The following is a 114,535-nucleotide window of genomic DNA, read 5'->3' on the forward strand; positions in this document are numbered from 1 at the left end:
GGCCAAGCTTCAATGCATAATCGGCTAATGGGTAATCGCCGGTTGTGGGCACAATAACGATCACAATCTGCGAGGAAGTGGAGTCATTGTAAGCAACGAGTTTTTGTTCTAATTGTGCCTCTTCACTTGCACTAAGCTGATTGGCAAGATCATTCACCAGCCGCGGAGGATCGGGTCGTTTGGGTATATCCTGCGCTGCCACACGTAGGAATGTGAAGCAGATCAGACAAAAAATAATGAGGGCTTTCTTCATAGATCAGTGCCCGAACGAAATATCGTCCGGTAGTTCGTTGATGTCGCCAGATTGGTAGGGGAAATGCTTTTTCAATTGAAAACCGGCTTCTGCGATTCCTTTTGCAAGCCCTTCCGAATACTGCCCGTTTGAAAAATATTGCCGGAGAAGATCTTTTGTACTATTCCAAAAATCAGCGGTAACCTTCGCATCAATTCCTTTATCTCCTAAAACAGCGAACTTACGGTCTTCATATGCCAGGTAAAAAAGCACGCCGTTCTGTTCTGCTGTTTTATCAAGGTTCAGAAAAAGGAAGACTTCCTTAGCCCGCTCCATCACATCCGGATTAGGGCATTTCTTTTCGATATGCACCTTTACTTCGCCGGATGTTTGTTTTTCAGCTTGCTGAATTGCTTCAATGATAAGCTGCTGCTCCTTTTCATTAAAAAAGAGTGGATCTGTGGCCATGATGATCTGGTTTTAGTACTTAAGAACCAATGTGCTTTTGCTAAAATTGCACGGTTGGAGCTTTGTCCGAACCAGCTGCCGCTGTGAAATAACCCTTTTGAGAGAACCCGAAGATGCCTGCAAAAAGATTATTAGGGAATGTCCGCACTTCCTGGTTGTAATCCTTCACGACCGTATTGAAATCGTTTCTGGCAACCGTGATGCGGTTTTCCGTGCCTTCCAACTGCGCCTGAAGATCAAGAAAGTTTTGATTTGCTTTTAGTTGCGGATATTGCTCAACCGTTACAAGCAGTCGGGATAGTGCTCCACTCAACTGATCCTGTGCGCCCTGGAATTTGGCGATGTTTTCCGGTGTAAGATCTCCTGCATTGATAGTGGTTTGTGTTGCCTTGCTACGTGCCTCGATTACGGCTGTTAATGTTCCTTTTTCGAAATCCGCAGCTCCCTTAACAGTGCTTACCAGGTTCGGAATAAGGTCCGCACGACGCTGATACTGGCTTTCCACCTTCGCCCATGATTCTTTTACAACCTCGTCTTTACTTACCAGGCCATTATATTTACCGCAGCCAACAAATCCGAAAATTAGAATTACGACAATAACGGCAATGAGTCCTTTTGACATTTTATATTTAGTTTAGAGTTAATGAATTTACTTCAAAGTTGCCCAAAGCTAGCAAAATCCTTTAGAAAAACTACATGACCGGGTCGAGGCGGATTTTGTACACACTTATTACCGGATAATAGGTTTTTTCCACAATTTTAACCCTTTGACATTAGTTTTCTCCTACACCAGCAATATTGTTCCAGCGTCCCCAGTTGACGGAACCTTCGTAATCCATGAGGTGGCTTTCAAAATACATCGCCCCCCAGGTCCAGTTAACATTCAACACATTCACCAGATAATTTGCGCATAGGGTGCGCTCGTCGGAGGTTAAGAAGCCGGTTTGTTTAAGCTTGTTCATCAATGTGTTTATCTGGGAATCACTAGTTTGCCCGTTCGTCCAGGTTTCATATAATGCATTGTCATTCTGCCAGCGGCGGAGAAACTGGTGCTGCACACCGCTCGGCTTGAACATTCTCGGCCCAAAGCGCAGCAAAGTCCAGTGGAAATAGTCGCGTGAAAGCAGGTTTTCGAGCATAGCAACATCTTCCGCGTCAGCAGGTTGTGCTTTTTTTACCTGAGAGTAAATGTATCTCGCAGAAATGCAACCGAGTGAAAGCCAGTCCGACAGGCGTGTATCGGTAAGCGGATCGGCGCTTTCGTAGCGCTTTCCTTCCTTTATATAGTCGGCCAGATATTTTTCCAAGACTGTTAATGCGACAGATTCACCTCCCTGGCTGATATTTTGTTCATCTGCACCTTCCATTTCATTGGGGTCAACGCCTATTTGTGCCAGGATCGGGATCGGGTCCGCATCGTAATCAGCCGGTAATGTTACTTTTCCGGGTTCGGGAAGCGGCTCTTTAACTTTCAGGGCATTCTCAATTTGCGCTGCGAAAGAAACGAAGTTGGCCGGAAGCTTTGCAATGGGGAACGGCAATGCTGTGGCATGCATCAGCGTATCCATCCAGAAGAGCTTAATGTCAATGTTAACCGTTTTGAGATTTTTGCTGAGGGAAGATTCGATGCGTGTTTCTTCGGGGGCGATTTCTTTGCTCGTATAAACATACTCGGCATTGTATTCTTCTGCGAGTCGCGCAATGATCTTTTCGGGTTCGCCTATGCGTATCAAGAGATCGCCTCCCTTTTGTCTCAAACGGTTCCTGAGGTCGACGACGGACTGGATCAAAAATTGTCCACGCATGGCGCCTGTGCGGCGGAAGCCTAATCTTGTCTTATCGAATTGCCGGGGATCGAAAACGTAAACGGGTACAATTTCAATTGCTGATGCGACGGCAGAAAAAAGTGCTTCATTATCGCGTAAACGCAGGTCATTTCTAAACCAATAGATGATTCGCCGAGCCATTTATACTAACTAAATAATCTGAAAATCGAATTTTAAAAATACAAACATACAAAATTTGAACCTGGGCATAACAAAAGAAGCCCGGTCCAGGGCATTGCCGGGACCGGGCTTCTATAATATTTGGCAAATGTTAGTAACTCAGGATCGTGAATTCCGTTCTCCGGTTGCGCTGGTGTTCTTCCTCGGTTTTTGCATTCGGAATAATGAGCTCGCGCTCGCCGTAACCTTTGGCAACCATTCGGTCGGCATCTATTCCCTTTGTATTGAGATATGTCACAGCCGATTCTGCCCTGTTTTGTGAAAGAGTCATGTTGTAGGCGTCCGTTGCACGCGCATCCGTGTGAGAGCTAAGCTCGATTTTCATCGTCGGATTATCTTTCAGGATCTGCACGAGCTTATCCAGCTCAATAGCCGCATCCGGGCGAATGTTGTATTTGTTCAAATCGTAATAAATGTTCTCGAGAACAAATGTTTTGTTCAATTCCAGCTTATCCAGCTTGATCGTCACATTGAATGTGGTGTCAGTTAATTCTTTGGTCAGAAAGATTGGAGGGATCGAACGACCGTCCATCGAAAATGGCTCGCGTTTGCTGATAAATCCTTTGCGCTGAACCAAAAGGCTGTACGACTTGCCTTCTTCAACAGGCTGTTTGCCAAATTTCCCTTCTGAATTGGAAGGCAACTGCGCAATTTCAGTATCAGAGGTGTCTGGCAGAATGCGAATGATTGCAGAATCGATCGGCGTCGATGTTCCGTTGGCAATTACATTTCCAGCCAGGAAATATCTTACAACTTTTGGCTTACCATTAATGTATTTTGGATTGTTGGGATTCAATGGATCGTTCGGATCGTTGTTTTTAGCAATTGTAGTGCTGTCCTCTTCTTCCGGTCCGGAGAAATAATAAATGTCGTCATCGCCTTTGCCGCCCTCACGGTTGGAAGAGAAGAAACCTTTGTTCAGGTCTTTATAAAATACAAGCCCAAAATCATCTTGAGGACTGTTAAACGGCAAACCTAAATTTTCAATCGAAATAACGCCCTGTGTCCGCGTCGCTGAGAAAAGATCCAGCTTTCCAAGCCCCGGATGACCATCCGAAGCAAAATAGAGCTTTCCGCCTTCGGCAACGTAAGGGAACATCTCGTCACCAGCTGTATTAATGTCTTTGCCCATATTTACAGGCTTGCTGAACCGGCCCGATGCATCCATATTGGTGCGGTAAAGGTCAATCCCGCCGGCGCCGCCAGCACGGTTTGAAGCGAAATACAACGTTTTGCCATCACGGGAAAAAGCAGGCGAACCGTCCCAGGCCAGTGAATCATTGATAGGTAAAATGGCGGGCGTAGTCCACTGTCCGTTCACATTGCGGCTTAAATACAGATCTACATCCACAGCGCCGTTTTTCTTGCCTGTGTTGCCACGTGCAAACACCAATGTCTTTCCGTCCGGAGAAAATGCGGGCGAGGCCTCATTAGCGTCCGCATCAAAGATATCATTGCTTAGCAAAACCGGCGTGCCTTGTGTAGCACCCGCATCTTCTGAAACTGAAACCTTGTAAAGCCCCAGCATCGGCTGGCCATTGTTTTTGTAAACCTTTTCTTTTTTGGAAGAAGAAAAAACGAGTTCGTTGCCTAATATGGTTGGTGAAAATTCAGATCCGGGCGTGTTGAGCGGGATTGCTTTGGCTTCCACCTCCATCTTTGTTGTACGCAAGCGATCCGCAATCTTAAGAATCTCAACTTCACGCAATGCTCTGTCCTGCAAACTTTGAACGCCCGCAGTGTCCTTGGCATAGGAAGCAAACTGGTTGGACGCTTCTTCATACTGGCCAGCCGTTTTCAATGCATAGGCATACTGAAACCTGGCATCAGGCTTATTGATACCGGCATCAATGGCTTTCTTATAAAAAGGAATGGATTCTTTATAACGGTTGGACAAGCGATAGGATTCGGCAATCAGGTAATCGGTTTGCACGGGCTCTATATTCGCACCGGCAGCCTTTTCAAATGCTTTTATAGCCAGATCATATTCACCGTTTTCAAATTTCTTTTGCCCGTCTTTGTAGGCCTGCATGGCTGAGTTACAGCCGGATAAATAAGCACATATAGTAAAGAGGCTAACTACGAGGGTAAAGTAACGCCGGGAAAGTTTCATAATGTAAAGTATAAAATCAAATGATTTGACGCGCACACTGGGTTTTTGATAAACAATACTAATAAACAACGTTTGGAAATAAAATTCCGGATATGAGAGGCCAAGATTTTTATTTATTCTTCTTTGGGCTAAAATCAAGCCTGTTAATCGTTTGGCAGGGATGCGCTGAGCAATATAAGCATGTTCGTCCTGCATTTTGGCATTATAATGCTTATTTGTTCAAACGGATTTTGGAAAAAAAGAAAGTAACGTTTTGTAAATCAATGTGAGACTGTTACTTTTGCAGTCCGATTTTTCGGGAAAACTGTTTTCAAAACAATAGACTGGTGCATTAACCAGATCAAAATCAATTTGTTAAATGCCAACTATTTCACAATTAGTCCGTAAAGGTAGAGAGACCATTACATGGAAATCAAAGTCACCGGCTTTGGATTCTTGCCCTCAGCGTAGGGGTGTGTGCACGAGGGTGTACACGACAACGCCTAAAAAACCGAACTCAGCGCTTCGTAAAGTAGCTCGTGTTCGTCTTTCAAACAATAAGGAGGTGAATGCCTACATCCCAGGAGAAGGCCACAACCTGCAGGAGCACTCGATCGTTTTGATCCGCGGTGGTCGTGTGAAAGATTTACCAGGTGTGCGTTACCACATTATCCGTGGTGCATTGGATACAGCTGGTGTGAACGGCCGTAAACAACGTCGTTCGAAATATGGTGCTAAGCGTCCAAAACCAGGACAAGTTGCAGCAGCACCAACAAAAGGTAAAAAGAAATAAAAAGTAACTCTCTCTGCTTTTATTAAGGAATTAATCTGATAAAAGGGAAGTAATCCAGCGCTTCTGGCCTGGGTGAATAAGTTGCAAAACGAAACCTCGTGTAAAATTTTAAGTTAAAATGAGAAAGTCGAAACCAAAGAAAAGATATATCCTTCCTGATCCAAAGTTCAGGGACGTTCAGGTTACCAAGTTCGTTAACAACCTGATGTTTGAAGGAAAGAAGAGCATTGCATTCACTATTTTCTACGATGCATTAGAGATCGTTGAGAAGAAGACTAGCGAAAGTGGTCTTGAAACCTGGAGAAAAGCATTGAACAATGTAACTCCGTCTGTGGAAGTAAAAAGCCGTCGTGTAGGTGGTGCAACTTTCCAGGTTCCAACCGAAGTTCGTCCTGAGCGTAAGCAGTCTTTGGGAATGAAATGGTTGATCAACTATTCCCGTAAGCGTGGAGAGAAAACAATGGTGGATCGCCTTGCAGGTGAGATCATTGCCGCTGCAAAGGGTGAAGGAGCTGCTGTTAAAAAGAAAGATGATACGCACCGTATGGCAGATGCCAACAAAGCGTTCTCCCACTTTAGATTCTAGATCAGCGAAATATTAAATGATCGGAAGTTCGGTTTACCCGGGCTTCCGATTTTTATTTGAGATTTTTCTGAAATTTAACCTTTACATAATTGTTTTTATAATCAACAATTGATACTTTTGCGCTCTGAATTTTTGGAAGTAGTGCGTTTTCGCCATCCTCTTTGAGTTCAAATTGCTTCTGAGTGAATTGCACATCGAATATAAAATAACACATCACCATCTGTCATGGCACGTGATCTAAGATTAACAAGGAATATTGGTATTGCTGCGCACATCGATGCCGGTAAAACAACCACAACAGAGCGTATCCTTTACTACGCAGGGGTAAGCCACAAAATTGGAGAAGTACATGATGGTGCTGCTACAATGGACTGGATGGAGCAGGAGCAGGAGCGTGGTATTACCATTACATCTGCCGCAACAACAGTTGGTTGGAAGTATCGTGATGAAAATTACCATATCAACATTATCGATACACCGGGACACGTTGACTTTACAGTTGAAGTAAACCGTTCTCTTCGCGTATTGGATGGTCTTGTTTTCCTTTTCAGCGCAGTAGATGGTGTTGAACCTCAGTCTGAAACAAACTGGCGTCTGGCTAACAACTATAATGTAGCCCGTATCGGTTTCGTAAATAAAATGGACCGTTCAGGTGCAGACTTCTTGAAAGTTTGTGCACAGGTGAAAGAAATGTTGGGCAGCTACGCTGTTCCTCTTCAATTGCCGATCGGTGCAGAAGATACATTCCGCGGTGTAGTTGACCTGGTTAACTTCCGTGGAATCGAGTGGAATGAAGCAGATAAAGGAATGACCTTCACTGAGGTGCCTATTCCTGATGATATGCTTGAAGAAGCAACGGAGTGGAGAGAGAAATTGCTTGAAGCTGTTGCCGAGTTCGACGACACTTTGATGGAGAAATATTTTGAAGATCCTAATTCGATCTCAGAAGACGAAATTCTTGCAGCTCTTCGTGCAGCGACGATCAGCATGAAAATCGTTCCGATGGTTTGCGGTTCTTCATTCAAGAATAAAGGTGTTCAGACGATGCTTGATTACGTGATGGCTATCTTGCCTTCACCATTGGATCGTGAAAGCATCATCGGAACTGACCCACGTACAGGAAACGAGATCAGCCGTCAGCCATCTGAAAAAGATCCTTTCTGTGCACTTGCATTCAAAATCGCGACTGACCCTTATGTAGGTCGTCTTTGCTTTATCAGATCTTATTCTGGTATCCTTGATTCAGGTTCTTATGTATTGAACAATCGTTCAGGAAACAAAGAGCGTATCTCTCGTATCTTCCAGATGCACGCTAACAAGCAAAACCAAATTGACAGACTTGAAGCGGGTGATATTGGAGCTGTTGTAGGTTTTAAAGATATTAAGACTGGGGACACATTGTCAGATGAAAAGAACCCAATTGTTCTTGAATCAATGGTATTCCCTGAGCCGGTAATCGGATATGCAATCGAGCCTAAGAAAGCTGCTGACAGCGATAACTTCTCGAAAGCAATCACTAAACTGATCGAAGAAGATCCAACACTTCAAGTTGAAAGTAACGAAGAAACTGGCCAGACCATTATCAAAGGAATGGGCGAGCTTCACCTTGAAATTATTATCGACCGTATGCGTCGTGAGTTCAAAGTGGAAGTAAACCAGGGAGCTCCTCAGGTTGCTTACAAAGAGATTCTTACGAAGAAATTCGAACACCGCGAGGTTTATAAGAAACAAACAGGTGGTCGTGGTAAATTTGCCGATATCGTATTCGAAATCGGACCACGTGATGATAACGAAGAAGGAAAAGAACCAAAAGTGGGTCTTCAATTCGTAAATGAAGTTGTGGGTGGTGCTATCCCCCGCGAATTCATTGCTCCGGTTCAAAAAGGATTTGAAGCAGCAATGGTTAACGGAGCTTTGGCAGGTTACCCGTTGGATTCGATGAAAGTGCGTTTGTTCCACGGATCATTCCACGACGTCGATTCAGATGCATTGTCTTTTGAATTGGCTGCTAAGATTGGTTTCAAAGAATCAGCACGTCATGCAGGTTCTAAATTGATGGAGCCGATCATGCACGTTGAAGTTCTTACGCCTGATGAATACACAGGACCAATCACAGGTGACCTTAACCGTCGCCGTGGTATCATGAGAGGAATGGATTCACGCAATGGTGCGCAAGTTATCAAAGCGGATGTGCCTCTATCTGAATTATTCGGTTATGTTACTGATCTGCGTACGATGTCATCCGGTCGCGCAACTGCTTCTTTGACATTCGCTTACTATGAAATCGTTCCTAACAATATTGCAGAAGCAGTGATTGAAAAGGCAAAAGGTTTGGTTAAAGCTTAAATTGATCTGATCCGCTATCAGCAGACGCTGGTAACGGATCATTTTTATATAGAAGCTGGCGAAGTAAATGGTTCTTTCGCCTGTGGATTGTCGAAACTCGTTTCGTTCAAGTATTCTTAGAACCGGAAATAATAAAATAAGATGAATCAAAAAATCCGTATTAAACTTCGCTCTTTCGACCACAATCTGGTTGATAAGTCAGCTGAGAAAATCGTTAAAGCTGTAAAGGCAACTGGTGCTATTGTTAGCGGTCCGATTCCTTTGCCAACTAAAACTGAGAAATTCACTGTTCTTCGTTCCCCACACGTTAACAAGAAGTCACGTGAGCAATTCCAGCTTTGTACTTACAAACGTTTAGTAGACATTTTCTCAACAAGTGCAAAGACTGTTGACGCACTGATGAAGCTTGAATTGCCAAGCGGTGTTGACGTAGAGATCAAAGTATAGTAATAAGGGCTTATTTAGTTAAGCCAAGACATAAATTGGATGAAGGTCCGTTTCCGGAAACCACATCTGAGCTCAGAAAACAGCCGAATGTTCGTGCATTTAATGCATCATTCGCCAGTTCTCAAAAACGAGGTCAGATGGTTTAATTCATCTGACCTTTTTTGCTGATTATCAGCGAGAAATATTTTAAGGCTGCTAGGATGCGTGAATTTGATTTCATACCTTTGCAGTCCGTTTTAAAGAATAAGGGTCTTTACCTGCTAATTTTAATTTCAAAACATGTCTGGTTTAATTGGTAAGAAAATCGGAATGACTAGTTTGTACAATGCTGACGGGCAGGCTCTGGCATGTACTGTAATTCAAGCTGGTCCTTGTGTTGTTACACAAGTTAGGTCCGAAGAAAAGGATGGCTATAAAGCTATTCAGTTAGGTTTTGGTGAAAAGAAAGAGAAAAGTTCTTCCCAGCCTATGATTGGTCACTTCAAGAAAGCCGGTACAACTCCCAAACAAAAAGTGGTTGAGTTTAAGGAATTTGAAGTGGAGCATGAACTTGGAACTTCATTATCTGTTACGGATATCTTTGAAGAAGGCGAGTTTGTCGACGTAGTTGGTTCTGCCAAAGGCCGCGGTTTCCAGGGTGTTGTAAAGCGCCACGGTTTTGCAGGGGTTGGTGGTCAGACACACGGTCAGCACAACAGAGCGCGTCACCCAGGTTCGATTGGTGCTTGTTCATTCCCATCACGTGTATTTAAAGGCATTCGCATGGGTGGACGCATGGGTAACAATCGTGTAAAAATTCAGAATTTACGTATTCTGAAAGTGATCCCTGAGCAGAACCTTCTGGTTGTTAGTGGCTCAGTACCTGGTTCAAAGAATTCATTTCTAATCATTGAGAAATAGCACCGATGGAACTGTCCGTATTAAATATAAAAGGAGAAGATACCGGCAAGAAGGTAAGTGTGTCTGAAGAAATTTTTGGCATCGAACCTAATACGCACGCGATCTATCTCGATGTGAAGTTATACTTGGCTAACCAACGTCAGGGAACACACAAGTCAAAAGAACGTGCAGAAGTTAATCACTCTACACGTAAGATCAAGAAACAAAAAGGAACTGGTGGAGCTCGTGCTGGTAGCATTAAATCTCCGGTGTTTGTAGGTGGTGGTCGTATATTCGGACCAAGACCTCGTGACTACGGTTTCAAGATCAATAGAAAAGTTAAAGTTTTGGCTCGTAAGTCAGCTTTCTCTGCAAAGGCGAAATCTGATTCGATTTCAGTTCTTGAAGCGTTCTCATTTGATGCGCCAAAAACTAAATCTTATTTGAATGTTTTGAACTCACTTGCATTGGTGAACACCAAAACACTTCTTATTCTTCCATCTGTTGACAGCAATGTATATCTGTCAAGCCGTAACATTCCAAAAGCAAGAGTTACGACAGTGGACGCGGTCAACACGTATGACCTGATGTATGCAGACCGTCTTTTGATAAGTGAATCTGCTCTGTCTATTTTGGAAACCCAATTGAACAAATAATCATGAGTGTACTGAAACGTCCGATTATAACCGAAAAGGTAACGGCTCAGGGTGGTCAAGGAAAGTATGCCTTCGAAGTAGCCCTTACTTCTAATAAAGTAGAGATCAAAAAGGCTATTGAGAAACTGTTCGGGGTTACCGTAGAGAGCGTTCATACAATGCGCAGCATTGGTAAAAGCAAATCCCGTACATCGGGTGGTAAGTTTGTAAGTGGAAAAACTTCAACTATCAAAAAGGCTATCGTAACGGTGGCTGAAGGTGAAATTATCGATATCTACGGTGAAGCATAATAGTTGAGCGATTCAAATCTTTGACGAGTTAATAGCAAATGGCAGTTAAAAAATTAAAACCGACAAGTGCTGGTCAGCGTTTCCGCTCCGCTCCTACATTCGAGGAGATTACAACAGCGAAACCTGAAAAGAGTCTTCTGGAAACCATTAAAAGAACAGGTGGTCGTAATAGCCAGGGACACAGAACCATGCGACATATAGGTGGCGGGCATAAAAGAAAGTATCGTGTAATTGATTTCAAAAGAAATCGTTTCGATGCGCCGGCCACAGTAATTTCAATTGAATACGATCCAAACCGTTCGGCGCGTATTGCGTTGGTGCAGTTTGAAGATGAAGAAAAAAGATATGTGATTGCACCAAACGGACTGAAAGTGGGACAAGTAATTGTTTCAGGCAGTTCAGTAGCACCGGAAGTTGGTAATGCTCTTCCACTAGGTTCTATGCCAATTGGTACAATCGTTCACAATATCGAATTGACGCCTGGTAAAGGTGGTCAATTTGCGAGGAGTGCAGGAGCTTATGCACAGCTTGTAGCGAGAGAAGGAAAATACGCTGTTTTGAAAATGCCATCTGGCGAAATGCGTATGATTCTTTCAACTTGTATCGCAACAGTTGGAACGGTTTCTAATGCAAGTCACATGAATGTTGCATTAGGAAAAGCAGGTCGTCGTCGTTGGTTAGGTCGTCGTCCACGCGTTCGTGGTGTTGCCATGAACCCAGTCGATCACCCAATGGGTGGTGGTGAAGGTCGCTCATCAGGGGGCCAGCCTAGATCTAGAAACGGACAGTTCTCAAAAGGACTTAAGACTCGTGATCGCAACAAGCATTCTGAGAAATTGATTATCAGCCGTCGTAAAAAATAATAGTATAACATGGCACGCTCATTAAAAAAAGGACCATATATCGATTTTCGTCTTGAGAATAAAGTGACTGTGATGAACAGCGCCTCTCGGAAATCAGTAATCAAGACCTGGTCACGACGCTCAATGATATCGCCGGATTTTATCGGGCATACATTCGCGGTGCATAACGGAAACAAGTTTATTCCTGTGTATGTAACTGAAAATATGGTTGGTCACAAACTGGGAGAGTTTTCTCCTACACGTAACTTCCGTGGCCACACTGCAAAAAAAGATAAAGGTAGAAAATAATTAGTCGACGATAGCTGGTTCTGTCACAGGAACGAGCCTATATCTGAAAGAACATGGAAGCAAGAGCTATATTAAAAGATGTGCCTACTTCTCCTCGCAAAATGAGGTTAGTAGCCGACATGATTCGCGGACAAAAGGTCAGCAAGGCGTTGGCACTATTAAAGTTTCAACCGAGAGCTTCTTCACCGGTTTTGCACAAAGTTTTACTTTCTGCAGTTGCTAACTGGCAACAACTGAACGAAGATGCGAAGCTGGAAGACGCTGATCTTATTGTCAAAACCGTATTTATTGACGGTGGACGTATGTTAAAGCGTTTGCGCCCTGCACCGCAAGGAAGAGCACACAGAATCCGTAAGCGTTCGAACCATATCACAATCGTGATTGACGATGCTTCTGCTTCTATCGCAAGCGCAGACAAACAATCAGTAATCACCGAATCATAAGTAAAACGATCTATATCGAATGGGACAAAAGGTTAATCCTATAGGTCTGAGACTAGGAATTGTTAGAGGATGGGAGTCAAGTTGGTATGGAGGAAAAGACTTCTCTGATAAATTAGTTGAAGACGAGAAAATCCGTAACTACATCAAAGCACGTATCCCAAAAGGATCGATCTCAAAAGTAGTTATCGAAAGAACATTGAAACGTATCACATTGACCATCCACACTGCCCGTCCGGGTATTGTAATTGGAAAAGGTGGTAGCGAGGTTGATAAAATCAAAGAAGAGCTTAAAAAGATCACAGGCAAAGACGTTCAGATCAACATTTATGAGATCAAACGTCCTGAAATCGACGCGAAATTGGTAGGCGAGGCAATCGCACAACAACTTCAGGCTCGTATCTCCTATCGTAGAGCAATGAAGCAATCAATCGCTTCTGCTATGCGGGTTGGAACACAGGGAATTAAAATCCGTCTTGCTGGACGTCTTGGTGGAGCCGAAATGGCCCGTACTGAGGAATACAAAGAGGGACGTATTCCTTTGCATACATTGAGAGCTGACATCGATTACGCAATCTCAGAAGCACAAACGATCTATGGTAAAATCGGTATTAAAGTATGGATCTTCAAAGGAGAGCTTTACGGCAAGAGAGATTTGACTCCAAGTGCGGCAACAGCAGCATCTGACAGAGCAGAAAGAAGTGCATCTGGCGGTAATGATCGTGGCGGCAATGACCGTGGCGGAAGAGATCGCAGAGGCGGTGGCCGTGATGGTGGAGCACCTCGTGGTGAAGGCGGTGGCGGCGGAAGCGAAGCGGATCGTCGCAAACGCAATGCTGGCGGCAACACCAACAATAGAAATAAGAAGAAGTAATCAGACATTTTCCGATTTCGTATCGGGTCAAATAGATTAAAATCATGTTACAGCCGAAAAGGACAAAATTTCGCAAGCAACAAAAAGGCAAGGGCTCATACAATGGTTTGGCTACTCGCGGACATGAAATCGCATTTGGTTCTTTTGCTATCAAAGCGCTTGAACCAGGTTGGTTAACCGCACGTCAAATTGAGGCAGCACGTATTTCAGTAACTCGAGCGATGAAACGCGAAGGGCAAGTTTGGATTCGTGTATTCCCTGACAAGCCAATTACTAAGAAGCCAGCGGAAGTTCGTATGGGTAAGGGTAAAGGAGCTCCTGAATATTGGGTTGCACCAGTTAAGCCGGGAACGATCATCTTCGAAGCCACTGGTGTTACATTAGATACCGCTAACGAAGCATTGCGTTTGGCCGCACAAAAGTTGCCAATCAAAACCAAGTTCGTGGTACGTCGGGATTATCAAGAAGCGAATTAACCCGAATGTTATTAAGAACGCTAATTATTTAAAGCAATGACTAGTAAAGAAATTAAGGATCTGTCGCAGGATCAACTTAAAGAGCAGATCGCCCAGGAGCGGGAGCGCTTGTTACGGTTGAAGTTCGCACATGCGATTTCACCAATTGAAAACCCTTTGCGTATTCGTACCTCGCGTAAGGAAATTGCAAAACTCTTAACCGAGCTGTCGGCTAAAAGTAACCAACAGTAAATCAGTTTAGAAATTATGGAGGCAACAGAAAGAAATTTACGTAAAGAAAGAGTTGGCAAAGTAGTGAGCAACAAAATGGAGAAATCCTGCGTGATCACTGTGGAGCGTAAAGTGAAGCATGCCAAGTATGGTAAGTTTATGACTAAAACTACCAAGCTTATGGTGCATGACGAAACCAATCAGGTGGGCATCGGTGATACGATCCGCGTGATGGAAACACGTCCGCTTAGTAAAAGTAAGCGTTGGAGATTAGTAGAAATCCTTGAAAGAGCTAAGTAAATGGTACAGCAAGAATCAAGACTGTCGGTAGCAGACAACAGCGGCGCAAAAGAAGTACTCGTAATTCGTGTACTTGGCGGAACTGGCAAACGCTATGCCTCAGTAGGCGATAAAATCGTCGTAACAGTTAAGTCCGCTCTTTCTTCGAGCAACATGAAAAAAGGAACGGTTTCGAAAGCCGTTGTGGTTCGTACAAAAAAAGAAGTACGCCGCAAAGATGGAACCTACATCAGATTTGAAGATAATGCGGCTGTTTTGTTAAACAACAACGACGAGCCTCGTGGTACTCGTATCTTTGGACCGGTTGCACGGGAATTGCGTGAAAAGCAATTCATGAAGATCGTTTCATTGGCACCTGAGGTGTTGTAAGAAATCAAAACTCTAGTATTTCTTTGAACTGATAAGAGAATATCTAAAATGGAAAGCAAAAATAAAAAAGCACCAGCTAAGTTGCACATTCGCACTGGAGATACTGTAAAGGTAATCTCAGGCAATGCAAAAGGCGAGACTGGTGTTATCAAGAAGGTGGATATTGAAAAGCTCAGAGCTGTTGTTGAAGGGGTAAACATGATTACAAAGCATGTTAAGCCTAATGCACAAACTCCACAAGGAAGCATTGAAAAGCGTGAAGGTGCAATTCACATTAGTAACCTGATGGTAGTTGATCCTAAAACTGGCGAAGCAACCAGAACTGGTCGCAAAGCTGATGACAAAGGAAAGCTTCAGCGTTTTTCTAAAAAGACAGGAAATATTTTGTAATTCCCTGTTCGTATTGAACTGGAATAGAATATAAACGGTGGGTCGGTAATCCACAATAATATCTTCAAAATGGCACAGCCGAGATTAAAAGAAAAGTATGTGAGCGAAGTCGTTTCGCAGCTGAAAGATAAATTTCAGTACAAGTCAGTGATGCAAGTTCCTCGTTTGACAAAGATCGTTATTAACAAAGGAATTGGTGCAGCAGTAGCAGACAAAAAACTGGTTGACACTGGTGTTGAGGAATTGAGCCAGATCACTGGTCAAAAAGCAATCGCTACAATTTCCAAGAAAGCGGTTTCGAACTTCAAGTTGCGTGAAAACATGCCGATTGGAGCTAAGGTTACACTTCGTGGCGATCGTATGTATGAGTTTCTTGACCGTTTGACTGCAATTGCAATGCCTCGGGTTAGAGACTTCAAAGGTATCAGTGATAAAGGATTTGACGGACGCGGAAATTATACGTTCGGTGTTAAAGAGCAAATCATTTTCCCTGAGATTAGTATAGAAAAGGTAAATAAAATTACCGGTATGGATATCACATTTGTCACTTCTACCAATTCTGACGAAGAAAGTTATGAATTGTTGAAGGCATTGGGTATGCCATTTACAAATGCGAACAAACAAGGATAATTCTTAATATAAGATATTTACCGACAATGGCAAAAGAATCAGTTAAAGCACGGGAGAGAAAAAGAGAAGCCTTAGTAGCTAGGTTTGCTGAAAAGCGGACGAAATTGAAAGCTGCTGGTGATTGGGTTGGTTTAGATAAATTACCACGTAACTCTTCTCCTGTACGTTTGCATAACAGGTGCAAGATCACGGGAAGACCTCGGGGTTATATGCGGAAATTTGGAATTTCCAGAGTTTGTTTCCGGGATATGGCTTCTGACGGCAAGATTCCGGGTGTTACAAAATCAAGTTGGTAAGAATACTTTCAATTCTGATTTCAATTACTTAACTTTGCACTCCCGTTTCAAAGGGGTGTTTAAACTAGGCATAAAAATGTTAACGGATCCCATAGCAGATTATCTGACGAGACTCAGAAACGCTATCAAAGCGAAGCACAGGGTTGTTGAGATACCTGCATCCAACATTAAAAAAGAAATAACTAAGGTACTTTTTGATAAAGGGTATATTCAGAGTTATAAATTTGACGAAGTAGGTCCTCAGGGTGTAATCAAAATAGCTTTGAAATACAATCCTGTGACAAAGCAATCTGCAATTGTGAAATTGGAGAGGGTTAGTAAGCCTGGACTTCGTAAATATTCAGGTTCATCAACATTACCACGCGTATTGGGTGGTTTAGGAACTGTCATCATTTCAACCTCTAAGGGTGTAATGACTGATAAGGAAGCTAAAACGCTTAATGTTGGCGGGGAAGTGTTATGTTTCGTGTATTAATATTTAAAAGTTATTCAGGAAATGTCACGTATAGGAAATAAAATTATCGTTTTGCCGGCAGGTGTTTCTGTATCAGTTGCAGAAGGTAATGTAGTATCAGTAAAAGGACCAAAGGGTACACTGCATCAGACAGTTGATAGCGATATCAGCGTTGAAATTGAAGGCAGTGAACTTAAAGTAAGTCGTCCAACTGAGCAGAAGCGTCACAAAGCGCTGCACGGCTTGTACAGATCTTTGATCAACAATATGGTGATCGGAGTAGATGCCGGATACAAGAAAGAGTTAGAGATTATTGGTGTGGGTTACAAGGCAAGTGCAGCAAATAATGTGCTGGAATTGCAATTGGGTTATTCTCACAATATTTTTATGGCTATTCCGGAAGAGATCAAGCTTACAACGACTTCCGAAAAGGGACAAAATCCCAAAGTTATTTTAGAAGGAATTGACAAGGAACTGATAGGATCGGTTGCAGCGAAAATCAAATCATTGCGTAAGGTTGAGCCTTACAAAGGAAAAGGTATTCGTTTTGTCGGTGAGGTTGTTCGTCGTAAGGCTGGAAAATCTGCTTCTAAAAAGTAGTAAGTCACGGAATTAGTTTATAAACAAGTAAGACAAGTTTGAAAATGGCTACCGCAAAAGCAGATAGAAGACAACGCCTTAAATATCACATTCGCAAGAAAGTGAAAGGTAGTTCTGAGCGTCCGAGATTATCAGTCTTCCGCTCTAACACCAGCATTTATGCGCAAATTATAGATGATATAAATGGTGTAACGCTCGCGAGCGCATCATCAGTAGACCTTGGTGGAAGAAAAGAAAACGCTAACGTTGACACTGCTCTCCAGGTTGGTAAAAAAATTGCTGAAAAGGCACAAGAAGCAGGTATCCAGACTGTTGTTTTTGACAGAAACGGATATTTGTATCATGGTAAAGTAAAAGCATTGGCCGAAGGAGCTCGTGAGGGTGGCCTGAAATTCTAAGTATAACAAAGACTATGTCTACAAATACAAAACCTTCAAAGGTTAACGAATCGGACTTGAAAGAACGCGTAGTTGCGATCAATCGGGTAGCAAAAGTAGTAAAGGGTGGTCGTCGTTTTAGCTTTTCGGCTATCGTCGTTGTGGGTGATGGAAACGGTGTTGTAGGATACGGACTTGGCAAAGCAAACGAAGTTACGGATGCAATCGCGAAGGGCATTGATGACGCTAAGAAGAATCTAATTCAAGTTCCAATGCTTAAACATACTGTTCCTCACCAGATGGAAGGTAAATTCAGCGGAGGTTTTGTATTGATCAAGCCAGCTGCGCCCGGAACAGGAGTTCTTGCTGGTGGACCAATGCGTGCCGTACTAGAAAGTGCTGGTATCAAAGATGTACTTGCTAAGTCTAAAGGATCTTCAAATCCTCACAACGTAATTAAGGCAACAATTGATGCTTTATTGAAAATGAGAGCTCCTCATCAGGTTGCTTTTCAGCGCGGTGTTAAATTGGACAAAGTATTCAACGGATAGTCCTCCGGATTATTCCCTTATCTCTGAGTGATCATGTCAAAAGTACGTATTACACAAGTAAAAAGCACAATCGATCGTCCCGAAAGACAAAAGCTTACCATTAAGGCCTTAGGTCTTGGTAAGTTGAACAGAACGGTTGAGAAGGAAAATAGCGACGCCATAGCGGGTATGATCCGTAAGGTAAGCCATCTAATTAAAGTAGAGGAAATCTAACATATATTTCAAGTATGAATCTTAGTTCATTAAAACCAGCTGCTGGATCTGTAAAAACAGGAAAGCGTGTTGGACGTGGTCAGGGATCTGGAAAAGGTGGAACAGCTGCACGTGGACATAAAGGAGCACAATCTCGTTCTGGTTATAGCCGTAAGGTAGGTTTTGAAGGTGGACAAATGCCTCTTCAAAGACGTCTGCCTAAATTCGGGTTCAACAACATTAACAGAGTTGAATTCAAAGCGCTTAATCTGGACGCTATTCAGGCTCTTGCCGAAAAAACAAATGCTTCTGTAATTACGTTGGATCTTATTCGTGAAAACGGCTTGTGTGCAAAGAAAGACCTTGTAAAGATTTTGAATAGAGGCGAAATTTCAGCGGCTGTCGAAGTTCAGGCAAATGGTTTTTCTGCGGCTGCAATTGAGTCGATTGAAAAGGCAGGAGGCAAAGCGGTTAAACTATAATTTTGCTGTTTGCATTAAGCACAAGTTGTTTATAACAAATAGCTATTGTAAGCCCACGACATGAAACGATTTTTAGAGACTATAAAACACATATTTGCAATTGAAGAGTTGAGAACGCGAATTCTCAACACTCTTTTGTTTATAACGATTTTCCGTTTGGGGTCTTACGTGGCTTTGCCCGGCGTTGAACCGGATCAAATGAATGTTTCCACTCAGGGACTGTTAGGCCTTCTGGACACCTTTTTAGGAGGTGCGTTCAGCAAGGCCTCGATTTTTGCATTGGGTATTATGCCCTATATCTCAGCCTCTATTGCTATTCAACTTTTGACAATGGCTTTGCCATATTTCCAAAAGATGCAAAAGGAGGGAGAATCTGGTCGTAAGAAGCTGAACCAGATCACTAGGGTGCTTACAATTGTGGTTACGTTGGTTCAGGGGACTGCTTATTTGAATACTACTGTTCCTGATGAGGCTTTATTGGTTTCCAGAAGCCTTTTTTCTATTTCATCTGTATTCGTCTTGACCGCTGGAACAATGTTCTGCATGTGGCTGGGCGAGAGAATTACGGATAAAGGGATCGGTAACGGTATCTCCATGCTGATAATGATCGGGATTGTTTCAAGATTCCCAGGCGCGATCTACAAAGAGTTTGTATCTCGCGGTAGCGGTGGAATTTTGATCACTGTACTTGAAATCGTTGCGCTTTACTTTGTGATCATGGGTGCCGTAATGCTTACACAAGCGGTTCGCAGAATACCTATTCAGTATGCAAAGCAAGTTGTTGGTAGCCGTGTAATGGGCGGACAACGTCAATATTTGCCTTTGAAGTTGAACGCAGCTGGTGTGATGCCGATTATTTTTGCACAAGCGTTGATGTTTATTCCTTCGCTAGGAGCGTCCTACTTTGCTGAGAAGAGTGATTTCGCAAGTAATGTTGCTACGATTTTTGCAAACTATACCACTTGGCAATACAATTTGCTGTTTGCGTTTTTAATCATTGTATTTACATTCTTCTATACCGCGATATCGGTAAATCCGCAGCAGATTGCTGACGATATGAAGAGGGGTGGTGGGTTTATTCCTGGGGTAAAACCTGGTCAGCAGACATCTGAATATATCAGTTCGATTTTAGATAGAATTACTTTCCCTGGATCATTAATGCTTGCCCTTGTTGCAATATTGCCTGCATTTGCAAGTCTGTTAGGAGTGTCTACCGACTTTGCACATTTCTTCGGAGGAACATCCTTGCTTATTATGGTTGGCGTTGTTTTGGATACGCTTCAACAAATTGAAAGTTATCTTTTGATGCGCAGATACGAAGGCCTGATGAAATCTGGTCGTGTAACTGGCAGAACTGAGAGCGTCGCCATCTGATATTGCAATGATTTATTTAAAAACGGAGGAGGAGATTGAGTTGATCAAACAGAGTGCGCAGGTTTTAGGTAAAGCGCATGCTGAGGTTGCATTATGGGTTAAGCCAGGTGTAACTACAAATAAACTCGATGTGGTAGCAGAAGAATATATTAGAGATAACGGTGGCATCCCTTCTTTTAAGGGATTTAATAAATTTCCGGCATCACTTTGTATATCTGTAAATGAAGTGGTTGTTCATGGAATACCTGGAAACTACCCATTGAAAGAAGGTGATATAGTTTCGATTGATTGCGGAGTTAAATTAAATGGGTTTCATAGTGATAGTGCTTATACTTACCCTGTTGGTGAGGTGAAGCCGGAAGTTATGAAATTGTTGACTGCAACGAAAAAGTCGTTATACAAAGGCATTGAACAAGCGGTTGACGGACTCAGGATAGGGGATGTAGGATTTGCGGTTCAGAGTTATGTTGAGGAACGAGGATACACGGTTGTCCGGGAATTAGTAGGACACGGAGTGGGAAGAGATCTTCACGAAAGCCCAGAAGTGCCAAACTACGGAAAACGAGGTAAAGGGATTCGGTTAAAAGAGGGAATGGTTCTTGCGATTGAGCCTATGATTAACCTAGGAGTAAAGACAGTAATGCAAGAGCGGGATGGATGGACAATCAGAACAAGTGACAGAAAATATTCAGCTCATTTTGAGCATACGGTTGTTGTCCGTAAAGGCAAAGCCGAAATTCTGACAACATTCGATTATATAGAAAAAGTGACGGCCAACACCAGCCTTATGGTTGAAGTAATGTAATTAACGCTACGAATGGCAAAACAAGCATCAATCGAACAAGACGGAGTAATTTTAGAAGCGCTTTCCAATGCAATGTTTCGTGTGATTTTAGAGAATAAGCATGAAGTTATTGCGCACATTTCGGGAAAGATGAGAATGCACTATATAAAGATATTACCGGGCGACCGTGTTAAGTTGGAAATGTCTCCTTACGACTTATCAAAGGCAAGAATTACTTACCGGTACAAATAAGGAGAAGATCACCTCATTATTAACAACAAGTAACATTCGAGATGAAAGTCAAAGCATCAGTAAAGAAACGCAGTGAGGACTGCAAGGTTATACGCCGAAAGGGTAAAGTGTATGTTATTAACAAGAAGAACCCACGGTATAAACAAAGACAAGGTTAATCATTATGGCACGTATTTCAGGAGTTGATATTCCCGACCGTAAAAGGGGCGAAATCTCACTAACTTATATCTTCGGAATTGGACGCAGTTCAGCGAAAAAAATTCTGGAAAAAGCAGGAGTTGACATCAATAAGAAGGTGATTGACTGGAATGATGAAGAGTCAGGTGCAGTTCGCGCGGTTATAGCAGGTGAATATAAAGTAGAAGGTGCACTTAAATCAGAAGTTCAACTGAGCATTAAGCGCTTAATGGATATCGCTTGTTACAGAGGTCTTCGTCACCGTAAAGGTTTACCATTGCGCGGACAAAGGACAAAGAACAACTCTCGTACTCGTAAGGGTAAACGCAAAACAATCGCGAACAAGAAAAAGGCTACTAAATAATCAGTGAGCGGTGGGTAAAACCACATTTCTATCCATAAGCAATGGCACAAAATAAAAGAAAAGATAAAGCTAAAAAGAGAGTTGTAGTTGTAGAGTCGGTGGGTCAGGTACACATCAAGGCTTCTTTCAACAACATTATCATCTCTATCACAAATAACAACGGCCAGGTAATTTCCTGGGGATCTGCCGGTAAAATGGGCTTCCGTGGTTCTAAAAAGAACACTCCGTATGCTGCACAAACAGCTGCTCAAAGCTGTGCTCAGGTTGCTTTCGACCTGGGAATGCGTAAAGCTGAGGTGTTCGTTAAGGGACCGGGATCAGGCCGTGAGTCTGCGATCCGTACCATCCAGAATGCTGGAATCGAGGTAACAACGATCAGAGATATTACTCCGCTTCCACACAATGGTTGTCGTCCTCCAAAACGTCGGAGAGTATAGTATTCAATTTGAATGCCCATTCGTAATTTGGACACTGGGGTTACAGAATGGTTTTTAATCAATTTAAGTAAAACAACAAGTTTTTAATGGCACGTTATACAGGTCCCAAATCTAAGATTGCAAGACGTTACGGAGAACCCATCATGGGCCCAAGCAAAGCGCTTGCAAAGAAAAATTACCCTCCAGGAGTTCATGGAAAGGGTCGCCGCTCTAAAAAATCAGAGTATGCTTTGCAATTGATGGAAAAGCAGAAGGTGAAATTCATCTACGGTATTCTTGAAAGACAATTCCGTAATCTATTCGAAAAAGCTTCGGTTAAAGAAGGTATCACTGGTGAAAACCTTTTGAAATACTGCGAAGCTCGTCTTGATAACACAGTTTACCGCTTAGGCATCGCTCCAACCAGACGTGCTGCACGCCAGCTGGTTTCCCACAAACATATCCTTGTTGATGGTGAAATTGTAAACATCCCTTCTTATTCTCTTCGTCCTGGACAAATCGTTACAGTTCGTGAGAAATCCAAGTCTCTTGAATCAGTTTCAGAAAGCCTTGCTGGTCACAGCTCAAAAGGATTCAACTGGTTGGAGTGGGATGGTCAGCAATTGACAGGTAAGTTTGTAACCTTCCCGGAACGCGAGCAAATCCCGGAAAACATCAACGAGCAGCTTATCGTTGAATTGTATTCTAAATAATCTTCATATTACAGCACGCCTAGTTTACCAGGCGTGCTTTTAGCCGGTAACGGCAATTTTGCGATCGCAAAGGTAACGGTAGCGTGATCAACTATCATTTACTACTATAAAAGGAGCAAGGACTATGTCAATATTAGCTTTCCAAATGCCTGATAAGGTCGTCATGGAAAAAGCAGACGACTTTCACGGGTTGTTTGAGTTTAAGCCTTTAGAGAAAGGGTACGGCGTAACCATTGGTAATGCATTACGTAGAATACTTCTTTCATCTTTGGAGGGTTATGCCATTACGAGCGTGAAGTTCCCTGGTGTTCTTCATGAATTTTCTTCTATCGAAGGTATAGTTGAGGATGTAACAGAAATCATCCTGAACCTTAAAATGGTTCGTTTTAAAAAAGTTTCTGATCTGAACGAAAGCAGAATCGTTGTAAACCTTAAAAATGTATCCGTTATCACAGCTGGCGACATTGGCAAGTTTACCAACGCTTTTGAAGTTTTGAACCCGGATCAGGTTATTTGCCATATTGATGACCAGAAAGAGTTCGAAATGGAACTGCTTTTGGACAAAGGAAGAGGATACGTTCCTGCTGATGAGCCACGTGCAAACGAGTTGCCGTTCGGATACATCGCAGTGGATTCTATTTATACGCCAATTAAAAACGTTAAATACAGTGTTGAAAATACACGGGTAGAACAACGTACAGATTACGAGCGTCTTTTAATTGATATCCAGACAGATGGTTCTATCCACCCTGAGGATGCATTGAAAGGTGCTGCAAACATTTTGATTCAACACTTCATGTTGTTCTCTGACCAAACAATGACGTTTGAGAAGCAGAAAGCAGAAGAAGACAATCAGGTGGATGAAGAAATGTTGCGTATGAGAAAACTGCTTAAGACTTCATTGTCTGAGCTTGATCTTTCTGTACGTGCGTACAACTGTTTGAAATCAGCTGACGTAAAATCACTTGGTGATCTGGTTAGACTTGAAATTTCAGACATGATGAAATTCCGCAATTTTGGTAAAAAATCTCTTACTGAGTTGGAACAGCTTGTAGCTGACAAACAACTCACATTTGGAATGGATGTTGCCAAATACCGTTTGGACGAAGATTGATAAATAATTCCATAATAAGTCTGTATTCTGTAGCGCGCTAGCCGCCGCTCGAAGCAACTAAACAACAAAACAATGAGACACGGTAAGAAAGATAATCATTTGGGAAGAACAGCATCTCACCGCAAGGCGATGCTTTCAAACATGGCTTCTTCATTGATTATCCACAAGAGAATTGAAACAACATTAGCGAAAGCGAAAGAACTTCGTAAATACGTTGAGCCTTTGCTAACCCGCGCCAAAGAAGATTCTACTCACAACAGAAGGATTGTTTTCTCTTATCTGAATGATAAAGAATCAACAAAAGAACTTTTTGGCGTTGTTTCTGACAAAATTGCATCTCGCCCAGGTGGTTACACAAGAATCATTAAGCTTGGAAACAGACTTGGCGATGCTGCTGAAACGGCACTGATCGAACTTGTAGATTTCAACGACGCATTGCTTCTTGCTAATGCCGACAAACCTGCAAAAACAAGACGTAGCAGAAGAGGTGGAGCGAAAAAAGAAGGCTCAGAAGTAGCCGCAGCTGCTCCTGTTAAAAAAGAAGATCATCCTGTGGTTGCAGAAGCAGAACCCGTAAATGACGAGCCTGCTGCTGACGAAACAGCTGGAGATAATGATTCACCAGCACCTACTACTGAAAAGGAATAGTTTTGGATAGTCATTAAGAATATATGGAAAAGGGTTGAACGTTTCGTTTAACCCTTTTTTATGGGTAAAATTTTATAATTTTGCACCGCAGTTTAAAAATACCCGGGCAATTCGCTCAACATAATTTGACAAACAATAGATTTAGCAATAAAATGGGTCAAAAAAAGGAAGCTCTGTTATTACTTGAAGACGGGACAGCTTATAGAGGACTTGCTTTGGGAATAAGCGGGACCACCGGCGGGGAAATTTGTTTTAATACAGGTATGACAGGATATCAGGAAATTTATACCGATCCTTCCTACTATGGTCAAATCATTGTTAACACCAACTCGCACATCGGCAACTACGGAGTTCAGCTGGAAGACGAGGAAGAATCGGCTTCGGTGAAGATCCGCGGGATGGTTTGTAACACATTCTCTCCAATCTATTCCCGAGACACTGCTGATTTCTCATTACAGGAATATTTTGAACGGGCCAACATCGTGGGCGTAAGTAACGTCGACACAAGACACATTGTGCGCCACGTAAGACAAAGAGGCGTAATGAATGCGATCATTTCCTCCGAAATCCTGAATGAAAAGGAATTGATGGCCGAATTGAAAAAAATTCCATCGATGGATGGCTTGGAATTGTCTTCTGAAGTAACGACAGAAAGCGCTTACTACGTAGGAGAAGAAACCGGCAGCCAGTTCAGGATTGCAGTGATGGATTATGGAATTAAGAAAAGCATCCTGAAAAACCTTACTTCACGAGGATGTTACTGCAAAGTTTTTCCTGCAAAAACGCCTTTTGAAGAAGTAATGGCCTGGCAGCCTGATGGATTCTTTATATCCAACGGTCCTGGTGACCCGGCTGCAATGCTTTACGCGGTTGCAAGTGTGAACCAGATGATCAAGACAAGCAAGCCGCTTTTCGGAATTTGCCTGGGACATCAGCTGCTGGCATTGTCGAGCGGGATTAATACATATAAAATGCACCACGGTCACCGCGGGTTGAACCACCCGGTGAAAAACCTGATCACAGGATTCTGCGAAATCACTTCTCAAAACCATGGTTTCGCGGTGAATCCGGATGAAATTGAAAACCATCCTGACATTGAAATCACGCATGTGAATTTGAATGATAAAACAATTGAAGGAATTCGCAGAAAGGATTATCCTGCATTCTCGGTGCAGTATCACCCCGAAGCATCACCAGGTCCGCACGATTCCCGCTATCTGTTTGATGAATTTATTAAATTGTTAAGAGCAAGCTGAAAATATCGAAATCCTCTGTAATGCAGAGGATTTTTTGTGTTATTTTGTACCGTTAAAAAATTCTATTTAAATCAAAACCACAAGCTGCAAATGAGTACGATTCAATCAGTACATGCAAGACAAATTCTGGATTCAAGAGGAAACCCAACAATAGAAGTAGATATTCGTACTGAAAATGGCTATTTAGGACGTGCTGCTGTTCCGTCTGGAGCTTCTACCGGAAAGCATGAGGCCGTTGAACTTCGTGATGACGATAAAAGCGTTTACGTAGGAAAAGGAGTTTTGAAAGCTGTTGAGAATGTCAACGATATTATTTTCCCTGAGTTAATCGGTTGTTCAGTTTTTGAGCAAAATCTGATTGATAAAATCATGCTGGAATTGGACGGAACGCCTAACAAAGCGAAATTGGGCGCGAATGCAATTCTGGGCGTTTCTCTGGCTGCTGCCAAGGCTGCTGCACAAGAAGCAAACCTTCCATTATATCGTTACGTGGGCGGAACGAACGCGAACACATTGCCCGTTCCGATGATGAACATTCTGAATGGTGGAAGCCACGCGGATAACTCTATCGATTTCCAGGAATTCATGATCATGCCTGCGAAAGCAGATACGTTCTCGCAATCACTGAGAATGGGCGTTGAGGTTTTCCATACGCTTAAAACAGTTTTGAAAAGCAAAGGATATTCTACCAACGTAGGTGACGAAGGTGGATTTGCTCCAAACATTAAATCAAATGAAGAAGCGATCGAAATCGTAATTCAGGCGATCGAGAAAGCAGGTTACAAGCCAGGCGAAGACATCTTCATCGCCATGGATGCTGCCGTTTCTGAATTCTACGAAGATGGATTGTACCACTTCAAAAAATCAGATGGTCGCAAACTAAGCTCGGATGAAATGGCTGACTACTGGACACAGTGGGTTGCTAAATATCCGATCATTTCAATTGAAGATGGAATGGACGAAGACGACTGGGCTGGCTGGGCAACGCTTACACAATCGGTTGGCAAGAAAATCCAGTTGGTAGGTGACGATTTGTTCGTGACAAACGTAACCCGTCTGCAACAAGGAATCGAATCGCAAATTGCAAATGCAGTCCTTGTGAAGGTAAACCAGATCGGTTCATTGACTGAGACGATTGACACGGTTAACCTTGCAAAACGCAACAGCTATAAGAGCATTATGTCCCACCGCTCAGGTGAAACGGAAGATTCAACAATTGCTGACCTTGCAGTTGCATTGAACACAGGACAGATCAAAACGGGTTCTGCTTCCCGCTCTGATCGTATGGCGAAATACAACCAGCTGCTTCGCATTGAAGAGGAGCTTGGTGAAAACGCTTACTTCCCAGGATTGAAATTCTGATATCATTAATCAAAACCGGAGCTTAATGCTCCGGTTTTTGTATATACACTCGCTTTCGTTATGAAAAAAGGATCATTCTGGTCGCTCCAAACGCTCAAAAACTTCTATATAGCCACATTTCTGGCGTGGTTCGTCTGGATCCTTTTCCTTGACAATAACAATATGCGGATCGTGATCTCCAACCGGATGAAAATGAAGGAACTGGAACACGAAAAAGGTATTTTGTTGGGAAAGATCAAAGAAGTTAAAAAGGAGCGGAATGAGGTTTTTGGTAATCCCAAAATGCTTGAAAAATGGGCGCGTGAAAATTTCATGATGCGCAAGCCCAACGAGGAAGTATATGTAATCGTTGACGAGAAAAATCAGCCGGTCGAAGGCAAAAAAAGCGAGTAAGCCCGCCATCGGCCATTGCGTGTTAATATTTAATTTCTAAGACATTGAGCAAAAAAGTAATTCTTATAATCATGGACGGCTGGGGAATTGCCCAACCTGGCGAAGAAAGCCGTTCCGCTGTTTTAGCTGCCAACACTCCTTTTTACGACAGCATTATGCAGAAATATCCGCATAGCAGACTTGCTGCAAGCGGACTGGCTGTGGGGCTTCCCGACGGACAGATGGGAAATTCAGAAGTAGGACATACCAATCTTGGAGCAGGACGTGTCGTTTATCAAGATCTGGTAAAGATCAACCTGGCTGTTACCGAAGGAACATTAGGTCAGGAACCTGTCCTTACCAATGCCTTGGATTTTGCCAAAATAAATAACAAAAAAGTGCATTTCATCGGTTTGGTTTCCGATGGAGGCGTTCACTCACACATCGATCATTTAAAAGGACTCGTCAAAATCGCTGCCGACAGGGGTTTGACAAACGTTTTTGTGCATGCATTTACAGACGGCCGTGACTGCGATCCGAAGAGTGGCTTAGGCTTTTTAACAGAGCTTCAACAAACATTGGATCAGACAACTGGCCGCATTGCAAGCGTAACTGGTCGTTATTATGCAATGGACCGCGACAAGCGTTGGGAGCGTGTGAAGCTTGCTTATGACGCAATGGTGCATGGCGAAGGTGCGCATGTAGCATCCGGTGATGTCTTGAAAGCAATCAAAGATTCTTACGAAACAGGCGTTACTGACGAGTTTATGATGCCTATCGTTGCAACAAATCCGGACGGGACACCAATTGGTGTTATCGAAGATGGAGATGTTGTATTATGTTTCAATTTCCGGACCGACCGCGGACGCGAAATCACAGAAGTGCTGACGCAACAGGATTTTCATGAGCAGAATATGCACAAGCTAAACCTGAGATACATCACAATGACCAATTATGATGATACATACACAGGCGTAGATGTGATTTTTGATAAAGACAATCTTAACAATACATTAGGCGAAGTGCTTGAAGCAGCGGGGAAAAAACAGATCCGCATTGCTGAAACGGAAAAATATCCGCACGTAACATTCTTTTTCTCGGGCGGACGCGAAAAGCCGTTTGAGGGTGAAAGCCGCTTACTTTGCCAGTCGCCAAAGGTTGCTACTTACGATCTTCAACCCGAAATGTCAGCATTTGGCATCAGGGACTCGATAGTGCCTGAATTGGAAAAAGGAGAGGTGGATTTTGTTTGCCTCAACTTTGCAAACCCGGATATGGTTGGACATACTGGCGTGTTTGAAGCTGCCGTTAAGGCATGCGAAACTGTTGATCAATGTGTGCAGGCTGTTGTTACCACTGGTTTAAACCATGGTTATTCATCCATTATCATTGCCGATCACGGAAATTCGGACTATATGTTGAATGACGACGGCTCTCCCAATACTGCCCACTCATTGAACCTCGTGCCTTGCGTATTAGTAGATAATAATTATCAGAATCCGATAAAAGATGGCAAGCTGGCCGACATTGCACCTACAATTCTTGACTTGATGGGAATTCCAAAGCCGGCTGAGATGACGGGGGTTAGTATCCTCTAAACTAAACCAGTTATAATGATGTTGTTTACCGGAGAGTCCATTGGGCTCTCTGTTTTTTGGAACTTCCGCGTGATAAAGTCAACATTACCAATGCGTTTTATATCAATACACTCTTCTAGCCGCCCTGTGTTCCTTAAAAGTAGCTTCCTCTATATCTTCATATGCCTGGCAATGTTAAGCGCTTGTCGGGAATCTGTCACGGATACTAATGAAAAGAAGGCATACTATGACCTCAAAGGCTTTGTAGAAAACCAAATTGTTTATCTGAACGAGAAGAAGCCCAAGGTGGCAAAAACTGTTCAGCTGGATGGGAAGAAAGAACTGCGCGCTGAAATCGAGACAAACTGGAAAAAGGAGCTGGAACTGTTCGCACAAGCCGACATTAATAAGCCAGCATATAACAAAAGCTATTCGGTGACTCGAAATGATTCGTCTGTTTACGAATATAAAATCAGGGAAGGAGAAAATTTGCCGGTGCGTTATCTGATGATCAAAGTAGATAGCGCGACGCAGCAACCTGTGTTGGTAAAAGCACTGCTGCGTTCTGAAAATCGAATATATAGTTCAGAAAAGCTTATTGAACTGACTTCAAGCAGACGAAATAATCTGCTTGAAGTTTCGGGTTATTCGGTTAGAGGTTATCAAAAGCTATTGTTCATGGACCGCAAGTCTTTTGATATTACAGCAAAAATAGGATTATAGCGGGTTTTAAAATGATGTTTGTTTGTACTGTAACTCCATACTTTGGGTAAACATTACCCAATTTTCTAATTGACCAGCCCTGATACAGCCGTTCAGCCCTAATTTTCTAAGTTTAAAATTATAATTTAAAAAGAGGCTCAGTATCTTACTAAGCCTCTTTTTTAGTATTATTTATATAAAAATTGAATGTTATAATCGCCTGTAATAAGTCCGAATCAGCAATTCGGCACAGAATTAGAGATTTTAAAATCAAATCCATGTAGACCCTAGGTGAATTTTAACCTGTCAACATGTAAACTAAATCACATTAATAAATTTTCTAAATCGATGGAACAAGAACAAAAGAATAAGCAAAGTATCGCCTGGGCAATGGTTGTTGTCCTTGGGCTTGCGACGGCCATGTTTGGCTACTTGTTTACGACTCAAAAAAATGAGTTGACTCAGCAGGAAACAATGGTTGTTGAAAAAGCCAGAGAATTGGCTGTAACCAAAACTAAATTAGACTCCATTTCGACAGTACTGGATGCGAAAATCGCTGAAATTGAAAAACTAGGTGGTGACGTATCAGAATTGACTAAGGTTAAAGAAAAACTGGAAGCAGATAAATTGGCTTTCAGCAGAAGCAAAAGAGTTGAGACCAATAAATATCTTGGCAAAATTAAGGAATACGAGAAATTCCTGGTAGAAAAAGACGAGGTGATCGCTCAATTGAAGCTTGAAAACGAGAAGTTGGTTGCATCAAATGACTCTTTGAGCACACACGTTGGAAGTTTAACCAGCGAACGTGAGAAATTGGTACAACGTCAGGCTGAACTGACCGACTCAGTAGTAACTTTTACAGCTGCTAACAAAGAGCTTAGCGCCAAAGTAACGAAGGCTGCTGCATTGAAAGCTGCAAATCTGAAAATTCTTACTGTTAATTCAAGAGGTAAGGTAAAAGATAAAGAAGAATACAAAGCAAGCCGTGTTGACAAAATCAAAATGGTGTTTACGCTTCCTGAAAATGAGTTGACAGCACAAGAATCAAAAGACATTTATGTGCGCGTGCTTGACCCAGAAGGAGCGGTTGTAGCAGATGACGCTACTGGATCAGGAGAGTTTGAAGTTGACGGCGCTCCATCTAAGTTCACGACACGTGAGTCTATTGCTTATCAAAACAATAACCAGAAAGTTGAATTGTTGTATGACAACAGCTCACAATTCCGTCCAGGGAAATACAATGTTGAATTGTATGCAGAAGGTTATAAAATTGGTGGTGGAAACTTCACTATCAAGAAATAGGAATTTGAATTCACACCATGCATAACTATCAAAGGCGGCTGAATAATTCAGCCGCCTTTTTTGTGCTTAATCCTCAGTGTTCTGCGCATTAATCACATCGATAAAGTGATGCAGCTCTTCTGACCGCTCAGGGCCTGACTCCGGATAAGACATATCCATCTTTTTAAGTTCTTCCACGATAATGTTGGCCACTGTCAGCCTCAGATTCTTTTTGTCATCCGCTGGAACAACATACCATGGCGATTTCTTTGTAGCAGTGTTATTAATGCAGTCTTCGTAAGCCTGCATATATTCATTCCACTGACTACGCACTTTCACATCCTGCTCCTCAAATTTCCAGTTTTTTGAAGGGTCTTCGATCCGTTCAATCAGACGCGAGGCTTGTTCTTCCTTTGACACATTCAGGAAAAACTTGATTACCCGGATGCCATTTCTGTAAAGATATTTTTCAAGGTTCCGGATATCCGAATATCTGTGTTTCCAAAGCTTGTCCATATCCTCCGTCAGTTCGACAGGCAGCCGTTGTGATTGCGTTACGATCTCGGGATTCACCTTGGCAACGAGCACTTCCTCGTAATAACTGCGGTTGAAGATTGTGATCGTTCCACGCTGAGGGAGCACAAGGTTACTACGCCACAGATAATCATGTTCCAGTTCTGTTTCCGTAGGCCTCTTAAATGAATGTATTTTCACGCCCACCGGATTTACCCCTGCAAGCACATGCTTGATCGTCCCATCCTTGCCGGCCGCATCCATCGCCTGAAATATGACCAGTAAGCCATAACGATTATGCGCGTACATCATACTTTGCAGCACATCCAGCTCCTTAGCCGACTCTGCCTGCATGGATTCATATTCTTCCTTATCCTTGTAAATGTCCTTGAAGCGCGTTTTGGCCTTTTTGATACTGAATTTCTCGGTCCCGTCGACGCGATAATCGCTTGCATTGAAGTCCGCCATTTGAATGCTGTTTAAAAATGATGTTAATCGTTACATTATAGTTGCTTCAAAAAGCTGACCAGCCCCGCAAATGCGCGTGCCCGGTGGCTCAACTGTGATTTTTCTTCCAATGTCATTTCGGCAAATGTTTTTTCCAAATCAGCAGGCATAAATACAGGATCATAACCAAAGCCATTGCTGCCTCTCTTTTCTGTGATAATGTTACCCTCCACCGTTCCTGCAAACTGCTGATACACGCCATTTATTACGAGTGTAATCACCGTCAGGAACCGGGCGTTGCGATCATTGTGAGCAGCCAGTTTGTTGAGCAGCAAATCCATGTTATCATTCGCATCCCGCTGCGGCCCCGCATAATAGGCCGAATGAACGCCGGGTTCACCATTAAGCGCTGCGACTTCCAGCCCTGTGTCGTCAGCAAAGCAGTTGATGCCGTAATTTTCCCAGACAAATCGGGCCTTAGCAGCCGAATTCTCAGCGATTGTTTCAAATGGCTCCAGAATATCGGCTTCACAGCCAATGTCGCTTAGCGTAACAAGCTCAAACTGGTCACCGAGCAATGCTTGTATCTCTTTTAACTTGTTCAGATTATTGGTGGCAAAGCAAAGTTTCATGCTATAATGTTATGTTCTAAATGCATTTTACAAAAAAAAACGGCTACTCTTGTGAAGCAGCCGTTTTAATTCATATATGGTAATTACCTTGTTGGCAGGCCAGGCTGTTGCTGCGCTGGCGCCTTTCCGAAATCGACCAATTCAACATCAAATAGCAGAACCGAGTTTGCAGGAATGGCTCCCGGCGATCCCTCAGCTCCGTAAGCAAGGCCAGATGGAATGATCAATGTGCGTTTTCCGCCTTTTTTCATCATCATAATGCCTTCTTCCCAACCTGGAATAACCATTCCCACACCAACCTGGAAGTCAATAGGACCGCGGCCGCCAGTCTGTGAGCTGTCAAACACTTTGCCGTCGAGCAATTTTCCTGTGTAATGTACTTTTACATTGTCACCTGCTTTTGGGCTGTCACCTGTTCCTGCAACGGCATCCACATAAGCCAGACCAGATGCTGTTTTCTGTGCTTTTCCTTTCAGGTTATTTTTTGCGATATAATCGTCAATTATTTTCGTATCGATCGCTTTTTGCTTGGAACCAGCTTCGGCAAGTTGTTTCTGGAATTCCTCAGGTGTAAGCACACTAACCACCTTCACGGTGAAGCTCAGATCAGATCCTTTTTTGATCATAGGAGGCATAGGCTGGCCGATTTTTGCAAACATTGAATCTGCATTGATCGATATTTTAGCACTGTCTCCCGCTGCAAGCAAAGCAAGCCCTTCTTCAAAACTGCCTTTGTACTGAGGAGCCTGCAAAACCATTTTTTGCGGTGTACCTTCTTTATATGTATCACGAAGCGTAGAATCGCTGCCGTTTTTCAACACAAAGTGGAATGTCATAATGTCTCCCAATTTGGCTTTTCGCGCTTCATCTTCGTGCTCGAAAATCTGGTATTTCAGTCCGGATTCAGTAACCTGCGTCTTATGTTGGTTGCAAGCCACTGCTAGAATAGTTACGCCCATTGCGTAACCTATTGATTTTAAATTCATTGGATTGTGTTAATTGGAAAGATTATGATGTGATTTTTGAAGTAAAATTTAAGCTTAGTCAACGTTTAAAAGTTCTTGTTGGTATTCCGGAAGAATATTTAGAAAAGTGGCAACCGTATCATGCACTGATTGTTCCGATCTACCGCCAGATGCATTTTTGTGTCCGCCGCCATTGAAATAGGTGCTCGCCAGGTCTCTCACCGAGAATGTGCCTACCGAGCGGAAGGAAATTTTCACTTCACCTTTTCTTTCAATGAACATAGCAGACATTACCACGTTTTCAACCTGCAAACCGTAATTAACGATTCCTTCGGTTTCTCCCGTGCTGGAATTGAATTTTTGCAGTTCCGCTTCCGTCAAAACCATGTAGGCAGTTCTGTATTCGGGTAAAACCACTAATTTCTGTGAGAGCACGTAACCTAGAAATTGCAAACGCGAGAGTGGTGCATTGTCATAAATAAGTCGGTGCACACGGCTGGAATCGAATCCCGTGAGCATCAGATCGGCAACGGCCAGATGAACCTCGGGCGTAACATTACCGTGTCTGAACGAACCTGTATCTGTCATTATTCCGGCGTACAAGCATTCAGCCATGGGGATGTCGAAGATCTCAGAAACCGGCGCATTATGTTCCAACTCTTTGATCAGCTTGTAGATAAGCTGTGCCGTAGCAGCAGCATAAGTATCCCAAACCATCCATTTTGCAAAATGCTCAGGTTCAAGGTGATGGTCTACCATTAACTTCGGCGCAGCGGCTTCTTCCACAATCCTTCCCAAATCTTTAAGTCTGGAAAGTGCAGAAAAATCGAGACAGCATATCAATGTAGCATTTGCAATTTTATCCTTGCATTTAACCTGATCCCCCTGCTTTTCGTAAACCAGAACATGCTCAATGCCAGACAACCAACGTAAATTAGCCGTGTAGTCTGTCGGACTGATGACGGTAACTTGGTGTCCTTTTTTAATTAAATAACTTGCCCAGCCCAATGACGATCCCAGCGCGTCAGCGTCAGGGTCACGATGCATCGTAATGATGATTTTTTGGGGGTGGGATAAAAAAGAGCTAAGCTCTTCAACGGTTTGATTCACAGTTACTTAATTCGGAAAGAAGAAAATTCGGTTCGTATTCAGCCCACAAAATTAATAAAACTGTTGGGATTTGCTCAATGTTATGCCCTAAAGCCTGGTTATCAGGCTATGTTTTAACCTGCGCGCCGCCCCGCAAACCGAACGGCAAGGATATAAAATGAAAAAATGCATAGTTTTGCAGCAAATAAATTCTAGCCAACAGTATGCCAACAAATAGAACATTCACAATGATTAAGCCGGATGCCGTTAAGGACGGACATTCCGGAGCCATTATCAAAATGATTGAGGAGGCCGGGTTCCGGATTGTAGCCGTAAAAAAAACTCAGCTTAGCGCGGAACGTGCCGGAGAATTTTACGCAGTCCACAAAGAGCGTCCTTTTTACAATGATTTATGTAAATATATGTCTTCCGGCCCGATCATTCCGATGATCCTGGAAAAGGAAAACGGCGTTGCAGACTTCCGTACTTTGATCGGTGCTACCAATCCTGCCAATGCAGACGAAGGCACCATTCGCAAATTGTTTGCAAAATCCATGGAGGCTAACGCCATCCACGGTTCGGATTCCGACGAGAATGCTGCCATTGAAGGAAACTTCTTCTTTGCCCATATCGAGCAATTCTAGACATTAGGGTTACCAAAAAGATCGGCCCGGTGGAACATTCAACCGGGCCGATTTATTTTAGCTTCTTTTTATATCATTTTACGGCAAGGCTGTCGATAATGTGGATAACCCCGTTTGCAGCGCTGATATCAGAAAGGATAATGTCCGCTCTGTTTACCGAAAAAATGCTGTCCGTTTTGGTAATGCTTAGTTCTTTGCCTCCGAGCGTCTTCTTCTTTCCTTCTTTAAGCCTGTTGTAATCAAGCCGCTCTTTTCCCACAATGTGGTTATTGATCAGTTTCCGGATCGAATCCTCCGGCAACATAGTTAATTCGGAAGCGGAGAAAATATTCGCGCGGCCAAAGGCAGCATTGTCAGGTGCAAAAAAAGTTACGTCCCCGGTCCGCAATCCGTCGCTCATCTTGGCATAGAGCATAAGATCTTTCAGAATGCTGAAACGCTCATTCTCCATGATGACTTCTGTAATCGTTTTGCCCTTTACTATGTCTTCACTCTTCTCAGTGCAGGAAATAATTACTCCTGACGGCAGCACTGCAAGTAAAAAAAATGCCAGACAACGCCCTACAAAACGGTTTTTTTTCATAGCTTTCCCATTGGTTAATTTCCGTAAAACTAATGGAAAATGTATTTTGACGGAATTCTAACTGAAATTTTTTTAATCCTAACCCCCAATTTATTATGTTAAAACTTCGACAACTTATAGTGCTCTGTGCGACTATATTGTTACTGAACTCCGCATTTTCTGTATTCACAGCACCCGTTCCCGCGCCACTGAAAAAGCCTGTTAAGTTATTTAATGGCAAAGATCTGAGCGGCTGGAAAGTCAACGGGACCGAAAAATGGTATGTAGAAAACGGTGAACTGATCTGCGAAAGCGGACCGGACAAACAATATGGCTACCTAACTACCGACAAGTTCTACAAGAATTTTGACCTTTCCCTGCAATTCAAGCAAGAGGCGAATGGTAATAGCGGCGTGTTTTTCCGCTCCACGGTTACCGGAACGAAAGTTTCGGGCTGGCAGGTTGAAGTTGCGCCACCAAACCATGACACAGGTGGCATTTACGAATCTTACGGCCGTAACTGGCTGGTACAGATCCCGGACGAAAAAGAAGGTTTCCTGAAAATGGGTGAATGGAACACATTGAGAATCCGCGCTGTAGGGGATAATGTTAAAACCTATCTTAATGGTAATCAAATGGTTGATTTCACAGATGCTAAAATCGGTGCCGGAGAAGGCTCAATAGCATTGCAGATCCACGATGGCGGCGGCATTAAAGTGCGTTGGAAAAATATTACTCTGGAAGAGCTTTAAGCTTCCTTCTTCATTCCGGCTGCAACGGCGTTCATACATTCGAAATAAGCAGTTCGTCGGAAAACGCTTACCATAGGGCTTCATGGCTGATAGATTTGTGTAAACAAGTAACACAAGTCTATTAGCCATGAAGCTTTTTTATTTTAAGTATCCGGAGAAAACCAGCGCCTTATTAAAGGATGCAGAATCAATTGGCAAATCAGAATGGATGCTAGCCCAGACTAATCAGTAACATTGCGTTTCACTTAAATTATGAACGAAAAAGGAACGAAGCGTCTGCGGATGACGGCATCATCACTGGATGGAAGGGATTTTAGTAATATGGATCTTGAAAATGCTGATTTTAGCTTCTCAAGCCTCAAAGACATCAATTTCGATGGCGCTAACCTGCGCAATGCGAAGCTTCGTTTCGCTGCATTGGACCGCACCACATTCCGGAATTCCGACCTGCGCAATGCCGATTTGAGTTTCAGCAGCTTAACCGATGTTGACCTCACCGGTGCCCGGGTGGAGGGGGCCAATTTCAGTTTTACCTCACAAGAAAAATCATTTAACTGGCGTGATCTTAACCTAATAGGCATCATTCAAAATCAGGGTTGGATAGGGACAGTGGTCGCTGTTATCCTGGGCGCCACTGTGTTGTACGGGATTAATGCGATCTCTTATTTTACTGCTGAAATCTACTTCACCAATGAGCCCGTCCGGATCAAGCTGTATCAATATCTGGTTTCCCAAAATGTTATAGCGGGCGTTTTTACCATTCTGCTAACCCAGGGAATCACCATATGGCTCGACGTTTTCATTACCCGAACCATTCTTAAGCACATTATTTTATCGGTAATTGTGCTCATAATGAACAATTTGCTCGCAGTAGCCGTCTATTTTCTTTTTGGCGTAACGCTGGTAGATAATTACAGGAATCTTTATCCCAATGAAGCAGCACAGGATGCGCCCTGGTACTGGTATATGTGGGGACCGATCATTGTTGCTAATATTTTCTACTTTCTGAGCCGCGAAGGCAAACAGATTTCCAGGAAGATTTCCGATCAGGAATTTCAATTACTAAACCTGGAAAAGCTGAAAACCCGCGCCGAGCTGGACGCATTGCAGGCACGCATTAACCCTCATTTTTTATACAATTCCTTAAACAGCATTGCCAGCCTCGTCCATGAGGATCCCGATAAGGCCGAGGAAATGACACTTTTGCTTTCCAAACTGTTCAGATACACGACCGGAAGGAAAACGAACGATTATTTTGATACAATCGAGAATGAGCTGGAAATGGTTGCCACTTATCTGCAAGTGGAGAAAGTACGGTTTGGGGAGAGGCTCAGATTTACTGTTGAGGTGACCGATCCTGCACTGAAAGAATTGCATGTTCCCAAATTCATTTTACAGCCCATCGTGGAAAACGCAATTAAGCACGGCGTTGCCAAACTGGCCGAACAAGGCGCAATCGTAGTCCGCATTTACGAAGAAGACGAGTGGCTGCATTTATGTGTGCACGACAATGGCCCGCCGTTTTCTGAAACAATGGGCGCCGGATATGGAATGAGGAGCATTCAGGACAAATTAAAATTGCTTTATGGCGATGCCGCGCGCCTTGAACTGCATAATGAGCCGCGCAAATCGGTCAACATTTCGATACAAAAATCTGCTATTATACAAAATCAACATCAAGGCCATGACCCAATTCCCGCTGAAAACGATTCTCATAGATGACGAGCCGCTGGCATTAAGCCGGCTTCGAAGGCTTTTGGAAAAGCACAACAATGTTTTTACCATTGTATCCGAAGCAAAAAACGGCGCAGAAGGGTTGGTCGAGATTGACAAGCATAGTCCCGATATCATCTTCCTCGACATTGAAATGCCCCTTTTAAATGGTTTCGAAATGCTCGCCAAGCTGACCAAGATGCCGCTGGTGATATTTTCAACGGCCTACGATCAGTATGCGATCCGCGCTTTTGAGGAAAATTCTGTTGATTATCTGCTAAAACCTGTCGAGAACGAGCGGCTGGTTAAGACCATTGAGAAGATCCGCAACATTACCAAAGCAGGCGCCAACAATCTCGCCACGGTAAATCCTTATTCCGAAAACCTGCTCAGGCTGTTGGAGGAAATGAAACCTAAAAGAGAGATCTTCTCCTTGTCGGTGAAATCAGGCGACCGGATCTTGCTCATTCCCCTGACTGAGATCACCCATTTCGAAGCAGAGGAAAAGTATGTTTTTTTAAACACATTAGACGGACAAAAATATCTGCTCAATTATACGCTGACATCTCTGGAAGAGAAGCTTCCCAACCAATATCTGCGCATTAGCCGCGCCGGGATCGTTAATTCCCACCACATCAAAGAAATCCAAAAGCATTTCAACAGCAAGTATGTCATTATCATGCGCGACCGCAAGGCATCCCAGCTCACAAGCGGCAGCACATATGGAGAAGCAATCCGCCATCTTCTTGATAATTAATCGGGTTACTCCTTCCCCGGACACAAAATAATGATTTTGAAGAGGGCTTACTTATTCCTAAATTGCGCCCTGATTTTAAATTCCATTACTATTTTTGAGGTTAATCAACTGTTCATCAGAACGTTTTTAGCAATTTGAGACGGAGCTAAGACTAATATTTTTTTAGTTTTCGACACAGAATGCTGCGTTCCTGCGTATCGTGATGTACAAAGTGATCCCTTTAAAAAAGCGGGAGATTTAAATTTTGATCTTAGTAGAAAAGATCCTCGCTGTAGTTCATTTTGTTTTTGTTAAAAAAGGTTAAAGGGGTCAGGAATAATGAAGGAGCTCATTGATACGGGCAATCTGCCAAAGCACATCGCCGTTATCATGGACGGTAACGGAAGATGGGCCCAAAACCAGGGAGCAGCGCGCATTTTCGGCCATCGCAACGCGATTAAGGCCGTTAGGGAAGTAACCGAAGGTTGTGCAGAACTGGGTGTCGGTTTTTTGACACTTTATGCATTTTCAACTGAAAACTGGGCTCGTCCCGAGTTTGAAGTGAGGGCTTTGATGGAATTACTGGTTCAGTCTATTGGAAACGAGCTGCCAACTATGCTCAAAAACAATGTAAAGCTGGACACGATCGGTGACACGGAAAGTCTGCCAAAAAGCTGCCGCAGAACATTGGCAGAAGCTGTTGAAGCCACAAAGGCAAATACAGGCCTTAACCTGATCCTGGCGCTGGGTTACAGCGGAAAATGGGACATTACCCAGGCTGCGAGGAAGATTGCGGAGGATGTGAAGAATGGTGTGATTGCACCGCAGGAGATCAACGAAGAAATGCTGGCCGCGAATCTGGCAACCCAAAACCGCCCGGAAGTGGACCTGATGCTGCGCACAGGCGGTGATCACAGGATCAGCAATTTTCTTTTATGGCAGCTTGCTTACGCCGAGCTGTATTTTTACGAGAACCTTTTCTGGCCGGATTTCAGGCGGGAACATTTATATGAAGCGATTGCCGCCTTTCAAAACAGAGAGCGTCGTTTTGGCAAAACTGGTGAACAAATCAAAGCGAATAGTGCTAAGTAATAATATGAACCTTGTGAAAAATTTGAATAGATCATTAGCACACCTCAAAAGTATTTTAGCATTGATCCTGCTTTGCTGGTGTTTTTCAGCAAATGCACAAAAGGTCGGGCTGGGAGCTGCGGGATCAAAGCCTGCTTCTGCCGCCGCCGGTTTGGGCATTGACCCGGCTAATCCAAAAGAATTTACAATTGCAGAAGTGACTGTTTCAGGAACCCAGTTCCTGGATCCTAATTCCATGGTTTCCATCTCAGGCTTGAAACCTGGCGATAAAATCCGCGTGCCGGGACCAGCAATTCCATCGTCGATCAGAAGAATGATGGATTTCGGGACATTGAATGATGTCGAGATCATGGCTACGAAAGTGGAAGGCGAAAAGATCTGGTTGAACATTCACATCAAAGAGCGTCCGAGACTTTACAAAGTTTCCTTCTCAGGCATCCGCAAAGGCGAGCGCGAAACATTGAATGATAAGGTGAAATTGATCAAAGGGCGTGTTATTACGCCAACCGTAATCAAGAACACCCAGCTTGTTATCAAGAAATATTACATGGATAAAGGGTTTTACAACACCAAGGTAAAGGTGTTGCAAATCCCGGATTCGACGCGTGGACAGGCTACGCTTAACTTTACCATTACAAAAGGTAAGAAGGTTAAGATCGAGGAAATTGACATTCAGGGAAATACGGCGGTGAGCGATAAAATCCTCAAACGCAAAATGAAAGGCACCAAGCAGAAAAGAATTGGCCGTCTTTTCAACCCATCCAAATACATTCCTAAAAAATACGACGAAGACAAGGAAAAACTCATCGCCTACTATCGTAAGAATGGTTACCGCGATGCAACGATTGAATTTGACTCCATAAAAAATGGTGATGAAACGATCAGCATTGTCATGAAGATTGACGAGGGAACCAAGTATTTCTATCGCGACATAACCTGGTCAGGAAATTACCTTTATACATCTGCTTATCTGGGTGAGCGTCTGGGTGTTAAGAAGGGCGACGTTTACAATCCCGAAGAACTAGACAAAAAGATCAATGGTATCCCCGGTGCCGACGTTAGCTCCATTTATATGGACGACGGTTACCTGTATTTCCGCATTGAGCCTACGGAAAAGGCAGTTGAAGGCGATTCTATCGACGTTGAATTAAGAATGTTTGAAGGAAAGCAGGCAACGATCAACCGCATTTTGCTGAATGGTAACACCAAAACCAGTGACCGGGTGGTGTTAAGGGAGCTTTTCACATTGCCCGGACAAAAATTCAGTAAAACAGAGATTATCAACACACAACGTCAATTATCCCAAATGGGCTATTTTGACCCTGAAAAAATCCAGATCAATCCGATCCCCAACCAGCAGGACGGAACGGTGGATATCGAATACACCGTAGAAGAAAAGCCGTCTGACCAGATCGAATTATCCGGTGGATGGGGTGGATACATTGGTTTTGTTGGAACGCTTGGTTTGGTATTCAATAACTTCTCACTGAAAAACATTCCTAACCGTGAAACCTGGCGGCCATTGCCTTCTGGTGACGGTCAAAAACTATCGTTGCGTTTCCAGGCGAACGGAAAGCAGTATCAAACCTACTCGCTGTCATTCAGTGAACCATGGCTTGGCGGCAAGAAACCGATCAACTTTGGTGTGTCCTTACAGCGCACAGTTTACCGGATGACAGATCCACGTTCTTTTTATAACAATTTGGGACAAGGTAACGGAGGTTTGAGCTACCGCGGTGGTTATTTCAATAATGGAATTACCTTATCACTTGGTCGTCGTCTTAAAGAACCGGATCGCAATCTTGTTATGACCCATTCGCTTGCTTATCAGCGATACAGACTGGACGATCTGGACATTTTCAGGATTGGATATAGCAATGGTGTATCAAACAATATTTCGTTCAACACAACGATATCCAGAAATACCCTGAGCGATTTCCAATTCCCAAGAAACGGAAGCAACATTTCCCTAAGCGGAACGTTCACGCCGCCTTATTCAGCATTTAGGAAGAAGACTTTCACAGACAAGACCGACACATATCGTTGGGTAGAATATCACAAATGGATGTTTGACGCCAGCTATTATGCAACCATCACAGGAAAGCTTGTATTGAGCGCTCGTACGCACATGGGTTTCCTTGGAGCCTATGGAGACAAAGTTGGTTACAGCCCATTCGGCCGCTTCATCGTGGGTGGATCGGGGCTGGCAGGTCAAGGTTCATTCTCACTTGCTGACCAGGACATTATCGGTTTGCGTGGTTACCAGGATCAGAAAGTCGGGCCTCAGAACGCGGACGGATTTCCTGCATCCGGAGGTGGAATTGTGTATAACAAATTTGTAATGGAGCTTCGTTACCCTGTTTCATTGAACCCGCAAGCAACCATCTTTATTTTAGGTTTCGCAGAAGGTGGAAACAACTGGGGCACGTATAAAGAGTTTAACCCATTTGACCTTAAGCGTTCAGCCGGGGTTGGTGCTCGTATATTTATGCCAGCATTCGGCCTTCTGGGAATTGACTGGGGTTATGGGTTTGATAAAATACAGGGAGACCCAAAACGAAGCGGACCACAATTCCATTTTACGATTGGTCAGCAGATCAGATAATATTTCTGATTGTAGTTTCGTTAAGAAGTTTGCAAATTATTAGCTCCCTGGCATGAAGAAGTTTTTTATTTTACTAGTTTTGTCAATTCTATGTGGATCAGCGTCCTGGGCGCAAAAGATAGGTTACACAGACATGGAATTCATCACAAGTAAAATGCCTGAGTACCAAATGGCACAAACGGAGATGAAGAAGTTCTCTGACAAGTGGGCCAAAGAGATCCAGGATAAATTTCTGGAAGTCGATCGCATGCAGCGTGCTTATATGGCTGAGGAGATCCTGCTCACCGAAGATCTGAAACGGAAAAGGCAGAGCGAGATTAAGGAAAAAGAACTCGAAGCCGGAGAGTACAATAGTAAGATCTTTGGCATGGAAGGGCTTCTTTTTCAGAAGAAGAAAGAATTGATGAAGCCTGTCCTTGAAAAAGTGCAGCGAGCAGTTACCAAGGTTTGCAGCCAGCGCCGGCTCGATTTTATGTTTGATAAGTCCAGCGATGTAGGCATGCTTTATACAAATCCCAAGCACGATTACTCGGATTATGTGATGGAGGAGCTTGGTATCAATCCAAAAGCAACAAAAGCGGCTGCGGAAGAGAAAGTAGGAAAGGCAGAGCAGCCGCCTGTACAGGCCCCGACACAAAACTCACCAAAACAAAAAAGTACAAACAGTAAACTTAAGTAACAAAGCAATGAAACAAAAATTGATAGCTTTTTTGGTCGTAATGACCATTATTACAACCCCTCTGTTAGCACAAACGACTCCTGCAAGCGGACTTACTAAAATCGGTTATACCAATGTTGATTATATAATTGGCAAGTTACCAGAAAGTAAAGTAATGCAGAACCAGCTTGAAGTTACAAAGGCTCAGTTGGATAAAGCATTAGGAGAAACATACAAGGAAGCACAGGAGAAGTATGAAGCCTATCAGAAAAATGGCGCTAACATGACTGATGTCATTCGTGCAGATAAAGAAAAAGAATTGCAAAACCTGCAAACAAGAATTCAGGAAATGCAAAACAATGCTCAGACGTCGTTACAGACTAAGCAGCAGCAATTGCTTGAACCGATCTTGACGAAGGTTAACAACGCGATCCAGGAAGTTGGAAAAGAAAGCGGATTCCTTTACATCCTGAACATGGATGCAGGCGCTGGAACAACACCGATCATTTTGTTTGCAGCTTCTGAAGACAACAATGCAACCAATCTTATCCTAAGAAAATTGGGTGTGGATCCTGACAAAATCGAAGCAGCAGCTCCTGCGGCAGCGAAGCCGGGAACAGCTGCACCAGTAGCAGCACCTGCAAAAACAGGCGCAGCAGCACCAGCTACAACGCCTGCGGCTACAACGCCAAAGAAAAAATAGTAGCAGCTTCATTGAACTTAAAATACCGGAGGGTAGTCTTTAAAATGGCTCCCTCCGGTATTTGTATTTAACAAGGCCGACGTTTTTACACTGCACTATATTTGAAATGTCCAAAATCACTCTGATTAGCCGGACTTCCGTTTTCAAATATCAATTTAAAAATTATTCAAAACGCTTTTCTATATAGTATTTGCTAGTTTTGCGTTAGACTCAAAGGGTTTCTCGACACATGGAATTAATTATATTTTGGAAGTTATGATTACAAAGCATATTCATAAAATACTGATACTTCTGACGGCCGTTTTCTTATTCTCAAAGGCGCAGGGGCAGGATAATATGAAGAGTTCTGCAACAGGCCCCTTGCAGATTGTTTTCCCGAATGAATCCGAATGGAATGTGCTGAGTGAAGGGAAGGAGATCAATTTCCATCTTCAGACCAAAGGTGGAAAAAGCGATTCCGTGCGATATAGCATTTCTACCGGTTATCTTAAAGAAATGAAGTTTGACTCACTCGGTCATTTCGTGTGGACGCCGGGTTACGACATTGCCGACCGGATCAATACATCAAAATCCTTTCCGGTGGTGTTTGAAGCACAGAGCACATCCGGTGAAAGTGCTTCCCGAGAAGTGGTTTTTAAAGTACTGCACGTGAACCGCCCCCCGCAAGTTGACGAATTAAAGCCTTTCTACATTCAATACAGAACTCAGAATACCTATCAGATCGATATGAACTCTGTCCGTGATCCGGATGGTGATCCCGTCGTGTTTGTCCCCATTCTGGAAGAAATGCCTGAGGGAATGAAGCTTTCGGCAGCAGGTGAAATCGTCTGGGAGCCTTCGACCAAGCAGTTTAACATCTTGAAGGAATCTCCTAAATACGTTGAGTTTTACGTAGAAGATCAGCCGTCCAAGGAGCGGACAAAAGGCAGGTTGCGATTGAACATTACGCAAATGGACCTGGCACCTGACTTTACGATTGTGCCACAGGTTTCCACGATCAGGAGCGCAGAAAACAACCGCATTAACCTGCGTTTCGCATTGTCCGATCCAAACGGAGAAGACGATATTTCCACATTTGCATTCATTTCCGAGAATAAGAATGTTCCAAAAGAAGCTTTGGTAAAAAATGCGCCTACCAGTTATGAGTTCATATGGGAGCCAGGATATGATTTTGTAAAAGATCCGTTTGATACCCTTTCCTTCAACATCATTTTTTACGTGATGGACAAGGCGCAGAACAAAAAGGAGAAGACAATCCGGTTTGTGATCAAAAACACTGTGGATGAAAGTCTTCGTGACGCGTATGTGTACGGCTTATACAAGGGCGCACTCGTGAATGCATGGGGGCTTCTGGAGCAAATGCAGGAGAAAGAAATTTACCTGAAAAAAGCATATTCCAAAGCGAAGCGCGGGAAGAGGAGCAGATCCTTGCTAAATGCTTCGCTAGGAGCAACGACCGGGCTAGCGCCACAGTTTACAGACGATAATGGAAAAGCCAGGGGTTACATTACAACCATTGGCGGTACGACAGTTGCGACGGTTGGAACATTGGAAGCAACCGAGGTGATAGGTAAATCCACAAACGGACTGTTAGATCGTTTTAATTACGTATTGCAAAAGAAAAATGAGCTGCAAAATAAGGGAGATGTTTTTGCCCGTGAGTATGCTCAGAAATCTGCGCGAAGAACACCTGATTTTATCCGTAAACTCGACGAATTCAAAGCGCTTATGAACCTTAGTGGTTTGGTAGCATTGGAACTGGATGCGAATTGGGAAAGCAAGAAGGAAGCGACAGATGCTGCACTAAAAAAGTCCTTTAAGGATTTCGTGCCACTAACCAAAGATGAGAATTAAAACCAAGATCATATCAAACGAAAAAAGAGAGCCTTAGCTCTCTTTTTTCGTTTCGTCATCTTCCAGTTTAACAGGAGTGGAAGGAATGTCTGCGGGCTCATCCGTTGCGCTTACTGACGTTTCAACGGGCGTTTCATCCTCATCTTTATGATCTGAATGATCCGAGTGAAAGCTTCCCTGGAATATCAGAATGCTGCATACGCCGATGAAAATGCATGAATCGGCAATGTTGAAGATCGGTGTAGAGTAATATTGGCCTCCCCAAACTGGAATCCATTCCGGAATAAAGCCTTCCCAGAAATCAACAAAAATCATGTCTATAACCTGGCCATGAAACCATGGAGTAGGAGAGCCGTAAGGCGCATTTTTAAGCAAAACGCCATAAAATGTGCTGTCAATTACATTGCCGACAGCGCCGGCAAGAATCATAGACAATGCCCAAAGCAATCCCTTTGAAGCGCCTGAACGGGCAAGATGGATCAAATACCAGCCGATGGCACACATGGCCACAAGGCGGAACAATGTCAGGAAAAGCTTGCCATATTCATGCCCCAGTTGCATTCCGAACGCCATCCCCGGATTGAGCACATAATGTAGTTTCAGCCAATTGCCAATCAGAGGGATCTGGCCAGAGAATCCAGGTTCCATATATTTGTAAACCAGGAACTTAGAGAGCTGATCCAGCACGATAAGCAGCAAACTGAGAACTAAATATGGCGTTGGATTTCGGGATTGATTCATTCGTTTTTCAAACAATTGACAATTTCAAGAATGCGAAAGTAATAAGTTACTTATAAAGAACCGATTCCCCTCCGTTTCAATTCACTTTTAACCAGCAGATACTCCCTGCTGCTTTGGCCCGCAATGGAGGTGTTTTCCTCCGCACGACGGATCAGGTAAGGCAAAACAGCGTCAATCGGGCCGTAAGGAACATACTTGGCAACATTATATCCGGCCTTCGACAAGTTAAAGGAAATGTTATCGCTCATGCCCAGCAATTGTGCAAACCAGATCCGGTCATCGTTCCGGCTGATGCCCTGTTTTTTCATCTTGGCAGCGCAGTATTGCGAGCTGTATTCATTATGTGTGCCCAGGCAGATTGAAATGTGTTCAATGTGATCCAGGCTGAAATCGATGGCTGCGTTGTAGTCCGTGTCCGTTGCTTCTTTTGAAACGTGGATAGGATTAAAATATTCGTTTTCTCTCGCTCTGAGCCGCTCTTTTTCCATATATGCACCCCTAACCAGCTTTCCGCCAAGGAAATAGCCTTTCTGCCGTGCGGCGAGATAAGCACTCTTCAATCCTTCCAGCGTATCATGCCTGTAAAGTTGGTATGTGTTGTAAACGATGGCTTTTTCGCGGTTGAATTTTTGCATCATTCGGTAGGTCAGATCGTCGATGATGCCCTGAATCCAGCTTTCTTCCGCATCCACAAAAATGCGGACGTTCTTATCATGTGCATGGCGGCATAATGTCTCCACACGCTCCTGAATGCGGGCATATGCGACCTCTTCCTCGTTCGTAAGCTCCTCATTACGCTGTATTTTTTCCAGCAGATCTGCGGAAGCAACACCGGTAACCTTAAACACAGAAAAAGGGATCGTTTCCGATGAAGCCGCTTTGTCGATCGTTTTCAGTATTTCATTCGTTGTAGCATCGAAGCTTGCTTCGTCGTCTTCGCCTTCCACCGAGTAATCCAGGATGGTGCCAATGCCCGACCGGCCGAGTAACGAAATGGTTGGGTCGCAGTCCCTAATCGTCTCACCGCCACAGAATTGTTCAAAAATGGTAAGACGGATAACATTTTTTATCGGTAAGTGAAGTTTTAGTGCGAGCTTTATAAAAAAAGTGCCTAAATTTACCACTCGAGCCTGATTCATGAGGCTGAATAACCAGTAAGTTTTCCGTAACTGAGCGTCTGATTTTGATGCAAATGCGACGGAAGTATCTTCAAAAAATACAGGTATTTCGTCTTTTGGAGAAGGATATGCCATTTTTTAATTATACGTTTTTCCTAAGTGAAAGTTTAGTGTTTTTACTTAAAATCACTGGAAGAAAGTAGTACGCATTAAGAAGTTGATTGACTTTTGTTATATCAAATGTACGTCAATCCCAGAAATACGCATAACACCGGATCAAAATATTACAATTATCATTTTTTATTAAGGACAAGTTTTTGAATATGAATGCTTCTTTAGATATCCTTCCGTTAAGCAGTTGGATCAATACCGAAGGTAAGCCTTTGGTAATCGCCGGACCTTGCAGCGCAGAGACCGAGGAACAAATGTTAGAAACCGCAATCCAAATCAAAGAGGAAGGATTTGCGCACGTAATCCGTGCGGGAATTTGGAAACCGAGGACTCGTCCAGGAAGTTTTGAAGGCATGGGAGAAGCTGCTTTACCCTGGTTACAGGAAGTAAAGAAACAAACCGGAATGCCTGTTGCTGTTGAAGTTGCAAATCCTCAGCACATTGAATTAGCATTGAAATATGGTGTGGATATACTTTGGATCGGTGCGCGTACAACCGTGAACCCATTCAATGTTCAGGAACTTGCCGATGCATTGAAAGGTATTGATGTCCCTGTTTTGGTAAAAAACCCTGTAAACCCTGACCTGCAATTGTGGATCGGTGCTTTGGAGCGTTTGAACCAGGCTGGCGTGAGAAAATTAGGTGCTATTCACCGCGGATTCTCTAATGCACAGGAAACGAAGTTCCGCAACTCTCCAATGTGGAACATTGCTATCGAATTGAAAACACTTTTCCCTGAATTGCCTGTTATCGGTGATCCAAGCCACATGGCCGGAAAACGTGCTTACTTATATGAATTGGCACAGCGTGCGCTTGATTTGAACTACGAAGGTCTGATCATCGAGTCACACCGCGAGCCGGACAAAGCATGGTCTGATGCTGCTCAGCAGTTGACACCAGCTGCCCTTGGTCAAATGTTGCACGACCTGCACGTTCGTAAAGAATCTTACGGAAGCGATTACCAATCTCAGTTGGAGATCATTCGTAGCAAAATTGACAACCTCGACCGTGAAATGCTTGAAACATTGGCAAACCGCATGGCTTTGGTTGAGAAATTGGCTGAATACAAACGCGATAACAACGTTGCCGCTTACCAGGTGGACCGTTTCCGTGAAGTTTTGGAAACACGCGCAGGATGGGGTAAAAGCATGAATTTGTATCCAAACCTTGTTGACGAGCTTTTCAAACTTGTTCACATGGAATCTATCCGCAAGCAGACTGAGGTGATGAACCAGGTGAATGTTTAGGATTTAATATAGTATAGCAAAACGGCTGCTTCGGAAGAGGCAGCCGTTTTTGTTTTAAATCCCTTTTTTAACCAAAACCTTTTTGATCTCCCTCGCCCAGATCTCGTAAGCTTTTTCATTCAAATGCGTTTTGTCTACGGCATATTCCGCTTTCAAACCCGTCGAGTCGGAGATAAATCTGTTCAGGTCAATGTAATCCACGTCGTGCTGGCTGCAATAGTTAATCAGGAAGGCATTCAATGTGTCGACTTCCTTTTTGCTTATGGGATCATCTTGCTCGTAGACGGTCAGCGTGACTACGGGGATGATGTTATTTTCTATTATTTTATCTAAAATAGCCTTATAAAAACCCTGCATTTTCTCTTGCGATACGCCGACTGTAATGTCATTGATGCCGCCTTTGACAAAACAGATCTTCGGATGCAGGTTAATGACGTGTGAAGGGAGCAATTGCAGGAAGTGGTAAGTGCTCATGCCGGGAAGTCCGTTGTTCAGGACATCCGTCCGGTCCAGTAACGCGGTCCATTTTCCCTGCGCTGTGATCGAATTTCCGTACATGACAATGGTCGGGTTTCCTTTCATGGCGACAAATCTTTGCATAATCTTATCACGATAAATGTATGAGAAGACGCAAATTGAAATGATCAGAAACACATTGAGCGCAAGTGATGCGACAAGCCAGTTCCCGGTTTTCATACTTGTTCACCCAGGTTAAAGCAGCGGCGGCATCGTGCTTCGTAGAGATCGGTTTCACCTAATAAAACGCGCTCATTGGATGGAGAAAGCCGGTAGGAATGGGAGGCGACTTCCCCGCAGACCATGCATATGGCATGAACTTTCGTGACATACTCAGCGACGGCCATCAGTTGCGGCATGCATCCAAAGGGTTTTCCCATATAATCCATATCCAGCCCCGCCACGATCACCCGCTTGCCGGAGTCCGCCAGTAAGGTGCATACTTCGACGATTTTCTCATCAAAAAATTGAGCTTCATCCAGGCCGACCACCTCACAGTTTTCGGCTCGGTCCAGGATTTCAAGCGATATTTGGACTGGAATAGAGCGGATTGAATTGTCATTATGAGAAACAATGTTCTCCTCGTGATAGCGTTTATCCAACGCAGGCTTGAAAATTTGTATCCGTTGCCGGGCTATTTTGGCGCGGTTCAGTCTGCGGATCAATTCCTCCGTTTTTCCGGAAAACATTGATCCACAGATCACTTCGATCCAGCCGGTTCTCGGACTCTCGTTTTCTTTCCTATGCGATGGTTCTATGAACATGTTTGACGAGATACGGGGCTGCCGAACAGGCAAATTTCTTTATCTTTACAAATCAAGCACATTTTTTTTTAAACACGACGTTATCAAAAGCTCTTATTCGTTATGCCGGATAATTTGAATTTAATTGCACTCAACCAATACGCTGCCAGGTTCACCACAACGATCTTAAATGAGATGTACCGGGACCAGGATACGATCTCAGGAGCCGGATTACTGAAACTCACGCCCGTAAGACAAGTAAACCTGGGAATTTTGAACCGGTTATTTGACGCCTGGAGAAGTAATGCAGAACAGTTTCGCAGCCCCTATTTTGATTTTACCAATGAAGAGGTAAAAAAGGCACTGGAAGATTTTATGAACACGGCTTCGCAACACATTGCTGTGAAACGCGCCGATCTGGAACCTATATTATCAGACTCTGTGAAGGATGCGCTGAGGTTATTATTGGCTCCGGAAAGTTATTTCGAGGATAAAATCAGGGAAAAGCAGGACGCGGAATTTACGCATGAAAAGGCAGAGCATCTTGTTAAATATACCCACATTCACCGTGGACTCGCAGAGGCGATGTTGGCCCGCCTGACAGACAGCGGCTCAAATTCGGTTTATCAGACGCAGGCCGTTAGCTGGTTATATGAATTAAAAGGCAATCCGGACCTGATCGACAATTTGGACCCTTATTTACTGCAATTCTCCGATGTTTTCCCGCTTAATTTGTCAGATCTGAGAATTTCTGAAAGTGGTAGAAATACATCAACCAGCGGCAGAAATGAATCCAGATCATTCTTCGATTCAGCATTCAATGAGCTGGACGCACCTGCTAAGCCCGCGCCACCACGCGCAGAACCTGCTTCGGCGGTTATTGGTGAGATTATTGCGAAAACAAATTCTACCGAAAAAGACAGCCTTAACAGCCGCTACAAAGTAGAGCTCCCAAAACATGACGACGACAAGTCATACGGAAGCGTTCCGGTAAGAGTGGAGAGCATTGCGGGTTCTATTCCTTTGGGACAGCGCTTCATGTTTGTTAATCAGCTTTTTGATAAAAACAGCGAGCATTTCGACAAAGCCATTTATGAACTGGATATGGTGAAAAGTTTTGAGGAAGCACAAAACCTGATCTGGCATCGTTATGCTTCCAAATATGCCTGGGATGTGAATGGAGAGGCGGTTACAGCGCTGTTAGCGATTGTAAAACGTAAATTTTCAGGTCAATAGACATTTATACCAATTGAAGGAACTGCTCACGAGCGTTTTGCAAAGCCTGCAAATCCAGATTGAGCAGTTCTTTTTTTTCTTTCGCAAATTCCACCAGATTTTCGGTCGGCATATTTCCTACGAGCTCGTCCTGCGCCATGGGACAACCGCCGTAACCCAGCATTGCGCCATCAAAACGCCGGCAACCTGCCTCATATGCTGCTGCAACTTTCTCCCTCCATTGACCAGGTGTTGTATGAAAATGCGCCCCGAATTCCAGATCATGCCGGAGTGCCAGCATTTGTGAAAATACATTCCTGATGTCGGCTTCCCGCGCTAGACCTACAGTATCGGCCAGTGAAAATGTACGAATGCCATATTGGGCCAGCTTTTCAATGTTCTCAAACACAATTTCAGCATTCCAGGCGTCTCCATAGGGATTTCCAAAACCCATTGAAATATAAATAACAAGCGCTTTACCATTGTCTCCGGCCAAAGCTGCAATGCGCTTCGCTCTTTCCAGCGATTCCGCAATCGTGGAATTGGTATTTCGGATCTGAAAAGTTTCGGAAATAGAAAAGGGAAAACCAATGTCGGTGATCTGAGGAAACTGGCATGCATCGATGGCGCCGCGCTCGTTAGCAACAATGGCAAGCAACCTGGTAGTGGAGCCAGCTGTATTCAGCTTGCTTATTAATTCCGCAGTGTCGCTCACCTGAGGCATGGCCTTGGGAGAAACGAAACTCCCAAAGTCAATGGTATCAAACCCAACCCGCAGCAGCTGATTAATGTAATGCGCCTTTTTCTCAGTAGGAATCAAGCGATGAACCCCCTGCCAGGCATCACGCGGACATTCGATGATTTTCAAGGTTCAATGAGTTAATGAGTGAATGAGTGAATGACTGAATGAGTGAATAAATGAACCATTGAAATTCACTCATTCACTCATTCAAAATTCACTCATTATTTCAATATCGGCGCCAAATCTTTCTCATTTTCAGCCAGCCACGCTGCAATGTCTTCGACGATCTGGCGGATGCCGATTTCAGGTTTCCAGCCTGTAAGTGCTGTTACTTTCGTGTTATCCGTTACGTAAAGCCGGATGTCGGCGGTGCGGTTTTCAGGTACTACTTTAATAGGGATCGTTTTGCCGGTAACTTCCTGGCAAACTTTCGTTAATTCCTGCAGGGATGCACTGCTTTCCAGTCCGCCGCCTGCATTCAGGATTTCACCATTTACTTTATCAAGGTTGTGCAATTGCCAGTCGATCAGGCAGTAAAGGTCTGCCACGTGCAACATATCACGGATTTGCTTGCCAGTTCCACCGTAGCCGAAGTAACCCAGTTGTTGTTCAAAATAATGTTTTGCAATCCAAAGCACCATCACGCCCTGATCCACTTTGCCCATCTGCCACGGACCTGTGATCACGCCGCAGCGGTTAATAACCGTTTTGAGATTATAAAACTCGTTGTATTCCTGGATAATGAGCTCAGAAGCCAGTTTGGTAGTTCCATATAAAGAGCGCGCACCATTCAATGGGAAATCTTCCGCAATCCCTTTGGAAGAAACACCGGCAACAGGCTGGTTGTCCGACAATGCAAAACGCGTAGGCTCTTCTACAAAGTTTAATGTTTCAATGGTTTTGATCGGATAAACCCGGCTCGTGGAAAGGAAAATAAAGCCAGCTTTATGCTTCAATGCATAATTAAGGCAGTTGATGGTTCCAACCAGGTTCGTATTAATCAGGTAATCAGGTGTGCCGTCCAGGCCAGCCAGAACCGAAGGTTCAGCAGAAGCTTCGATCACCACGTCAACAGCCGGGATGGAGTCAAAATCTTCTTTATTTCTGATGTCGCCATGCACGAATTCAACGCCCTGTGCTTTCAGTCGGCTCAAATTGAGCTCGGAACCCCTGCGTTTAAGGTTATCCAATGCATAAACCTGGTAATCAGGATAATTAACTTTCAGGGATATGGCTAATGCGGAACCTACGAAACCGGCTCCTCCGGTAATTAAAATTTTCATAAAGCGATTTTATGTGTAAGCAAAAAGTGTGGAAGTAAACTGTTTTCAAAGTTAGGAGATTCCATAAGAACGGATAAATTTGCCAGGAATATTTATATTTAAAACTTGTTATGTATAACATCGAAATCTAATTAATTTGAATAAATTTGGAATGTAGTAACTTATGTTCACATCCTTTTCAGCATACTCCACTGCAACAATTCGTTAGCTCTACTTCGTACTAAGCATAACAAACCGGGCATACATGCGTATTTGTACTTTTACTATTTTTCTTCTTTGTTGTCTCGCATTCCAGTCATTCGGGCAAAACAGTGGCGTAGCCGAGGCCAAAGAAACCGCATATCCGATCGCCATGTACAAGGAGGCGACCAGCCAGTCTCAGAACCTTTACAACGGCCGGCAATATTACGTTTACGACAACCGGTCGGAGGAACATCAGTTTTTTGAGTTCAGGAAATGGCATAACGGCGTGATCATGTACGATGGCCAGCGCTTTGACAGCATTCCCATGCTTTACGACATCTTTAAAGATGAGCTCATAATCAAACATTTCAACGGCGATCACATCCTTTTGCAATCCGAAAAGGTCGACTATTTCAAAGTAGACAACCACAATTTTGTGCGATATGAGGCCGGTAAGGACATTAATGAGCAAATGCGCACCGGGTTTTATGATGTTTTATACGAAGGCAAATCTCGTACAATTGTCCGCCGGGTAAAACAGCGCCAGGAAAAGATCGTGGATAAAATGGTGATCGCATTATATCCCCGGAAAAATAACTTCTTCATCAGGAAAGGCGACCGTTACTATGGCGTCAGTTCCAAAAAATCAGCGCTAAATCTGTTTCCTGAATACAAAAGGGAGTTGCGTAAAGTGCTTAAAGATCAAAGAATTAAGTTCCGAAAGAATAGGGAAACTGCCATCGTCACCATTGTCGACACTTACGACAAACTAGCCAAACAATGAAAATACTTTTACCCTTAATGATCTTATTGAGTGTCGGGTTGTTTTCCAGAGATGCTTACGCACAGTCGGCACAGGAAAAGAAAATCACCATGCGCCTGGATTCAGCGCGCTTCAATGACTTCGTAAAACAGGTCGAAAGCCAAACGGGCTACTATTTTTACTACGACGCCTCCAAATTCGACAGCCTGACGCTGGATCTGAACGTTAAAGATCTCGCGATCCGCGAAGTGCTCGACCAGGTTTTTAAGGGCTCGGAATTTGAATATTCCATTGATGCGCAAAAACGCATTTACATTACCCAGGGCCAGCGGATCATTACACAACTCACGCCCGGGCTTTTTGAACCCGATCTGGCGGGTGACAACGCAACTATCGCTTATTCCGGTCCGGAAAACGACCTGAAAGAACGCCTGCTTTCCACCGCTGAAAGCAAATTACACGAAATAGGCATCAAAAAACACCGCATAACTCCCGGAACCTCAACCATAACCGGCTACGTGCGGAATGCTGTTACCGGCGAGCCGGTGATCGGTGCGGCGGTATTCATCACATCACCTTCCATTGGCGTTACTACGGATGCATTGGGATTGTACGCGCTTACCATCCCGCGTGGAAAGCAGATTGTACACATTAAGAGCACCGGAATGCGCGAAACGCAACGCCAGGTCATGCTGTATTCCGATGGAAAGCTGGACGTGGAAATGCGTGAAAGTGTGATCGCGTTGAAGGAAGTTTCGGTGAAGGCGGGGATGGATAAGAATGTAGTAGGCACACAAATGGGAACGGTTAAGCTGACCATTAAAAACCTGAAACAAGTGCCAACCGTGTTCGGAGAAACGGATCTGCTGCGTACAGTGCTGACATTGCCGGGTATCAAGTCAGTGGGTGAAAACAGCACAGGACTGAATGTTCGCGGTGGTTCAACGGACCAGAATCTGATCCAGTATAATGATGCCGTTATCTATAATCCGTCCCACCTTTTCGGGTTTTTCTCAGCATTCAACCCGGATGTTTTAAAAGACGTGGAGCTTTATAAAAGCACGATTCCGGCTAAGTTCGGCGGGAGGCTGGCTTCGGTTCTGGACATTAGCAGCCGGGATGGGAACAAGAAAAAGTTTGTGGCATCCGGCGGAATCGGCTTGGTAACGGGTCGCCTGACGTTGGAAGGGCCATTGGTTAAAGACAAAACATCATTCTTGCTGGGCGGCCGTTCAACTTATTCCAGCTGGCTGATCAAGAGGTTGGATAATGAGAATTATAACAAGAGCTCGGCTTCTTTTTACGATGTAAACCTGCATATAAGCCACGAAATCAATGAAAAGAATAGCTTATTTCTCACCGGATACATTAGCGATGACCGGTTCAGGCTGTATGGCGACACGCTTTACTCGTATCAGAACCAGCTGGGATCATTGAAATGGAAACATACATTTAATGACAGGTTATACAGTGTTTTCACTGCTGCCCACACCAAGTATCAGTATGCAATGGGCGCTGCGGGTCTGCCGCTTAATTCTTTTGATCTCAAATTTGACATTAATCAATCCAACTTCAAAGCCGATCTGAGCTATGTCCTGCATCCGAAGCATACATTGGATTTTGGACTGAGCACCATTTACTACAAGCTGCATCCCGGCTCATTCCAGCCAAAAGGCCCTGAATCCCTGATTGTTCCGGATGAGCTGGAACCTGAGCAGGGCACCGAAAGCGCCATTTACATTGAAGATAAATTTGAGGTTAATCCAAGGCTTTCGATCACTGCCGGGATCCGTTATTCATTTTATCAATATTTGGGGCCAAGAAGTGTAAACACTTATGTGCCAGGCCTTCCGATCGAATATATTTATCAGAATGGTGTAAAGGAATATGGCGCGGGCAAGAAAATTAAGTCCTATGGCGGCCCGGAATATCGTGCTTCGGTGCGTTACAGTGTCTTTGACAATCTATCGCTTAAAGTGAGTTACAATACATTGCGCCAGTATATCCACTTGCTAACCAACACCATGACGGTGTCGCCAACGGACATCTGGAAGCTCAGCGATAATTATGTAAAGCCGCAAATCGGCGATCAGATCTCGGTGGGGTTATATCGGAATTTCAGGGGGAATAAGATCGAGGTTTCACTGGAAGGTTATTACAAAAACATTCAAAACTTCCTGGATTACAAAGGCGGTGACTCGCTGATCATGAACCACAACATAGAAGCCGCCGTCCTGAACACGAAAGCCAAAGCTTACGGGGTGGAATTTATGATCAAGAAAATGACCGGTAAGCTAAATGGCTGGCTGGGCTACACCTATGCCCGAACATTGCTGCGGGCCATTGACCGCGATTCCCCCGACGCGCCTAATGATGGCAATTTCTATCCAAGTAACTATGATAAGCCACACGATTTTACATTGATTTCCAATTACAGATTTTCGCACCGGGTAAGCTTTTCATTCAATTTTACATACAGCACAGGAAGGCCGTACACGCCACCGATCGGGAAATATCTGATCGATGGCTCTCAGCGCGTTTATTATGCAGACAGAAACCAGTTCAGGATCCCGGATTATTATCGCACAGACGTTTCGCTGAACCTGGAAGGCAATCACAGGATTAAAAAGCTGGCACATAGTTCCTGGACGCTGGCCGTATACAATGTACTCGGGCGCAAAAACCCGACTTCCGTTTATTTCCAGACCGTAGGCGGCAAGGTAAGCGGTTACCAACTTTCTATTTTTGGACAACCTATCCCGACCATCACTTATAATTTCAGATTCTAACATGGTCACACGGAAATGGTTTTCTGTTAAAAAAATGCATTGGGGTTACCAGGCGACGGTTTTCCTGGCATTGACCTTGGTTGTATACGGCTGTATCGAGCCTTTTTCGCCGCCGGAAGTGACCAATACGGAAAGCTTTCTGGTGGTGGATGGATTTCTGAATGTAGGAAGTGATACCAGCAAGATCACCTTGCGGTTGACACAGAATACAAATGAGGACATGCGGCCCATCGTGGAAAGCGGCGCGCGGATTTCGGCGGAAGCGGAAAGTGGTGAAAAGTATGATTTTGAAGAAAAGGGAGAGGGAGTTTATTTTCTGCCGCCTGTGAATTTCAATATGACCACCAAATATCGCCTGCGCATTCGCCGGTCGAACGGCAAAGAATATTTATCCGATTATGTGGTTGTGACGCAAACACCTCCTATTGACAGTTTGACCTACAAGCTGGATTTGAGAAGAAATGCAATGATTATTTACGTGAACACGCACGATCCTGCAAATAACACGCGATTTTATCGGTGGAAATTTGAAGAGACTTTTGAATACCGGAGCGCCTATTATTCCGGGTTAATGCGTGATCCTGAAACAGGTGCCATTGTTAACCGGCCCGACGACATTAATACTTGCTGGAACACATTAGAGTCCAGGGATATCAAATTGGGATCTACCATTAAGCTGAACCAGGATATTATTAAAGATCTTCCAATCAATATCATTGATATTCCCACAAATAAGCTGCTTATCAAGTACAGCATTCTTGTCAAACAATATGCATTGTCTCAGCAAGCATTTGAATACTGGACAGATCTGGCGAAGACCACGCAGGGAACGGGAAGTCTTTTTGATCCGCAACCTTCCCAGGTGACGGGTAACATCAAGAATACAAGTGATCCTAAGGAGCTGGTTTTCGGATATTTCAGTGTGGTCAACGAACAAAAACAACGTATTTTTCTATCGCCCGCGCTCGGCAGTTATCCTACCTGCATCGCTCCCGACACGCTCACGCCGAAAGACGCCGCAACTTCCTATGGTGTGCTGTTGAACTCTTTTATTGATGCCGCGGGAAGAACATTCTATTTGAGCTCCTCCGAAGAATGTGCCGATTGCAGGGTGCAAGGAGGGGTAACCAGGCGACCATATTTTTGGAAATGATATTTCAATGATCATATAATTTTATGAAAAGGACTTTATTCTACTGCTGTATATTGCTCTGCGCCGCTTTTTCCGCAAAGGCGCAGGACGATGCCATGGTCAAATCAATCCAGCAGCGGTTTGGCTTATATACAGAAAGGGCGTTGCAGGAAAAAATGTATGTTCACCTCGATCGCCCTTTGTATCTCATCGGGGAGACGATCTGGTTTAAGGCTTATAATTTAAATGCATCCTCACATCGGTTTCTGGATGTAAGCAAAGTGGCTTATCTGGAAGTGCTTGATGCGGAAAACAATGCTTTGATCCAAACCAAATTCTCACTCGCGGACGGCAAAGGGAACGGCTCCGTCCTGATCCCGTCTACAATTCCAAGTGGGAAATACAAGGTGCGTTGCTATACCAATTGGATGAAAAATTACGGCCCCGAATATTTCTTTGAAACTTCAATCTCCGTCGTGAATCCATTTGTCCGCTTCGACCCGGACAGGCTGGCCAAGGAAGCCGAGAAATATGACGTACAGTTTTTCCCCGAAGGCGGATATCTGGTCCAGGGAATTGAAAGCAAAGTCGCATTCAGGGCAATTGGAAAAGAGGGTACTGGCATCAGCTTCACAGGTGACATTGTCAACAGCCAGAACGAAAGCATTACCAAGTTTCAGCCTGAAAAGAATGGGATTGGGTTTTTTACATTAAAACCTGAATCAGGCGTTACTTACAATGCAGTAATAAAAGATAGTAAGGGACAGCAATTCACTTTCCCACTGCCCAAAGCGGAGGAAAGGGGATATGTTATGCAGCTGAAAGATTCTACCATGAACCTGCTGAAAGTCACTGTAACGGCAACGGTTGTAAGTGATGAGCCCGTGCCGGTTTATCTCATGAGCCACACGCGGCAGCTTAATGCAACCGCGGACAGGAAATATCTGAAAAATAACAAGGCAGTTTTTGTTCTGGACAAATCCAAATTAGGAGAAGGGATTTCGCACATTACGATCTTCAATGAAAAACTGAAACCACTTTGTGAAAGGTTATATTTCAAAAGACCCGCGAAAGAGCTGGCCATTGAAGCAACGATTAAAAATGCCTTTGTAACAAGGGAAAAAGTGAATATGGACATTTCGGCGGCCGTCGGTTCGGCCAGTGCATCGGAACTCGCCAATGTCTCTGTCGCTATTTATTTGGCAGATTCTATTGTTAGCCAGCCGCAATCGGACATTACCAGCCATTTGTGGCTTTCTTCAGACTTAAAAGGCAGTGTCGAATCTCCCGAATATTATTTTTCAAACAACAATACCGATACAGACAGGCAGCTGGACAACTTAATGCTCACGCACGGCTGGCGCCGGTTTAAATGGGAAAATGTGTTCGTAGGCCAGGCCGTTCCGTTCGAATTCCTGCCGGAGTTTGATGGGCATTTGATCCAGGGCAGGGTTATCAACAAAATTGACAGCACACCCGCCAAAGGCATTGACACATATCTCGCAGCGCTCGACTTTCCGGCGCGGTTATATGTTGCCCAAAGTGATCAGAAAGGCAATGTTATGTATGAAGTCAGGAAATTCACCGGGCCAAAAGAAATTACATTACAGACCAATCTGAACATGGATTCTACGCATCGTATCGAGATAGCTAGTCCATTTTTCAAACAATTCGCCACCAGGCCGCTGGCGCCGTTCGTTTTTAGCAAAACCTGGGAAAACCAGCTGCTTACCCGGGCCATTAACATGCAGACTGCCAATGTGTTCCTGCCGCCGGTGGTAGTTGAACAAAAAGCAACATTAGCCGATTCTGTTGCGTTTTTTGGCGTGCCGGACGAAAAGTATTTCCTCGATGATTTCACCCGTTTTCCTACTATGGAGGAGGTTTTGAGAGAATATGTGCGTGGTGTGCTTGTTAGAAAGAGACAAAAGGAATTCCATTTCCGCATGGTGGATAAGCTGCTTCCGAACACATTTTACACCACCGATCCGCTGGTGTTGCTGGACGGCATTCCGATCTTCGACACAGACAAGATCATGGAAATGGATCCTTTGAAGATCAAAAAAATAGAAGTTTTGAACTCCCGTTACTTCCTTGGGCCGATGACCTTTACCGGAATTGCCAGCTTTTCGACTTATCGCAATGATCTGGCGGGCTTTGAGCTGGATCCCAAAGTGACGGTTATGCCTTATGAAGGCGTGCAGGTGCAACGCGAATTTTATTCGCCCCGGTACGACAAAGGCAATGCCGACAGCCGCATCCCGGATTTCAGGAACCTACTACATTGGGCACCCAACATTACCACTGACGCTTCCGGAAAGGCAAAACTGGATTTCTACACTTCCGATCAAACGGGACGTTACCAGGTTGTAATCCAGGGCATCACGCCTTCCGGAGTTTCAGGAAGTAAAACGCTTTCTTTCAGTGTGGGCAAAAGCAGCCTTTGATCAGATGTAAAATTCTGATGTATGCTTGATTTCTTTGAGTACAAATGTGCTGTTAAGCACGCCGATGTTGTCGATTTTGGAAAGTTTGTATTTGACGAAGTCGTGGTAATCGTCCAGGCTGGCGACATTGATTTTTAACAAAAAGTCAACTTGTCCGGCCATATGATAACATTCCTGGACCTCCTGCAAATTCTGGATTTCCTGCTCGAATTTTTCAATAAAAGCCTCATTATGGTAACGCATTGAAACCTGACAGATCGTCGTTACCTGCCGGTTAATCAGCTTCTTGTCCAGGATCGCCACGTAATGTTTGATATATCCCAGGCTTTCCAATCTTCTTATCCTTTCATAGATCGGCGAGACCGTCAGATTTAGCATTGTAGCAATTTCTTTGGTCGTCTTTTTCGCGTCTTTTTGCAAGATGCGCAGGATCTTGGTATCAATTTTGTCCAACTGTTCCATGGTGCAAGAATATTTACTGTGAGTCGAAAGCTTAGTGAAGTTTAAAAGTAATATTTTCTTTGGATCTATGATAGTGCAGGAACGTTTCCTGTCAATCGGGTTAAATATTGAGTTTATTATTCGAATTCGGGAAATTGCAAGTGATTAATGCTTTATCAAAACAGGCTTGTCATGAGATCAGAATGCATATTAGTGATCGGTGCGAACGGACAAATTGGTTCGGTGCTGGTAGAATATTTAAGAGAGATTTACGGAGTTGAAAAAGTAGTTGCATCAGACATCAGGTTGCCGGATCGCCAAACCGGATTTTTTGAAAAATTGGATGCAACCGACGGCAATGCTTTGGCTGCATTGGTAAAAAAATACAAGGTTACCCAGATTTATCACCTGGCTGCAATCCTGTCTGCGAAGGGTGAGCAGGAGCCATTGAAAACGTGGCATATCAACATGCAAACTTATTTTAACGTGCTGGAAGTAGCCCGGGAAAATAATGTTGCAAAGGTTTTTTACCCCAGTTCTATTGCGGTTTTTGGAGATAATGTGGATACGAAGGCAGAGCAATGGTCTTATCTGGATCCAGCGACGGTATACGGGATTAGCAAAGCAGCCGGTGAAAACTGGTCGAACTATTATTTTAAAAGATATGGCATGGATATCCGGTCGCTGAGATATCCGGGCATCATCGGTTATCAGTCAATGCCGGGTGGCGGTACGACGGATTATGCCGTTGATATTTACCACAAGGCCGTTCAGGGAGAGGCATTTGAATGTTTCCTGGAAGCCGGAACAACACTTCCGATGATCTACATCAGCGATGCAATGGACGCAACCGTGCGTTTAATGGAAGCACCTAAGGATAAAATCACGGTACGAACGAGTTACAATCTCGCTGGAATCAGTTTTTCCCCGGAAGAAGTAGCAGCAAGCATTGGCAAGATTATCCCTGATTTTAAAATTTCCTACAAGCCTGATTTCCGCCAGAAAATTGCCGAATCATGGCCTGCGCAAATTGATGATTCCCAAGCCAGAAAAGATTGGGGATGGCGCCCGGCTTACAATTTGGATAAAATGACGGAGGAAATGATTTTTGAATTGAAAAAAAAATATCAATCCGTTAAAAGCTGAAAAGCGATTACATATCAACATTTAAAATCAGATTTATGAACGCTAGCATTCAGGAAGAACTGCATCAGGAGCTGGAAGCCATTAAGGCAGCCGGTTTATATAAAAAAGAAAGAGTTATCACCACGCCGCAGGCCGCTCAGATCGCAACCGACGGAAAGGATGTGCTTAATTTTTGCGCAAACAATTACCTGGGGCTTTCTTCTCACCCTGAGGTGATTAAGGCCGGCATAGAAGCCATTAACACACACGGCTTTGGTATGTCTTCTGTTCGTTTTATTTGCGGAACGCAGGACATTCATAAAGAATTGGAAAGCAAAACTGCGGCTTTTTTAGGCATGGAAGACTGCATTCTCTACGCAGCAGCATTCGACGCCAACGGCGGCGTTTTTGAACCATTACTAAACGAAAAAGACGCTGTAATCTCCGACGAACTGAATCACGCTTCCTTAATTGACGGCATCAGGCTGTGTAAAGCGAAACGTTTCCGCTACAAGCACAATGACATGGCCGATTTGGAACAGCAACTCAAAGACGCAGCCGGAAGCCGCCGTATCCTGATCGTAACCGACGGCGTATTCTCCATGGACGGGACTATCGCACAGCTCGACAAGATCTGCGACCTGGCCGAGGCAAACGACGCCATGGTCATGATCGATGAATGTCACGCATCGGGTTTTATGGGTAAAACGGGCCGCGGCTCGCACGAATTCCGCAATGTTATGGGCCGGATTGATATCATTACCGGCACTTACGGAAAGGCGTTGGGCGGTGCTTCGGGTGGTTTTACAGCTGCTAAAAAGGAAATCGTTGAGATTCTGCGCCAGCGTTCAAGGCCTTATTTATTCTCCAATACACTTGCACCCTCCATCGTAGGCGCATCCATCAAAGTGCTGGATCTGCTTTCTTCATCAACGGCACTGCGCGATAAGCTGGAAAAAAACACAGCCTATTTCCGCAAAGCCATGACAGAGGCCGGTTTCGATATCTTACCAGGGGAACACCCTATCGTACCAATCATGCTCTACGACGCAAAGCTCGCGCAGGAATTTGCGTCAAAATTATTAGAAGAAGGCATTTACGTGATCGGCTTCTTCTACCCGGTAGTGCCGCAAGGCAAAGCCCGCATTCGCGTACAAATTTCCGCCGGACACGAGCAGGAACATCTGGAAAAGGCTGTGGCGGCGTTTACGAAGGTAGGGAAAGGGTTGGGGGTTATTTAAAGACTAATCATTCCACCTGTCACGCTAAGCACTTCCCCTGTCAGCCTGAGCGGAGTCGAAGGCACGCTACTAGCAAGTAGCGCGCCTTCGGCTCCGCTCAGGCTGACAGGGGGATGTAAGACAAAGCCGGCACCCAGCTTGTCCAAGCCTCAATTCCCCGGCTCCGGCTCTAAAAGCTCTGCTTCAACATGCAGCGATTGCAATGTAGCATTGCCATACTGCGTTACCATCGCTACATCGGCAGCGTCGCGGCCGTGGGCGATTTCTATTCTGTATCCATCGGTTTTTTCCTGTACTGCGTCGAATGTATACCATTGTCCACCAATATATACGTCAAACCAGGCGTGCAAGTCCATTACTTTAAGCCTGTCCAGATAGCCAACGGTCATTCTGGCCGGGATGCACAGGTTACGGCACAAGGCGATGGCCAGGTGGGTGAAATCACGGCATACGCCTATACGATTGCGCGCCACATCCAGTGCTGTCGTGCTGGAATCTGTTACGCCGTACTGATATTTTACATTCTGGTGAATCCAGGTCCGGATCGCTTCAACTTGCTCATAACCAGGTGCCAGATTGCCTGCGATGTTCATCACAAGCATATTGATTTCGTGCAGGTCCGACTCGCAATAACGGCTTGGCAGGATATAATGCATGACTTCATCAGGCAAATCGCCAACCAGCATGAATGTCGGCGGCGGATTTGGAATGGACTTCGTTACGCTCACCTGTGCCTGAACTTCGGTGGTAATGGTCACCCTGCCCACCGGCAGGATTGTACGCTGGCACGGATTGCCGTATATATCGGTGTATTCTGAAAAAGGAACGGACGGCTCAATGTTGAAACCTTCCTGAATGATAGACTGGCCTTCTTGTCTGCGGGGGCGTAACATGGTCGTTACGGTTGTGGGCGCATACACGTCATACGTGAATATGCTTCTTCCCTTCATTTTCATGTATGAGTCGATTTAATATATTTGGTAAATGTTATGACAACGAGTGAGTTAAAAATTACGTGCCATTATTTTCGTTTAAACATGCAATACGGGCTGAATTAAAACATTTTAATGGACGTTTATACGTCAGGATTGCTAATTTTAGGATGAATAACAGCACCGGGACGTTCCCGTCTGCAGTTTTTGTAGAATCTAAATTCTTTATCTATGTCAGTTACAAAATGGATCGTAGACCCGGTACATTCGGAAGTACAGTTTAAGATTAAACACCTCGTCATTTCCACCATTACAGGCTCCTTTAATAACTTCGAAGGTGGCGCAACTTCCGACCTGAATAACTTCGAAAATGCTGAAATCCATTTTTCGCTGGATGTGAGCAGTATCGACACCAAGGTTGATTTGCGCGATGCACATTTAAGGTCGGCAGATTTTTTTGATGCAGAACAATTCCCGCATATCACTTTTCAGTCCAATTACTTTCATAAAGTGAAGGGCGATAATTATAAGCTCTCCGGGTTGCTTACATTAAAAGGCATTACAAAGCCCATCGAGCTGAATGCAGAATATGGCGGTTCCGAGCGTGATGCGGATGGGAAACTCAGGATTGGTTTTGAAGTAGAAGGTAGGATCAGCCGCCAGGAATTTGGCCTTAATTACATGCAATTGACCGATTCCGGAGGCTTGGTCATCGGAGAAGATGTAAAGCTGATTGCGAACATTCAATTGGTTAAACAATCTTAAATCATACTATTTACCCGGTCAGTCCGGGATAATGCCCGACATCAGCCGTCACGGAATGTCGGGTTTTTTATGATGAGGATAAAACAAATGTTTGCTCCTTTTGCATATTGGTAACCTAACCTCCCACATTCAATTAATGAGATTCCTTCGAATTTTCCTGCGCATCATCGGGGTGATCGTACTGCTCTTGATACTGACCATTGCTACGATGATCACGACAATGGACGATACGCCATATAAGGAAATGCCCTATTACGGTCAATGGAAAAAGCAGATCAGTAATGTTAAGAAAGATACGGCGAGCGCTTCCGGGCAGTTGCAGGCAGGCTGGGCCAAAGTGAACATTACGCCGCCATCGCCTACACCCACAGCAGGTTATGGCAAGCGCAAGGGCAAGTTGTACACCGCCGTTCACGACTCTGTTTATGTGCGCGCAATGGTCGTAGACAATGGCGGGATCCAGGCAGCAATCATCGCCGCTGACCTGCTGATTGTGCCTCCTACGGTGATCAAGCTGTTACAAGCAAGGCTTACTGAAAAGGAAATTCCCTTCAATCAGGTCTTTTTCGGCGCAACGCATAGCCATAATAGTGTAGGTGGTTGGGGAACGGGGATCTCTTCTTTGTTTTTTTCGGGAGAATATAATCCAGCCACAGTAGAACGTCTTGCAGATGCTATTTTTGAAGCCATCGTACAAGCCAAGGCAAAGCTGGAACCTGTCTCACTGACTTACATGGAATCGATTGACAATGTGGATATCCGGAACAGGCTGGTACGAGAGGAAGGAGAGGTCGATCCTGAGATCCGTTCCGCAGCATTCATTACTAAAAGTGGGAAAAAGGCGATTTTGAGCTCCTATGCGGCACATTCTACGATTTTGAATTCTAATAACGTTGTTTTGTCGAGGGATTATCCCGGCATCCTGGTGGATTCGCTTGAAAAAGGTCGATACGACTTTGCTATGTACATGGCTGGCGCTGTTGGCAGCATGGGGCCGATTGAAAAAGGCTCGGATGATTTCGATGAGTTGAAAAATCAGGCATATGGTGTACAAAAAGCATTACTATCTGATTCAGCATTAAAAGAAAAATCAAGTGGCGCCATGTTGCAGGCAATTACATTGCCCTTGCCCCTGCGTGACCCGTCTCCAAGGCTCACGATGAGCATTAACCTTCGTTCTTGGGTGTTTAAGAAGGCTTTTGGAGATTATCCGGTGTTTGTAAAAGCTTTGCGGATGGGGAACATTCTCATGGTTGGGATGCCGTGCGATTTTTCGGGTGAGCTCGTTGCGGGACTTGATGCTTATGCCAAGACAAAAGGTCTTAATTTAATGGTTACCAGCTTCAACGGAGGCTATATCGGTTACATTACGCATGACAAGCATTTTGATAAAGACCTTTACGAAACCAAAACCATGAGCTGGTATGGCCCTTATAATGGTGCTTATTTGCAAGAGGTGATCAAAGACATTATTGATAAGTTATCCTAAACCAAATCGAATATGAAAACATTGCTGCTTTGTTTACTAGCGCTTTTTAGCATTCAATCTATGGCACAAGCACCTTTAAAAATCGCGGTAGCCGGGCTGAGCCATGGTCACGTCGGCTGGGTTTTCAACCGTTCAGATAAGAAGGATATTGAAATTGTGGGTATTTACGAAACAAACCCGGACCTTGTTCACTTGTTCATGACCAAATACAAGCTGGACAAGAAACTTTTTTATACGGATTTGAATAAAATGCTGGAAGAGGCCAAGCCGGAAGCGGTTTCGGCATTTGGGGCAATAAATGAACATATTGCCATTGTACGCGCCTGTGCGCCCAAAAAAATCCACGTAATGGTGGAAAAACCACTGGCAACTACATTCGCAGATGCAAAGGAAATTCAGAAACTGGCGGATCAGAATGGCATCCAGGTGCTGACCAATTATGAAACATCCTGGTATGCGAGCAATCAGCATGTCCGTGATTTGGTAGAACAAGGGAAACTGGGCGAGATCAGGAAAGTAATGGTGAATGACGGCCACCAGGGGCCGAAAGAAATTGGTGTCAGCAAAGAATTCCTGGCCATTCTCACCGATCCCGTGAAAAACGGAGCAGGAGCATTGGTCGATTTTGGCTGCTATGGAGCCAACTTGATGACTTGGCTTTTGAAGGGTGAACGCCCGCTGTCCGTTACCGCGGTTACGCACCAGAACAAGCCGGACATTTACAAAGAAGTAGATGATGAAGCAACGATCATTTTGCAATATCCTAAGGCACAATGTGTCATTCAGGGTTCGTGGAACTGGTCTTTCGCGCGGAAGGATATGGAAGTGTTTGGGAATAAGGGTTATGCAGTTGCTGTAAATCCTACAACCGTGCGGCAGCGCCTTGCAGAAAAGACGCCGGAAGAAACGATCAAGCTTGATCCGCGCCCTGCGCCGTTCACCGATCCCTTCTCGGTTTTGGCTGATGTAGTGCAGGGTAGATTGAAGCTCGAAAAGAATGATCTTTATGGATTGCCGGTCAATGTCACGGTCGTTGAAATATTAGAAACGGCAAAAGAGTCCGCCAAATCGGGAAAAACCGTTTATTTGAAGAAATAACCTAACATTAAGCATTTGGAACCTCGCTCAGTTCGATTTTCACAGACCACATTAACGGAACTCATGATTCCGTCCTACGCTAATTTCGGCGGAAAAATACATGGAGGCATCCTATTATCGTTGATTGACAAGGTCGCTTATGCATGTGCCGCGCGACATGCGGGTACTTATTGCGTGACGGTTTCAGTCGATGGCGTGGATTTTTTAGAGCCGGTGGAAGTTGGGGATCTGGTTTCGCTCCATGCGTCCGTCAATTATGTAGGCAGGACCTCGCTGGTGATTGGGATCCGGGTGATTGCGGAAAATGTTAAAAACGGAACACAAAGGCATACAAACACTTCCTATGTAACAATGGTGGCGAAGGGAGACGATGATAAACCCACAGTTGTGCCCGAGTTACTGCTCGAAACTGAGGATGATGCCCGCAGATTTCTGGAAGCGATCAAACGTCGTGAATTGAAAGAGAATTATAAGGATGCATTTGATAATGCGAAAACAAGAATGGATGTGCAGGATAATTTGCACAAGCTATCGAATCAGCGCTGTGTAATTGGTTGGGAAACAGATAAATAAAGATGATTATGCTTGTATGGATTGTGAGTTGCCTGCTAGGCTGTTTTGTGGAACCGGCAATGACATTAAACGTTGAGTTTACCAACATCAAAAAGGGTCAGGGAAAACTCTGGATCGCTATTTACAAGCCTGAGGAGAAATTTGCCAGTAAGGAAAAGCCTAAAATTTACAGAATTGTTGACGTGAAAGGTGCTGCGCCTCAGCTTGTTGCATTTGACCTTGCTCCTGGCCGCTATGCATTGGCCGTTTACCACGACCTGAACAGCAACGGTGTGCTGGATAAAAACTTTGTCGGTATTCCTAAAGAACCATACGGTTTCAGCAAAAACTTTCGGCCAAAGTTTTCTGCCCCGAAATTTGAAGATTGTGAATTCGTTTTCAAAGATCCGGGACAGAAAATTAATGTGAAGCTTACAGACTAGAAGCCAAACAACCCGCCACTTTTCTTGCGGGTACCCGTTGTTTTTTTACCAAATAACATTCCGAAAACGCCCCTGACAACCTCTCTGCCGATTTGTTTGGCCAATGGTGAGTTAAGTGCTTCGGAGAGCATTCCTTTTTCTTCTTTCCCTTTTTTTACTTCCGCAACTTCTTCCTGGGCTTTTGCTTCCACCTGTGCATGCGCTTCCATCCGCTTGGTAAGCATTTCATAAGCACTTTCAGGATCGATAGGATCTTTGTATTTCAGGTAAACGTCTGATTGTCTGACGTGGTTATCGTAATCTGCCTGCACCATTGGCCCCATGATCGAGTTAGGCGGAAGCAAATGCGTTGCTGCCACTTCTGTCGGGATTCCTTTTTCATTTAAAACCGTGATCAATGCCTGACCGATCCCTAATGTGGTCAGGATCTGATCGATCGCATAAAAATCTGATTTCGGATATGTCTTAACCGTTTGTTTCAGCGCATCCGCATCCTGCGGCGTAAATGCCCTCAAAACGTGCTGCACGCGGTTTCCTAATTGGGACAAGACCGACACCGGAACGTCCTGGGCCATTTGTGTACAAAAGAAAATTCCAACCCCTTTCGAACGGATAAGCCGCACAACCTGCTCAATTTGATCTAAGAAAGCTTTGGGCGCATCTTTGAACAGCAAATGTGCTTCGTCGAGGAAGAAAACCAGCTTGGGTTTATCTAGGTCTCCCGCCTCAGGCAACTTAGTATAGAGCTCGGCCAACAGACTGAGCATGAATGTCGAAAACAATGCAGGCTTGTCCTGAACATCGGAAATGTTGAGCAAGCTGATCACGCCCTGGCCGTCGACGCGGTTGATAAGATCCGTAATGTCAAAGGATTTTTCACCAAAAATTGTCCCTACGCCCTGTTGTTCAAGGGCAACGATCTTGCGCAGGATTGTCCCCGCTGTGGAGCTTGAAATGCTGCCATAGTCTGCTTTTATCTCTGCTGCTCCCGGTCCCTGGGAAAGATAGTTGAGTACTTTTTTCAAATCGTTGAGATCCACCATAGGCAGATCTTTATCATCGGCATACTTGAAAAGAATGGCCAGAACGCCTGACTGCGTGTCGTTTAGTTCAAATATTTTGGAAAGCAATATCGGCCCGAATTCCAGGATCGTAGCGCGCATCTGAGCGCCTTTCTGGCCGCTTAGAGAATAGAGTTCAACCGGATAACCTTTCGGTTCGAACACCGTTCCCAACGCTGCTGACCTATCCTGCAATGCAGCATTGGTTTGTCCCGCTTGCGCAATGCCCGATAAATCGCCTTTTATATCCGACATAAAAACCGGCACACCCGCAGCAGAAAGCTGTTCTGCTAGCACTTGCAACGTCCGTGTTTTTCCCGATCCCGTTGCGCCAGCCACCAATCCATGCCGGTTCATCATGCGCAAAGGCAGATTAACCTGTGCTTCTTCAAGGATTTCGCCGTCCAGGATGGCGGAACCTAAATGGATCACAGGTTTGTCGGTTCGGTAGGATTTTTGGATAGCTGCAACAAATTGTTCTTTTTTTGACACGGGAATAAAGGTTATGTTTATGGATTGTTAATTTACAAAAATTAAATGTTTCAGGAATTTTTCACACAATCGCCCCTTATTTTCTTGTTATAATAATCTTTCGAGAACTTATATTACTTTTCGTAGGTTATTGTATTTGCAAAATTTTATTAGGTATTTTGGTATGATTGCTTAGGAATTATTCTGATTAAACATTTTAAAGACAACAGTTTCAATTTATGCTTAGCCGAGTTGCCAATTCAATATACTGGATGAATCGTTACATAGAACGGGTTGAAAACTACGCTCGGTTTGTGGGAGTTAATTTTAATCTGGCATTGGACCTGCCGCCCGACGTGGACGAGCAATGGGAACCGCTTCTGATTGCAACTGCTGATCATTATTTGTTTTATAAATATTACGAAAAGCCTACGAAAGAGGACGTTATACATTTTATGACGTTTGATAAGAGAAATCCCAATTCCATCATTAGTTGCTTGTACGAAGCGCGTGAAAATGCGCGGACGATCCGGGAAACCATTTCTAAGGAAATGTGGGAGAGTATCAATACTTTTTATCTTTCCATCCGCAGCACAAATCCGGATAATTTCCGGAATATGGACCATATGCAGTCCTATTTCACGGATATCCGCAAGAGTTGCCAGCTTTTTCACGGCGTTGTGGATTCTTCCATTACACGCAATGAGGCGTGGCATTTTGGGCGTTTAGGACGGCATATAGAGCGTGCAGACAAATGTTCGCGTTTTCTGGATGTGAAGTATTTTACATTGTTACAAGACTCCGGAACGTCAGGTTCCACGCTTGATTTAATGCTCTGGACGGCGGTTTTGAAATCGGTAAGCGCATATAATATGTACAGGCAGACGCACCGTGCGCTCACGCCGATGAACATTGTGGCTTTCCTTATTCTGGATAAGTTATTCCCGAGATCCATTGCTTATTGCGTGCGGCAGGCCGAGCTTTCCTTGTACGCGATTGCCGGGTCGATTCCCGAACGCGGCCACACTAATGCTGCTGAACGTGTATTAAGCAAAATCCGGACAGAACTGGAATTTACAGACGTGGAAGACGTTTTTAAAATGGGCCTTCATGAGTATCTGGATAAATTTCAGACTAAAAATAACGAAGTAGACAACGCGATTTTCGATATGTATTTTGGCTTGGAAAAAGGTCAGTCTCAAAGCCAGTCCCAGGGGAATTCACAGAGTCAGACGCAAAGCCAATCATCCGGGCAGTTCAAAACGCAGTGGATGAATTGACCAAAACCATCACAACTAATTGACCGGAAAGTTTATGAATTTAAAAGTCCGGCACGCTCTGGAATATCAGTACACTGCTCCGATAGTCCTGGAAATGCACACATTGTATTTGTATCCAAGATCTTATCCGCACCAGCGATTACTGGAATATAACCTGTCCATTGATCCGCAACCCTCTAAAATCGTTAAAAATGTAGATGTCGAAGGCAATGTTCAGCATTTGATTTACTTCTATAATCAACCTTACAGCAGGCTTTTTGTAGAAGCATCCATAACCGTGAGCTCGGAGCCGGTGAATGTTTTCGACTTTGTGTTTTATCCTTTCGAGACCAGCAAAATCCCTTTTTTATACGATAACCGGATTTATAAATACCTGATCCCGTATCTGGACAAAACTGACGCAACGCAGCAAGTGGAGCAGTTTGCCCGGAAAATCGCTGCGCATGTTAACTACGCAACCATTCCTTTCCTGGTGGAAATGAGCCAGTATATCAGCCAAAACTTTGTGTATCAGCACCGTGAATATGGCAATGCTTATCCTCCGGATGATACATTGCGGGATAGGAGCGGGTCATGCCGTGAATTCGCCCGTTTGTTCATTGGCGCTTGCCGAAGCCTGGGAATTGCGGCAAGATTCGTGAGCGGATATTTATACGGAAATCCTCAGCAGGCACACGAATTGCATGCATGGGCGGAAGTCTTTCTGCCCGGCGCAGGTTGGCGGGGATTTGACCCCACGGAAGGTAAAGCTGTGATAAACAAACATATCAGCATGGGAACATCCGCAGATTACGACCAGCTGGCGCCTGTGATGGGTTCATTTTTGGGATATACAGGCTCCCGGCTTACGACCAATGTAGACATTGAGTTACTATAAGGCTAGCACCAACGATAAGTCAAATGTTACTTTTGTTTCAAGAAAAATCGGACAGTAGAGAGGGAAATTTAGTATTTTTGCAACCAAACAAAAAGAGGAATTCTAGATCGTGACGTTAATTAAATCTATCTCAGGAATCAGAGGTATCGTGGGTGGAAAATCGGGTGAGGCGCTGACTCCGATTGATGTTGTTAAGTTTGCAGCGGCTTACGGAACATGGCTGAGGCGTACAAATCCACAAAATTTAAAGGTTATTATTGGCAGGGACGCACGCTTATCCGGTGAAATGGTGAGCCGCCTTGTTGCCGGGACATTGCAGGGAGTCGGACTTCATGTAACTGATCTGGGCCTATCCACTACGCCTACTGTTGAGATTGCCGTTACGGCCGAAGGAGCAGCAGGAGGGATTATTTTAACAGCAAGCCACAACCCGATTCAATGGAATGCGCTGAAACTGCTGAACCACGACGGAGAATTTATTTCCGAGGAAGAAGGTGCAGAAGTTTTGAGGATTGCCGACGAGGAAGATTTTGTTTTTGTTGACGTTAAAAAATTGGGAAGCTACGTTGCGGATGATACATATTTACAAAAGCATATAGATCAGGTTCTTGCACTTCCGTTGGTGGATGTGGAAGCCATTACGAATGCAAATTTCAGGATCGTTGTTGATGCTGTCAATTCTACGGGCGGAATCGTTGTTCCGATGCTCCTGGAAGCGTTAGGTGTTTCTACAAAGAACATTAAGAAGTTAAATTGCGAGCCTACCGGCAATTTTGCCCACAATCCGGAGCCGCTTCCTGAACATTTGCGTGAGATCAGCAAAGAGCTGAATGATGGTTCTTTCAATCTCGGCATTGTCGTGGATCCAGATGTGGACCGTCTGGCGCTGATGTGTGAGGACGGAACGCCGTTCGGAGAAGAATATACATTGGTGGCCGTTGCAGATTATGTGCTTAAAAACACACCTGGTAACACGGTTTCCAACTTATCGTCCACGGCAGCATTACGCGACGTGACGATTAAAGCAGGAGGAAAATATTTTGCTTCGGCAGTAGGTGAGGTGAATGTTGTGAATATGATGAAAGCGAATCAAGCGATCATTGGTGGTGAAGGAAATGGCGGGGTGATTTATCCTGAAAGCCATTACGGACGCGATGCTTTGGTTGGAATTGCTTTATTTCTGACGCATTTGGCTAAGTTCGGCAAAACTGCTTCTGTGCTGCGCCGCTCATATCCAAGTTATTATATTTCAAAAAATAAGATTGAATTAACGCCGGATATCAATGTGGACAACATTCTAAGCCGCATTCAAACGCGTTATTCTAAACAACCTTTGAACACCATTGATGGTGTGCGCATTGAATTTGACAGGGAATGGGTGCATTTGCGCAAATCCAATACAGAGCCGATTATTCGCATTTATTCTGAGTCGGAAACGCAAACGACTGCCATTAACCTGGCGAACAAGATCATTTCAGACATTAAGGAGATCATCTCCGAGCCAAAAAACAGGCAACAATGAAAGTTTATTTGGACAACGCTGCTACTACGCGCCTTGATCCGGAAGTGTTGGAGGTCATGTTGCCGCTTATGACCGAGCAATTCGGCAATCCTTCTTCCATACATTCCTTCGGGAGGGCAGTCAGGTCATCTATTGAAAAAGCCAGAAAAAGCATTGCAGGGATTTTAAATGCAGCTCCTGCGGAAATATTCTTTACATCAGGCGGCACGGAAGCAGATAACACAGCGATCCGTTCCAGCATTGAAACACTTGGATTAAAACACGCCATCACGTCCCGCATCGAGCATCATGCCGTTTTGCATACGCTCGAACATCTTCAAAAGTCGGGACAAATTCAGCTGAGTTTTGTAAATCTTAACGAAAAAGGAGAGGTTGATTTACAGCATTTGGAAACATTGCTGCAATCCAATTCCCGCTCGCTGGTTTCGTTAATGCATGGCAACAACGAGATTGGCAATTTGCTCGATCTGGAAGCAGTAGGCGACATTTGCGAAAAATACAATGCTGTTTTTCACAGCGATACGGTGCAGACGATGGGTCATTATAAACATGATCTTCAAAAGTTGAAAACCAATTTTATCGTCGGCGCTGCCCATAAATTCAATGGCCCGAAAGGCGTTGGTTTCTTGTATATGCGTCCGGGAATCAAGATTGCTCCTTTCGTACACGGAGGCGCGCAGGAGCGTAACATGCGTGGCGGAACGGAAAACATTTACGGTATTGTGGGCTTAGTAAAAGCATTGGAAATCGCCTACCGCGACATGGATGCGCACCGTAAGCACATTGAAAACCTGAAACTTCGCATGATCGACAAATTGACGAACAGCATTGAAGGCATCACATTCAACGGCAATTCGGCGGATTTGGACAAAAGTCTTTACACTGTGCTGAATGTCAGCCTGCCGCCTTCCGATATTAGTGATATGCTGCTTTTCAACCTGGATATTGCAGGCGTTGCAGTCTCAGGAGGAAGCGCTTGCGCTAGTGGGACGGAAATAGGGTCACACGTGCTGACGGAGTTGAAAATAGATGAGAACCGCGCTAATGTTCGTTTCTCTTTTGGAAAATATAATACGGAAGATGAAATTGATTACGCCGTGCATACGCTGGCGGAATTGTATAAAAAGGAAAGTGTAGTTTTATAAAGCAAAAAAGCGGTTATCAAACCGCTTTTTTTATGATGTCTTCCAAAGTTTCGATCCAGATGTCACTGTCATTCAAGCTCTCCACCAACTGCCAGTGCTGACCGCCTTCTTTCTCAAAAATCTCTTTATATTCTTCACCAACTTCAATCGTCGTTTCCAAACAATCGGCAACGAATGCAGGCGAAAATGCAAGGACGCTTTTCACACCTTTTTTGGTCAATTCAGGAATCACTTCATCCGTATAAGGCTTTATCCAGGGATTTTTGCCCAATCGTGACTGGAAGCAAGTCGTATAAGTGCCTTCTTTTAAGCCCAATCCTTTCACCAGCAAACGAGTCGTTTCAAAGCATTGCGCACGATAACAATGTTGGTTTCTTGCATCCAAATGATCGCAGCAAGATCCGAATTGGCAGAAACTGCCTGTTACGTCGCCTTTTGTAATCTGTCTTTCAGGCAATCCGTGGTAACTGAAAATCACATGGTCATAATGTTGCTGCGCCATGTATTTTTTGCCCAGATTCACAAAACCTTCGATAAATTTAGGATGATCCAGGAAGCGGTTGATGAATTTGATCTCCGGCAAAACTTCCCAATCCTGCACCACGCGCATCACTTCTTTGTATACAGAACCTGTTGAAGCTGAGGCATATTGTGGGAAAAATGGAACGATAATGATTTCGGAAAGTGTTTGCTTTCTTAATTCTTTCAAACCGTTTTCAATGCTCGGGCTTTGGTAACGCATCGCAAGTTCCACAACATAATCATCACCGAGCACGCGCTGCAATTTTTCCTTTACCGAAAAGCCGTAAATTTTCAAAGGCGATCCGTCCGGTCTCCAAAGCTGCTTGTAAACTTTTGCTGATTTTGGAGCCCTGAATGGTGCGATTATGAGGTTAATCAGCATCCACCGGTTAATGTATGGAATGTCGATCACACGCTCGTCCATCAGGAACTCGCGCAGATATTTGCGTACATCAGGCACGGACGGGCTATCCGGCGTTCCCAGATTAACGATCAGGACGCCTGTTTTGCGGACCGATTTTATGTTTGTTGAGCTGTCTGGCTGTGCCAATGTTTCCGTATTCATTCTTTCAATCATTTCAAATATGTAGCAAAACTTCACGCAACGCCGCCTGCGCGGACCATTCGCGGTTTGCCGCTTGTTCAATCACCAGTGATCTTGGTCCATCCAAAACCTCATCCGCAACTTTCATATTCCGGCGCAAGGGCAGGCAATGCATGAATTTTCCATTATCCGTCCGGGACATTTTCGCTTCCGTGATCATCCAGGAAGGATCGCTCGTCAGAACCTGTCCGTAATGCTGGTAGGACGACCAGTTTTTGCCATAAACAAAATCGGCACCTTCCAGGGCCTTGTCCTGATCGTAAATCACCTGACCTTTTCCAACAAATTCCGGCGCAAGATCATAACCTTCGGGATGTGTGATCACAAGTTCCACGTCCATCGGGTTCATCCATTCGCAAAACGAATTGGCAACGGCCTGCGGCAATGCTTTGAAATGGGGCAGCCACGTCAAAACGACCTTAGGACGCTGTTTGATCTTAAATTCTTCAATGGTAATGCAATCTGCAAGGGACTGTAACGGATGCCTTGTGGCCGATTCCAGGTTAATGATCGGGACATCAGCGTATTTTTTAAATTGCTGAAAAACAATCTCCGCATAATCCTTCTCCCGGTCCTGCAAGCCTGCAAACGACCGGATACCGATGATATCGCAATAACTGCCGATCACAGCCGCAGCTTCCTTCACGTGCTCGGCCTTATCACCGTTCATGATCACGCCTTCCTCCATTTCCAAACCCCATCCATCCTGGCCAACATTCATCGTAATCACATTAAGCCCAAGGTTTTGCGCCGCTTTTTGCGTGCTGATCCTTGTCCTTAAACTTGAATTGAAAAATAGCAGTCCGATGGTTTTGTTTTTCCCTAACTCAATGTCTGCAAATGGGTTACGCTTGGCTGCGATGCCATTGGAGATCAGCTGGTTCAGGTCGGTTACGTCGTTAATGGAAAGAAAGTGTTTCATTCAGTTCGGTAATTTCTGCGGCGTTTAGGTTATATTAAATGGCAACGGATGTCTCTTTTTTCAATGCTTCCAGGAATTGATCGGCCTCTTCTTTGCCCAAAGCAAGCGAAGGCAGCAAACGAATGGTGTTGGCGCCCGCCACTCCTGTGAACATTTTATAGTCAAATAAAAGTTTGTTGCGAAGGTCCTTCACCGGGAAATCATATTCGATCCCGATCATTAACCCACGTCCTCTCAGCTCTTTATATCCTCCGATTTCTTCGATTCCTTTTAAAAGATAATCGCCGATTTCCGCGGCGTTATCCAGCAAGTTTTCATCCTTCATGATATCCAGGACCGCGACGCCGGCCGCACATGCCAGATGATTCCCGCCAAAAGTGGTTCCCAGCATGCCATAACTCGCTTTAAACTTTGGAGAAATCAGGATTCCACCGATCGGGAAGCCATTGCCCATGCCTTTGGCCATGGACATAATATCCGGATCAATGCCGCTAAACCGGTGCGAGAAGAATTTCCCAGTCCGTCCGTAACCGCATTGCACGCTATCAAGGATCAGAACGGCACCCGTTTCATCACATTTGCGTCTTAATGTCTGCAGAAATTCATCCGAACTCACATGAATGCCACCCACACCCTGAATCCCCTCAACGATCACCGCGCAAACTTCATCCGTAATGCCGTTTTCCACAGCCTGCACATCATTGAACGGCAGGAATGTCACGTGTTCTTTATAGTTAACCGGGGCAACAATAGAAGCATTATCTGTCGCCGCCACCGCGCCAGCCGTCCGGCCGTGAAACGATTTTGTAAACGAAATAACCTTCTTGCGACCGTTATGGAACGAAGCCAGCTTCAAAGCATTCTCATTCGCCTCCGCGCCCGAGTTGCATAAAAACAGCTTATAATCCGGATATCCAGAAAGTTCGCCCAGCTTCTCAGCCAATTCCTCCTGCAAAGAAATCTTCACCGAATTGGAATAAAAACTGATCGCATTCAGCTGTTTCGTGAGCATATCCACATAGTAAGGATGGCAATGCCCCACAGAAATCACCGCATGCCCGCCATAAAGGTCGAGATACTTGGTCCCATTCTGGTCCCACAAATAACTCCCCTGCGCCTTCACCGGCTCTATATCGTAGATGGGGTAAACATCGAATAAGTGTGACATGGCTTGAATTGTTATGTCTTTAAATGGGTGTTAATAATTTAAAACGCCGGCGCTTTCAACCGCAACCCTGCATCCTCCGGCAAATCGAATAGCAGATTCATATTCTGAACAGCCTGGCCCGAGGCGCCTTTTGTGAGATTATCGATAATGCTGGTAATCAGTAACTGTCCGTCGTGCACTTCGAGGTTGATGAAACATTTGTTGGTATTTACAACTTGCTTCAAGTCAATCGGTGCGACGCTTATGTGCGTGAACGGGTGTAAGGCGTAGAAGTTTTTGTAAATGCTTTTAGCCTCTTCCAATGTGCCTTCAAATGCTGTATAAACATTCGCCATGATGCCGCGTGTATAATCACCGCGGTAAGGGACAAAGTTGATTGCCTTGTCAAAGCCATTTTGCAATTTGCCCAGACTCATTTTGATCTCGGTCAAATGCTGATGCGTGAATGCTTTGTAAATGGAGATGTTGTTGCTTCTCCAAGAAAAATGGGTCGTCGCACTCAATGCCTGGCCGGCTCCTGTGCTGCCAGTAACGGCGCTTATGTGAATATCATCTTGGATCAAACCTGCCTGCGCCAATGGTAAGATGGCTAGTTCAATGGTGGTCGCGAAACAGCCTGGGTTAGCAATTTTCGTCGCTGTCTTAATTGTTTCCCGTTGCAATTCTGGTAATCCATAAATAAAGCCATTCGACTCATCACGGAAATCCGTGCTCAGGTCAATGACCTTTACATTTTCAGGAACCATAAACTCATTCAGGAATTTCTGTGATTCGCCATGTCCTGAGCAAAGGAAAATTGCGTGAAGATCCGCCTGGTTCAAAAGCGTTTGGATGTCATCACCAGAAAATGTAAGCTCCGTATCCCCCAGTAAATCCGTATGCGTTGCATAAACCGGCTTTCCAACCTGGCTTTTGCTATGCGCGAAAGCAATGGTTGCACTTGGATGATTGAGCAATATTCTGATCAGTTCCCCACCGGTGTAACCCGCCGCGCCGATTATGCCTATGTTGATTTTTGTCATTTCAGTCATTATTCACGGACTCACTTACCTTCTGATAAATCATTACCTGGTTAGAAGCCACTTTTGAGAAACCTCTTACGTCGTCGCCGGTCCAGGCGTTGTTCATTTCGCCGTAGCTGCCGAATTTAGAGGACATTAGGTCGAATGGGGATTCGATACCTTCTACATGGAAGCGGTAAGGGGCCAGGTGAACGTGCACTTTGCCAGTTACATGTGCTTGTGTATCAGTAAGAAACGTTTCAATGTTACGCATGACCGGCTCCACAAACTGGCCTTTGTGCAGCAAACTGCCATACCAATTGGAAAGTTGCTCTTTCCAGTAAAGCTGCTGCTCGCTCAAAACGTGCTTTTCCAATGTATGGTGCGCCTTGATAATGATCAGCGGAGCAGCGGCTTCAAAGCCAACCCGACCTTTAATCCCAATAATTGTATCACCCACGTGAATGTCGCGGCCAATTCCGAACGGCTGTGCGATGGCAGCAAGTTTTTGAATGGCTTCAACAGAAGTCCCCAACTGTTCACCAGCCACACTTTTCAATTCGCCTTTTTCGAATTCCAATGTGATCCTTTCCGGCTCTGTTTTGGTGATTTGCGTAGGCCAGGCTGATTCCGGAAGATATTGATCGGAGGTTAATGTCTCTTTTCCACCAACCGATGTGCCCCAAAGGCCTTTGTTAATGCTATATGCAGCTTTGGCCCATTCGCGGCCAACGCCTTTTTTTGTTAGATATTCAATTTCTGCCTCACGCGAAAGTTTCAAATCCCGGATCGGGGTAATGATCTCAGCCTCAGGAATGATAATGCGAAAAGCCATATCAAAACGAACCTGGTCATTTCCTGCGCCTGTGCTTCCATGCGCAATCGCATTAGCCCCAATTTCCTTTGCATATTCTGCAACGGCAACAGCTTGAAAAACACGCTCAGCACTTACTGAAAGCGGATAAGTGTTGTTTTTAAGGATATTCCCGAAAATCAGATATTTAATGCAGTCATTGTAGTAATCACTTGTTTTTGTGATCGTTGCATGCTGTTTCACACCCAAAGCATACGCATTGGCCTCGATTGTTTTCAGTTCTTCTTCGGAAAAACCACCTGTATCAACCAAAACCGAATGGACTTCGTAACCTTTGTCTTCGGCTAAATATTTTACACAAAAAGAGGTGTCTAATCCACCGCTGAACGCTAATACTACTTTGGGTTGTGACATTATATTAAAATCTGATTCTGACTAAATGCTTAAATTGGAGTACAAAAGTAACAAAAAAATACCTCGCTTCGGGCCAAAAAACGGCTGCCGGGCGAGGTATTTAAGAGATATATAAATCTGTAAATAAAGGCTGTACTTTAATGTACGAGCAATGTGCCGGCGTTTTTCTTTTTAGCGCGTTCCTCCCTTCGCAATAGAATGCGTTGCTTAATGCGCATCCAGCGCTCGTACAAGCTCGATTCTTTCAAAAAATCCCAGGAATGCTTTTCAGGTTCTACACCAGCCGTAACCGCCACTTCTTCTTTCTTTTTATCCTCAGGATTGTACATCATTCCTGTGCATAAGCAGTGTTTTCTGCCGGTCCGGGTCAATACATCGTAATTTACACAGCTTGCACATCCTTTCCAGAATGCATCATCAGCAGGTAACTCGCTGAAAGTCACAGGCTCATAACCCAGATCAGAATTGATCTTCATCACGGGCAAACTGGTTGTAATGCCAATGATCTTTGCATCAGGATATTTTTGGCGCGATAATTCAAAAGCTTTTTGTTTGATCGCTTTGGCCATTCCGCTGTTACGGAAATCGGGATGTACGATTAAGCCTGAGTTTGCAACAAATTTGCCGTGTTCCCACGTTTCAATGTAACAAAAACCTACCCATTCGCCGGTGTCGGTGGTTGCGATGATCGCTTTCCCTTCCACCATTTTTTCCATTATATATACAGGAGAACGTTTGGCGATACCAGTACCACGCTTTTTGGCGCTCTCTTCCATCTCTGCGCAAATAATTTCCGCAAAGTGAAGATGATTTTCATTGGCAGTCTGAACTATAAACTTACTGCCCACTACTTCGGTATTTTTCATTGATGGCGATGCTGACAAAAATGTTCGAAACAATAATTATTACACCCAGAGAAAACGATGGGACGTTTTGAAAATTGGAAAAGTTGGTGGGTATAAAAGTTTTACCACGTAGGTAAAAAGAAATTATGCGGTCCGGGGGGACCTGAATCGAAAAGGCGTAGTATGAAGAACAGTATGTATGCCGTTGTCGTTCATTGACTTGCTAGTGCGTCTAAGAGGCTGCAAATTTTGAAAAAAAAATTGTCACTCCAAAGAAACAGAAGATATATTTTTATGGTTCGATTTTGAATAAAAGTTTTTATTACTTACCCGCTCGCGTTTTGTACAAAACCGAGGCATACCCATTTTTAAAATATGACTTTCATGTCAGCAATTAGTACAGATGACCTTTTGAACGGATATATAAATGGGATTTTCCCAATGGCCGAGCCGGACGGGACCATTTATTGGTATTCGCCAAACCCCCGGGCCATTATTCCCATTGACACCTATAAACCTTCCAAGTCCCTTCGGCCTGTTTTGAATAAAAAATACTTTGATATAAGGGTTAACTGGGATTTTGAAGGCGTGATGCGCGGCTGCTCAGCGCCACGGGCTACGGAGCCGGGAACGTGGATTTCGGAAGAGATCATTGCGTCCTACACCGCGCTGCACGAGCTTGGTTATGCGCATAGCGTGGAGACTTATCGCGAAAATAAGCTCGTGGGGGGGCTTTATGGCGTTTCGATTAATGGTGTTTTCTTTGGGGAATCGATGTTTTCGTATGAAAGCAATGCTTCGAAGGTGGCGTTTCATTATCTGATCCAAATCCTGCGAATGAACCGCTTTGTGTTGCTCGATACGCAGTTTATCAATGACAATGTGCTGCGTTATGGTGCTATTGAAATTCCGCGTGAGCACTATCTGCACCAGCTGGAAAATGCTTTAAAGCTGAAAAGACGCTTCAACGGCAAAGTGCTGGAAGACATTCTTTGAATAATTTTCTACTTTTAGGCTCAGATTCAGACTTGGGACCGCCCTTTGGCCTGCGTCCCGTTCAAGCCCTATTTAAAGTGTCAAAACCAATACTCGTAATCAAATTCGGGACTGCCTCCATAACCCTTCCCTCAGGTGAACCTGACGTCAGGATCATTTCGGAAATAGCGCGGCAGGTTTCGGAGATCCATTCGCAATACAGGATTATCATTGTTTCTTCCGGCGCCGTAGGTGCGGGGAAGGCTTATATACAGGATTACAAAGGCACGATGACGCAGCGTAAAGCAGCCGCGTCCGTTGGAAATCCGCTTTTGGTGGGTTTGTACGCATCTTATTTTGCGCCAAATAAAATATACATTGCCCAAAGTCTGTGCGAAAGGCAGCATTTTGCCAATCGCGCCAAGTTTCTGCAATTGAAGGAAACGTTCGAGGAGTTGTGGGAAAACAACATTATCCCGATCGTAAACGAGAATGACGTTGTGAGCGACCGTGAATTGAAATTTTCGGACAACGATGAGCTGGCCACATTGCTGGCCGTGGGTTTTGGGGCTGAATCGCTGATGTTCTGCACGTCGGTGGGCGGTTTGCTGGACGAGCACGGCAACATTCTCAGGAACGTATCGAATGTAAACGAGGTTTTCAAATTTGTAAGAACGGATAAATCCTTCCTCGGTCTGGGCGGAATGGCTTCGAAACTAACATTCGCCAAACTGGCCGCCAGAATGGCGATTAAGGTCGTTATTTTTGGGATGAAGCAGGAAAACGAACTGCTCGAAGCATTGAAAGGCAACGCGGGAACATTGATAAACCCTGGCAAAAGCACACTTTCTGCCCGAAACAGGTGGTTAGGAAGCGGCGGGCTCGTTTCCGGAACATTGCAGATCGACGAAGGCGCGTCGAAAGCATTATTAAAAAGGAAAAGCTTACTGGCCGTGGGCGTGATGGAAGTAACGGGCGAATTTGAGGCCGGTGAAATCATCGAAATTTACACAGCAGCCGGCGAAATGGTCGCTGTTGCGCGCGCCAGGGAAAATTCGGCCGCTATCCGGGCCAATTTGAAGACAATGAATTTTGAAGTGGCGCATGCCAACGACATCGTACTATTATAATGGAATCCATTTTACCTCTTTTAGAACAAACCCAAAAGGCAGCCGCCTCGGTCAGGAACCTGACGGGCCAGCAGCGGTCGGACCTTTTGCTGAACATTGCCGGGCAGGTGCAGGCTAATGTTGCGAACATTATTGCGGCCAATCAAAAAGACCTTGATGTGATGGACGACGCCGACCCGAAAAAGGACCGGCTGTTGTTGAACGAACAAAGAATTCAGGCATTGGCGCAAAGTCTGCGCGACGTGGCGGCTCTGCCGGATCCGAGCGGCGAAGTGCTTTTGGAGCGTACGATCGAGCAGGGTTTGTCGCTGCGTAAAATTGCCGTTCCGTTGGGTGTAGTGGGCGTTATTTACGAATCACGGCCAAATGTTACTTTGGACGTGGCGTCGCTTTGCCTTCGTTCGGGCAATGCGTGTGTGTTAAAAGGAGGCAAAGAAGCGCATTTCTCGAACTTGTTTCTGGTGGGTTTGATCCACCGCGCATTAATAGAATTTGATATTGATCCTGCGGCGGTTATGCTGCTTCCAACAGACCGGAAGTTTGTAACCGAGCTGCTTACTGCAACGCGATTTGTGGACATTATCATCCCAAGAGGATCAGAAAGTCTGATCAAATTTGTGCGTGAGAATTCGCTCGTTCCGACTATTGAAACGGGTGCAGGCGTTTGTCATACATATATTGAAAAAACCGGTGATCTGGACAAAGCAGCTGCGATTGTAGTAAATGCGAAGGTTTCCCGGCCATCGGTTTGCAATTCGCTGGACACGATTTTAGTGGACAGGGAAGTGGCAGCCGAACTTTTGCCGAAACTGAAAGCTGATTTTATCAAATGGAATGTTGAGGTTTTTGCGGATCAAACGTCTTATGCGATATTTAAAGAAGACGGTTACCCCATGCTGCAGCATGCGGAGGAGGAAGATTTTGGGAGGGAATTTTTGGATTACAAATGTTCGGTTAAGGTTGTAAACGGTTTGGATGAGGCTTTGGAGCATATAAGGGCACATTCTTCCAGGCATTCCGAGGCGATTATTTCAAAGGACGAAGCCAAGATTGAGCGGTTTTTGGGAGAAGTGGATGCTGCTGCGGTTTATGCCAATGCTTCCACAAGATTTACGGATGGCGCTGTGTTCGCATTAGGCGCGGAAATTGGCATATCCACCCAAAAATTGCACGCACGCGGACCTTTCGCACTCGAAAAGCTCGTAACAGAAAAATGGATTGTTAAAGGGGACGGCCAAGTAAGATGGTAAGCGCATTGGAAAACATACAAACATTGACAAATGAGGCGATTGCACTGCTGAAAAGCCTGATCGAAACGCCTTCATTCAGTAAGGAAGAAGACAAAACTGCGCAACTGATTGCAGCATATTTTGAATCAAAAAACATTCCGTTTCAACAAAAAAAGAACAATTTGTGGGCCTATAATCGCCATTTTGATAAGCATAAGCCAACATTGCTTTTAAACTCTCACCATGATACGGTCAAACCCAATAAATCCTGGACACTGGATCCATTTAAGGCTATTGTGGGTGATGATAAATTGTTCGGATTGGGCAGTAATGATGCGGGCGGATGCCTTGTTTCACTGATTGCGACATTTTGCCATTTCTATGATCGGTCTGATCTAAATTATAACATTGCCATTGCCACCACTGCAGAAGAGGAAATTTCGGGAAAAGAAGGTTTGGAAATTGTTGTTCCTGAGTTGCCTGAAATCGCGTTTGCCATTGTGGGCGAGCCAACTGAAATGCATTTGGCGGTTGCTGAAAAAGGATTGCTGGTTTTGGATTGCACGGCAAAGGGAAAATCTGGCCACGCGGCGCGGGAAGAAGGTGATAATGCTATTTACAAAGCATTGAAGGACATTAACTGGATCCAGGAATACAAGTTTCCAAAGGTTTCACCCACATTAGGACCTGTGAAAATGTCCGTAACGATCATTAATGCGGGAACACAGCATAATGTTGTTCCTGACGCGTGCAACTTCACGATCGACGTGCGTGTGACGGATCAATATACATTGGAAGAGGTGATTGAAGTCATTCAGGCCAACATTCAATCCGAAGTTTCGGCCCGGTCCATTCGTTTGCGGCCTTCGAGCATTCCGATGGATCATCCCATTGTGCTGGAAGGTTTGAAGTTGGGAAGAGAAGCTTATGGTTCGCCGACCACTTCGGACCAGGCTTTGCTGGATTGCCCATCATTGAAAATGGGGCCGGGACATTCGGCAAGGTCGCATAGTGCGGATGAATTTATCTATCTTCATGAGATCGAGGCGGGGATTAGGCAGTATGTCACAATGCTGGAAGGCGTTGTCAGGAAGCCTGCGTAAGCGCTCCGCATTTCAGAAACGCTAACCGGCGCCATTATGCGATTTTACACAAAGGAAGATGTTCAGGATTTCGATTCGGTAAAGTTTTTGTATATCAAAATGGCTTTATCCGGTCACATCTTCACCATCACACTCAGCCGCCCCGAAAAGCGAAACGCTTTCACGCCGACGATGGCTGAGGAAATCATCTTTGCGCTCGCATATGCACATTACCATAGTGAAATTCGCTGCCTGATCATCAATGCAGAAGGTTCCGTTTTCTGCGCGGGTGCTGATTTAAATGCATTTCACGATCCTTCCGCCAATACTAAAAACCCCACATTACCTGAAATCCGAGAAGAGGTCAGGTTAGGCGATGCATTCAATGCAGTCTGCAAACCCATTATTGCACAAGTGCAAGGACCGGTTTTAGCGGGCGGATTCCTGATCATTTGCGGCTGCACATTTGTTTTCAGTGCCGAAGATGCTGTTTTCAGCTTACCAGAAGTGAAGCGCGGAATTTGGCCGATGCAGGTGATGGCCTCGCTAAGCAAGATCATTCCAGCCCGAAAAATGTTGGAAATGTGCATCACTGGAAATGCTTATAATGCGGATGAAGCGTTGAAATTGGGATTAATAACCTACATTTCTGAGGCGGACAACATTGCGGATGAAGTCATGCAAATGGCTGAGCAAATCTCCCAAAATGCGCCATTTGCCATTCAGCAAGGCATGCAGGCATTTCAAAAACTCAGTGAAATCCCTGAAAGTGAGCAGCATCGCTTCCTGAAAGCACAGCTGGATCTGATCCTTCACTCTGAGGATGCCAAAGAAGGAACGCAGGCTTTTAAGGAAAAAAGAAGCCCGGTCTGGAAAGGGAAATGATAATGAAGTTGTTTTAAATCAGGCTGTTAGTTACCCGGAACAATCTCGATTTCTTCTCCGTAACGGTTGTGGAATTTGAAATCCACCACACCCAGCGAAGTATCTTTGATCAGCTTCACCCACGTTTTGTAATGGAAAAGCCACTTTACCTGCTCCGAAATTAATCCCTTTGTGAAATAAGAATGCAGGAATGGATGAAGTGAAATGGTGATTCCACGCTCATTTTGCTTGGTCAGAATGTAATCCAGATTATTTGCTATCACATCCGAAACCAAAATACTCGCCTGAATCGTACCCGTTCCGCCGCAAGTAGGGCATGTTTCACGGGTTACAATGTTCATTTCAGGCCGTACACGCTGACGGGTAATTTGCAGCAGACCGAATTTCGAAAGCGGCAAGATCGTGTATTTGGATCGATCGCCCTTCATTTCGTCGCGCATTGTATCGAAAAGAACGCGTTTGTTTTCCGCTTTCTTCATATCGATAAAATCGACGACAATAATCCCGCCCATATCGCGAAGCCGCAACTGACGGGCAATTTCTTTGGCTGCTTCGAGGTTAACGCTCAATGCAGTTGCTTCCTGATCTTCTTCTGAGTTAGACTTGTTACCGCTGTTTACGTCGATAACGTGCAGTGCCTCAGTATGTTCTATAATCAGGTAACCGCCATTCGGCAAGCTTACCGAACGTCCGAAAAGGGATTTGATCTGCTTTTCAAGACCAAATTGTTCAAAGATTTTATTCTTACCATTGTGCAGTTTCAGAATGTTCTCCTTGTCCGGCGCAATGTTGTGAATGTAAGCCTTAATGTCGTCGTAAACCTCTCTGGAATCAACCGTTATGCTGTCAAATGATTCATTCAGCATGTCGCGGATGATAGAAGAAGCACGGTTCATCTCGCCTATAACCCGGTCGCGCGGCTTGGCATCTTTTAATGCTTTGATCCCGTTTTCCCATTTGTCGAGGCAATCCTGCAAATCCTTATTCAGCTCATCCACATCCTTCCCAGTTGCAACGGTGCGGATAATAACACCGAAGTTGGCAGGCTTAATGGATGACATCAGACGCTGCAGGCGGTTCCGCTCAGCTTTGTCAGTAATCTTTTTGGAAAGGTTTACAGAATTCGAAAACGGCACCAGCACAATGTAGCGGCCAGCAATCGAAATGTCGCAGGAAAGTCTGGGGCCCTTTGTAGAAATTGGCTCCTTAACGATCTGAACAAGAATAGGTTGATTTTTGGAAAGTACCTTATCAATTTTACCAAGCTTTTCGATTTCGGGCTCCATCTTGAAGTTATTCAATTTGCCCGAAGTGTGACGCTTGGATATTACGTCCTTGGTCAGTTTGTTGAGAGAATTAATATTAGGCCCCAAATCAAGATAATGCAGAAACGCATCTTTTTCAAAACCGACATCAACAAACGCGGCATTAAGCCCCGCTACCAGCTTCCTGACCGTACCGAGGTAAATATCCCCCACGGTAAAGCTTTGATCCGGTGTTTCGACGTGATATTCTAAAAGACGTTTATCCTGCAAAAGGGCTATACGTTCTCCCTTTTGAGTAGAATTGATTAGTAATTCGTTACTCAATGTTCAACCAACTGAATGGCTATATAATGTTGATACTTAACCTCCTCTTTCAGAATGAAAGGGGCAATACATACGAGGGGAAGAAGGCATGACCGGACTTTTTTGAAAATCCGGTCATGATATATTATTTCTTCTTATGTCTGTTTTTTCTAAGTCTTTTCTTTCTCTTGTGAGTGGAAATCTTATGTCTCTTTCTCTTTTTTCCGCAAGGCATGTTTTATGTCGTTTAAAATAAAAATTGATTGTTTTTTCTGCTTATCAATTGTTCAGACGACCTTCCAATTCGCCAATCGCTTGCTGGATTACAGGATCTTTTTCCTCTTTTTTAACTTCGGACAGGACCTTGCGGGCCTCTTCCTTGTTTCCCAGTTCCACGAGCGTCAATCCTAAATAGAACTTCGCTTTTGTATTGGCCGGATTATTGGTCAAAATCTGTCTGAACCTGTCGGCAGCTTTTGAATATTGGTTAGATCTCATGGACAGGATCCCTAAATTGAACAATGCCAATTCGTTGGTAGGATCGGTGTCAATCACTTCGCGCAACATTAAAATTCCCTGCATCGGGTTTTCTGTGTTCACGTAAGTCATTGCCATGTTGGCTTTTGCAGCTAACAGGCCAGGATTCTGGTCAAGTGCTTTTTGGTAATATTCGCGGGTTTTTGTCCCAAGGTTTTTTGCTTTCTGATCATCAATGGCAAAACCATAAGCTTCGTAATAACGATCGCCGGTCCTGACAAGATTTTCAATGCTGGGAGACAAAAGTGCTGCTTTTTCAGCATAAAATGCTGCGCTGTCAAATTTTTGCAATTGAGCAAATTTGTCCGACAACTTCAAGCCCGCTGCAACCTTTTCCTTATCATTCGCATTTTCAAAGCCATTTCTGAGCTGATCGACGATTTTTTGCTGATCCGGCGCGATGGTGGCTTCATGTGATGGCGATTGAACGGAAGAGTCCGGAGCAGCCGCCGTAGCAGCTGCCTGAGACTGGTTTCTCTCGTTGCCTATTTCCTTGCCTTTGGTATTAACAACCACCTTGGGAAGGCTGAAAAGCGTTCCGACAAGAGCAACTGCAAGCACACAAGAAAGGAAAATAGACTTTTTCATACTGTTATAACCCAAACCTTTTCAGGTAAATTACTTTTCAGCGACAGCTTTCAATTTGTCACTTTCTTTTACCTGCTCTACAAATACTTTTGCAGGTTTGAAGCTCGGTACAAAGTGCTCGTCAATGATCATTGAAGTTCCCTTCGAAATATTACGGGCAACTTTACGCGCACGTTTTTTATTGATGAAACTACCAAAACCTCTTACATAAAGGTTCTCTCCCTCAGAAAGTGAGTCCTTTACCACGGTGAAGAACGATTCGAGCGTTTGCTGAACATCGCCCTTGTCTACACCTGTTTTCTCAGAAATCTGTGCGATTACGTCTGCCTTAGTCACTTTGATTGTTTACTTTAAGTGGATATTATTTCATTTATTTACTTACTCCTCTAAATTTTGGGAACACAAAGGTACGCTAATTTTACCAAGATTTAAAAGGAAGGCGTTTTCATTTTTTTTCTAATTGGTTAAATAACAGCGTACATAAGGACAAACATTATGATATCAGACCCTTCACAGGTAGATGATTTTAACAAAAAACTTAAATCCTGGTATCTCAAAAACCACCGCCCTTTGCTCTGGCGACAAACGACGGACCCCTATAAAATATGGTTATCAGAAATCATTCTCCAGCAAACCAGAGTCGCCCAGGGAACGCCTTATTATGAGAAGTTTCTGGAAAATTATCCCACCGTTTTCGACCTTGCGAATGCCGATGAACGCGATGTGCTGCGCCTCTGGCAGGGCTTAGGTTACTATTCCAGGGCGAGAAATATGCATTATACGGCGCGGCAGATCGTCAGTGAATTTGCAGGCAGATTTCCGGAAACGTCATTAACCCTCTCGAAACTAAAAGGTTTGGGGAATTACACAGCCGCAGCGATCGCATCTTTCGCTTTCGGCGAGGCAGTTGCGGCGATTGACGGGAATGTGTACCGGGTGATGTCGCGGATTTTCGGGATCAAAGCCGATATGCTTTCGAATGAAGGGAAAAAGGAGTTTGCCAAAGTCGCGAAAACGCTGATTTCGCACGAAGATCCGGCGACTTACAACCAGGCGATGATCGAGTTTGGCGCGCTGCAATGTGTGCCTGTTTCTCCCAATTGCAGCATTTGTCCGTTCAATGACATTTGCTATGCCTATGCATTCAATGTGCAGAATGAACTTCCGGTGAAGGCCAAAAAGCTGAAAGTGAAAAACCGTTTCCTGAATTATTTTATCATACAGCATGGCGAAAAGCTGGCCATGCAGGAGCGGAATACGAAGGACATCTGGAAAGGACTTTATGATTTTCTTTTAATCGAATCTGCTGCCCAGGTCGATTCGCCCGAAGAGCTGGCTGATAACCCAATGTTGCTGGCAATAATGGAAAAAGGGACTATCCGCCAGGTGCCAAAATTATACATTCACTTGCTGACCCATCAAAAGCTTCACGTGCAGTTCTGGTGGCTGACTATCCCCGAAAACGAGCCCGCCGACCTTCCCCCAAATATTTATTTTTTCACCAAAAACGAGGTTGAGACGCTCCCTAAGCCGATTTTGATCGATACAGTTTTAAAAGAAGAAAAATATTTGTGACCATTTCAAAACCTTCACGTCTAAATGGTTTTAATCTTCGTAATCTGCGAGGAATTGTATTTTAAGTAATATATTTTTGTACTAAACACGTAAAACGGATGATTTATGACAAGTTTTAGTTTAAATACAAGCCAGATTAAGACATTCCATGAAGACGGTTATGTGGTCGTGAAAGGACTGTTTTCGGAAGAAGAGACGAATAAACTATATCGGACGGCCGTTGAGAATTCGGTTATGCAGAAGAATGCAATGGACCTTAATGACCAATCGGGGAAGAAGACGAAGCTTTCGCTCTGGTTTACGCCGGGTGATGACGTTTTTGGTTATCTGATCCGCAGCGAACGCATGGTCAATTCGGTTTGGCAGTTGCTGGGGCAGGAAAGTCCGGTTTGTCACTTTCATACCAAGTTAATGCAGAAAGAACCGAAGGTGGGCGGCGCCTGGGAATGGCATCAGGATTATGGTTATTGGTATAAAAATCAATTTATATTCCCGGATCAGTTGATGAGCGTAATGATCGCTCTGACGCCTGCTAACAAGGAAAATGGCTGTTTGCAAGTCATTAAGGGCTCTCATAAAATGGGCCGTGTCAATCATGGTTTTGCGGGTGAGCAGGTGGGCGCGGATATGGAAATGGTGAACCATGCATTGAAAACGATGGAGCTCGTTTATTGCGAAATCGAGCCGGGCGACGCATTATTCTTTCATAGTAACCTCATGCACAGGTCGGAAGCTAATTTGTCGGATCATCCGCGGTGGTCACTGATTTCCTGTTATAATTCACAATCCAACATTGCCTACGCCGAAACTTCCACGTCATGGCGTGTTCCGGTGTCCATTGTTCCGGATCGGGCGCTTCTGGAATGGGACGCATCGTCCTTTGGCGATGCTGATTTTCTGAAAAAAGAAGATGATCCGGCACTGAAAACGACGGGCTGGGAGAGTGAAGTGAAGACAAACTAGCGGACGCTTTTAAATAAGGCCATTTTCACAGGTAAGGCCATTTGAATTTATTCCTAAACAACTTCAAAATAAGATTATGCAGAAAATTGCAATGTTAGGTTCCGGTTTTATCGGACGTTTTTACGCTGAATCCATTCACGGACAAAGGGGCCGGGATAGGGTGGTTGCCATTTACGCACGGCGTGATGAAAGTGCCCAAAAGTTCGCCAATGATTATGGCTGCGATTTCTGGTCGTCCAGTATGGAAGAAGTGATCGCGCACCCGGATGTGAATATGGTGTGCATTGCGTTGCCTAATAATGTTCATGAGGAGGCAGTTAAGCTTTGCGTGAAACATAAAAAGGCCGTTATTTCTACCAAACCACTCGGGCGTAATGCGGCGGAGGCGCTGAGGATGATGAGGGCGACAGAGGAAGCGGGAATTTTTGCAGGTTATCTGGAAGATCTTTGTTACACGCCAAAGTTTTTAAAATCGCTCGAAAGTGTCAAAAACGGCTCATTAGGAAGGATTATCTGGGCAAAATCGCGTGAAGCGCATCCTGGTCCGCATAGTGAATGGTTCTGGGACATTGAGCAGGCCGGCGGCGGCTGCATCCTGGATTTGGGCTGTCATTGCATTGAAATATCGCGCAATTTTATTGGTAAGGACATTAAGCCCGTTGAAGTCATGTGCTGGGCGGACACACAGGTGAAACCCATTGATGCTGAGGATCACGCGATTGCATTGGTAAAGTATGAAAACGGCGCTATCGGCCAGTTTGAAGTGAGCTGGACATTCCGCGGCGGTATGGACCTGCGCGACGAGGTCATGGGAACAGAAGGCACGATCTGGATCAACAATTTCCTGCGGACGGGTTTTGAAATGTTCACAACAGGGCAGAATGCAGATGGAAAGGGAGAGGATTACGTAGCTGAAAAGGCCGAAAGCAATACAGGCTGGCTGTTTCCGGTGGGGGACGAGGTGAATGATCTGGGCTACAACCATATGTTCACCGATATGTTCAATGCCGTGGAAAATGGCAGGGAAGCGGCGGAAACTTTTTATGATGGCTATGTTGTGAATGCAGTGATTGATGCAGCTTACAAATCCGCGAAAACCAAACTTTGGGAAAAAGTGGAACTGCCGGTCTGGCGCGGACAGGAAGGCGTGACCAAGCCTTCAAACTACACTTTCTATAACGACGAATATTATTTGATCAAGCAGGAAATGACGCATGACGGGCGGAATAAATTAATTTTGAAACATAAAATTACGGGCAAAATCAGCGAACAGGATATTTAAAAGTGCTTTTACATCCGTATCTTTAATATTAACTTAAACAAATCATCCACAATTAGAAATCATGGCAGGAAGCGTTAACAAGGTCATTTTGATAGGCAATCTGGGCAGCGATCCCGAAGTTAGATATCTGGAAAGCGGCTCGGCAGTGGCCAAATTCAACATTGCAACAACAGAATCGTATACCAACAAAAGCGGTGGGCGCGTCGATAATACGGAATGGCACCGCATTGAGCTTTGGGAAGGATTGGCCAAAGTGGCGGAAAAATATTTGAAAAAGGGAAACCAGGTTTACATCGAAGGCCGGATCAGAACCGACAGCTGGACCGATAAAGAAGGACAGCAAAGAACCGGCGTTACGATCCGCGCAAACAGCATGACATTGCTGGGCGGTCCGGGCGCACCTGGGTCTGGCGGCGGCGAAAGCAGCGGCGGTTATGCACAACAATCTTCACAACCCAGAGCACAGCAATCACCTAGATCATCCGACCCGATCCCGCCATCATTGGCAGCCGGGAATGATGATGACGATCTGCCGTTCTGATCAGCTACATTTGCCAGCTATTCTGTTCAAAAGTATTTATTTCGACATTTAGAGCACATTGGAATAATATTTTGAACAGAATTGCTACATTTATTTAAACGAAAGTTTATTGCAAACTTTTCCAAACCTATTCGTGAAAGAAACAGCAGACAGCGACGATCCCCTTGTCCGAACGCGTACGGGGATTTCCATCCCCCAAAGATGTACGCAAACCTTATTTGCAGGAGTCATTATACCCACTGATTTCCTTGCGCCTTACGACCTGATCCTGGTTATATTCCTCTTCCTGGTTTCCCTGTTTCTCTCCGGCGTCCGCGCCGCATATGCTGCCTCCGGTGCATTGGAAAATCCCTGGGAACGAAAAAGTGACACCGAAAGCACGCTTCCAAACCGCATTCAGCAGCTTGCACTTTCGCTGATTCAGCGCGGGATTACCATGTTAGCATTACTTCTGGCCGCCAGAATTGCCTGGATTCACATTCAAGATGATCCGAACAATGTTTACAAATGGATTTCCATTGGCTGTCTCGCGCTATGGATCTGGCTGGATGCGATGGTCCGTTACAATGCCGCGCGACGTGCATTGGAATTTATTCCGAAGATCTCGGGTGTTACCAATTTCCTGATCAAGATTTGTCAGCCACTTGCGCAGCCCATTATGAAGCTGGGCTATTCATTTGGCGTGCTTACGCCGGAAGGAGCCGAAATTACAACCGAGCGACTGGAAGCGAAAGCGGAAAGTGAAGAAGAAACCGACCTTTTACGGGGACTGGCCAATTTCCGTCAGACCAATTCAAAGAAGGCCATGCAGGCGCGTCTGCACATTACCGCGTTCGATATTGAGCTGGATTTCCATGAATTAATGGATAAAATCAATAAATCGGGTTACTCGCGGGTGCCGGTTTATCGGGATGACCTGGACCACATTGAAGGAATTCTGAATGTGAAGGACTTGTTGCCGCACATTCATTTGGACGAACATTTTAACTGGCAGAAATTGCTGCGCCCGGTTTATTTCATCCCGGAAAGCAAGCATTTGGATGATCTGATGAAGGAATTTCAGAATCGCCGTGTGCATATGGCCATTGTCGTGGACGAATATGGCGGGACGAGCGGGTTGATCACATTGGAAGACATCATTGAAGAAATTTTTGGTGATATCAATGATGAATATGACGAGGATGACGAAGTGAATTATACCCAGGTTGACGATAACACTTACGTTTTCGAAGGAAAAGTGTCCATCAGTGATCTTTGCCGGCTTCTAAACCTGGAAACGGATTATTTTGACGAAGTAAGGGGCAATAATGAGTCATTAGCAGGCCTGTTGCTGGAACTGTTTTCAAGATTGCCGCGGACAGGCGAAATGGCAACACACCGGGAAGTGACTTTTAAGGTACAATCAGCTGATAAAAAGCGTATTAAGAAGGTCAGGGTGCTCGTTGGATAGCTTATTTGCCTTTTGGAACTGCTTTTGAAAAATATCTTATTTCGTATAATTCCTGATTCTTCCCCGACAAATAAGGCTTTTGCGACATTTTCAAAACCAGAATCTTGTGGTTAAGATCGAGGATTTTATAGCCTGACAATATTTTGCCCGTCGAATCCGTGTAAAAGAGTGAGTCAGCGGAGGCTAACTGATAGCGCGATTTGCGGTATTCTCCTTTTCTTCTTTCGAACAATGTTCCATCGGCCCGATAGTCGAAATAGGACCAGTGTGCATCTTTTGTATTGTTGGTAAAACTGAAACCATTCACATAATTTGAAATGGAATCGGTTCGCCATAAACCTACAATGTCTTTTTCACGGGACGAGCATCCCGTAAAAAAGACAAGCAGGCAGATCAGTGAAATTTCTTTTTTGATCAAAACTTAATAATTGCTGTTCTGGATTAAGACGCCGTTACTCAAATCCACCTCACGCTGTGGCAACGGGAAATAGTAATGTTTTGGCTTAACGAAATTTCGGCTAGGCTTGTTGGGGCCGCGGTTGATCTTGTAATGTGCTACAATGTCGATCAATCCGGCTTTGTCCCAACGCATCAGATCCTGGTGTCTTTCATTCTCGCCAGCCAACTCTACGCGCCTTTCGTGCATGATGTTTTTCATGGTTGCACCGGTAATAGCAGCCAATCCTGCGCGTTTTCTCACGACATTCAATTCTGCGTCACCATTCGCACCTGAGCGAATTTTTGCCTCGGCAGCTAACAGATAAACATCGGCAGTTCTCAAAAACGGCGCATTCAAACTCTGGCTCATATCGCCGTTTTCAGCAAACTGCGTATATTTTTTGAATGCATAACCCGTCACACGCGTCATCTTAGCATCGAATGTTTCCACGCCAGCTTCATTGCGATCCACCTTATCACCCGGGCTGAAAATGGAAGACGCTTTGCGCGTGTCGCCTTTTTCATATTCCTGAACAAGATCCGCGATCGGCTCATGGAAGCCCCAGCCGCCGAATGCCTGCGGCGTATGGTAGAAAGTAGGGGAGTTGTCGGCCGTCCAGCCGGTTTCGTATTGCAGCGAAAATAAAATCTCAGGGTTGTTTTCTGTCGCCAGCTCAAAATTCTGGTTAAAACCAGTGGCCAGTTTGTAAGCAGCATTTGAAGTTACTTTCGTGCTCGCCTCAATCGCTTTTGCCCATTGTTCCTGATACACATATAATTTGGTCAAGAAACCATTCGCAGAACCCTGGGTAACGCGGCCTGCATCGCCATCTGCATGCGACACGGGCAGCAATGAAGCAGCTTTTATGAAGTCGGCCTCAGCCTGTGCACGCACTTCTGCCAATGTCGATTTTGGCTTATTAAAATTCAATGCTAATACGTCCTCTTCAAGTAAAATGGGCACTTCGCCGTAAATGAGGGACAGTCTCCAATAGATAAAACCTCTCAAAAAGTAGGCTTCACCCATGCTGCGGTTGCGCAATGTTTCGTCCATGTCAACTTTTGAGGCGTTAATCAGCACAGCATTTGCCCTGGAAATGACTTCGTATTTGGTTTTCCATGTAGCCAGAATGTGCGAGTTGGAAGCATCGAAAGTGAACATTTCCAAAGCCGTTTCATCCGAATGGTCGCCCGCGCGGTTCATGTCATCCGAGCAGTTATCGAATGTGTATTCTGTGTGTGCAAAACCGTCTTCTTCAAGCAATGGCGCGTAAACTGCATTCACTGCCGCCACCACATCATCGCCGCTTCGCCAGTATTGTTGCGAAGTCACCTGTCCGTAAGGCGTTGTTTCCAGCAAATCATCACAACCTGTGAGCATTGCCAGCATGATATAACCGGATAGTATTGTTATCTTTTTCATAAATAAATTCTTTCAGTTTTGGTCTGAGTGGGTTTTAGAAAGAAATGGTGGCGCCGATCGTCCACGTCCGGGCCAGAGGATATTGTGCATAATCCACGTTCAGCTGATTGTAAGTGCCGCCGCTTCCTACATATCCCAGCTCCGGATTCAGGCCGGAGTATTTCGTAAAGGTCAACAGATTTTGACCTGTCACATAAATCCTCGCCTGTGACATTTTTAGTTTGCTGATCGCATTCTTTGGAATAGCATATCCAAGGGTCATGTTTTTCAAGCGCAGATAATCCCCTTTTTCCACAAAGAGGTCGGAAGGTCTGAAATTCCGGTTCGTGTTGTTAATACTCATCCGCGGAATGGTGTTGCTCGATCCCTCGCCATTCCAGCTGTTCAAAGCATCGGCATAGAGGTTGAAAGGATAACTTGCGTCAAGCCCTTGCATGCGGTCAGCATTGTAAATCGAAACGCCGCCTACACCCACGAAAAACAATGTAAAGTCAAACCCTTTGTAATTGGCACCGGCTGAAAATCCGTAGTTGATCTTTGGCTGCGGGCTGCCGATGATCGTTCTGTCATCATCATCCACAATGCCGTCATTGTTCAAATCCAAGAAACGCACATCGCCCGGCACAATCTGTCCGTCTGCACGGCGCGGATCATTTGAAATGTTTGCATCGCCATCAATTTCATTGGTATTCTGGTAAATTCCATTCGTTTTATAGCCATAAAAAGTGCCATATGGCTGTCCTTCATACGTTCTTACGATCTCCTGCTGGCCCCTTCCGTAAAGTTGTGTTGCCAGGAAACCACCTGGCGTGGCCAGTTTGGTTATTCTGTTTTTAATAAAGGTAGCATTACCACTTACATTGAATATTACCGCACCAACTGTATGCTTATAGGAAGCTTCCAGCTCTAAGCCCTGGTTTCTGAGCTGTCCCACATTCTGGTCAGGAATAGTGGCGCTTCCGATTGTGCCAACGGACGGGGGCGCAAGCAGCATTTTCTTGGTATCCTTAATAAAATAGTTTGCAGACAGATAGAGGCTGTTTTTAAACAAACCTGCTTCCAGGCCGAAGTTGCTCATTTCCGCCGTTTCCCAGCCAATGTTCAAATTCGCCAGCCTGCTCTGAGCAGCGCCTGAAACCTGATTTTGCACACCGCCATTGCCGAATGCATAACGGAAAGTAGAATTAATCAAAGCCAGATATTGCAAGGAAGCCACATTCTGGTTACCCAGCTGTCCCCAGCCACCCGTTAGCTTGAAATTGCTGAAAACGGGCAATGCATTTTTGAAAAAATCTTCTTCTGAAAGTCTCCAGCCCAGCGAGAATGCCGGAAAAATGCCCCACTGATTTCCGGGAGCAAACTTGGAAGATCCGTCACTCCGCATGGTCGCTGTAAAGAGATAACGGTCATTAAATGAATAATTAACCCTTCCAAACCACGACCCAAGCGCGTCATAACTGCGGCCGCCGTTGCCGCCGTTCGCTAAGGGAACCGAAACGATGATCCCTGCATACTGCATGTAACGCAACGAAGGATCTTCACTGGCAAACTCACGTCCCCATTGATTAGCATAAATGCTTTTGAATGTCTGCGAAGTATAACCACCGACCACACTAAGCGAATTTTTGCCAAAAGCTTTATCGTAAGAAAGGAAATATTCCTGCAAGAAAGACCACGTTTTATCACGGCCCACGCTCAGCTGATTGTAAGAATTCTTGCGGAATTGGTCGTTAACCTTGATATCAAATGTCTGGCTGTCTGAAAACGTGCCGTCCATGGCCAGGTTTGCACGCAATTTCAATCCTTCTACAATTTCAAGTTCGCCGGTAAGGTTGCCAAGAAAGCGGTTTCGGATATTGTTTTTATCCTGTGTATCAACTGTAAAAATGGGGTTGTTCAAGTCTCCGAACGCACCCAATCCGTCGGTTGATCCATAGGAACCATTGGCATTGCGGACCGGCAAACCAGGATGGAAACGGATAGCGGTGAACAGCAGGCCAGTTTGTGAAGATTGCGTGTCCGGACCTGAATTGTGCGTGTTGGTATACTGGAAATTCTGGCCGATTTTTATCCGCGAACCCACCTTATGATCCGAATTGATCCGGAATGTATACCGCGTATAATTTGATTTCCCGATTATCCCGTCCTCATTGTAATAACCACCAGAAATTGCAAAAGTCGAATATTTACCGCCGCCACGCAGCGATGCGTCGTAATTGCGGGTAACGCCCTGCTTTAAAAGTTCGTCCTGCCAGTTGGTAAGCTGCGTCTGATATTGTTTGTCTTCCCAGATCGCCGGAATGTCCAGCTTGTCATTGGTGTATGCTTTTTGCTTCATTTCTGCTAACTGAGGCGCGGTAAGCACATCTAAGGATTTGATCCGGTTCGTAACGCCTACATAAGCATTCACGGTGACAGACAGTGGATTATCGAATTTCCCGCGTTTGGTCGTAATCAGGATAACGCCGTTCGCTGCTCTCGTTCCATAGATGGCAGAGGCAGAGGCATCTTTCAAAATCTCTATCGATTCAATGTCATTTGGGTTCACGTCATTCATTGTGCCCGCCGGAACGCCGTCGATGACCACCAATGGGGAAGAGTTGTTAACCGTTCCGAAACCGCGGATCTGAATAGAACCCGCATCGCCAGGAGCACCGCCGTTACGGACAATGTTCACACCCGCCGCACGGCCTTGTAATGCTTGTTGTGCGCCGCCGGAAGGCAGATTTTGAAAGTCAGCGCCTTTCACGGATGACACCGCGCCAGTCACATCTTTCTTTTCCTGCGTTCCATAACCCACCACAACCACTTCTTTTAATGCGCTCACGTCAGGAGCAAGTGTTACATTGATAATCTCCTTATCCACAGCCACTTCCTGGCTTACATAGCCGATGAAGGAGAATTTCAAAGTGGCATTTTGATCGGGCACGGCAATGCGGAAATCGCCGTTCTCATCCGTGGAAGTTCCCTGTTGGGTGCCTACGAGCAAGATGTTCACGCCCGGAAGACCGGCGCCTTTTTCGTCCAGCACTTTTCCTGTAATGTTACGCTCCGCTGTGATCCCCTGGTCTTGCAATGTTTGTGCGCTCCCGGTCGGAGCCTGGGGCTTTTTTCTGAGCAGGATCCGCGAGTTGCCAACCACTTCATAGGACACATTCAAAGGCGCCAGCAATTGATCCAAGACCTTGTTCAAGGTTCCCTTAACCTCTTTCAGACTTGTATTTTGCGAATTCTGAATGCTCGATGTGCTATATACGAACTTCACGTCCGCCTGCTTTTCGATCATTTGGAGCACCTTTTTCACTTCCAGCGATTCCACTTTCAGCGAAATCTCCTTATTCAGCAATTCCTGCCCGTGAAGTGTATGCGCGAACGACATGCCGCAGCATAATATGGCGATAATCAGTTGTTTAGCCGTAGTACTCATGACCTTGTAAACAACCCTTTTGAGGGGTATTTTTTTATGCATATTTTTAGAGGTTTTTGTGAACGCAAACGCAAAGACAATCAAATGAAACTGTTGGTAACAACAGCGTAATGGTGGCGGTGATGTTCGAGCATCATCGCCATTTTTTGCTTACTAACTGTCGCATCCCGCACCCTGCACAAACAGGGCCGTTCCGCGTCTTTCATAAGTAATGTTGGCCGACTGGCAAATCAAATCCAGCTGCTGGAACAGCGTTAACCCATTCAAATCGCCTGTAAAAAGGCAGGAATCGGTTGAATCGTTTTCGAGCACGATATCAATTCCGTAAGATTTTTCGAGGGCCGAGAATACATTTTTCACCGGAACTTCGGAGAACGTGAAGCCATGTTCGGTTTCGCTGACCGGAATGACCAGCATTGGATTTTCAATGATGGACAACTCTATTTTCTTCGATTTTTTATCAAAAACAATGCGCTGATTTGGCGTCAGGATCACGCCGTTGCGATTAACCACATTCTTCGCCATTCCTTCATAAACAGACACGCGGCCCGTCTTCACCTGCACTTCCACAGACGCAGATTCGTCATAGGATTTAACCGTAAAACTGGTTCCCAGCACTTTCGTAACCAATGTGCCCGTGGACACAATAAATGGCTTTGCCGGATTTCGCTTTATTTGAAAAAAAGCTTCGCCGTGTAAGTAAACAAGCCTGTTTTTCTGGCCGAAATGCTCGGGATAACTAATGCTGCTGTTCTTTTGCAAAATCACAATGCTGCCATCTTCCAACGGCACATTTTGGGATTTGCCTGATGTATTTTTAATTTCAATAACGCTGTCATCAGGTAAGAAATCCAGTGCAGCAGCAGTTTCAGGCGTGTTTTTATTTGCAAAAAAATACCAGAACCCGATCATGACCAGCACCGAAGCCGCCGCAGTCAGATAAGGCCTCAAACGGACAAAAATGGGCTCACCGATTGTGCTAGCAATCAGTTTTTTCTTGATTCGCTTCCCTATAACCGCCTTTTCGTCCTCAAAAACGGGCGTTTCGTTCAAGGGGTTATTTTTTAAATGTTCCAGAATGAAATCCTCTTCTTCCTGGGTTTGCTGCCCGGCAAGATATTTTTTCAGGGTTTTCTGGAAATCGTATTGATTCATGGCGTGGTAAGGTCTCAATTGTCTGTCTGATAAATCCAAAGATTGTCTTTCAGGACTTTCAGGGACTTGGTAATGTGATATTCCACAGCTTTTTCAGAAATGTGGAGTTCTTTGGCAATGTTCTTAACTGACTGATTTTCAAAGCGACTAAGCTGAAACACGCGGCTCGTTTTCTCCGGCAATTTTTTCATCGCCTTATCAATGGCTTCGGAAAGATCATTGAATTCAATGTTCTCCTCCGTCGTCGAAATCTCGTGCATCTTGTTCAAAAGCACATATTCCTGGTATTTCCGCCAGGTAATCTGCGATTTGATGTGATTGACGACCAAATATTTCAGTGCAATGACCAGATAGGAGCTCAGATGCGTGATTTTACTTTCCAATCTTCTCTTCCAAAGGCTTTCGAACAAGTCGTGCACCAGTTCTTCCGCTTCTTCTTTGGATCCGGTTTGGTGAAATGAAATGCAGTACAACTTATACCAATAACGGTCATAGATCTCCTCAAAAGCGCGTTTATTGCTTTCGGAAAGCTGAACGACCAGTTGTTCATCGGTAAAGGTTGGCTTCATCTGATCCCTTAATGTGGCCTGGATTTGTGGTTGCAAAGTTATAGTCAAGGAACCCGCAATTATCCCTAAACCATTTTATCATATTTTTAATAATTTTTAAAAATACGCATTTCGCAGATCGTTTTAGTCACATGGTAAGATTGGTGTTTCCGGGAATGGAAGGCGCCTGGGGCGATAGGGGATTTTGGATTCTTAAAAAATTAATATTTGGCATTTGACAAAATGTTTGCTCGGCATCAAACTTATTCTTAATTTTGCCCGGCAAATAACAATAGTTTATTTGCTATGAGCACAGACCCATCCAAAGTCCTCTTCGAGGCGCTAACGTACGACGACGTTCTTCTAATACCTGGTTATTCAGAAATTCTGCCTCGCAACACAACAACAAAAACCAAGCTAACCCGTAACATTGAGCTGAACATTCCGCTTGTTTCCGCTGCAATGGATACCGTTACCGAATTCGACCTGGCGATTGCTATGGCGCAAGAAGGAGGGATTGGGATTATTCACAAAAATATGTCTCTCGAAGCTCAGGCTGAGCAGGTTAGGAAAGTGAAGCGCTCCGAAAGCGGCATGATCCTCGATCCGATCACCCTTTCTGACACAGCGACATTAGGCGACGCGCACCAGATCATGCGCGAGTTCAAGATCGGCGGGATTCCCGTTATCGACAAAGACCATAAGCTTATCGGCATCCTGACAAACAGGGACTTGCGTTTCGAAAGAGAAATGAACAAGCCTGTGACGGACATTATGACCAAAGACAAGCTCATCACCGCTTCGGATGGCCTGTCACTGGACGACGCCGAAAAAATCCTTCAGGAATACAAAATTGAAAAACTTCCGATCGTAGATTCAGAATACAGACTGACGGGATTGATTACTTATAAGGATATCCTGAAACGTAAATCGCATCCGAATGCTTGTAAAGACGAATACGGCCGTTTGCGTGTTGGTGCTGCGGTTGGCGTAACGGCCGATTTGCTGAAACGCGTTGAGGCATTGGTTAAAGCCGGCGTGGACGTAATCAGTCTGGACACGGCTCATGGACATTCATTCGGTGTTATTGAAGCTTTGAAATCTGTAAAACAACACTTTCCTAAGCTTGACGTAATTGCGGGGAATGTGGCAACAGGCGAAGGAGCCAAAGCACTTGCAGATGCGGGTGCAGACGCGGTGAAAGTAGGCGTTGGACCTGGCAGTATTTGCACAACCCGGATCATTGCCGGAATCGGCGTTCCGCAGCTTACTGCCGTCATGTGGGCAGCTGAGGCTTTGAAAGACACAGACGTTCCGGTTATTGCAGATGGTGGAATTCGTTTCTCCGGTGATATGACGAAAGCATTGGCAGGCGGCGCAAGCACCATTATGATCGGTTCTATGCTTGCAGGAAGCGACGAAGCACCGGGTGAAATCGTGATTTACGAGGGACGGAAATTCAAAGCATATCGTGGAATGGGCTCAGTGGAAGCGATGGAAGATGGGTCGAAAGACCGTTATTTCCAGGATGCTGAGGATGATGTGAAAAAACTTGTTCCGGAAGGCATTGTAGGACGCGTTCCTTTCAAAGGCAAGGTTTCCGAGATTGTATATCAAATGGTTGGAGGCTTGAAAGCGGGAATGGGTTACTGCGGAGCGGGCGACATTGCTTCCTTGCAAAAAGCGCAATTCGTAAAAATTACATCAGCCGGCGTGAGAGAAAGCCATCCGCACGATGTGATGATCCAGAAAGAAGCTCCGAACTATTCTTCGAAATCGTAAGCGGTTAGTAGAATTGACATAACATAACAACGCCTCGTAACATTTTGTTACGAGGCGTTTTTTGTGATATTGTATTTCAAAAAAGCGAAAGCTAATTACGCTACATTCGGTTTAGCAAATCTGCTTTTCAGATATTGGTAAATCATTGGGAGGATTGAGAATCCGATGATTCCGAAGATAACCAGTTCAAAGTTCTTTTTAACAATTTCCATATTGCCGAAGAAATAGCCCAGCAATGTAAGAGAAGGAACCCAAAGGATTGCGCCAATTACGCAGTAGACAATGTATTTGGAGTAATTCATGCTTCCCGCACCCGCCACGAAAGGCGCGACTGTACGAACGATCGGAATGAAACGCGCCATGATCACCGTGCTACCGCCGTGTTTTTCGTAGAATGCTTCGGTTTTTTCAAGATATTCTCTTTTCAGGAATAGAATGCGTTCCCGCTTCTTGATTTCTCCCCCGAATTTTTTCCCCATGAAATAATTGAGATTGTCTCCCAAAAGCGCCGCAACGATTAGAATGATAATGATCAGCCATACATTCAGGCCGGTTCCTTCGTTGGCAGCAATGGCGCCCGCAGCAAATAGAAGTGAATCACCCGGCAGCAACGGCATAATTACAAGGCCAGTTTCTGTGAAGACAATGAGGAAAAGAATTACGTAAGTTAATGTTCCGTATTCCTCAACAATGTTGAACAAATGCTTGTCGAGATGCAGGAAGAAATCGACGAATTGTGTTAAAAATTCCATAGCTATGTTTTGGTGGACAAAATTTTTTGAAAGGCACGGAAACTACTTGGAATCAATTTTCCATTTCTGTTTGGTCTTTGCATTCAGAAAGTGATTGAATGTATCACCACGCAATCCAAGGCGGATTGTTTCGAGTGGAATAAGCTCGCTTGGAGCAATGTTTCCCAAATTTACATTAGCGCCCAGGAGTTTCACAAACCAAACCTGCTGTGATTTTTGAGGCGCCTCCCAAAGCATATCTTCAAATGCAATCTCGGTGAGGATCTCTTCTACCAAACCCTGGCGAACTTCGCCACTGGCACGAAACAAACCAACATTACCAGACTCGCGCGCCTCTCCGATCACTTTCCACGCACCCGCCTGCAATTCCGATTTGATCAGCTGGATCCATTTGTAAGGAGGGATAATTTTATTCTCATCCTTTGAGCCAACCTCGGAAAGGACCGTAACCTGCTGGGCCAGCGTGCGAATGAACTCACATTTTACATCCTGGTTCATCTCAATCGACCCGTCCGAAACTTCGGCGTATTTGAGGTCATACTTGTCGAGCAGCTTCCGGTAGTCGTCAAACTGGTTTCTTACCACAAACGCCTCAAAAAGCGTCCCGCCGAAGTATACCGGAATGTTTGCGTTTTTGTAGACTGCCAGTTTTTCGTTGAGATTTGGGCTTACGAAAGAGGTCGCCCAGCCTAGTTTTACGATATCAATATAGGGGGATGCAATGGAAAGCATATCTTCTGTTTCCCTGACACTCAGTCCTTTATCCATTACCATGGTGATCCCTTTTTTCCTGGGCTTTTCAGAACGGGCAGGAACTTGCGATAACGTAAAATTCATATATGGGTATGCTTTTATCTCTGGCAAAAACTTCGGCAAAGGTAGCAATTACCTTTGATACGTCGCAATAAAATCCACATCATTGAGTCTTTTCCATGTATCTTTCTATGATAATTACTATTTTTAAAATATTTCATTGCAAACTGTCAACTTATAAATTTAAATGGATTCACAAGCTAATCCTTCCAGCTTACTGCCGGAAAGTCGGATTGATCTATTACTTCAGTGGAAAGGAAAACACATGACCGGCAACTTTTCGCCTGTTGCGAAGTGGCTGAATGGAAAACTGATCGATGCCTCGGAGGGCGCCCTGGAAATCGAGTATGAAGTCCGCGAGGATATGTGTAACCCGATGCGCACCCTGCATGGCGGAATCGCGTCTACTATTCTGGACGATATCGTTGGCACAATGGTGTATGCGTTGGGAGGTGAATTTGCTTTTACTTCCGTGAATCTGAATTGCGATTTCCTGAATCCGGCTTTCCCGGGTGACGTGCTTACTGCAAAGTCAACGGTGATCCGCAAGGGAAAAAATATTATTCATGTAGAAGGCAAGATTTTCAAGGAAGATGGCCGGATCGTCGCTAAATGCACGAGTAACATGATCCAGACCGGTTTTAAAATCCCAACCCCGTCCGCCGAGTGACGTTCAGGCAGTATATCTTTATGTTATGGAAAAGCAATTTAATGATCTGCCTGCGCGTCGCCAGGAGCAATTAATGGCCTTCGACCGGCTGTTGACCATTATGGACGAGCTGCGGGAACAATGTCCTTGGGACCGCAAGCAAACCATGGATACGTTGCGTCACTTAACTATCGAAGAAACCTACGAGTTGTCTGATGCGATTTTGGAAAATGATTTACCGGAAATCAAAAAGGAGCTGGGGGATGTTTTGCTGCACATTGTTTTTTATGCCAAAATCGGTTCTGAGAATGTAGATACGAATGTTCAATTTGACATTAAGGATGTTTTAAACGGCATTTCTGAAAAACTGATCTCACGCCACCCACATATTTACGGGGATTTTGTGGCTGAGGATGAAGAAGCTGTGAAGCAAAATTGGGAGAAGCTTAAATTAAAAGAAGGCAACAAGTCTGTTCTGGGAGGGGTGCCTGCGTCTTTGCCAGCATTGGTTAAGGCCATGCGAATTCAGGAAAAAGCAAGAGGTGTTGGTTTTGACTGGGATGAAAAGCAGCAGGTTTGGGATAAGGTTCAGGAGGAGTTGCAGGAATTCAAAGAAAATTTCAACATTGAAAATGGCGAGGTGATAGATCAGACAGAGGCGGAAGGAGAGTTTGGGGATCTTTTGTTTTCTTTGGTTAACTATTCAAGATTCGTCGACATTAATCCCGAAACAGCCCTGGAACGCACGAATAAGAAGTTTATCAGGCGTTTTCAGTATTTGGAAGAGGCAGCCCGTGCAAAAGGCAAGTCACTATCTGATATGACATTGGAAGAAATGGATGTATATTGGAACGAAGCTAAGGCGATCAAGATTTAATTTACTCACGTTTCTCGTTACTTTTTTAATTAATGGACGTCTAAATAGGCGGCGCGCTATAAGTTGTAGTGTCGCATTCATTGTTTAACATATAACGAGATTTTTATGTACGTAGAAGAAAGACTGGCACAATTGGAAAACGTGACTAGCGGGCACGGAAAGCAAATCGAAATGGTAGCAGAGGGATTAGCAACATTGACAAGCCGCGTAGATCGCGGTTTCTCGGAAGTAAGGGAAGAATTTGGAAAAGTCGACCGGCGTTTCGCACAATTAGAGAGCAGGACAGAACGTATCGAAACAAAACTTACAGAACACGATGAACGATTTGATCGTATTGATCAGCGTTTTGAACAGGTTGACAAACGATTTGAACAGGTTGACAAACGCTTTGAACACGTTGACAAACGCTTTGAACAAGTTGACAAACGCTTTGAACAAGTTGACAAACGCTTTGAACAGATTGATAGACGTTTTGATAACATTGACCAGCGGTTTGAGCAAGTTGACCGGCGCTTCGAGCAGGTAAACGGACAATTCGTGCAACTGCATGGTGTCCTTACGGAGCTTGTAACCCTTGTTAAGAATAAATTGTAATTAATGTCATCTCACCATATTGTTAGGGAGAAGCAGGAGCCTGCTTTGATTATTGCTAACGGGGAAGCCTGCTCTCCTGAACTTTTGGGACAACTGCTTGAATGGAGTCCCTTCATTGTTGTTTTGGACCACGCGATTTACAGGGTTTTGGATTTGGGAATTAAAGTGGATGTGTGGATGGGTGACTTCGACCAGCAGCATGATTTTGATGCAATTTCCGAAAGACAGCACCCGATTGAGATCATCAGCACCCCCGATCAGGAGAAGACAGATCTTGAAAAAGCGATTGATCTCTTAATAGGCAGAGGTTTCCCGGCCGCAAACATTGTTTGGGCAACTGGCCGCCGGGCAGATCATGCCATCACAAACATTACCAATATGGTCCGCTACAAAGACCAGATCAGGTTAGTCATGTTTGATGATTATTCGAAGATTTTTCCGCTGTCCGGCACGTTTGAAAAATGGTATGTCGCCGGAACGCCCATTTCGCTTATTCCTGTTGGTGCAGTCGAAGGCATTGAAACGAGCGGATTGAAATACAATTTACATAACGAAACCCTGACTTTGGGCCACCGCACCGGAAACAGCAACGAGGCTGAGGTGGATGGAATGGTCAGGGTTTCGGCCAAAAAGGGAGACCTTTTGATTATGGAATGCTGGGACCTACATTGATGCCGGCTTCGTTTCTTTTGACTCTACATAAAAATTCTTGTCGACGATCAGTGTCTTGATCCCCTTAGTTTTAAGACTTTGCCAGCTGCTGGTCGGATAAAGAAACTCGTCCTTTCCGCCTATTTTTACTTTAACAGGCATGTCAAAACCTTCTACAATATTGGCCCAGCGATATTGAAGCCCTTTGTTACCAAATGAATATTCAAAAACAGGGATCCGGACATCACGCAGATACTGATCGAAAATCTTGCTAATGTTCCTCCCCGCATGATCACTTACATAAGTCTCAATTTGTGACCCGTCGACAGTCTGGTGATAAAATGTTTTATTCAAACCCCGTAGGATCTGACGCCATTTCTCATCATCATTTACAACCTGCCGGATCGTATGGAGCATGTTGCCACCTTTGTAATACATATCCCTTGACCCTTCCTTATTCACTCCATAAGTGCCAATAATGGGACTGTCATTAGCAATTAATGCCCGGGTTCCAATAACATAATCGGCACCGGCCTCTTTCCCGAAATAGAATTCCGTGTAAAGATTTTCTGAGTAGTTTGTGAAACTTTCATGAACCCACATATCTGCCACATCCTTATAAGTAATGTTGTTGGCAAACCATTCATGGCCGCTTTCATGAATGATAATAAAATCCCATTTCAAGCCCCAGCCTGTGTTGGACAGGTCTTTGCCGAGGTAACCCATTTTGTAAGCATTACCATAGGTTACGGAACTCTGGTGTTCCATACCGAGATACGGAACTTCAACCAGTTTATAGCCATCCTCATAAAATGGATAGGGCCCAAACCAATGTTCAAAAGCCTTCAGCATCTTAGGCGCTTGCTTAAATTGCTCCTTCGCTTTTTCCAGATTTTGGGGCAGCACATAATAACTCAGTGCCAAATCTCCTTTTTCACCTTTGAATGTTTCTTTCCAACCCACATAATTGGCCACATTCATATTTACACCATAATTGTTGATCGGATTTTGAACCGCCCAATTGAATGTATGCGAATCATCATTGTTCTCTATAACTGACCTCAGGTTTCCATTTGAAACGTCCATCATGTTTTTGGGAACCGTAATGCTGATGAGCATGCTGTCGGGCTCGTCATACATGTGGTCCTTGCAAGGCCACCAGACGCTGGATCCCAGACCCTGGCAGGAAGTCGAAATGATGGTGTTTCCTTTTCCGTCCGGCACCCATTGAACGCCTCCGTCCCACGGCGGTCGTTTTGCTAATCTCGGCTTACCTGAATAAAACACTTCAATCGATTCCGTTTTTCCGGCTTCCTGTTTTTTGGTTAATGCAATAAAGAAAGCGTCTCCATCCCGCTTGTAAGTGAGCGACTCGCCATCCTGCGTAACCTTGGTAATTTGTAGCGGTTCCTGCAAATCGATTTGCAGGGTTTGATACGGTTTGATAACCTTGTAGACTACTTTCGTTGAGCCTGTTAATGTGCTGTCCTGGGCGTTGGGGCGCACACTTAAATGGTAATAGGTCAAATCCCACCAAACCCTTTCAGGTGTTATCGAGCCTCTTAATGTGTCGGCGTGGGTGAATTTTGTGTTCTGGGCCCAGCTGATGTTAGCAGCCAGCAGAAAGAAGCAAGCCAGTATTTTTCGCATCTAAAAAATGTTTTCTTATCGAGGTTAATTGCAGTTTTATTTGTCCAGAACTTCCATGTCGTTCAATTCCGGACCGCCGCCCCGGTTGGCAGATCCTGCGGCAATAAATATTTTCTTATTCAACGAAACAGCCTGCGTTCCATGGCGTCCCTGGTGCAAGGATGGCAGTTTTTCCCATTTTTGGGTTTGTGTATTGAAAGCTTCAACTTCCTTATGCGCCTCCACATGCGCGTCACTTTCTCCGCCGATAATCAGGATTTTGTTTCCGTAAACCACCGTCGTGTTGCCTGCTCTTAATGTTGGCAAATTATTGGACTCATCCAATGTCGACCATTTGCCCGTTTTGAAATCATATACATCCACTTCCTTGATCACCGTGTTCAAAACCTGGTTGATGCGCGCGGTTGATAAGCGTCCGCCGGCAACATATAATTTATTGTCATGAACAGCCACCTGCACGTGATCTCTTGGTCGCGGCGCGTCAGCGAGCGTTTTCCAGGTGTTTGTCGCCGGGTCGAATTCATCGAACCATGTAACCTGTCCGTCCCAATGTCCATCCTGAATGCCGCAAACAAGGTAGATTTTATCATTTAAAACAAAGGCACCCGCCGCGCCACGCAAACGGTTTTCAGGGATAGCAGCGCCTTTGCGCCATTCGTTTTTTATCGGGTTAAAAATGTAGATGTTTGGAATTGGCGTTTCGTGTGGATAACCACCTGTAAATGCGCCTAAGACGTAAATTTCATTTTTATAAGTAACAGCTTGAAAATGGCTCATTTCCAGCGGCGTCTCTTTCAAATGCGACCAGGAATCTTTCTTGAAGTCATACTCGTCAACGGGCTTAACACCGCGGCCACCCAAAAGATAGAGTTTCCCATTCGCCGTTGCCATTGCATTTTCGTGTCTCTTTTCGGGAAGATTCTCCGGCTCAGAAACCTTCCATATTTGCGCATATGCAGGAAGGATGAGGAGCGTTAAGGCAATCAGAAATATCGGGGTTTTAAGTTTTGAGCTCATTTTATTCGCTTTTGATATGGGTAAGGGATATTTTCTGAACAAATCCCTGATCGAAATGTGCATCAAGGTACAAACATATTTTATAAAACAGAAAGACCAGCATAGGGCCGGTCTTTCTGTCAATTTTAGTAAATAACGGGTTAATTTTTGCTGCTTATTTCTAATGCAGGGCTTTCAAAACCCAGTTTTTTGAGCCCTGTTTGCACATCGGGATCTTTCATAAACAATTTCCAAAGCAGGCCTGTTCTGTAATTTTCAATCATCACAATGATCGGTCCCTGATCTATGGCAAGATGAGATTTGGCATACCAGTTCTGGCTCTCATTAAATGCATCCGTAAACCCATATTCGCTCCAAATCTTTTCACCCAAATCGTCATAGAAATGACGCAATGCTTTCATTGATTGCTCCGGCGTGTAAGGAAATGAAGAAAGCGCTGCGGTCGGTGTGATGGTGCCAAAGTCGTTGGTCGGGGAATGTGCATTATAGCCGTTGTAAGTGTCACTTGCGGTCAGCCCCCAACTGTTTTCTCCGTAACCTTTAAACTTGCCCGGATTGGCAACGCAATGTTTGTAATTAATCAGCGAGTGGTTCACATTCTGCTCCCAGTAATCGGCATACTGGTCTTTTAATTTTCTTGGGTCCAGGCCCAGGAATGAGTAATGTGCAAAGAAAAGCGGCCCGCCGTAATCAAAACCCAGCGGAAGTTTCACGCCATAATATTCCTTTCCATTTTTGAAATGATCGCTTTGGGCCCAGCATTTATTGTAAACCTGCGCCGTAATAGGGTAACGGGGCGAAGACGCAGCCATCACATAGGTGATCAATGTTTCGTTGTAACCCCTAAGCTCAAAATTCATGGCCCAACCATTATTTGGGCTCCAATGCCAGTAAAGCTGGTTCGGATTTCCTCTTGTGTACCAATCCCATTCAGCTTCATTCCATATCCATTGAATGCGGTTGCGAAGATCCCTTTCCACATCGTTATCCCGATCAAAATATTGTCTGGCGGCTAACATTCCCTGAAAAAGGAAAGAGCTTTCCACCAAATCCCCACCATCATCCTTGCGGCCAAACGGCACTATTTTGCCCGTTGCTCCATTGAGCCAGTGCGGGAAAATGCCATGGTAATGATCGGCTTTGGCTAAAAATTTCATCATTTTTAAAAGTCTGGCCGAAACGGAATCTCGTGGCTGCCATCCTCTTTCCGCTGCAACGATCATGGCCATAATGCCAAATCCGGTTCCACCGGTCGTTACCACTTCATCACCATAATCGAAGGCAGTGTTGCTCCGTTCGCGTGACATGCCGCTGACCGGGTGACCAAATTCCCAGAAATAGCGAAATGTTTGTTTTTGTACTAATTCAAGTAATGCGGTGTCGGACAAGTTTTTAGGTCTGTCTGCGGGATTGAAAACCGAAGGCTTGGTAACATTACTTTTTTTCTTTTGGCCAAAACCGTCTATTGTAAGCAAGAGGAGAAGGCACACGCAGGTAAGGTAATAATGGGATATCTTCATGATTTCGTTGATTAAATAATTTATTAATTGAGGTTTGGACTGCTAAACCCCAATTTTTTCATCCCGGATTTAATTTCCGGCGCGCTCATAAAAAGCTTCCACGGAAGACCACTCCGATGGTTTTCAATCATGATAATGATCGGCCCCTGATCGATAGCAAGATAGGAATCAGCTACCCATTGCTCTTTTATTGAAAATGAATCATAAAATCCATAGTCACCCCAAAGCTGATCGCCTAGTTTGTAATAAAAGTATTTCAAAGCCTGCATAGACTCGTTGGGCGTGTAGGGGAACGAGGAAAGTGCGGCTGTGGGCGCTATAATACTTTTGTCATTGGTTGGGGAATTGGCATTATAGCCGTTTGGAATGTCGCAGGCGGTTAATCCCCAGCATCGGTCACTGTATCCGTAATCATTTGGATCTGCTTTACAGTAATTATAATTGATCAAGGCGTGCGCCTTATTTTGGGTAAAATAGTTGGTGTATTGATCTGTAAGCTCCGTTGGGTTCAGTCCCAGAAAAGAATAATGCGAGAAGAAAAGCGGCCCGCCGGACGGCTCGCCAAGCGGAAGAGTGAGTCCGTAGTAGGAGCTTCCATTCACATAACTGCCGTCATTGGTCCATCCTTTGTCATATACTATTTTGGGGATTGCATGTGTCGGCGACGAGGCGGCGAGCGCGTATGTGATCAGGCATTCATTCCATCCTTTGATCTGATGGTTCATCTCCCACTGATAATCCGGGCTCCAATGCCAGTAAAGCACATTTTCGCTGCCTTTCCTGAACCAATCCCACTCAACCCCTTCCCAAATTGTGTTAATGTCTTTCCTCAAAGCCGTTTCAGCAGGCGTTGACGCGGAAAAATACTGCCGTGCCGTTAGCAAGCCCTGAATCAGAAAAGAGGTTTCGACCAGATCAGCTCCATTATCTTTTTGACTGAAAGGCACAGCAACGCCCGTTGCGCCATTGAGCCAATGCGGAAACGCGCCGTGAAATTTCTGTGATTTGTCTTTCAGGAATATCACGATTTTCTGCATTCTTTCCAATCCTTGCTCCCGCGTGATGAACTGCCGCTCAATTGCGATTGGAATGGTCATTATGCCAAAGCCGCTTCCGCCCGAAGTCACTATATCGCCCGAAGAATTCCGCTCGCGGGCAAGTCCGCTGACCGGATGTCCAAAATCCCAGAAATATTTGAATGTTTGCTTCTGAACAAGGGTAAGAAGCTCATCGTCAGATATCACCGAAAATTTGTCTGTTGAATCAACTGATTCGGGTGCCGATCCGGACGAGCTCTTTTTATCGCAACCGGATACAAAAAGTATAAGCAATAAAAATCCATGCTTAAAAAAGCCTTTGGTCATAATAGCATCGGTTGAGAAAACAAAGGGAGTGAAATCGACGACTTCACTCCCGGCGACATTACATTTTCTTATTGTAGATTTCCGTGATCTCAGCGTCGTTCAGGGCTTTGGTGTAAACCCTGAACTGATCAAGCTTTCCGGTATAATGCAGCATCCACGCATCCGCAGGCGCTTTTATGCCAATGTGTTGCTGAAATCCGCCTATAACGAATTTCGAGGCATTAGTCATTTTCAATGGTCCGAAAGGCGCTTTGTCCTTCATAATGTTGGTAACAGACTCAGCGAGTGGTAATTTCTTTCCATC

120 protein-coding genes (2 of these 120 cut by a window edge) are annotated in these 114,535 nt (G+C 44.6%); 80 read left to right on the forward strand and 40 right to left on the reverse strand.

The annotated features are described in order from the left end of the window. The 5 genes from G395_RS0117360 to G395_RS0117380 form a co-directional block, all read right to left on the reverse strand. Positions 1–253, reverse strand: the 5' portion of a protein-coding gene (locus G395_RS0117360; RefSeq protein WP_026631221.1) for a TPM domain-containing protein. It extends 527 nt beyond the left edge of the window; only the first 253 of its 780 coding nucleotides appear in the window; it begins with the start codon at positions 251–253; its stop codon lies off the left edge, out of view. 3 nt (positions 254–256) lie between these two features. Beyond that, complete coding sequence (locus tag G395_RS0117365; protein ID WP_026631222.1) at positions 257–700, reverse strand: TPM domain-containing protein; 444 nt, start codon at positions 698–700, stop codon at positions 257–259. Positions 701–740: 40 nt separating this feature from the next. Continuing rightward, a complete protein-coding gene (locus G395_RS0117370; RefSeq protein ID WP_026631223.1) occupies positions 741–1,322 on the reverse strand; it encodes a LemA family protein in 582 nt (193 codons plus the stop codon). Positions 1,323–1,473: 151 nt separating this feature from the next. Then, on the reverse strand, positions 1,474–2,667 hold the full coding sequence (locus tag G395_RS29660) for a deoxyribodipyrimidine photo-lyase (protein WP_035361670.1): 1,194 nt from the start codon (positions 2,665–2,667) through the stop codon (positions 1,474–1,476). A gap of 130 nt (positions 2,668–2,797) precedes the next feature. Beyond that, positions 2,798–4,819: a CHU_0125 family OmpA-like outer membrane integrity protein gene (locus tag G395_RS0117380; RefSeq protein WP_026631224.1), complete on the reverse strand. Its 2,022-nt coding sequence runs from the start codon at positions 4,817–4,819 to the stop codon at positions 2,798–2,800. A 358-nt stretch (positions 4,820–5,177) separates the two neighbouring features. On the opposite strand from G395_RS0117380, the gene rpsL reads away from it, so the two are divergent. The 39 genes from rpsL (at position 5,178) to G395_RS0117570 (ending at position 31,000) form a co-directional block, all read left to right on the forward strand. Beyond that, the gene (gene rpsL, locus G395_RS0117385; protein WP_026631225.1) at positions 5,178–5,591 is read left to right on the forward strand and encodes a 30S ribosomal protein S12; all 414 of its coding nucleotides are present in this window, start codon (positions 5,178–5,180) and stop codon (positions 5,589–5,591) included. Between the two features lie 118 nt (positions 5,592–5,709). Continuing rightward, positions 5,710–6,177 carry a 30S ribosomal protein S7 gene (rpsG, locus tag G395_RS0117390; RefSeq protein ID WP_026631226.1) on the forward strand — a complete coding sequence of 156 codons (468 nt, stop codon included), beginning with the start codon at positions 5,710–5,712 and terminating at the stop codon, positions 6,175–6,177. Between the two features lie 225 nt (positions 6,178–6,402). After that, a complete protein-coding gene (fusA, locus tag G395_RS0117400; protein WP_026631227.1) occupies positions 6,403–8,523 on the forward strand; it encodes an elongation factor G in 2,121 nt (706 codons plus the stop codon). A gap of 141 nt (positions 8,524–8,664) precedes the next feature. Then, complete coding sequence (gene rpsJ, locus G395_RS0117405) at positions 8,665–8,970, forward strand: 30S ribosomal protein S10 (RefSeq protein ID WP_026631228.1); 306 nt, start codon at positions 8,665–8,667, stop codon at positions 8,968–8,970. 279 nt (positions 8,971–9,249) lie between these two features. After that, on the forward strand, positions 9,250–9,870 hold the full coding sequence (rplC, locus tag G395_RS0117410) for a 50S ribosomal protein L3 (RefSeq protein ID WP_026631229.1): 621 nt from the start codon (positions 9,250–9,252) through the stop codon (positions 9,868–9,870). 5 nt (positions 9,871–9,875) lie between these two features. Beyond that, the gene (rplD, locus tag G395_RS0117415; protein ID WP_026631230.1) at positions 9,876–10,505 is read left to right on the forward strand and encodes a 50S ribosomal protein L4; all 630 of its coding nucleotides are present in this window, start codon (positions 9,876–9,878) and stop codon (positions 10,503–10,505) included. A 2-nt stretch (positions 10,506–10,507) separates the two neighbouring features. Continuing rightward, positions 10,508–10,795, forward strand: a complete 288-nt coding sequence (rplW, locus tag G395_RS0117420) for a 50S ribosomal protein L23 (RefSeq protein ID WP_026631231.1) — start codon at positions 10,508–10,510, stop codon at positions 10,793–10,795. Between the two features lie 38 nt (positions 10,796–10,833). After that, positions 10,834–11,658, forward strand: a complete 825-nt coding sequence (rplB, locus tag G395_RS0117425) for a 50S ribosomal protein L2 (protein ID WP_026631232.1) — start codon at positions 10,834–10,836, stop codon at positions 11,656–11,658. Positions 11,659–11,667: 9 nt separating this feature from the next. Beyond that, positions 11,668–11,946, forward strand: a complete 279-nt coding sequence (gene rpsS / locus G395_RS0117430) for a 30S ribosomal protein S19 (RefSeq protein ID WP_026631233.1) — start codon at positions 11,668–11,670, stop codon at positions 11,944–11,946. A 53-nt stretch (positions 11,947–11,999) separates the two neighbouring features. After that, positions 12,000–12,389 carry a 50S ribosomal protein L22 gene (gene rplV / locus G395_RS29665; protein WP_035361631.1) on the forward strand — a complete coding sequence of 130 codons (390 nt, stop codon included), beginning with the start codon at positions 12,000–12,002 and terminating at the stop codon, positions 12,387–12,389. Between the two features lie 19 nt (positions 12,390–12,408). Then, positions 12,409–13,260, forward strand: coding sequence for a 30S ribosomal protein S3 (rpsC, locus tag G395_RS29670; RefSeq protein WP_035361634.1), 852 nt, complete (start codon positions 12,409–12,411; stop codon positions 13,258–13,260). A gap of 44 nt (positions 13,261–13,304) precedes the next feature. After that, positions 13,305–13,736 (forward strand): 50S ribosomal protein L16, encoded by a 432-nt coding sequence (gene rplP / locus G395_RS0117445; protein ID WP_026631234.1) that lies wholly within the window; start codon positions 13,305–13,307, stop codon positions 13,734–13,736. A 36-nt stretch (positions 13,737–13,772) separates the two neighbouring features. Further along, entirely contained in the window at positions 13,773–13,967 is a 195-nt protein-coding gene (gene rpmC / locus G395_RS0117450; protein WP_026631235.1) for a 50S ribosomal protein L29, read from the forward strand. A gap of 15 nt (positions 13,968–13,982) precedes the next feature. Beyond that, the gene (gene rpsQ / locus G395_RS0117455) at positions 13,983–14,246 is read left to right on the forward strand and encodes a 30S ribosomal protein S17 (protein WP_026631236.1); all 264 of its coding nucleotides are present in this window, start codon (positions 13,983–13,985) and stop codon (positions 14,244–14,246) included. Then, positions 14,247–14,615 (forward strand): 50S ribosomal protein L14, encoded by a 369-nt coding sequence (rplN, locus tag G395_RS0117460; protein WP_026631237.1) that lies wholly within the window; start codon positions 14,247–14,249, stop codon positions 14,613–14,615. A 48-nt stretch (positions 14,616–14,663) separates the two neighbouring features. Then, on the forward strand, positions 14,664–15,005 hold the full coding sequence (rplX, locus tag G395_RS0117465) for a 50S ribosomal protein L24 (RefSeq protein ID WP_026631238.1): 342 nt from the start codon (positions 14,664–14,666) through the stop codon (positions 15,003–15,005). A 69-nt stretch (positions 15,006–15,074) separates the two neighbouring features. Then, entirely contained in the window at positions 15,075–15,635 is a 561-nt protein-coding gene (rplE, locus tag G395_RS0117470) for a 50S ribosomal protein L5 (RefSeq protein ID WP_026631239.1), read from the forward strand. Positions 15,636–15,661: 26 nt separating this feature from the next. Continuing rightward, the gene (rpsN, locus tag G395_RS31745) at positions 15,662–15,931 is read left to right on the forward strand and encodes a 30S ribosomal protein S14 (protein ID WP_084439692.1); all 270 of its coding nucleotides are present in this window, start codon (positions 15,662–15,664) and stop codon (positions 15,929–15,931) included. A 76-nt stretch (positions 15,932–16,007) separates the two neighbouring features. Beyond that, positions 16,008–16,406: a 30S ribosomal protein S8 gene (rpsH, locus tag G395_RS0117475; RefSeq protein WP_026350532.1), complete on the forward strand. Its 399-nt coding sequence runs from the start codon at positions 16,008–16,010 to the stop codon at positions 16,404–16,406. A 21-nt stretch (positions 16,407–16,427) separates the two neighbouring features. Next, on the forward strand, positions 16,428–16,985 hold the full coding sequence (gene rplF, locus G395_RS0117480; protein WP_026631240.1) for a 50S ribosomal protein L6: 558 nt from the start codon (positions 16,428–16,430) through the stop codon (positions 16,983–16,985). 44 nt (positions 16,986–17,029) lie between these two features. Then, on the forward strand, positions 17,030–17,383 hold the full coding sequence (rplR, locus tag G395_RS0117485) for a 50S ribosomal protein L18 (RefSeq protein ID WP_026631241.1): 354 nt from the start codon (positions 17,030–17,032) through the stop codon (positions 17,381–17,383). A gap of 14 nt (positions 17,384–17,397) precedes the next feature. Next, entirely contained in the window at positions 17,398–17,913 is a 516-nt protein-coding gene (gene rpsE, locus G395_RS0117490) for a 30S ribosomal protein S5 (protein ID WP_026631242.1), read from the forward strand. A gap of 33 nt (positions 17,914–17,946) precedes the next feature. Next, positions 17,947–18,126, forward strand: coding sequence for a 50S ribosomal protein L30 (rpmD, locus tag G395_RS0117495; protein WP_026631243.1), 180 nt, complete (start codon positions 17,947–17,949; stop codon positions 18,124–18,126). Positions 18,127–18,140: 14 nt separating this feature from the next. Next, the gene (rplO, locus tag G395_RS0117500; RefSeq protein WP_026631244.1) at positions 18,141–18,587 is read left to right on the forward strand and encodes a 50S ribosomal protein L15; all 447 of its coding nucleotides are present in this window, start codon (positions 18,141–18,143) and stop codon (positions 18,585–18,587) included. A 60-nt stretch (positions 18,588–18,647) separates the two neighbouring features. Continuing rightward, a complete protein-coding gene (gene secY / locus G395_RS0117505) occupies positions 18,648–19,961 on the forward strand; it encodes a preprotein translocase subunit SecY (protein WP_026631245.1) in 1,314 nt (437 codons plus the stop codon). Positions 19,962–19,968: 7 nt separating this feature from the next. Beyond that, positions 19,969–20,766 (forward strand): type I methionyl aminopeptidase, encoded by a 798-nt coding sequence (gene map / locus G395_RS0117510; RefSeq protein WP_026631246.1) that lies wholly within the window; start codon positions 19,969–19,971, stop codon positions 20,764–20,766. Between the two features lie 12 nt (positions 20,767–20,778). Next, positions 20,779–20,997, forward strand: coding sequence for a translation initiation factor IF-1 (infA, locus tag G395_RS0117515; protein WP_026631247.1), 219 nt, complete (start codon positions 20,779–20,781; stop codon positions 20,995–20,997). 41 nt (positions 20,998–21,038) lie between these two features. Then, positions 21,039–21,155: a type B 50S ribosomal protein L36 gene (gene ykgO, locus G395_RS31750; protein ID WP_015813811.1), complete on the forward strand. Its 117-nt coding sequence runs from the start codon at positions 21,039–21,041 to the stop codon at positions 21,153–21,155. A gap of 5 nt (positions 21,156–21,160) precedes the next feature. Beyond that, entirely contained in the window at positions 21,161–21,538 is a 378-nt protein-coding gene (gene rpsM / locus G395_RS0117520) for a 30S ribosomal protein S13 (RefSeq protein ID WP_026631248.1), read from the forward strand. Positions 21,539–21,579: 41 nt separating this feature from the next. Then, positions 21,580–21,975: a 30S ribosomal protein S11 gene (gene rpsK / locus G395_RS0117525; RefSeq protein WP_026631249.1), complete on the forward strand. Its 396-nt coding sequence runs from the start codon at positions 21,580–21,582 to the stop codon at positions 21,973–21,975. 86 nt (positions 21,976–22,061) lie between these two features. Beyond that, on the forward strand, positions 22,062–22,667 hold the full coding sequence (rpsD, locus tag G395_RS0117530; protein ID WP_026631250.1) for a 30S ribosomal protein S4: 606 nt from the start codon (positions 22,062–22,064) through the stop codon (positions 22,665–22,667). A 124-nt stretch (positions 22,668–22,791) separates the two neighbouring features. After that, positions 22,792–23,781 carry a DNA-directed RNA polymerase subunit alpha gene (locus G395_RS0117535; protein WP_026631251.1) on the forward strand — a complete coding sequence of 330 codons (990 nt, stop codon included), beginning with the start codon at positions 22,792–22,794 and terminating at the stop codon, positions 23,779–23,781. Positions 23,782–23,853: 72 nt separating this feature from the next. Continuing rightward, the gene (gene rplQ / locus G395_RS0117540; protein ID WP_026631252.1) at positions 23,854–24,429 is read left to right on the forward strand and encodes a 50S ribosomal protein L17; all 576 of its coding nucleotides are present in this window, start codon (positions 23,854–23,856) and stop codon (positions 24,427–24,429) included. 152 nt (positions 24,430–24,581) lie between these two features. Beyond that, entirely contained in the window at positions 24,582–25,685 is a 1,104-nt protein-coding gene (gene carA, locus G395_RS0117545) for a glutamine-hydrolyzing carbamoyl-phosphate synthase small subunit (RefSeq protein ID WP_026631253.1), read from the forward strand. Positions 25,686–25,775: 90 nt separating this feature from the next. Next, entirely contained in the window at positions 25,776–27,047 is a 1,272-nt protein-coding gene (gene eno / locus G395_RS0117550; protein ID WP_026631254.1) for a phosphopyruvate hydratase, read from the forward strand. Between the two features lie 60 nt (positions 27,048–27,107). Beyond that, positions 27,108–27,440: an FtsB family cell division protein gene (locus tag G395_RS0117555; RefSeq protein ID WP_026631255.1), complete on the forward strand. Its 333-nt coding sequence runs from the start codon at positions 27,108–27,110 to the stop codon at positions 27,438–27,440. A 44-nt stretch (positions 27,441–27,484) separates the two neighbouring features. Beyond that, complete coding sequence (gene gpmI, locus G395_RS0117560; protein ID WP_026631256.1) at positions 27,485–29,017, forward strand: 2,3-bisphosphoglycerate-independent phosphoglycerate mutase; 1,533 nt, start codon at positions 27,485–27,487, stop codon at positions 29,015–29,017. Positions 29,018–29,188: 171 nt separating this feature from the next. Beyond that, positions 29,189–29,719 (forward strand): hypothetical protein, encoded by a 531-nt coding sequence (locus tag G395_RS0117565; RefSeq protein WP_051350223.1) that lies wholly within the window; start codon positions 29,189–29,191, stop codon positions 29,717–29,719. 327 nt (positions 29,720–30,046) lie between these two features. Then, the gene (locus G395_RS0117570; protein ID WP_026631258.1) at positions 30,047–31,000 is read left to right on the forward strand and encodes a DUF8428 domain-containing protein; all 954 of its coding nucleotides are present in this window, start codon (positions 30,047–30,049) and stop codon (positions 30,998–31,000) included. A gap of 66 nt (positions 31,001–31,066) precedes the next feature. On the opposite strand, the gene G395_RS0117575 is transcribed toward G395_RS0117570, so the two are convergent. The 4 genes from G395_RS0117575 to G395_RS0117590 form a co-directional block, all read right to left on the reverse strand. Continuing rightward, positions 31,067–31,960: a polyphosphate kinase 2 family protein gene (locus tag G395_RS0117575; RefSeq protein WP_026631259.1), complete on the reverse strand. Its 894-nt coding sequence runs from the start codon at positions 31,958–31,960 to the stop codon at positions 31,067–31,069. Between the two features lie 35 nt (positions 31,961–31,995). Further along, on the reverse strand, positions 31,996–32,571 hold the full coding sequence (rdgB, locus tag G395_RS0117580) for an RdgB/HAM1 family non-canonical purine NTP pyrophosphatase (RefSeq protein ID WP_026631260.1): 576 nt from the start codon (positions 32,569–32,571) through the stop codon (positions 31,996–31,998). Positions 32,572–32,654: 83 nt separating this feature from the next. Beyond that, positions 32,655–33,557, reverse strand: coding sequence for an FKBP-type peptidyl-prolyl cis-trans isomerase (locus tag G395_RS0117585; RefSeq protein WP_026631261.1), 903 nt, complete (start codon positions 33,555–33,557; stop codon positions 32,655–32,657). Between the two features lie 54 nt (positions 33,558–33,611). Next, positions 33,612–34,646 (reverse strand): DHH family phosphoesterase, encoded by a 1,035-nt coding sequence (locus tag G395_RS0117590; RefSeq protein ID WP_026631262.1) that lies wholly within the window; start codon positions 34,644–34,646, stop codon positions 33,612–33,614. A 203-nt stretch (positions 34,647–34,849) separates the two neighbouring features. Here G395_RS0117590 and G395_RS0117595 point away from each other — a divergent pair, with 203 nt between their 5' ends. Further along, positions 34,850–35,269: a nucleoside-diphosphate kinase gene (locus tag G395_RS0117595; protein WP_026631263.1), complete on the forward strand. Its 420-nt coding sequence runs from the start codon at positions 34,850–34,852 to the stop codon at positions 35,267–35,269. 73 nt (positions 35,270–35,342) lie between these two features. On the opposite strand, the gene G395_RS0117600 is transcribed toward G395_RS0117595, so the two are convergent. Continuing rightward, positions 35,343–35,852: a fasciclin domain-containing protein gene (locus G395_RS0117600; RefSeq protein WP_026631264.1), complete on the reverse strand. Its 510-nt coding sequence runs from the start codon at positions 35,850–35,852 to the stop codon at positions 35,343–35,345. A gap of 95 nt (positions 35,853–35,947) precedes the next feature. On the opposite strand from G395_RS0117600, the gene G395_RS0117605 reads away from it, so the two are divergent. The 8 genes from G395_RS0117605 to G395_RS0117645 all read left to right on the forward strand — a co-directional run bounded on the left by G395_RS0117605 (position 35,948) and on the right by G395_RS0117645 (position 45,944). Continuing rightward, positions 35,948–36,583, forward strand: a complete 636-nt coding sequence (locus G395_RS0117605) for a 3-keto-disaccharide hydrolase (protein WP_026631265.1) — start codon at positions 35,948–35,950, stop codon at positions 36,581–36,583. A 252-nt stretch (positions 36,584–36,835) separates the two neighbouring features. Further along, a complete protein-coding gene (locus G395_RS29675; protein WP_051350224.1) occupies positions 36,836–38,305 on the forward strand; it encodes a histidine kinase in 1,470 nt (489 codons plus the stop codon). Next, positions 38,268–39,053, forward strand: a complete 786-nt coding sequence (locus tag G395_RS0117620) for a LytR/AlgR family response regulator transcription factor (protein WP_026631266.1) — start codon at positions 38,268–38,270, stop codon at positions 39,051–39,053. Before G395_RS29675 ends, G395_RS0117620 begins: the two co-directional genes overlap by 38 nt. 318 nt (positions 39,054–39,371) lie before the next feature. Next, positions 39,372–40,124: an undecaprenyl pyrophosphate synthase gene (uppS, locus tag G395_RS0117625; RefSeq protein ID WP_026631267.1), complete on the forward strand. Its 753-nt coding sequence runs from the start codon at positions 39,372–39,374 to the stop codon at positions 40,122–40,124. Positions 40,125–40,128: 4 nt separating this feature from the next. Next, entirely contained in the window at positions 40,129–42,729 is a 2,601-nt protein-coding gene (gene bamA, locus G395_RS0117630) for an outer membrane protein assembly factor BamA (protein ID WP_051350225.1), read from the forward strand. Positions 42,730–42,781: 52 nt separating this feature from the next. Further along, positions 42,782–43,408 (forward strand): OmpH/Skp family outer membrane protein, encoded by a 627-nt coding sequence (locus G395_RS0117635; protein ID WP_026631269.1) that lies wholly within the window; start codon positions 42,782–42,784, stop codon positions 43,406–43,408. A gap of 7 nt (positions 43,409–43,415) precedes the next feature. Continuing rightward, the gene (locus G395_RS0117640; protein ID WP_026631270.1) at positions 43,416–44,090 is read left to right on the forward strand and encodes an OmpH/Skp family outer membrane protein; all 675 of its coding nucleotides are present in this window, start codon (positions 43,416–43,418) and stop codon (positions 44,088–44,090) included. Between the two features lie 255 nt (positions 44,091–44,345). Next, positions 44,346–45,944, forward strand: a complete 1,599-nt coding sequence (locus G395_RS0117645) for a hypothetical protein (RefSeq protein ID WP_026631271.1) — start codon at positions 44,346–44,348, stop codon at positions 45,942–45,944. A gap of 33 nt (positions 45,945–45,977) precedes the next feature. On the opposite strand, the gene G395_RS0117650 is transcribed toward G395_RS0117645, so the two are convergent. Then, on the reverse strand, positions 45,978–46,685 hold the full coding sequence (locus G395_RS0117650; RefSeq protein ID WP_026631272.1) for a lipoprotein signal peptidase: 708 nt from the start codon (positions 46,683–46,685) through the stop codon (positions 45,978–45,980). 50 nt (positions 46,686–46,735) lie between these two features. Continuing rightward, complete coding sequence (locus G395_RS0117655) at positions 46,736–47,938, reverse strand: proline dehydrogenase family protein (protein ID WP_026631273.1); 1,203 nt, start codon at positions 47,936–47,938, stop codon at positions 46,736–46,738. A gap of 188 nt (positions 47,939–48,126) precedes the next feature. Between G395_RS0117655 and G395_RS0117660 the strand changes: the two genes are divergently transcribed. Continuing rightward, entirely contained in the window at positions 48,127–49,221 is a 1,095-nt protein-coding gene (locus G395_RS0117660; protein ID WP_026631274.1) for a chorismate mutase, read from the forward strand. Between the two features lie 54 nt (positions 49,222–49,275). On the opposite strand, the gene G395_RS0117665 is transcribed toward G395_RS0117660, so the two are convergent. Both G395_RS0117665 and G395_RS0117670 read right to left on the reverse strand, forming a co-directional pair. Continuing rightward, the gene (locus G395_RS0117665) at positions 49,276–49,917 is read right to left on the reverse strand and encodes an SGNH/GDSL hydrolase family protein (RefSeq protein WP_026631275.1); all 642 of its coding nucleotides are present in this window, start codon (positions 49,915–49,917) and stop codon (positions 49,276–49,278) included. After that, the gene (locus G395_RS0117670; RefSeq protein WP_026631276.1) at positions 49,914–50,501 is read right to left on the reverse strand and encodes a thymidine kinase; all 588 of its coding nucleotides are present in this window, start codon (positions 50,499–50,501) and stop codon (positions 49,914–49,916) included. Before G395_RS0117670 ends, G395_RS0117665 begins: the two co-directional genes overlap by 4 nt. A 102-nt stretch (positions 50,502–50,603) precedes the next feature. Between G395_RS0117670 and G395_RS0117675 the strand changes: the two genes are divergently transcribed. Next, entirely contained in the window at positions 50,604–51,716 is a 1,113-nt protein-coding gene (locus G395_RS0117675) for a DUF8457 domain-containing protein (RefSeq protein ID WP_026631277.1), read from the forward strand. Between the two features lie 4 nt (positions 51,717–51,720). Here the strand turns inward: G395_RS0117675 and G395_RS0117680 are convergent, their stop codons facing one another. Then, positions 51,721–52,563: a hydroxymethylglutaryl-CoA lyase gene (locus G395_RS0117680; RefSeq protein ID WP_026631278.1), complete on the reverse strand. Its 843-nt coding sequence runs from the start codon at positions 52,561–52,563 to the stop codon at positions 51,721–51,723. 95 nt (positions 52,564–52,658) lie between these two features. Then, positions 52,659–53,720: an NAD-dependent epimerase/dehydratase family protein gene (locus tag G395_RS0117685; RefSeq protein WP_026631279.1), complete on the reverse strand. Its 1,062-nt coding sequence runs from the start codon at positions 53,718–53,720 to the stop codon at positions 52,659–52,661. 244 nt (positions 53,721–53,964) lie between these two features. Here G395_RS0117685 and G395_RS0117690 point away from each other — a divergent pair, with 244 nt between their 5' ends. The 4 genes from G395_RS0117690 to G395_RS0117705 are packed head-to-tail and all read left to right on the forward strand — an operon-like array spanning position 53,965 to position 61,034. After that, complete coding sequence (locus G395_RS0117690; protein ID WP_035361640.1) at positions 53,965–54,687, forward strand: hypothetical protein; 723 nt, start codon at positions 53,965–53,967, stop codon at positions 54,685–54,687. Then, positions 54,684–57,455 carry a TonB-dependent receptor gene (locus G395_RS0117695; RefSeq protein WP_026631281.1) on the forward strand — a complete coding sequence of 924 codons (2,772 nt, stop codon included), beginning with the start codon at positions 54,684–54,686 and terminating at the stop codon, positions 57,453–57,455. The genes G395_RS0117690 and G395_RS0117695 overlap by 4 nt, the downstream gene beginning before the upstream one ends. 1 nt (position 57,456) lies before the next feature. Continuing rightward, the gene (locus G395_RS0117700) at positions 57,457–58,608 is read left to right on the forward strand and encodes a DUF4249 domain-containing protein (protein ID WP_229204206.1); all 1,152 of its coding nucleotides are present in this window, start codon (positions 57,457–57,459) and stop codon (positions 58,606–58,608) included. A 23-nt stretch (positions 58,609–58,631) separates the two neighbouring features. Continuing rightward, on the forward strand, positions 58,632–61,034 hold the full coding sequence (locus G395_RS0117705; protein WP_026631283.1) for a hypothetical protein: 2,403 nt from the start codon (positions 58,632–58,634) through the stop codon (positions 61,032–61,034). Here G395_RS0117705 and G395_RS0117710 read toward each other — a convergent pair whose 3' ends face one another. Next, positions 61,035–61,496, reverse strand: a complete 462-nt coding sequence (locus tag G395_RS0117710) for an Lrp/AsnC family transcriptional regulator (protein ID WP_026631284.1) — start codon at positions 61,494–61,496, stop codon at positions 61,035–61,037. It lies immediately after the preceding gene. A 171-nt stretch (positions 61,497–61,667) separates the two neighbouring features. Here G395_RS0117710 and G395_RS0117715 point away from each other — a divergent pair, with 171 nt between their 5' ends. Together G395_RS0117715 and kbl are read left to right on the forward strand one after the other, a co-directional pair. Further along, positions 61,668–62,621, forward strand: a complete 954-nt coding sequence (locus tag G395_RS0117715) for an NAD-dependent epimerase/dehydratase family protein (protein ID WP_026631285.1) — start codon at positions 61,668–61,670, stop codon at positions 62,619–62,621. Between the two features lie 35 nt (positions 62,622–62,656). Further along, positions 62,657–63,841, forward strand: a complete 1,185-nt coding sequence (gene kbl / locus G395_RS0117720; RefSeq protein WP_026631286.1) for a glycine C-acetyltransferase — start codon at positions 62,657–62,659, stop codon at positions 63,839–63,841. A gap of 149 nt (positions 63,842–63,990) precedes the next feature. Here kbl and G395_RS0117725 read toward each other — a convergent pair whose 3' ends face one another. Further along, entirely contained in the window at positions 63,991–64,797 is an 807-nt protein-coding gene (locus G395_RS0117725; protein WP_026631287.1) for a transglutaminase-like domain-containing protein, read from the reverse strand. Between the two features lie 207 nt (positions 64,798–65,004). Between G395_RS0117725 and G395_RS0117730 the strand changes: the two genes are divergently transcribed. The 5 genes from G395_RS0117730 to G395_RS0117750 all read left to right on the forward strand — a co-directional run bounded on the left by G395_RS0117730 (position 65,005) and on the right by G395_RS0117750 (position 69,120). Continuing rightward, a complete protein-coding gene (locus G395_RS0117730; protein ID WP_026631288.1) occupies positions 65,005–65,538 on the forward strand; it encodes a YceI family protein in 534 nt (177 codons plus the stop codon). Positions 65,539–65,674: 136 nt separating this feature from the next. After that, positions 65,675–67,027: a neutral/alkaline non-lysosomal ceramidase N-terminal domain-containing protein gene (locus tag G395_RS0117735; protein WP_026631289.1), complete on the forward strand. Its 1,353-nt coding sequence runs from the start codon at positions 65,675–65,677 to the stop codon at positions 67,025–67,027. Between the two features lie 12 nt (positions 67,028–67,039). Next, on the forward strand, positions 67,040–68,125 hold the full coding sequence (locus G395_RS0117740) for a Gfo/Idh/MocA family protein (RefSeq protein WP_026631290.1): 1,086 nt from the start codon (positions 67,040–67,042) through the stop codon (positions 68,123–68,125). Between the two features lie 63 nt (positions 68,126–68,188). Continuing rightward, complete coding sequence (locus tag G395_RS0117745) at positions 68,189–68,698, forward strand: acyl-CoA thioesterase (protein WP_051350226.1); 510 nt, start codon at positions 68,189–68,191, stop codon at positions 68,696–68,698. A gap of 8 nt (positions 68,699–68,706) precedes the next feature. Then, positions 68,707–69,120: a DUF2141 domain-containing protein gene (locus G395_RS0117750; protein ID WP_169720053.1), complete on the forward strand. Its 414-nt coding sequence runs from the start codon at positions 68,707–68,709 to the stop codon at positions 69,118–69,120. Here G395_RS0117750 and G395_RS0117755 read toward each other — a convergent pair. Next, a complete protein-coding gene (locus G395_RS0117755) occupies positions 69,117–70,673 on the reverse strand; it encodes a helicase HerA-like domain-containing protein (RefSeq protein WP_026631293.1) in 1,557 nt (518 codons plus the stop codon). The genes G395_RS0117750 and G395_RS0117755 overlap by 4 nt on opposite strands. 218 nt (positions 70,674–70,891) lie before the next feature. Here G395_RS0117755 and G395_RS29680 point away from each other — a divergent pair, with 218 nt between their 5' ends. The 4 genes from G395_RS29680 to G395_RS0117775 all read left to right on the forward strand — a co-directional run bounded on the left by G395_RS29680 (position 70,892) and on the right by G395_RS0117775 (position 75,476). Continuing rightward, positions 70,892–71,932 (forward strand): alpha-E domain-containing protein, encoded by a 1,041-nt coding sequence (locus G395_RS29680; protein ID WP_051350227.1) that lies wholly within the window; start codon positions 70,892–70,894, stop codon positions 71,930–71,932. A 34-nt stretch (positions 71,933–71,966) separates the two neighbouring features. Then, positions 71,967–72,809 (forward strand): transglutaminase family protein, encoded by an 843-nt coding sequence (locus tag G395_RS0117765; protein WP_026631294.1) that lies wholly within the window; start codon positions 71,967–71,969, stop codon positions 72,807–72,809. Between the two features lie 109 nt (positions 72,810–72,918). Continuing rightward, positions 72,919–74,331: a phosphoglucosamine mutase gene (gene glmM / locus G395_RS0117770; RefSeq protein ID WP_026631295.1), complete on the forward strand. Its 1,413-nt coding sequence runs from the start codon at positions 72,919–72,921 to the stop codon at positions 74,329–74,331. After that, positions 74,328–75,476, forward strand: a complete 1,149-nt coding sequence (locus G395_RS0117775) for a cysteine desulfurase family protein (protein ID WP_026631296.1) — start codon at positions 74,328–74,330, stop codon at positions 75,474–75,476. Before glmM ends, G395_RS0117775 begins: the two co-directional genes overlap by 4 nt. A gap of 16 nt (positions 75,477–75,492) precedes the next feature. Here G395_RS0117775 and hemH read toward each other — a convergent pair whose 3' ends face one another. From hemH to G395_RS0117805, 6 genes are all read right to left on the reverse strand, one after another. After that, complete coding sequence (hemH, locus tag G395_RS0117780) at positions 75,493–76,563, reverse strand: ferrochelatase (RefSeq protein WP_026631297.1); 1,071 nt, start codon at positions 76,561–76,563, stop codon at positions 75,493–75,495. A 13-nt stretch (positions 76,564–76,576) separates the two neighbouring features. Next, positions 76,577–77,524 carry an N-acetylornithine carbamoyltransferase gene (locus G395_RS0117785; RefSeq protein WP_026631298.1) on the reverse strand — a complete coding sequence of 316 codons (948 nt, stop codon included), beginning with the start codon at positions 77,522–77,524 and terminating at the stop codon, positions 76,577–76,579. Positions 77,525–77,558: 34 nt separating this feature from the next. Continuing rightward, complete coding sequence (locus G395_RS0117790; RefSeq protein ID WP_026631299.1) at positions 77,559–78,692, reverse strand: aspartate aminotransferase family protein; 1,134 nt, start codon at positions 78,690–78,692, stop codon at positions 77,559–77,561. A 38-nt stretch (positions 78,693–78,730) separates the two neighbouring features. Next, a complete protein-coding gene (gene argC, locus G395_RS0117795; protein ID WP_026631300.1) occupies positions 78,731–79,714 on the reverse strand; it encodes an N-acetyl-gamma-glutamyl-phosphate reductase in 984 nt (327 codons plus the stop codon). Position 79,715: 1 nt separating this feature from the next. After that, on the reverse strand, positions 79,716–80,921 hold the full coding sequence (gene argG / locus G395_RS0117800) for an argininosuccinate synthase (protein WP_026631301.1): 1,206 nt from the start codon (positions 80,919–80,921) through the stop codon (positions 79,716–79,718). 137 nt (positions 80,922–81,058) lie between these two features. Continuing rightward, complete coding sequence (locus G395_RS0117805) at positions 81,059–81,787, reverse strand: GNAT family N-acetyltransferase (RefSeq protein WP_026631302.1); 729 nt, start codon at positions 81,785–81,787, stop codon at positions 81,059–81,061. Between the two features lie 363 nt (positions 81,788–82,150). Between G395_RS0117805 and aat the strand changes: the two genes are divergently transcribed. The 5 genes from aat (at position 82,151) to G395_RS0117830 (ending at position 87,067) form a co-directional block, all read left to right on the forward strand. Continuing rightward, entirely contained in the window at positions 82,151–82,762 is a 612-nt protein-coding gene (gene aat, locus G395_RS0117810; protein WP_026631303.1) for a leucyl/phenylalanyl-tRNA--protein transferase, read from the forward strand. A 77-nt stretch (positions 82,763–82,839) separates the two neighbouring features. Continuing rightward, positions 82,840–83,871, forward strand: a complete 1,032-nt coding sequence (proB, locus tag G395_RS0117815) for a glutamate 5-kinase (protein WP_026631304.1) — start codon at positions 82,840–82,842, stop codon at positions 83,869–83,871. Then, a complete protein-coding gene (locus G395_RS0117820; protein ID WP_026631305.1) occupies positions 83,871–85,121 on the forward strand; it encodes a glutamate-5-semialdehyde dehydrogenase in 1,251 nt (416 codons plus the stop codon). Before proB ends, G395_RS0117820 begins: the two co-directional genes overlap by 1 nt. After that, the gene (locus G395_RS0117825; RefSeq protein WP_026631306.1) at positions 85,115–86,203 is read left to right on the forward strand and encodes a M20 family metallo-hydrolase; all 1,089 of its coding nucleotides are present in this window, start codon (positions 85,115–85,117) and stop codon (positions 86,201–86,203) included. The genes G395_RS0117820 and G395_RS0117825 overlap by 7 nt, the downstream gene beginning before the upstream one ends. 36 nt (positions 86,204–86,239) lie before the next feature. Then, on the forward strand, positions 86,240–87,067 hold the full coding sequence (locus G395_RS0117830) for an enoyl-CoA hydratase/isomerase family protein (protein WP_026631307.1): 828 nt from the start codon (positions 86,240–86,242) through the stop codon (positions 87,065–87,067). 26 nt (positions 87,068–87,093) lie between these two features. On the opposite strand, the gene G395_RS0117835 is transcribed toward G395_RS0117830, so the two are convergent. The 3 genes from G395_RS0117835 to G395_RS0117850 all read right to left on the reverse strand — a co-directional run bounded on the left by G395_RS0117835 (position 87,094) and on the right by G395_RS0117850 (position 90,096). After that, positions 87,094–88,656: an Rne/Rng family ribonuclease gene (locus tag G395_RS0117835; RefSeq protein ID WP_026631308.1), complete on the reverse strand. Its 1,563-nt coding sequence runs from the start codon at positions 88,654–88,656 to the stop codon at positions 87,094–87,096. 258 nt (positions 88,657–88,914) lie between these two features. Continuing rightward, positions 88,915–89,760 carry a tetratricopeptide repeat protein gene (locus G395_RS0117845; protein WP_026631309.1) on the reverse strand — a complete coding sequence of 282 codons (846 nt, stop codon included), beginning with the start codon at positions 89,758–89,760 and terminating at the stop codon, positions 88,915–88,917. Between the two features lie 30 nt (positions 89,761–89,790). Then, positions 89,791–90,096 (reverse strand): HU family DNA-binding protein, encoded by a 306-nt coding sequence (locus G395_RS0117850; RefSeq protein ID WP_026631310.1) that lies wholly within the window; start codon positions 90,094–90,096, stop codon positions 89,791–89,793. Between the two features lie 159 nt (positions 90,097–90,255). Between G395_RS0117850 and mutY the strand changes: the two genes are divergently transcribed. From mutY to G395_RS0117875, 5 genes are all read left to right on the forward strand, one after another. Further along, the gene (mutY, locus tag G395_RS0117855; protein ID WP_035361646.1) at positions 90,256–91,335 is read left to right on the forward strand and encodes an A/G-specific adenine glycosylase; all 1,080 of its coding nucleotides are present in this window, start codon (positions 90,256–90,258) and stop codon (positions 91,333–91,335) included. A 105-nt stretch (positions 91,336–91,440) separates the two neighbouring features. Further along, positions 91,441–92,298: a phytanoyl-CoA dioxygenase family protein gene (locus tag G395_RS0117860; protein ID WP_026631312.1), complete on the forward strand. Its 858-nt coding sequence runs from the start codon at positions 91,441–91,443 to the stop codon at positions 92,296–92,298. Positions 92,299–92,374: 76 nt separating this feature from the next. After that, positions 92,375–93,580 carry a Gfo/Idh/MocA family protein gene (locus tag G395_RS0117865; protein WP_026631313.1) on the forward strand — a complete coding sequence of 402 codons (1,206 nt, stop codon included), beginning with the start codon at positions 92,375–92,377 and terminating at the stop codon, positions 93,578–93,580. A 61-nt stretch (positions 93,581–93,641) separates the two neighbouring features. Next, the gene (locus tag G395_RS0117870; RefSeq protein ID WP_026631314.1) at positions 93,642–94,121 is read left to right on the forward strand and encodes a single-stranded DNA-binding protein; all 480 of its coding nucleotides are present in this window, start codon (positions 93,642–93,644) and stop codon (positions 94,119–94,121) included. A 133-nt stretch (positions 94,122–94,254) separates the two neighbouring features. Next, positions 94,255–95,571: a transporter associated domain-containing protein gene (locus tag G395_RS0117875; protein WP_026631315.1), complete on the forward strand. Its 1,317-nt coding sequence runs from the start codon at positions 94,255–94,257 to the stop codon at positions 95,569–95,571. A gap of 1 nt (position 95,572) precedes the next feature. Here G395_RS0117875 and G395_RS0117880 read toward each other — a convergent pair whose 3' ends face one another. The 5 genes from G395_RS0117880 to G395_RS0117900 form a co-directional block, all read right to left on the reverse strand. Next, positions 95,573–95,989: a hypothetical protein gene (locus G395_RS0117880; RefSeq protein WP_026631316.1), complete on the reverse strand. Its 417-nt coding sequence runs from the start codon at positions 95,987–95,989 to the stop codon at positions 95,573–95,575. Between the two features lie 3 nt (positions 95,990–95,992). Continuing rightward, entirely contained in the window at positions 95,993–97,432 is a 1,440-nt protein-coding gene (locus G395_RS0117885; protein WP_026631317.1) for a RagB/SusD family nutrient uptake outer membrane protein, read from the reverse strand. 34 nt (positions 97,433–97,466) lie between these two features. Then, a complete protein-coding gene (locus G395_RS0117890; protein ID WP_026631318.1) occupies positions 97,467–100,901 on the reverse strand; it encodes a TonB-dependent receptor in 3,435 nt (1,144 codons plus the stop codon). 111 nt (positions 100,902–101,012) lie between these two features. Continuing rightward, positions 101,013–102,014, reverse strand: coding sequence for a FecR family protein (locus tag G395_RS29685; protein ID WP_051350228.1), 1,002 nt, complete (start codon positions 102,012–102,014; stop codon positions 101,013–101,015). A 14-nt stretch (positions 102,015–102,028) separates the two neighbouring features. After that, complete coding sequence (locus tag G395_RS0117900) at positions 102,029–102,619, reverse strand: RNA polymerase sigma factor (RefSeq protein ID WP_229204207.1); 591 nt, start codon at positions 102,617–102,619, stop codon at positions 102,029–102,031. 249 nt (positions 102,620–102,868) lie between these two features. On the opposite strand from G395_RS0117900, the gene guaB reads away from it, so the two are divergent. Further along, positions 102,869–104,344, forward strand: coding sequence for an IMP dehydrogenase (gene guaB, locus G395_RS0117910; RefSeq protein ID WP_026631320.1), 1,476 nt, complete (start codon positions 102,869–102,871; stop codon positions 104,342–104,344). Between the two features lie 95 nt (positions 104,345–104,439). On the opposite strand, the gene G395_RS0117915 is transcribed toward guaB, so the two are convergent. Both G395_RS0117915 and G395_RS0117920 read right to left on the reverse strand, forming a co-directional pair. Then, positions 104,440–105,096 (reverse strand): DedA family protein, encoded by a 657-nt coding sequence (locus tag G395_RS0117915; protein ID WP_026631321.1) that lies wholly within the window; start codon positions 105,094–105,096, stop codon positions 104,440–104,442. A 42-nt stretch (positions 105,097–105,138) separates the two neighbouring features. Continuing rightward, positions 105,139–105,933, reverse strand: a complete 795-nt coding sequence (locus tag G395_RS0117920; RefSeq protein WP_026631322.1) for a phosphosulfolactate synthase — start codon at positions 105,931–105,933, stop codon at positions 105,139–105,141. A 163-nt stretch (positions 105,934–106,096) separates the two neighbouring features. Between G395_RS0117920 and G395_RS0117925 the strand changes: the two genes are divergently transcribed. From G395_RS0117925 to G395_RS0117940, 4 genes are all read left to right on the forward strand, one after another. Beyond that, positions 106,097–106,579, forward strand: a complete 483-nt coding sequence (locus G395_RS0117925) for a PaaI family thioesterase (RefSeq protein WP_026631323.1) — start codon at positions 106,097–106,099, stop codon at positions 106,577–106,579. A gap of 25 nt (positions 106,580–106,604) precedes the next feature. Next, positions 106,605–107,435: a nucleoside triphosphate pyrophosphohydrolase gene (gene mazG / locus G395_RS0117930; protein WP_026631324.1), complete on the forward strand. Its 831-nt coding sequence runs from the start codon at positions 106,605–106,607 to the stop codon at positions 107,433–107,435. 105 nt (positions 107,436–107,540) lie between these two features. Beyond that, the gene (locus G395_RS29690) at positions 107,541–108,029 is read left to right on the forward strand and encodes a hypothetical protein (protein WP_051350229.1); all 489 of its coding nucleotides are present in this window, start codon (positions 107,541–107,543) and stop codon (positions 108,027–108,029) included. A 3-nt stretch (positions 108,030–108,032) separates the two neighbouring features. Next, positions 108,033–108,701, forward strand: coding sequence for a thiamine diphosphokinase (locus tag G395_RS0117940; RefSeq protein ID WP_026631325.1), 669 nt, complete (start codon positions 108,033–108,035; stop codon positions 108,699–108,701). Here the strand turns inward: G395_RS0117940 and G395_RS0117945 are convergent. The 5 genes from G395_RS0117945 to G395_RS29700 form a co-directional block, all read right to left on the reverse strand. Next, a complete protein-coding gene (locus G395_RS0117945; protein WP_026631326.1) occupies positions 108,693–110,330 on the reverse strand; it encodes a M1 family metallopeptidase in 1,638 nt (545 codons plus the stop codon). The genes G395_RS0117940 and G395_RS0117945 overlap by 9 nt on opposite strands. Positions 110,331–110,366: 36 nt before the next feature. After that, the gene (locus G395_RS0117950) at positions 110,367–111,347 is read right to left on the reverse strand and encodes a Kelch repeat-containing protein (RefSeq protein WP_026631327.1); all 981 of its coding nucleotides are present in this window, start codon (positions 111,345–111,347) and stop codon (positions 110,367–110,369) included. Positions 111,348–111,487: 140 nt separating this feature from the next. Further along, positions 111,488–112,867 carry a glucoamylase family protein gene (locus G395_RS0117955; protein WP_026631328.1) on the reverse strand — a complete coding sequence of 460 codons (1,380 nt, stop codon included), beginning with the start codon at positions 112,865–112,867 and terminating at the stop codon, positions 111,488–111,490. 23 nt (positions 112,868–112,890) lie between these two features. Then, positions 112,891–114,231, reverse strand: a complete 1,341-nt coding sequence (locus G395_RS29695) for a glucoamylase family protein (protein WP_084439695.1) — start codon at positions 114,229–114,231, stop codon at positions 112,891–112,893. A 58-nt stretch (positions 114,232–114,289) separates the two neighbouring features. After that, a protein-coding gene (locus G395_RS29700) for a LamG domain-containing protein (RefSeq protein WP_157486724.1) crosses the window boundary here: on the reverse strand, positions 114,290–114,535 show its 3' end. The gene runs 582 nt beyond the window's last position; only the last 246 of its 828 coding nucleotides appear in the window; its start codon lies beyond the right edge, outside the window — the gene reads right to left on this strand; the stop codon is at positions 114,290–114,292.

This window comes from Dyadobacter alkalitolerans DSM 23607 (assembly GCF_000428845.1).
Classification (GTDB): domain Bacteria; phylum Bacteroidota; class Bacteroidia; order Cytophagales; family Spirosomataceae; genus Dyadobacter; species Dyadobacter alkalitolerans.

Excerpts from the sequence above, each read along its gene's own strand:
- G395_RS0117660 (WP_026631274.1), top strand. The coding sequence starts at position 48,127 with ATGAATGCTTCTTTAGATATCCTTCCGTTAAGCAGTTGGATCAATACC.
- guaB (WP_026631320.1), top strand. The coding sequence starts at position 102,869 with ATGAGCACAGACCCATCCAAAGTCCTCTTCGAGGCGCTAACGTACGAC.
- bamA (WP_051350225.1), top strand. The coding sequence starts at position 40,129 with ATGAACCTTGTGAAAAATTTGAATAGATCATTAGCACACCTCAAAAGT.
- G395_RS0117370 (WP_026631223.1), bottom strand. The coding sequence starts at position 1,322 with ATGTCAAAAGGACTCATTGCCGTTATTGTCGTAATTCTAATTTTCGGA.
- G395_RS0117915 (WP_026631321.1), bottom strand. The coding sequence starts at position 105,096 with ATGGAATTTTTAACACAATTCGTCGATTTCTTCCTGCATCTCGACAAG.
- infA (WP_026631247.1), top strand. The coding sequence starts at position 20,779 with ATGGCAAAACAAGCATCAATCGAACAAGACGGAGTAATTTTAGAAGCG.
- rpsD (WP_026631250.1), top strand. The coding sequence starts at position 22,062 with ATGGCACGTTATACAGGTCCCAAATCTAAGATTGCAAGACGTTACGGA.
- uppS (WP_026631267.1), top strand. The coding sequence starts at position 39,372 with ATGAAGGAGCTCATTGATACGGGCAATCTGCCAAAGCACATCGCCGTT.
- G395_RS0117940 (WP_026631325.1), top strand. The coding sequence starts at position 108,033 with ATGTCATCTCACCATATTGTTAGGGAGAAGCAGGAGCCTGCTTTGATT.
- rpsE (WP_026631242.1), top strand. The coding sequence starts at position 17,398 with ATGTCTACAAATACAAAACCTTCAAAGGTTAACGAATCGGACTTGAAA.
- G395_RS0117600 (WP_026631264.1), bottom strand. The coding sequence starts at position 35,852 with ATGAAAAAAAACCGTTTTGTAGGGCGTTGTCTGGCATTTTTTTTACTT.
- rpsS (WP_026631233.1), top strand. The coding sequence starts at position 11,668 with ATGGCACGCTCATTAAAAAAAGGACCATATATCGATTTTCGTCTTGAG.
- map (WP_026631246.1), top strand. The coding sequence starts at position 19,969 with ATGATTTATTTAAAAACGGAGGAGGAGATTGAGTTGATCAAACAGAGT.
- G395_RS0117675 (WP_026631277.1), top strand. The coding sequence starts at position 50,604 with ATGCCGGATAATTTGAATTTAATTGCACTCAACCAATACGCTGCCAGG.
- G395_RS0117890 (WP_026631318.1), bottom strand. The coding sequence starts at position 100,901 with ATGCATAAAAAAATACCCCTCAAAAGGGTTGTTTACAAGGTCATGAGT.
- rpsH (WP_026350532.1), top strand. The coding sequence starts at position 16,008 with ATGTTAACGGATCCCATAGCAGATTATCTGACGAGACTCAGAAACGCT.
- G395_RS0117635 (WP_026631269.1), top strand. The coding sequence starts at position 42,782 with ATGAAGAAGTTTTTTATTTTACTAGTTTTGTCAATTCTATGTGGATCA.
- G395_RS0117595 (WP_026631263.1), top strand. The coding sequence starts at position 34,850 with ATGCCAACAAATAGAACATTCACAATGATTAAGCCGGATGCCGTTAAG.
- rplB (WP_026631232.1), top strand. The coding sequence starts at position 10,834 with ATGGCAGTTAAAAAATTAAAACCGACAAGTGCTGGTCAGCGTTTCCGC.
- G395_RS0117605 (WP_026631265.1), top strand. The coding sequence starts at position 35,948 with ATGTTAAAACTTCGACAACTTATAGTGCTCTGTGCGACTATATTGTTA.
- G395_RS0117710 (WP_026631284.1), bottom strand. The coding sequence starts at position 61,496 with ATGGAACAGTTGGACAAAATTGATACCAAGATCCTGCGCATCTTGCAA.
- rpsG (WP_026631226.1), top strand. The coding sequence starts at position 5,710 with ATGAGAAAGTCGAAACCAAAGAAAAGATATATCCTTCCTGATCCAAAG.
- rplO (WP_026631244.1), top strand. The coding sequence starts at position 18,141 with ATGAATCTTAGTTCATTAAAACCAGCTGCTGGATCTGTAAAAACAGGA.
- G395_RS0117925 (WP_026631323.1), top strand. The coding sequence starts at position 106,097 with ATGGATTCACAAGCTAATCCTTCCAGCTTACTGCCGGAAAGTCGGATT.
- G395_RS0117845 (WP_026631309.1), bottom strand. The coding sequence starts at position 89,760 with ATGAAAAAGTCTATTTTCCTTTCTTGTGTGCTTGCAGTTGCTCTTGTC.
- G395_RS0117950 (WP_026631327.1), bottom strand. The coding sequence starts at position 111,347 with ATGAGCTCAAAACTTAAAACCCCGATATTTCTGATTGCCTTAACGCTC.
- argG (WP_026631301.1), bottom strand. The coding sequence starts at position 80,921 with ATGTCACAACCCAAAGTAGTATTAGCGTTCAGCGGTGGATTAGACACC.
- kbl (WP_026631286.1), top strand. The coding sequence starts at position 62,657 with ATGAACGCTAGCATTCAGGAAGAACTGCATCAGGAGCTGGAAGCCATT.
- G395_RS0117730 (WP_026631288.1), top strand. The coding sequence starts at position 65,005 with ATGTCAGTTACAAAATGGATCGTAGACCCGGTACATTCGGAAGTACAG.
- rpsC (WP_035361634.1), top strand. The coding sequence starts at position 12,409 with ATGGGACAAAAGGTTAATCCTATAGGTCTGAGACTAGGAATTGTTAGA.
- rplD (WP_026631230.1), top strand. The coding sequence starts at position 9,876 with ATGGAACTGTCCGTATTAAATATAAAAGGAGAAGATACCGGCAAGAAG.
- G395_RS0117380 (WP_026631224.1), bottom strand. The coding sequence starts at position 4,819 with ATGAAACTTTCCCGGCGTTACTTTACCCTCGTAGTTAGCCTCTTTACT.
- G395_RS0117805 (WP_026631302.1), bottom strand. The coding sequence starts at position 81,787 with ATGAAAAATACCGAAGTAGTGGGCAGTAAGTTTATAGTTCAGACTGCC.
- rplX (WP_026631238.1), top strand. The coding sequence starts at position 14,664 with ATGGAAAGCAAAAATAAAAAAGCACCAGCTAAGTTGCACATTCGCACT.
- G395_RS0117775 (WP_026631296.1), top strand. The coding sequence starts at position 74,328 with ATGAAAGTTTATTTGGACAACGCTGCTACTACGCGCCTTGATCCGGAA.
- rpsM (WP_026631248.1), top strand. The coding sequence starts at position 21,161 with ATGGCACGTATTTCAGGAGTTGATATTCCCGACCGTAAAAGGGGCGAA.
- G395_RS0117785 (WP_026631298.1), bottom strand. The coding sequence starts at position 77,524 with ATGAAACACTTTCTTTCCATTAACGACGTAACCGACCTGAACCAGCTG.
- rplC (WP_026631229.1), top strand. The coding sequence starts at position 9,250 with ATGTCTGGTTTAATTGGTAAGAAAATCGGAATGACTAGTTTGTACAAT.
- G395_RS0117575 (WP_026631259.1), bottom strand. The coding sequence starts at position 31,960 with ATGGCGGACTTCAATGCAAGCGATTATCGCGTCGACGGGACCGAGAAA.
- G395_RS0117695 (WP_026631281.1), top strand. The coding sequence starts at position 54,684 with ATGAAAATACTTTTACCCTTAATGATCTTATTGAGTGTCGGGTTGTTT.
- rplF (WP_026631240.1), top strand. The coding sequence starts at position 16,428 with ATGTCACGTATAGGAAATAAAATTATCGTTTTGCCGGCAGGTGTTTCT.
- G395_RS0117645 (WP_026631271.1), top strand. The coding sequence starts at position 44,346 with ATGATTACAAAGCATATTCATAAAATACTGATACTTCTGACGGCCGTT.
- rpsN (WP_084439692.1), top strand. The coding sequence starts at position 15,662 with ATGGCAAAAGAATCAGTTAAAGCACGGGAGAGAAAAAGAGAAGCCTTA.
- G395_RS29685 (WP_051350228.1), bottom strand. The coding sequence starts at position 102,014 with ATGAATCAATACGATTTCCAGAAAACCCTGAAAAAATATCTTGCCGGG.
- G395_RS29695 (WP_084439695.1), bottom strand. The coding sequence starts at position 114,231 with ATGACCAAAGGCTTTTTTAAGCATGGATTTTTATTGCTTATACTTTTT.
- G395_RS0117535 (WP_026631251.1), top strand. The coding sequence starts at position 22,792 with ATGTCAATATTAGCTTTCCAAATGCCTGATAAGGTCGTCATGGAAAAA.
- G395_RS0117665 (WP_026631275.1), bottom strand. The coding sequence starts at position 49,917 with ATGAAAACCGGGAACTGGCTTGTCGCATCACTTGCGCTCAATGTGTTT.
- G395_RS0117790 (WP_026631299.1), bottom strand. The coding sequence starts at position 78,692 with ATGTCACACTTATTCGATGTTTACCCCATCTACGATATAGAGCCGGTG.
- G395_RS0117700 (WP_229204206.1), top strand. The coding sequence starts at position 57,457 with ATGGTCACACGGAAATGGTTTTCTGTTAAAAAAATGCATTGGGGTTAC.
- mutY (WP_035361646.1), top strand. The coding sequence starts at position 90,256 with ATGATATCAGACCCTTCACAGGTAGATGATTTTAACAAAAAACTTAAA.
- ykgO (WP_015813811.1), top strand. The coding sequence starts at position 21,039 with ATGAAAGTCAAAGCATCAGTAAAGAAACGCAGTGAGGACTGCAAGGTT.
- rplV (WP_035361631.1), top strand. The coding sequence starts at position 12,000 with ATGGAAGCAAGAGCTATATTAAAAGATGTGCCTACTTCTCCTCGCAAA.
- G395_RS0117765 (WP_026631294.1), top strand. The coding sequence starts at position 71,967 with ATGAATTTAAAAGTCCGGCACGCTCTGGAATATCAGTACACTGCTCCG.
- rpmC (WP_026631235.1), top strand. The coding sequence starts at position 13,773 with ATGACTAGTAAAGAAATTAAGGATCTGTCGCAGGATCAACTTAAAGAG.
- G395_RS0117955 (WP_026631328.1), bottom strand. The coding sequence starts at position 112,867 with ATGAAGATATCCCATTATTACCTTACCTGCGTGTGCCTTCTCCTCTTG.
- G395_RS0117565 (WP_051350223.1), top strand. The coding sequence starts at position 29,189 with ATGTTAAGCGCTTGTCGGGAATCTGTCACGGATACTAATGAAAAGAAG.
- rpsQ (WP_026631236.1), top strand. The coding sequence starts at position 13,983 with ATGGAGGCAACAGAAAGAAATTTACGTAAAGAAAGAGTTGGCAAAGTA.
- rplP (WP_026631234.1), top strand. The coding sequence starts at position 13,305 with ATGTTACAGCCGAAAAGGACAAAATTTCGCAAGCAACAAAAAGGCAAG.
- rplE (WP_026631239.1), top strand. The coding sequence starts at position 15,075 with ATGGCACAGCCGAGATTAAAAGAAAAGTATGTGAGCGAAGTCGTTTCG.
- G395_RS0117685 (WP_026631279.1), bottom strand. The coding sequence starts at position 53,720 with ATGAAAATTTTAATTACCGGAGGAGCCGGTTTCGTAGGTTCCGCATTA.
- argC (WP_026631300.1), bottom strand. The coding sequence starts at position 79,714 with ATGACAAAAATCAACATAGGCATAATCGGCGCGGCGGGTTACACCGGT.
- G395_RS0117920 (WP_026631322.1), bottom strand. The coding sequence starts at position 105,933 with ATGAATTTTACGTTATCGCAAGTTCCTGCCCGTTCTGAAAAGCCCAGG.
- G395_RS0117725 (WP_026631287.1), bottom strand. The coding sequence starts at position 64,797 with ATGAAAATGAAGGGAAGAAGCATATTCACGTATGACGTGTATGCGCCC.
- G395_RS0117655 (WP_026631273.1), bottom strand. The coding sequence starts at position 47,938 with ATGGCATATCCTTCTCCAAAAGACGAAATACCTGTATTTTTTGAAGAT.
- G395_RS0117745 (WP_051350226.1), top strand. The coding sequence starts at position 68,189 with ATGATTCCGTCCTACGCTAATTTCGGCGGAAAAATACATGGAGGCATC.
- G395_RS0117555 (WP_026631255.1), top strand. The coding sequence starts at position 27,108 with ATGAAAAAAGGATCATTCTGGTCGCTCCAAACGCTCAAAAACTTCTAT.
- carA (WP_026631253.1), top strand. The coding sequence starts at position 24,582 with ATGGGTCAAAAAAAGGAAGCTCTGTTATTACTTGAAGACGGGACAGCT.
- G395_RS29660 (WP_035361670.1), bottom strand. The coding sequence starts at position 2,667 with ATGGCTCGGCGAATCATCTATTGGTTTAGAAATGACCTGCGTTTACGC.
- hemH (WP_026631297.1), bottom strand. The coding sequence starts at position 76,563 with ATGAATACGGAAACATTGGCACAGCCAGACAGCTCAACAAACATAAAA.
- G395_RS0117885 (WP_026631317.1), bottom strand. The coding sequence starts at position 97,432 with ATGAAAAAGATAACAATACTATCCGGTTATATCATGCTGGCAATGCTC.
- G395_RS0117690 (WP_035361640.1), top strand. The coding sequence starts at position 53,965 with ATGCGTATTTGTACTTTTACTATTTTTCTTCTTTGTTGTCTCGCATTC.
- G395_RS0117705 (WP_026631283.1), top strand. The coding sequence starts at position 58,632 with ATGAAAAGGACTTTATTCTACTGCTGTATATTGCTCTGCGCCGCTTTT.
- secY (WP_026631245.1), top strand. The coding sequence starts at position 18,648 with ATGAAACGATTTTTAGAGACTATAAAACACATATTTGCAATTGAAGAG.
- rpmD (WP_026631243.1), top strand. The coding sequence starts at position 17,947 with ATGTCAAAAGTACGTATTACACAAGTAAAAAGCACAATCGATCGTCCC.
- mazG (WP_026631324.1), top strand. The coding sequence starts at position 106,605 with ATGGAAAAGCAATTTAATGATCTGCCTGCGCGTCGCCAGGAGCAATTA.
- rpsJ (WP_026631228.1), top strand. The coding sequence starts at position 8,665 with ATGAATCAAAAAATCCGTATTAAACTTCGCTCTTTCGACCACAATCTG.
- rpsL (WP_026631225.1), top strand. The coding sequence starts at position 5,178 with ATGCCAACTATTTCACAATTAGTCCGTAAAGGTAGAGAGACCATTACA.
- G395_RS0117670 (WP_026631276.1), bottom strand. The coding sequence starts at position 50,501 with ATGTTCATAGAACCATCGCATAGGAAAGAAAACGAGAGTCCGAGAACC.
- G395_RS0117365 (WP_026631222.1), bottom strand. The coding sequence starts at position 700 with ATGGCCACAGATCCACTCTTTTTTAATGAAAAGGAGCAGCAGCTTATC.
- G395_RS0117570 (WP_026631258.1), top strand. The coding sequence starts at position 30,047 with ATGGAACAAGAACAAAAGAATAAGCAAAGTATCGCCTGGGCAATGGTT.
- G395_RS0117735 (WP_026631289.1), top strand. The coding sequence starts at position 65,675 with ATGAGATTCCTTCGAATTTTCCTGCGCATCATCGGGGTGATCGTACTG.
- aat (WP_026631303.1), top strand. The coding sequence starts at position 82,151 with ATGTCAGCAATTAGTACAGATGACCTTTTGAACGGATATATAAATGGG.
- rplN (WP_026631237.1), top strand. The coding sequence starts at position 14,247 with ATGGTACAGCAAGAATCAAGACTGTCGGTAGCAGACAACAGCGGCGCA.
- fusA (WP_026631227.1), top strand. The coding sequence starts at position 6,403 with ATGGCACGTGATCTAAGATTAACAAGGAATATTGGTATTGCTGCGCAC.
- rplW (WP_026631231.1), top strand. The coding sequence starts at position 10,508 with ATGAGTGTACTGAAACGTCCGATTATAACCGAAAAGGTAACGGCTCAG.
- rplQ (WP_026631252.1), top strand. The coding sequence starts at position 23,854 with ATGAGACACGGTAAGAAAGATAATCATTTGGGAAGAACAGCATCTCAC.
- G395_RS0117640 (WP_026631270.1), top strand. The coding sequence starts at position 43,416 with ATGAAACAAAAATTGATAGCTTTTTTGGTCGTAATGACCATTATTACA.
- G395_RS0117830 (WP_026631307.1), top strand. The coding sequence starts at position 86,240 with ATGCGATTTTACACAAAGGAAGATGTTCAGGATTTCGATTCGGTAAAG.
- G395_RS0117820 (WP_026631305.1), top strand. The coding sequence starts at position 83,871 with ATGGAATCCATTTTACCTCTTTTAGAACAAACCCAAAAGGCAGCCGCC.
- rpsK (WP_026631249.1), top strand. The coding sequence starts at position 21,580 with ATGGCACAAAATAAAAGAAAAGATAAAGCTAAAAAGAGAGTTGTAGTT.
- rplR (WP_026631241.1), top strand. The coding sequence starts at position 17,030 with ATGGCTACCGCAAAAGCAGATAGAAGACAACGCCTTAAATATCACATT.
- G395_RS0117825 (WP_026631306.1), top strand. The coding sequence starts at position 85,115 with ATGGTAAGCGCATTGGAAAACATACAAACATTGACAAATGAGGCGATT.
- G395_RS0117865 (WP_026631313.1), top strand. The coding sequence starts at position 92,375 with ATGCAGAAAATTGCAATGTTAGGTTCCGGTTTTATCGGACGTTTTTAC.
- G395_RS0117585 (WP_026631261.1), bottom strand. The coding sequence starts at position 33,557 with ATGAATTTAAAATCAATAGGTTACGCAATGGGCGTAACTATTCTAGCA.
- G395_RS0117870 (WP_026631314.1), top strand. The coding sequence starts at position 93,642 with ATGGCAGGAAGCGTTAACAAGGTCATTTTGATAGGCAATCTGGGCAGC.
- rdgB (WP_026631260.1), bottom strand. The coding sequence starts at position 32,571 with ATGAAACTTTGCTTTGCCACCAATAATCTGAACAAGTTAAAAGAGATA.
- G395_RS29675 (WP_051350224.1), top strand. The coding sequence starts at position 36,836 with ATGAACGAAAAAGGAACGAAGCGTCTGCGGATGACGGCATCATCACTG.
- eno (WP_026631254.1), top strand. The coding sequence starts at position 25,776 with ATGAGTACGATTCAATCAGTACATGCAAGACAAATTCTGGATTCAAGA.
- G395_RS0117650 (WP_026631272.1), bottom strand. The coding sequence starts at position 46,685 with ATGAATCAATCCCGAAATCCAACGCCATATTTAGTTCTCAGTTTGCTG.
- G395_RS0117715 (WP_026631285.1), top strand. The coding sequence starts at position 61,668 with ATGAGATCAGAATGCATATTAGTGATCGGTGCGAACGGACAAATTGGT.
- G395_RS29690 (WP_051350229.1), top strand. The coding sequence starts at position 107,541 with ATGTACGTAGAAGAAAGACTGGCACAATTGGAAAACGTGACTAGCGGG.
- G395_RS0117860 (WP_026631312.1), top strand. The coding sequence starts at position 91,441 with ATGACAAGTTTTAGTTTAAATACAAGCCAGATTAAGACATTCCATGAA.
- G395_RS0117620 (WP_026631266.1), top strand. The coding sequence starts at position 38,268 with ATGACCCAATTCCCGCTGAAAACGATTCTCATAGATGACGAGCCGCTG.
- G395_RS0117740 (WP_026631290.1), top strand. The coding sequence starts at position 67,040 with ATGAAAACATTGCTGCTTTGTTTACTAGCGCTTTTTAGCATTCAATCT.
- G395_RS0117945 (WP_026631326.1), bottom strand. The coding sequence starts at position 110,330 with ATGCGAAAAATACTGGCTTGCTTCTTTCTGCTGGCTGCTAACATCAGC.
- G395_RS29680 (WP_051350227.1), top strand. The coding sequence starts at position 70,892 with ATGCTTAGCCGAGTTGCCAATTCAATATACTGGATGAATCGTTACATA.
- G395_RS0117750 (WP_169720053.1), top strand. The coding sequence starts at position 68,707 with ATGCTTGTATGGATTGTGAGTTGCCTGCTAGGCTGTTTTGTGGAACCG.